Source organism: Streptomyces sp. NPDC060035 (genome assembly GCF_042736635.1).
GTDB lineage: Bacteria > Actinomycetota > Actinomycetes > Streptomycetales > Streptomycetaceae > Streptomyces.
The window spans coordinates 57672-173014 of sequence record NZ_JBHWVO010000007.1 but is presented as its reverse complement, the minus strand read 5'-3'; the positions used below and the strand labels follow the sequence as shown (position 1 = coordinate 173014).

94 protein-coding genes, 2 tRNA genes, 4 pseudogenes and 1 riboswitch (2 of these 101 cut by a window edge) are annotated in these 115343 nt (G+C 70.3%); of the genes and pseudogenes, 62 read left to right on the top strand and 38 right to left on the bottom strand.

Annotation, left to right across the window (positions count from 1 at the left end; all coding sequences use genetic code 11):
• The 3 genes from ACFWBQ_RS13890 to ACFWBQ_RS13880 form a co-directional block, all read left to right on the top strand.
• Positions 1 to 1666, top strand: the 3' portion of a protein-coding gene (locus ACFWBQ_RS13890; RefSeq protein ID WP_385487475.1) for a PQQ-binding-like beta-propeller repeat protein. Its footprint begins 212 nt before the window's first position; only the last 1666 of its 1878 coding nucleotides appear in the window; its start codon lies beyond the left edge, outside the window; the stop codon is at positions 1664 to 1666.
• An 85-nt stretch (positions 1667 to 1751) separates the two neighbouring features.
• Positions 1752 to 3659: a PQQ-binding-like beta-propeller repeat protein gene (locus tag ACFWBQ_RS13885; RefSeq protein ID WP_385487473.1), complete on the top strand. Its 1908-nt coding sequence runs from the start codon at positions 1752 to 1754 to the stop codon at positions 3657 to 3659.
• Between the two features lie 220 nt (positions 3660 to 3879).
• Positions 3880 to 4575 (top strand): LuxR C-terminal-related transcriptional regulator, encoded by a 696-nt coding sequence (locus ACFWBQ_RS13880; RefSeq protein WP_385487471.1) that lies wholly within the window; start codon positions 3880 to 3882, stop codon positions 4573 to 4575.
• Positions 4576 to 4628: 53 nt separating this feature from the next.
• Here ACFWBQ_RS13880 and ACFWBQ_RS13875 read toward each other — a convergent pair whose 3' ends face one another.
• Both ACFWBQ_RS13875 and ACFWBQ_RS13870 read right to left on the bottom strand, forming a co-directional pair.
• A complete protein-coding gene (locus tag ACFWBQ_RS13875; RefSeq protein ID WP_385487469.1) occupies positions 4629 to 4916 on the bottom strand; it encodes a hypothetical protein in 288 nt (95 codons plus the stop codon).
• A gap of 15 nt (positions 4917 to 4931) precedes the next feature.
• Positions 4932 to 6604: pseudogene (locus tag ACFWBQ_RS13870) on the bottom strand (sodium:solute symporter family protein).
• Between the two features lie 236 nt (positions 6605 to 6840).
• Here ACFWBQ_RS13870 and galT point away from each other — a divergent pair.
• Genes galT through galK form a run of 3 tightly spaced genes read left to right on the top strand, consistent with a single transcriptional unit; the run spans position 6841 to position 10042 of the window.
• Entirely contained in the window at positions 6841 to 7884 is a 1044-nt protein-coding gene (gene galT / locus ACFWBQ_RS13865) for a galactose-1-phosphate uridylyltransferase (protein ID WP_385487467.1), read from the top strand.
• Complete coding sequence (gene galE / locus ACFWBQ_RS13860) at positions 7881 to 8861, top strand: UDP-glucose 4-epimerase GalE (RefSeq protein ID WP_385487465.1); 981 nt, start codon at positions 7881 to 7883, stop codon at positions 8859 to 8861. The genes galT and galE overlap by 4 nt, the downstream gene beginning before the upstream one ends.
• Positions 8858 to 10042: a galactokinase gene (galK, locus tag ACFWBQ_RS13855; protein WP_385487463.1), complete on the top strand. Its 1185-nt coding sequence runs from the start codon at positions 8858 to 8860 to the stop codon at positions 10040 to 10042. Before galE ends, galK begins: the two co-directional genes overlap by 4 nt.
• Here the strand turns inward: galK and ACFWBQ_RS13850 are convergent.
• Positions 10032 to 10469: pseudogene (locus tag ACFWBQ_RS13850) on the bottom strand (GNAT family N-acetyltransferase); the annotation flags it as partial. The gene galK and the pseudogene ACFWBQ_RS13850 overlap by 11 nt on opposite strands.
• Before the next feature lie 280 nt (positions 10470 to 10749).
• Between ACFWBQ_RS13850 and ACFWBQ_RS13845 the strand changes: the two are divergent.
• The gene (locus ACFWBQ_RS13845) at positions 10750 to 11523 is read left to right on the top strand and encodes a LuxR C-terminal-related transcriptional regulator (RefSeq protein WP_385487461.1); all 774 of its coding nucleotides are present in this window, start codon (positions 10750 to 10752) and stop codon (positions 11521 to 11523) included.
• Here ACFWBQ_RS13845 and ACFWBQ_RS13840 read toward each other — a convergent pair.
• The gene (locus tag ACFWBQ_RS13840; protein ID WP_385487458.1) at positions 11482 to 11979 is read right to left on the bottom strand and encodes a MarR family winged helix-turn-helix transcriptional regulator; all 498 of its coding nucleotides are present in this window, start codon (positions 11977 to 11979) and stop codon (positions 11482 to 11484) included. The genes ACFWBQ_RS13845 and ACFWBQ_RS13840 overlap by 42 nt on opposite strands.
• 88 nt (positions 11980 to 12067) lie before the next feature.
• Between ACFWBQ_RS13840 and ACFWBQ_RS13835 the strand changes: the two genes are divergently transcribed.
• The gene (locus tag ACFWBQ_RS13835; RefSeq protein WP_385487456.1) at positions 12068 to 12865 is read left to right on the top strand and encodes a trans-aconitate 2-methyltransferase; all 798 of its coding nucleotides are present in this window, start codon (positions 12068 to 12070) and stop codon (positions 12863 to 12865) included.
• Positions 12866 to 12881: 16 nt separating this feature from the next.
• Here ACFWBQ_RS13835 and ACFWBQ_RS13830 read toward each other — a convergent pair whose 3' ends face one another.
• The 3 genes from ACFWBQ_RS13830 to ACFWBQ_RS13820 form a co-directional block, all read right to left on the bottom strand.
• On the bottom strand, positions 12882 to 13484 hold the full coding sequence (locus tag ACFWBQ_RS13830) for a Uma2 family endonuclease (RefSeq protein ID WP_385487763.1): 603 nt from the start codon (positions 13482 to 13484) through the stop codon (positions 12882 to 12884).
• Between the two features lie 99 nt (positions 13485 to 13583).
• On the bottom strand, positions 13584 to 14270 hold the full coding sequence (locus tag ACFWBQ_RS13825) for a TetR family transcriptional regulator (RefSeq protein ID WP_385487454.1): 687 nt from the start codon (positions 14268 to 14270) through the stop codon (positions 13584 to 13586).
• Positions 14267 to 15253: an acyl-CoA desaturase gene (locus ACFWBQ_RS13820; RefSeq protein WP_385487452.1), complete on the bottom strand. Its 987-nt coding sequence runs from the start codon at positions 15251 to 15253 to the stop codon at positions 14267 to 14269. The genes ACFWBQ_RS13825 and ACFWBQ_RS13820 overlap by 4 nt, the downstream gene beginning before the upstream one ends.
• Before the next feature lie 327 nt (positions 15254 to 15580).
• Between ACFWBQ_RS13820 and ppc the strand changes: the two genes are divergently transcribed.
• The gene (gene ppc / locus ACFWBQ_RS13815) at positions 15581 to 18310 is read left to right on the top strand and encodes a phosphoenolpyruvate carboxylase (RefSeq protein WP_385487450.1); all 2730 of its coding nucleotides are present in this window, start codon (positions 15581 to 15583) and stop codon (positions 18308 to 18310) included.
• Positions 18311 to 18337: 27 nt separating this feature from the next.
• Here the strand turns inward: ppc and ACFWBQ_RS13810 are convergent, their stop codons facing one another.
• From ACFWBQ_RS13810 to ACFWBQ_RS13780, 7 genes are all read right to left on the bottom strand, one after another.
• The gene (locus tag ACFWBQ_RS13810; protein ID WP_385487449.1) at positions 18338 to 18808 is read right to left on the bottom strand and encodes a hypothetical protein; all 471 of its coding nucleotides are present in this window, start codon (positions 18806 to 18808) and stop codon (positions 18338 to 18340) included.
• A gap of 75 nt (positions 18809 to 18883) precedes the next feature.
• Positions 18884 to 19477, bottom strand: a complete 594-nt coding sequence (gene pth, locus ACFWBQ_RS13805) for an aminoacyl-tRNA hydrolase (RefSeq protein WP_385487447.1) — start codon at positions 19475 to 19477, stop codon at positions 18884 to 18886.
• A gap of 105 nt (positions 19478 to 19582) precedes the next feature.
• Entirely contained in the window at positions 19583 to 20170 is a 588-nt protein-coding gene (locus ACFWBQ_RS13800) for a 50S ribosomal protein L25/general stress protein Ctc (RefSeq protein WP_385487445.1), read from the bottom strand.
• A gap of 188 nt (positions 20171 to 20358) precedes the next feature.
• Positions 20359 to 21339: a ribose-phosphate diphosphokinase gene (locus ACFWBQ_RS13795; RefSeq protein ID WP_385487443.1), complete on the bottom strand. Its 981-nt coding sequence runs from the start codon at positions 21337 to 21339 to the stop codon at positions 20359 to 20361.
• Between the two features lie 118 nt (positions 21340 to 21457).
• Positions 21458 to 22906 (bottom strand): bifunctional UDP-N-acetylglucosamine diphosphorylase/glucosamine-1-phosphate N-acetyltransferase GlmU, encoded by a 1449-nt coding sequence (glmU, locus tag ACFWBQ_RS13790; RefSeq protein WP_385487441.1) that lies wholly within the window; start codon positions 22904 to 22906, stop codon positions 21458 to 21460.
• Positions 22907 to 23008: 102 nt separating this feature from the next.
• Positions 23009 to 23084, bottom strand: a tRNA-Gln gene (locus ACFWBQ_RS13785).
• A gap of 15 nt (positions 23085 to 23099) precedes the next feature.
• Positions 23100 to 23930, bottom strand: coding sequence for a hypothetical protein (locus ACFWBQ_RS13780; RefSeq protein WP_385487439.1), 831 nt, complete (start codon positions 23928 to 23930; stop codon positions 23100 to 23102).
• Between the two features lie 156 nt (positions 23931 to 24086).
• Between ACFWBQ_RS13780 and ACFWBQ_RS13775 the strand changes: the two genes are divergently transcribed.
• Positions 24087 to 25412: a sensor histidine kinase gene (locus tag ACFWBQ_RS13775; RefSeq protein WP_385487437.1), complete on the top strand. Its 1326-nt coding sequence runs from the start codon at positions 24087 to 24089 to the stop codon at positions 25410 to 25412.
• A gap of 25 nt (positions 25413 to 25437) precedes the next feature.
• Here ACFWBQ_RS13775 and ACFWBQ_RS13770 read toward each other — a convergent pair whose 3' ends face one another.
• The gene (locus ACFWBQ_RS13770; RefSeq protein ID WP_385487435.1) at positions 25438 to 25956 is read right to left on the bottom strand and encodes an SUKH-3 domain-containing protein; all 519 of its coding nucleotides are present in this window, start codon (positions 25954 to 25956) and stop codon (positions 25438 to 25440) included.
• Between the two features lie 10 nt (positions 25957 to 25966).
• Positions 25967 to 26491, bottom strand: coding sequence for a YwqJ-related putative deaminase (locus ACFWBQ_RS13765; protein WP_385487433.1), 525 nt, complete (start codon positions 26489 to 26491; stop codon positions 25967 to 25969).
• 262 nt (positions 26492 to 26753) lie between these two features.
• Between ACFWBQ_RS13765 and ACFWBQ_RS13760 the strand changes: the two genes are divergently transcribed.
• The 3 genes from ACFWBQ_RS13760 to ACFWBQ_RS13750 all read left to right on the top strand — a co-directional run bounded on the left by ACFWBQ_RS13760 (position 26754) and on the right by ACFWBQ_RS13750 (position 31317).
• Entirely contained in the window at positions 26754 to 27731 is a 978-nt protein-coding gene (locus ACFWBQ_RS13760; RefSeq protein WP_385487431.1) for an SMI1/KNR4 family protein, read from the top strand.
• Positions 27732 to 27736: 5 nt separating this feature from the next.
• On the top strand, positions 27737 to 30232 hold the full coding sequence (locus ACFWBQ_RS13755) for an SUKH-4 family immunity protein (protein WP_385487761.1): 2496 nt from the start codon (positions 27737 to 27739) through the stop codon (positions 30230 to 30232).
• Between the two features lie 191 nt (positions 30233 to 30423).
• Positions 30424 to 31317 carry a cellulose-binding protein gene (locus tag ACFWBQ_RS13750; protein ID WP_385487429.1) on the top strand — a complete coding sequence of 298 codons (894 nt, stop codon included), beginning with the start codon at positions 30424 to 30426 and terminating at the stop codon, positions 31315 to 31317.
• On the opposite strand, the gene ACFWBQ_RS13745 is transcribed toward ACFWBQ_RS13750, so the two are convergent.
• The 3 genes from ACFWBQ_RS13745 to ACFWBQ_RS13735 all read right to left on the bottom strand — a co-directional run bounded on the left by ACFWBQ_RS13745 (position 31286) and on the right by ACFWBQ_RS13735 (position 35687).
• Positions 31286 to 32935 carry a cation acetate symporter gene (locus tag ACFWBQ_RS13745; RefSeq protein WP_385487427.1) on the bottom strand — a complete coding sequence of 550 codons (1650 nt, stop codon included), beginning with the start codon at positions 32933 to 32935 and terminating at the stop codon, positions 31286 to 31288. The genes ACFWBQ_RS13750 and ACFWBQ_RS13745 overlap by 32 nt on opposite strands.
• Entirely contained in the window at positions 32932 to 33402 is a 471-nt protein-coding gene (locus ACFWBQ_RS13740) for a DUF485 domain-containing protein (protein WP_385487759.1), read from the bottom strand. The genes ACFWBQ_RS13745 and ACFWBQ_RS13740 overlap by 4 nt, the downstream gene beginning before the upstream one ends.
• A gap of 830 nt (positions 33403 to 34232) precedes the next feature.
• A complete protein-coding gene (locus ACFWBQ_RS13735) occupies positions 34233 to 35687 on the bottom strand; it encodes an NCS2 family permease (protein WP_385487425.1) in 1455 nt (484 codons plus the stop codon).
• Between the two features lie 338 nt (positions 35688 to 36025).
• On the opposite strand from ACFWBQ_RS13735, the gene ACFWBQ_RS13730 reads away from it, so the two are divergent.
• Positions 36026 to 36640, top strand: a complete 615-nt coding sequence (locus ACFWBQ_RS13730; protein ID WP_385487423.1) for an XRE family transcriptional regulator — start codon at positions 36026 to 36028, stop codon at positions 36638 to 36640.
• 53 nt (positions 36641 to 36693) lie between these two features.
• On the opposite strand, the gene ACFWBQ_RS13725 is transcribed toward ACFWBQ_RS13730, so the two are convergent.
• Positions 36694 to 38382 carry an MFS transporter gene (locus tag ACFWBQ_RS13725; protein WP_385487421.1) on the bottom strand — a complete coding sequence of 563 codons (1689 nt, stop codon included), beginning with the start codon at positions 38380 to 38382 and terminating at the stop codon, positions 36694 to 36696.
• Positions 38383 to 38743: 361 nt separating this feature from the next.
• Here ACFWBQ_RS13725 and ACFWBQ_RS13720 point away from each other — a divergent pair, with 361 nt between their 5' ends.
• The 3 genes from ACFWBQ_RS13720 to mfd all read left to right on the top strand — a co-directional run bounded on the left by ACFWBQ_RS13720 (position 38744) and on the right by mfd (position 45849).
• Entirely contained in the window at positions 38744 to 39532 is a 789-nt protein-coding gene (locus ACFWBQ_RS13720) for an ABC transporter ATP-binding protein (RefSeq protein WP_385487419.1), read from the top strand.
• The gene (locus ACFWBQ_RS13715) at positions 39529 to 42111 is read left to right on the top strand and encodes an ABC transporter permease (protein WP_385487417.1); all 2583 of its coding nucleotides are present in this window, start codon (positions 39529 to 39531) and stop codon (positions 42109 to 42111) included. The genes ACFWBQ_RS13720 and ACFWBQ_RS13715 overlap by 4 nt, the downstream gene beginning before the upstream one ends.
• Positions 42112 to 42318: 207 nt before the next feature.
• Complete coding sequence (gene mfd / locus ACFWBQ_RS13710) at positions 42319 to 45849, top strand: transcription-repair coupling factor (RefSeq protein ID WP_385487415.1); 3531 nt, start codon at positions 42319 to 42321, stop codon at positions 45847 to 45849.
• Here the strand turns inward: mfd and ACFWBQ_RS13705 are convergent.
• Positions 45827 to 46420 (bottom strand): TetR/AcrR family transcriptional regulator, encoded by a 594-nt coding sequence (locus ACFWBQ_RS13705; protein WP_385487413.1) that lies wholly within the window; start codon positions 46418 to 46420, stop codon positions 45827 to 45829. The two genes, mfd and ACFWBQ_RS13705, sit on opposite strands and share 23 nt — an antisense overlap.
• Before the next feature lie 105 nt (positions 46421 to 46525).
• On the opposite strand from ACFWBQ_RS13705, the gene ACFWBQ_RS13700 reads away from it, so the two are divergent.
• The 6 genes from ACFWBQ_RS13700 to ACFWBQ_RS13675 all read left to right on the top strand — a co-directional run bounded on the left by ACFWBQ_RS13700 (position 46526) and on the right by ACFWBQ_RS13675 (position 52126).
• Positions 46526 to 47392, top strand: a complete 867-nt coding sequence (locus ACFWBQ_RS13700) for a hypothetical protein (protein ID WP_385487411.1) — start codon at positions 46526 to 46528, stop codon at positions 47390 to 47392.
• Positions 47393 to 47671: 279 nt separating this feature from the next.
• Complete coding sequence (locus ACFWBQ_RS13695; RefSeq protein ID WP_385487409.1) at positions 47672 to 48025, top strand: HNH endonuclease family protein; 354 nt, start codon at positions 47672 to 47674, stop codon at positions 48023 to 48025.
• A gap of 102 nt (positions 48026 to 48127) precedes the next feature.
• Positions 48128 to 48904, top strand: coding sequence for an HNH endonuclease family protein (locus ACFWBQ_RS13690; RefSeq protein ID WP_385487407.1), 777 nt, complete (start codon positions 48128 to 48130; stop codon positions 48902 to 48904).
• A gap of 63 nt (positions 48905 to 48967) precedes the next feature.
• Complete coding sequence (locus tag ACFWBQ_RS13685; protein WP_385487405.1) at positions 48968 to 50947, top strand: hypothetical protein; 1980 nt, start codon at positions 48968 to 48970, stop codon at positions 50945 to 50947.
• Between the two features lie 31 nt (positions 50948 to 50978).
• Entirely contained in the window at positions 50979 to 51305 is a 327-nt protein-coding gene (locus ACFWBQ_RS13680) for a hypothetical protein (protein ID WP_385487403.1), read from the top strand.
• Positions 51306 to 51379: 74 nt separating this feature from the next.
• Entirely contained in the window at positions 51380 to 52126 is a 747-nt protein-coding gene (locus ACFWBQ_RS13675; protein WP_385487401.1) for an N-acetyltransferase, read from the top strand.
• Positions 52127 to 52199: 73 nt separating this feature from the next.
• Here the strand turns inward: ACFWBQ_RS13675 and ACFWBQ_RS13670 are convergent, their stop codons facing one another.
• Positions 52200 to 52913, bottom strand: a complete 714-nt coding sequence (locus tag ACFWBQ_RS13670; RefSeq protein ID WP_385487399.1) for a hypothetical protein — start codon at positions 52911 to 52913, stop codon at positions 52200 to 52202.
• 56 nt (positions 52914 to 52969) lie between these two features.
• Positions 52970 to 53821, bottom strand: a complete 852-nt coding sequence (locus ACFWBQ_RS13665; protein WP_385487397.1) for a DUF4190 domain-containing protein — start codon at positions 53819 to 53821, stop codon at positions 52970 to 52972.
• A gap of 201 nt (positions 53822 to 54022) precedes the next feature.
• Between ACFWBQ_RS13665 and ACFWBQ_RS13660 the strand changes: the two genes are divergently transcribed.
• From ACFWBQ_RS13660 to ACFWBQ_RS13595, 14 genes are all read left to right on the top strand, one after another.
• Positions 54023 to 56173, top strand: a complete 2151-nt coding sequence (locus ACFWBQ_RS13660; RefSeq protein ID WP_385487395.1) for an N-6 DNA methylase — start codon at positions 54023 to 54025, stop codon at positions 56171 to 56173.
• 98 nt (positions 56174 to 56271) lie between these two features.
• Positions 56272 to 56874, top strand: coding sequence for a hypothetical protein (locus tag ACFWBQ_RS13655; protein ID WP_385487393.1), 603 nt, complete (start codon positions 56272 to 56274; stop codon positions 56872 to 56874).
• Entirely contained in the window at positions 56871 to 58442 is a 1572-nt protein-coding gene (locus ACFWBQ_RS13650; RefSeq protein WP_385487391.1) for a serine/threonine-protein kinase, read from the top strand. The genes ACFWBQ_RS13655 and ACFWBQ_RS13650 overlap by 4 nt, the downstream gene beginning before the upstream one ends.
• 162 nt (positions 58443 to 58604) lie before the next feature.
• On the top strand, positions 58605 to 59261 hold the full coding sequence (locus tag ACFWBQ_RS13645) for a SurA N-terminal domain-containing protein (protein WP_385487389.1): 657 nt from the start codon (positions 58605 to 58607) through the stop codon (positions 59259 to 59261).
• Positions 59262 to 59307: 46 nt separating this feature from the next.
• Positions 59308 to 60294, top strand: a complete 987-nt coding sequence (locus tag ACFWBQ_RS13640; RefSeq protein WP_385487387.1) for a nucleoside triphosphate pyrophosphohydrolase — start codon at positions 59308 to 59310, stop codon at positions 60292 to 60294.
• A complete protein-coding gene (locus tag ACFWBQ_RS13635) occupies positions 60291 to 61658 on the top strand; it encodes a cytochrome P450 (RefSeq protein ID WP_385487385.1) in 1368 nt (455 codons plus the stop codon). Before ACFWBQ_RS13640 ends, ACFWBQ_RS13635 begins: the two co-directional genes overlap by 4 nt.
• Before the next feature lie 105 nt (positions 61659 to 61763).
• Entirely contained in the window at positions 61764 to 62735 is a 972-nt protein-coding gene (locus ACFWBQ_RS13630; protein WP_385487383.1) for a transglycosylase family protein, read from the top strand.
• A 290-nt stretch (positions 62736 to 63025) separates the two neighbouring features.
• Positions 63026 to 63196, top strand: a riboswitch (cyclic di-AMP (ydaO/yuaA leader).
• A complete protein-coding gene (locus ACFWBQ_RS13625) occupies positions 63197 to 63889 on the top strand; it encodes a transglycosylase family protein (RefSeq protein WP_385487381.1) in 693 nt (230 codons plus the stop codon). It begins immediately after the preceding riboswitch.
• A gap of 340 nt (positions 63890 to 64229) precedes the next feature.
• Positions 64230 to 65516 carry a phosphopyruvate hydratase gene (eno, locus tag ACFWBQ_RS13620; protein ID WP_385487379.1) on the top strand — a complete coding sequence of 429 codons (1287 nt, stop codon included), beginning with the start codon at positions 64230 to 64232 and terminating at the stop codon, positions 65514 to 65516.
• Between the two features lie 110 nt (positions 65517 to 65626).
• Positions 65627 to 66097 (top strand): septum formation initiator family protein, encoded by a 471-nt coding sequence (locus ACFWBQ_RS13615; RefSeq protein WP_385487377.1) that lies wholly within the window; start codon positions 65627 to 65629, stop codon positions 66095 to 66097.
• Positions 66098 to 66143: 46 nt separating this feature from the next.
• On the top strand, positions 66144 to 66677 hold the full coding sequence (locus ACFWBQ_RS13610; RefSeq protein ID WP_385487757.1) for a DUF501 domain-containing protein: 534 nt from the start codon (positions 66144 to 66146) through the stop codon (positions 66675 to 66677).
• Between the two features lie 161 nt (positions 66678 to 66838).
• Complete coding sequence (locus ACFWBQ_RS13605) at positions 66839 to 67780, top strand: exopolyphosphatase (protein WP_385487375.1); 942 nt, start codon at positions 66839 to 66841, stop codon at positions 67778 to 67780.
• 448 nt (positions 67781 to 68228) lie between these two features.
• The gene (locus ACFWBQ_RS13600; protein WP_329210266.1) at positions 68229 to 69614 is read left to right on the top strand and encodes an NAD(P)/FAD-dependent oxidoreductase; all 1386 of its coding nucleotides are present in this window, start codon (positions 68229 to 68231) and stop codon (positions 69612 to 69614) included.
• A gap of 253 nt (positions 69615 to 69867) precedes the next feature.
• Positions 69868 to 71166: a class I SAM-dependent methyltransferase gene (locus ACFWBQ_RS13595; RefSeq protein ID WP_385487372.1), complete on the top strand. Its 1299-nt coding sequence runs from the start codon at positions 69868 to 69870 to the stop codon at positions 71164 to 71166.
• A gap of 64 nt (positions 71167 to 71230) precedes the next feature.
• Here ACFWBQ_RS13595 and ACFWBQ_RS13590 read toward each other — a convergent pair whose 3' ends face one another.
• The 3 genes from ACFWBQ_RS13590 to ACFWBQ_RS13580 all read right to left on the bottom strand — a co-directional run bounded on the left by ACFWBQ_RS13590 (position 71231) and on the right by ACFWBQ_RS13580 (position 75779).
• Complete coding sequence (locus ACFWBQ_RS13590) at positions 71231 to 73756, bottom strand: ABC transporter permease (protein ID WP_385487370.1); 2526 nt, start codon at positions 73754 to 73756, stop codon at positions 71231 to 71233.
• Between the two features lie 59 nt (positions 73757 to 73815).
• The gene (locus ACFWBQ_RS13585) at positions 73816 to 74637 is read right to left on the bottom strand and encodes an ABC transporter ATP-binding protein (RefSeq protein WP_385487755.1); all 822 of its coding nucleotides are present in this window, start codon (positions 74635 to 74637) and stop codon (positions 73816 to 73818) included.
• Between the two features lie 122 nt (positions 74638 to 74759).
• A complete protein-coding gene (locus ACFWBQ_RS13580) occupies positions 74760 to 75779 on the bottom strand; it encodes a LacI family DNA-binding transcriptional regulator (protein WP_385487368.1) in 1020 nt (339 codons plus the stop codon).
• Between the two features lie 222 nt (positions 75780 to 76001).
• On the opposite strand from ACFWBQ_RS13580, the gene ACFWBQ_RS13575 reads away from it, so the two are divergent.
• The 8 genes from ACFWBQ_RS13575 (at position 76002) to ACFWBQ_RS13540 (ending at position 85344) form a co-directional block, all read left to right on the top strand.
• Entirely contained in the window at positions 76002 to 77735 is a 1734-nt protein-coding gene (locus tag ACFWBQ_RS13575; RefSeq protein WP_385487366.1) for an ABC transporter substrate-binding protein, read from the top strand.
• A gap of 91 nt (positions 77736 to 77826) precedes the next feature.
• Entirely contained in the window at positions 77827 to 78822 is a 996-nt protein-coding gene (locus ACFWBQ_RS13570) for an ABC transporter permease (protein ID WP_385487364.1), read from the top strand.
• The gene (locus tag ACFWBQ_RS13565) at positions 78819 to 79727 is read left to right on the top strand and encodes an ABC transporter permease (protein WP_385487362.1); all 909 of its coding nucleotides are present in this window, start codon (positions 78819 to 78821) and stop codon (positions 79725 to 79727) included. The genes ACFWBQ_RS13570 and ACFWBQ_RS13565 overlap by 4 nt, the downstream gene beginning before the upstream one ends.
• Positions 79728 to 79730: 3 nt before the next feature.
• Positions 79731 to 80675, top strand: a complete 945-nt coding sequence (locus ACFWBQ_RS13560; protein ID WP_385487360.1) for an ABC transporter ATP-binding protein — start codon at positions 79731 to 79733, stop codon at positions 80673 to 80675.
• Positions 80675 to 81574, top strand: a complete 900-nt coding sequence (locus tag ACFWBQ_RS13555; RefSeq protein WP_385487358.1) for an ATP-binding cassette domain-containing protein — start codon at positions 80675 to 80677, stop codon at positions 81572 to 81574. The genes ACFWBQ_RS13560 and ACFWBQ_RS13555 overlap by 1 nt, the downstream gene beginning before the upstream one ends.
• A complete protein-coding gene (locus ACFWBQ_RS13550; RefSeq protein ID WP_385487356.1) occupies positions 81571 to 83976 on the top strand; it encodes a glycoside hydrolase family 2 protein in 2406 nt (801 codons plus the stop codon). The genes ACFWBQ_RS13555 and ACFWBQ_RS13550 overlap by 4 nt, the downstream gene beginning before the upstream one ends.
• Before the next feature lie 248 nt (positions 83977 to 84224).
• Positions 84225 to 84311: transfer RNA gene (locus ACFWBQ_RS13545), tRNA-Leu, on the top strand.
• Positions 84312 to 84456: 145 nt separating this feature from the next.
• Entirely contained in the window at positions 84457 to 85344 is an 888-nt protein-coding gene (locus tag ACFWBQ_RS13540) for a Bax inhibitor-1/YccA family protein (RefSeq protein WP_385487354.1), read from the top strand.
• Positions 85345 to 85439: 95 nt separating this feature from the next.
• Here ACFWBQ_RS13540 and ACFWBQ_RS13535 read toward each other — a convergent pair whose 3' ends face one another.
• Positions 85440 to 85670, bottom strand: a complete 231-nt coding sequence (locus ACFWBQ_RS13535; protein WP_385487352.1) for a DUF4287 domain-containing protein — start codon at positions 85668 to 85670, stop codon at positions 85440 to 85442.
• 100 nt (positions 85671 to 85770) lie between these two features.
• Here ACFWBQ_RS13535 and ACFWBQ_RS13530 point away from each other — a divergent pair, with 100 nt between their 5' ends.
• On the top strand, positions 85771 to 86088 hold the full coding sequence (locus tag ACFWBQ_RS13530) for a hypothetical protein (RefSeq protein WP_385487350.1): 318 nt from the start codon (positions 85771 to 85773) through the stop codon (positions 86086 to 86088).
• A 36-nt stretch (positions 86089 to 86124) separates the two neighbouring features.
• Here the strand turns inward: ACFWBQ_RS13530 and ACFWBQ_RS13525 are convergent, their stop codons facing one another.
• The 3 genes from ACFWBQ_RS13525 to ACFWBQ_RS13515 all read right to left on the bottom strand — a co-directional run bounded on the left by ACFWBQ_RS13525 (position 86125) and on the right by ACFWBQ_RS13515 (position 89721).
• Complete coding sequence (locus tag ACFWBQ_RS13525) at positions 86125 to 87000, bottom strand: hypothetical protein (protein ID WP_385487348.1); 876 nt, start codon at positions 86998 to 87000, stop codon at positions 86125 to 86127.
• 252 nt (positions 87001 to 87252) lie between these two features.
• Positions 87253 to 88473 carry an acetyl-CoA C-acetyltransferase gene (locus ACFWBQ_RS13520; protein WP_385487346.1) on the bottom strand — a complete coding sequence of 407 codons (1221 nt, stop codon included), beginning with the start codon at positions 88471 to 88473 and terminating at the stop codon, positions 87253 to 87255.
• 213 nt (positions 88474 to 88686) lie between these two features.
• Entirely contained in the window at positions 88687 to 89721 is a 1035-nt protein-coding gene (locus tag ACFWBQ_RS13515; protein WP_385487753.1) for an SGNH/GDSL hydrolase family protein, read from the bottom strand.
• Positions 89722 to 89876: 155 nt separating this feature from the next.
• On the opposite strand from ACFWBQ_RS13515, the gene ACFWBQ_RS13510 reads away from it, so the two are divergent.
• Positions 89877 to 91280, top strand: a complete 1404-nt coding sequence (locus ACFWBQ_RS13510) for a cystathionine beta-synthase (RefSeq protein WP_385487751.1) — start codon at positions 89877 to 89879, stop codon at positions 91278 to 91280.
• 329 nt (positions 91281 to 91609) lie between these two features.
• On the opposite strand, the gene ACFWBQ_RS13505 is transcribed toward ACFWBQ_RS13510, so the two are convergent.
• On the bottom strand, positions 91610 to 92035 hold the full coding sequence (locus ACFWBQ_RS13505) for a hypothetical protein (RefSeq protein WP_385487344.1): 426 nt from the start codon (positions 92033 to 92035) through the stop codon (positions 91610 to 91612).
• Positions 92036 to 92185: 150 nt separating this feature from the next.
• Between ACFWBQ_RS13505 and ACFWBQ_RS13500 the strand changes: the two genes are divergently transcribed.
• From ACFWBQ_RS13500 to ACFWBQ_RS13480, 5 genes and pseudogenes are all read left to right on the top strand, one after another.
• Positions 92186 to 92992, top strand: a complete 807-nt coding sequence (locus tag ACFWBQ_RS13500) for a maleylpyruvate isomerase family mycothiol-dependent enzyme (protein WP_385487342.1) — start codon at positions 92186 to 92188, stop codon at positions 92990 to 92992.
• A 16-nt stretch (positions 92993 to 93008) separates the two neighbouring features.
• A pseudogene (locus ACFWBQ_RS13495) lies at positions 93009 to 93326 on the top strand (SAM-dependent methyltransferase); the annotation flags it as partial.
• Between the two features lie 164 nt (positions 93327 to 93490).
• Positions 93491 to 94306 carry a DUF2785 domain-containing protein gene (locus ACFWBQ_RS13490; RefSeq protein WP_385487340.1) on the top strand — a complete coding sequence of 272 codons (816 nt, stop codon included), beginning with the start codon at positions 93491 to 93493 and terminating at the stop codon, positions 94304 to 94306.
• 193 nt (positions 94307 to 94499) lie between these two features.
• Positions 94500 to 95348, top strand: coding sequence for a MurR/RpiR family transcriptional regulator (locus ACFWBQ_RS13485; protein ID WP_385487338.1), 849 nt, complete (start codon positions 94500 to 94502; stop codon positions 95346 to 95348).
• A 93-nt stretch (positions 95349 to 95441) separates the two neighbouring features.
• Positions 95442 to 95972 (top strand): annotated as a pseudogene (locus tag ACFWBQ_RS13480) (hypothetical protein); the annotation flags it as partial.
• A gap of 6 nt (positions 95973 to 95978) precedes the next feature.
• Here the strand turns inward: ACFWBQ_RS13480 and ACFWBQ_RS13475 are convergent.
• The 4 genes from ACFWBQ_RS13475 to ACFWBQ_RS13460 are packed head-to-tail and all read right to left on the bottom strand — an operon-like array spanning position 95979 to position 98107.
• The gene (locus tag ACFWBQ_RS13475) at positions 95979 to 96353 is read right to left on the bottom strand and encodes a hypothetical protein (RefSeq protein WP_385487336.1); all 375 of its coding nucleotides are present in this window, start codon (positions 96351 to 96353) and stop codon (positions 95979 to 95981) included.
• Between the two features lie 43 nt (positions 96354 to 96396).
• A complete protein-coding gene (locus ACFWBQ_RS13470) occupies positions 96397 to 96864 on the bottom strand; it encodes a roadblock/LC7 domain-containing protein (protein ID WP_385487333.1) in 468 nt (155 codons plus the stop codon).
• A gap of 38 nt (positions 96865 to 96902) precedes the next feature.
• Complete coding sequence (locus ACFWBQ_RS13465) at positions 96903 to 97709, bottom strand: winged helix-turn-helix domain-containing protein (protein ID WP_385487331.1); 807 nt, start codon at positions 97707 to 97709, stop codon at positions 96903 to 96905.
• Complete coding sequence (locus ACFWBQ_RS13460; RefSeq protein WP_385487329.1) at positions 97706 to 98107, bottom strand: hypothetical protein; 402 nt, start codon at positions 98105 to 98107, stop codon at positions 97706 to 97708. The genes ACFWBQ_RS13465 and ACFWBQ_RS13460 overlap by 4 nt, the downstream gene beginning before the upstream one ends.
• Positions 98108 to 98359: 252 nt before the next feature.
• Between ACFWBQ_RS13460 and hutU the strand changes: the two genes are divergently transcribed.
• From hutU to ACFWBQ_RS13410, 10 genes are all read left to right on the top strand, one after another.
• Positions 98360 to 100042: a urocanate hydratase gene (gene hutU / locus ACFWBQ_RS13455; protein WP_385487327.1), complete on the top strand. Its 1683-nt coding sequence runs from the start codon at positions 98360 to 98362 to the stop codon at positions 100040 to 100042.
• Between the two features lie 32 nt (positions 100043 to 100074).
• Positions 100075 to 101370, top strand: coding sequence for an allantoate amidohydrolase (locus ACFWBQ_RS13450; protein WP_385487749.1), 1296 nt, complete (start codon positions 100075 to 100077; stop codon positions 101368 to 101370).
• Entirely contained in the window at positions 101361 to 102725 is a 1365-nt protein-coding gene (locus ACFWBQ_RS13445; protein WP_385487325.1) for a formimidoylglutamate deiminase, read from the top strand. Before ACFWBQ_RS13450 ends, ACFWBQ_RS13445 begins: the two co-directional genes overlap by 10 nt.
• A gap of 29 nt (positions 102726 to 102754) precedes the next feature.
• On the top strand, positions 102755 to 103927 hold the full coding sequence (gene hutI / locus ACFWBQ_RS13440) for an imidazolonepropionase (protein ID WP_385487323.1): 1173 nt from the start codon (positions 102755 to 102757) through the stop codon (positions 103925 to 103927).
• A gap of 126 nt (positions 103928 to 104053) precedes the next feature.
• Positions 104054 to 105166 carry a GNAT family N-acetyltransferase gene (locus ACFWBQ_RS13435; RefSeq protein WP_385487321.1) on the top strand — a complete coding sequence of 371 codons (1113 nt, stop codon included), beginning with the start codon at positions 104054 to 104056 and terminating at the stop codon, positions 105164 to 105166.
• A 118-nt stretch (positions 105167 to 105284) separates the two neighbouring features.
• Positions 105285 to 106625 carry a glycosyltransferase gene (locus ACFWBQ_RS13430; RefSeq protein WP_385487319.1) on the top strand — a complete coding sequence of 447 codons (1341 nt, stop codon included), beginning with the start codon at positions 105285 to 105287 and terminating at the stop codon, positions 106623 to 106625.
• Positions 106622 to 107443, top strand: a complete 822-nt coding sequence (locus ACFWBQ_RS13425) for a polysaccharide deacetylase family protein (RefSeq protein ID WP_385487317.1) — start codon at positions 106622 to 106624, stop codon at positions 107441 to 107443. The genes ACFWBQ_RS13430 and ACFWBQ_RS13425 overlap by 4 nt, the downstream gene beginning before the upstream one ends.
• Positions 107444 to 107727: 284 nt before the next feature.
• Positions 107728 to 109575: a hypothetical protein gene (locus tag ACFWBQ_RS13420; protein ID WP_385487315.1), complete on the top strand. Its 1848-nt coding sequence runs from the start codon at positions 107728 to 107730 to the stop codon at positions 109573 to 109575.
• Positions 109576 to 109592: 17 nt separating this feature from the next.
• On the top strand, positions 109593 to 110015 hold the full coding sequence (locus ACFWBQ_RS13415; protein WP_385487313.1) for a hypothetical protein: 423 nt from the start codon (positions 109593 to 109595) through the stop codon (positions 110013 to 110015).
• Positions 110012 to 111166: a glycoside hydrolase family 26 protein gene (locus ACFWBQ_RS13410; protein WP_385487311.1), complete on the top strand. Its 1155-nt coding sequence runs from the start codon at positions 110012 to 110014 to the stop codon at positions 111164 to 111166. Before ACFWBQ_RS13415 ends, ACFWBQ_RS13410 begins: the two co-directional genes overlap by 4 nt.
• Here ACFWBQ_RS13410 and ACFWBQ_RS13405 read toward each other — a convergent pair.
• From ACFWBQ_RS13405 to ACFWBQ_RS13395, 3 genes are all read right to left on the bottom strand, one after another.
• Positions 111141 to 113312, bottom strand: a complete 2172-nt coding sequence (locus ACFWBQ_RS13405) for a lipopolysaccharide biosynthesis protein (protein ID WP_385487309.1) — start codon at positions 113310 to 113312, stop codon at positions 111141 to 111143. The genes ACFWBQ_RS13410 and ACFWBQ_RS13405 overlap by 26 nt on opposite strands.
• On the bottom strand, positions 113305 to 114453 hold the full coding sequence (locus tag ACFWBQ_RS13400) for a DegT/DnrJ/EryC1/StrS family aminotransferase (RefSeq protein ID WP_385487747.1): 1149 nt from the start codon (positions 114451 to 114453) through the stop codon (positions 113305 to 113307). Before ACFWBQ_RS13400 ends, ACFWBQ_RS13405 begins: the two co-directional genes overlap by 8 nt.
• A 182-nt stretch (positions 114454 to 114635) precedes the next feature.
• Positions 114636 to 115343, bottom strand: partial view of an RNA polymerase sigma factor SigF gene (locus ACFWBQ_RS13395; protein ID WP_385487307.1) — the 3' portion only. It continues 264 nt past the right edge of the window; only the last 708 of its 972 coding nucleotides appear in the window; its start codon lies off the right edge, out of view; its stop codon occupies positions 114636 to 114638.

Below are 115343 nucleotides of genomic sequence, written 5' to 3'. Positions count from 1 at the left end.
CCCCGGTTACGGCTACCCGCAGGCGCCGGGCCAGGCCCCGGGCCCGTACGACGCGCAGTCCGGCCCGTACGCCCAGCAGCCCGGACCGTACGGCCAGCAGCAGCCCGGTCCGTACGGCCAGCAGCCGGGCCCGTACGGACAGCCGACGCAGCCCGGAGGGTACGGCTACCCGCAGCAGCAGTACCCCGGCGCGCCCGCACCCGGCGGCTCCGGTGGCAGCCCCTTCAAGGGGAAGCCGGCGATGATCATCGGCGCTGCCGTGGCCGCACTGCTGGTGGTCGGCGGCGGCATCTGGTTCGCCACGAGCGACAGTGACGACGACAAGAAGCCCATAGCCAGGACGAGCACCGCGCCCGCCGGGCCGACCGCCTCGCCCACCGTCGACGAGGGCGACGGCAACGGCGACGGCCGTGAGGCCGACGACGACCTGAACGCCGGGCGCAAGCCCGGCGAGGCGAAGGTCCTCTGGCTGACGACGAACGACGTCGACCTGCCGCGCAACGGCGCGGACGTGTACGGCCCGTGGATCGTCGGCGACACGGTCGTCAAGGGCATGTACCGCTCGATCTCCGGCTACTCGGCCGCCGACGGCAAGCAGAAGTGGACCCTGCCGCTGCCCGCCGACATGTGCGCCGCGCCGGGAACGGCCACCACCGACGGCAAGATCGTCATCGGCGTGAAGAACGGCACCACGGACAAGGCGGACTGCTCGGTCCTGCAGATGATCGACCTCAACACCGGCAAGGCCGGCTGGAAGAAGACGATCACGAAGAACAGCACCTGGGACCTGATGTCCGACATCGGCCTGGCGATCAGCGGCGACACCGTGACCGTCGGCCGTACCAGCAATTCCAACGGTTACCGGGTCAGCGACGGCAAGGAGCTGTTCGGCAAGCAGGCGGGCAACTGCCAGCCGTTCGCGTTCGCCGGCGGGCCCAAGCTGATCGCGGCGTCCAGCTGCCGCACCGACGACGTGGACAACCCGCAGCAGCAGGTCCAGGAGGTCGACCCGGCCACCGGGAAGCCCAAGTGGACGTACAAGCCCCAGCGCGGCTGGGAGGTCGACAAGGTCTATTCGGTGAGCCCGCTCGTCGTCTCGCTGACCCAGCGCGAGGAGAAGAAGTGGTCCATCCTCGCCATCAAGGAGAACGGCACGCTCCGTTCCCAGCTGGTCGGTGACAAGGAGGACAAGTTCTCCGTCGACTGCGGCCACGACTTCGCGATCTTCGGTGAGCAGCTCGAGGGCTGCACCGGTGTCGCTGCCGACGCCAACACCTTCTACATGGCGACCGAGGACGACACCAGCGGCACCAGCCGCACCAACAAGGTCATCGCGTTCAACCTGAACACCGGCAAGCCCAAGTGGAAGGCGGCTGCGCCCGCCGAGCGCGTCATGAAGCCGCTGCGCATGGAGGGCGGCAACGTGCTGCTCTACCTGGAGGCCACGTACGACAAGGGCGGGGCGATCGCGACGCTCGCACCGGCCGGTGGTGCGCCCACCGTGCTGCTGCAGCACCCGGACTCGACGACCCGGATCGAGAGTTCCTTCTTCACGTCGAAGATCGCCTACGCGGGCGGCCGTTCCTTCATCGTCAGCGGGCGCGTCAGCGCCTCGAACGACGAGGAAGAGAAGGCCCAGAAGACGATGATGGCCTTCGGCAAGTGACGGATCACGACGGCATCCGAGCAACCCGGTCCCCCCGCCGCACCCGCAGCCCCTTCCCAACAGACTCCTCAGAGGTACGTACGCCATGACGCAGCCGCCCAACGAGCCGCCCCAGGGCGGATTCGGTGCCCCGCAGGACCCGCCTCCCGGCGGATTCGGCGCGCCCACACCGCCGCCGCCCTCCGACGCCTTCTCCAAGCAGCCTCCGGCCGCACCGCCGGCCCCGCCCGCGGGCGGCTACGGAAGCCCGCCGCCCCCGCCCGCCGGTGGCTACGGCGCTCCGCAGACGCCCCCGCCCCCGCCCCCCGGTGGCTACGGCACCCCCCAGACGCCGCCGGGACAGCCGCCCCAGAACCCCGGGTACGGCTACCCGCAGGCCCCGCCGCCGGGACAGCCCCCGGCCCAGCCCGGGTACGGCTTCCCGCAGGGACCGCCGCCCGGACAGCCCGGCATGCCCCCGCAGCAGGGGTACGGCTACCCGACCGCGCCGATGCAGCCGCAGTACATGGCACCGCAGCCGGGCGGCAACGGCGGCAAGAAGTTCAGCACCCAGATGCAGATCATCGTCGCCGCGGTCGTTGCCGTGGTGCTGATCGTCGGCGGTGGAGTCATCTACGCCTCCACCAGCGGTGACGGTGGCAGCAAGAAGAACGAGGTGTCCTCGGCCGGCACCGACGGCGGCGAGGGCAAGGGCGGCGAGGGCAGCGGCCTCGGCGGCGGCAACGAGAAGGCGCCGACCGACATCAAGTCCAAGGTCGGCTTCCAGCTGCCCCATCCGAAGGTCACGGACACCACCACGGTCACGGGCTCCTGGCTCACCGACAAGGCGTTCGTGAAGACCGGTGTGTACGAGATCGCCGGCTACGACCCGGCCAAGGGCACCAAGCTCTGGTCCATCCCGCTGACCGGCCAGCTCTGCGCCGCCTCCCGGCACATGAGCAAGGACTTCAAGACGGCCATCGCCTTCGAGGACGGCAAGCCGACCAAGGAGGACAAGTACCCGTCGTGCACCCAGATCGGCGCCCTCGACCTGAACACCGGCAAGCTGATGTGGAGCAAGTCGGTCACCTCCACCGCCGGTGGTGACGAACCCATCAGGTTCAGCGAGGTCACGCTCAGCGGAACCACGGTCGCCGCGGGCGGCACCAGCGGCGGCGCGGCGTTCAACCTCGCCACCGGCGCGGAGCTCTGGAAGCCGAAGGCCGACACCAACGGCTGCTACGACAAGGGATACGGCGGTGGCGAGGCCCTCGCCGTGGTCCGCAAGTGCGGCTCCTACGACGCGCCGCAGCTCACCATCCAGGCGCTGGACCCGGCCACCGGCGCACCGCTGTCCTCGTACAACATGCCGGCCGGTGTGGAGTACGCGAGCATCGTCTCCACCAAGCCGCTCGTCGTCGCGGCCGATGTCGGCGACACCGCCGGTGACGGCAGTGGCATCTCGGACTTCTTCTCCATCGACGCGGCCACCGGCAAGCTGATCGTCCGGATCTCGGCCGACGCGGACAAGTACGCCGCACGCTGCGGCTCCACCGAGGTCGAGACGTGCCAGTCCCTGGCCGTCGGCAACAACAAGCTCTACGTGCCGACCGAGGAGCACGAGGGCGGCGGCGAGTACGGCGACACGAACGAGATCGTCGCCTTCGACCTGTCCACCGGCAAGCTCGTCGGCGGCAAGGCGGACGCGGGCGACCGCTACACGCTGACCCCGCTGCGGATGGACGGCACCAACGTCATCGCGTACAAGGTGCCCCCGTACGACAAGGGCGGCCAGGTCGTCTCCATCGACGGTTCCACCTTCAAGGAGACCGTGCTGATGGAGAACCCGAGCGAGGAGGCGGTGCGCGACGCGGAGACCGGGTTCACCGGGTACTACGCCGAGTACATCTACGACAAGGGCCGGCTGTTCATCTCCGAGAAGATGATCAGCGAGCCCCGTGAGAGCACGCTGGACGACAAGCAGTACCTCGTCGTCTCCTTCACCACCGGCTGACCCGTCCGCGGGTGAGCAGCGGCCCTATCGGTTGATCATTCAGCCGGTAGGGCCGATCGTTTTCTGACCGGCAAGTAGCCCTGAATGGCGCAGAATTCGGCATTCTGGGGGGCTTCTGCCCTGTAAGGGGCGCGCCGCGTCGAACAAGCGTGTAGCTTGCCGGGTCAGAGGGCCGGGGGGCCTGTTCCAGGGCTACACAGCAGTACATGGGGGTTGCTCGATGGGCGTGCGGCTCATGGTGATCGATGATCACCGTCTGCTCGCCGAGGCACTCGCCTCGGCGCTGAAACTGCGCGGGCACCGGGTGCTCGCGGCAGCAGCGCCGACGTCCGGGGCCGCGGATCTGGTGGTCAGCAGGGCACCGGAGGTCTGTCTGTTCGGCACGGCGACACCTGCCGAACCAGGCACCTTCGACCCGATCGTGCGGATCGGACGGGAGCGCCCGCAGGTGGCCGTCGTGGTGCTCGGTCCGGTGCCGAGTCCGCGCGGGATCGCGGCGGCCTTCGCCGCCGGGGCGGCCGGTTACGTCCGGCACGACGAACGCATAGAGGGCGTCGAGCGCGCGATGGTCAAGGCCCGGGCGGGGGAGGCCGCGGTCGCCCCGCAGCTCCTGCGGGGCGCGTTCGCCGAGCTGCTCCACCCGGCGGTCCAGCCGGACGACGAGGGGCAGCGCCTGCTGCAGATGCTCACCCCGCGCGAGGTCGAGGTGCTGGTGCGGGTCGCCGAGGGCGAGGACACCCGGCTGATCGCGGCCGGGATGGGGATCGCGCCGAGCACCGCGCGCACGCACGTGCAGCGCGTCCTGATGAAGCTGGGCGTCGGCTCCAGGCTGGAGGCTGCGGCACTCGCGGCCCGTACCGGACTGCTGGACCGGGCGACGGTGGGAAGGCCGCAGGGGCCGGACGGCCTCGCGTGAACGCGTGACGGTCCGGCCCCTGAGCGGGTGGTGCGGGCAGCTCTCCGCCGCGGTCAGTTCTCCGGTGCAGCGGGGGCCTCGTCAGGCACCTGGGCCGGACGCAGCTTCATCCAGACCAGGAAGAAGAGCCCGAGGGCCAGCATGGCCAGGCCGGTCCAGAGATTGATGTGGACGCCCTCGGCCTTCTTCAGATCGGCGTCGGACGGGTTGATACCGGCGATGGTGACGATCACTCCGTAGACCACGAAGAGACCGCCGATGATCCGCCGGATGTCGAAGAGCCGGGCCGCGGTCGCGGACGTGCGCTCCAGCTCGGAGACTTCCTTGTGCAGGTCGGACATGGTGAGTGCCTCCGATCAGAGCGAGTAGGGCAGGTAGCACAGGGCGGCGAGGACGATGGCGCCCCAGCCGAGGCGAGCGGGCCTGCGGTACCAGGCGCTGTCGCCCTCCTCCGGTACCTCGTCCGCGTCGGGGGACTCGGTGCCGTACACCAGACCGGCCAGTTCGGCCTCCGGCTTGGGCGCCGTGAAGAGCGTGACGGCGACCATGACGACCGCACCGGCGACGAATCCGACGATCGCGGAGACGAAGTTGGCGCCCTGGTCGGTCGGGATGTCGATGATCCCCTGCTTGTAGATGACGAAGTAGTTGACCATCGCGGCCGTCGTGCCCGCGACGAGGCCCCAGACACCGGACTTCATCGAGGCGCGCTTCCAGAACATTCCGATGATGAAGACCACGAACATCGGGACGTTGAAGAACGAGAACAGCGTCTGCAGGTACGTCATGATGTTGGAGAAGCTGGCGGCGATGAACGCCGTGCCGATGGAGGCCAGCACACCCACCGCGGTGATCAGGCGGCCGAAGCGCAGGTAGTACGCGTCGGGCTTGTCCTTCTTCACGTACCGCGCCCAGATGTCGGTCGTGAACACCGTGTTGAACGAGGACACGTTGGCGGCCATGCCGGCCATGAACGCGGCCAGCAGTCCGGTCACCGCGATGCCGAGCACACCGTTGGGCAGGAGCTCCTGCATCAGCAGCGGGATGGCGTCGTTGTACGTGAGGTCCGAACCGGGCGTGCCGATCTGCGGGACGACGACGGCGGCGACCAGGCCCGGGATCATCACGGCGAAGACGATGAAGATCTTCGGGAACGCCGCGATCAGCGGGGTGCGCTGGGCTGCCGAGAGGTTCTTCGCGGACAGGGCACGCTGCACCTCGGCGAAGTTGGTGGTCCAGTAGCCGAAGGAGAGCACGAAGCCGAGGCCGAGGATGATCGTCAGCCAGTTGGCGCCGAGCGGGTTGGCGTCACCGATGCCCGTACCGCCCCAGGCGGAGAGGAAGTCCGCGCCGTGGCTCTTCTCCAGCGACCCGGTCAGCCCGTCCCAGCCGCCGACGCGCTTGAGGCCGAGCAGGGTGAGCGGGATCAGTGCGGCGAGGATGACGAAGAACTGCAGCACCTCGTTGTAGATCGCCGAGGAGAGACCGCCGATGGTGATGTAGACGAGGACGAAGAGCCCCGCCACGACGATCGCGACCCACTGCGGCCAGCCGAGCAGCGCCTCCACGACGATCGACAGGGCGTAGAGGTTGACGCCCGCTATCAGGATCGCCGCGAAGGCGAAAAGTATGGAGCTCAGCAGGTGCGCCGACCTGTCGAAGCGCTGGAGCAGGAACTCGGGTACGGAGCGGACCTTCGACCGGTAGTAGAAGGGCATCATCACCAGGCCGAGGAAGACCATGGCCGGGATGGCGCCGATCCAGTACCAGTGGACGACCGCGACGCCGTACTGCGCGCCGGTCGCCGCCATGCCGAGGATCTCGGTGGCCCCGAGATTCGCTGCGACGAAGGCCAGACCGGTCACCCAGGCGGGCAGTGACCGTCCGGAGAGGAAGAAGTCGAGGCTCGTCCTCACACTGGCCCGGGGGCGGCGAAGCCGATGCCGAGCACCACGACGAAATAGATCGCCAGGATTGTGTAATCGAGCCCGTTCGTGGGGAGCCGGAGCCCTTCGGCCAGATATTGCATGGGGGGTACTCGCTTCGTTGCCGAACTGAACCCGTCGGAACCTACGCCTTTGTGTTCAGAAAATGAACAGGTTGAGTGGCGTTCTTTGTTTGATCGTGATCGGACGGGATGAAATGTCCGGTTCTGGCCGCGTCCATGTAGGGCCACTCCACAGAAAACGGAGGCATTGACGCACGTGTTGGCTTGTGATTTGTTATGTGCGATTCTGTTGGAGGGCGGTTACCTTAAGGAGCCTGGTGAAGAAGACGGTTACGACCCTCGCCGACGGCCGTGAGCTGATCTACTACGACTCCGCGGACGACACCGTCCGCGACGCCGTGGACCGGCGGCCGCTGGATGCCGTCTCGACGTCCTCGGAGATCCGCCGCGACGCACTGCTCGGTGACTCGGTGGCCATCGCCTCGCACCGGCAGGGGCGTACGTACCACCCGCCGGCCGACGAGTGCCCGCTCTGCCCCTCGCAGGAGGGACGGCTGAGCGAGATCCCCGACGACCACTACGACGTCGCCGTCTTCGAGAACCGCTTCCCCTCGCTGGCCGGTGACTCCGGCCGCTGCGAGGTCGTCTGCTTCACCTCCGACCACGACGTGTCCTTCGCCGGACTCACCGAGGAGCAGGCCGCCCTGGTCCTGGAGGCATGGACCGACCGCACCGCCGAGCTGGCCGAACTCCCGCAGGTCACCCAGGTGTTCTGCTTCGAGAACCGCGGCGCCGAGATCGGTGTCACGCTCGGGCACCCGCACGGGCAGATCTACGGCTACCCCTTCGTCACGCCGCGCACCCAGCTGATGATGCGCTCGACGGAGACCCACCGCGCAGAGACCGGCCGCAACCTCTTCGACGACGTCGTCGCCCGCGAAATGGCCGACGACACCCGTGTCGTCCTGGAGGGCGAGCACTGGGTCGCCTTCGTGCCGTACGCGGCGCACTGGCCCTACGAGGTCCACCTCCACCCGCGCCGCCGCGTCCCCGACCTGCGGGAGCTCGACGACGCCGCCCGCACAGAGTTTCCACAGATCTATCTGGAACTCTTGAGGCGATTCGACCGGATCTTCGGCCCCGGCGAGCCGCCGACCCCGTACATCTCCGCCTGGCACCAGGCACCGTTCGGGATCCCCGGGCGGGAGGACTTCGGGCTGCACCTGGAGCTTTTCACCATCCGCCGCACCTCCGGCAAGCTGAAGTTCCTCGCGGGCTCCGAGTCGGGCATGAGTGTGTTCATCAACGATGTGCCGCCGGAGGCCGCGGCCCAGCGACTGCGAGAGGTAGCGAGCGAGTGAGCAACCCCGGTAAGAAGTACCTGGTGACGGGCGGCGCTGGATACGTCGGCAGCGTGGTCGCCGCGCACCTCCTGGAGGCAGGTCACACCGTGACCGTCCTCGACGACCTGTCGACCGGCTTCCGTGAGGGCGTTCCCGAAGAGGCCGAGTTCATCGAGGGCCGCATCCAGGACGCCGCCAAATGGCTGGACTCCTCCTACGACGGCGTGCTGCACTTCGCCGCGTACTCCCAGGTCGGCGAGTCCGTCGTCAACCCGGAGAAGTACTGGGTGAACAACGTCGGCGGGACCACCGCCCTGCTCGCCGCGATGCGCGACGCCGGGGTGCGGACCCTGGTCTTCTCCTCCACCGCGGCGACCTACGGCGAGCCCGTCTCCAGCCCCATCAGGGAGTCCGACCCGACCGCGCCCACCAGCCCGTACGGCGCCTCCAAGCTCGCCGTCGACCACATGATCACCGGCGAGGCGACCGCACACGGCCTGGCCGCCGTCTCCCTGCGCTACTTCAATGTCGCCGGGGCCTACGGCAGCTGCGGGGAGCGCCACAGTCCCGAGTCGCACCTGATCCCGCTGGTACTCCAGGTCGCGCTCGGGCAGCGCGAGTCGATCTCCGTGTACGGGGACGACTACCCGACCCCGGACGGCACCTGCGTACGCGACTACATCCATGTCGCCGACCTCGCCGACGCCCATCTGCTCGCGCTGGACGCGGCCACCGCGGGCGAGCACCTGATCTGCAACCTCGGCAACGGCAACGGCTTCTCCGTACGGGAGGTCATCGAGACCGTCCGGCAGGTCACCGGCCATCCCGTCCCCGAGATCGCAGCCCCCCGGCGCGGCGGCGACCCGGCCGTCCTCGTCGCCTCCGCCACCACCGCCAGGGAGCGGCTCGGCTGGCAGCCGTCCCGCGCCGACCTGGCCGGAATCGTCGCCGACGCCTGGACGTTCGCCCGCCGAGAGGAGCCCACCACCCCATGACCGAGCCTCTGAGCGACACCGCTCTGGCCGCCGCCTTCACCGAGCTGTACGGGAGCGCACCCGAAGGGATCTGGGCAGCGCCCGGACGAGTGAATCTGATCGGTGAGTACACCGACTTCAACGACGGCTTCGTCATGCCGCTCGCCCTTCCGCACACCGCACGCGCCGCCGTCGCCCGCCGCACCGACGGCGAACTGCGCCTGCACTCCACCGACGTACCGGGCGGCGTCGTGTCCCTGCGCGTCGACGAACTGACCCCGCACTCGGGCCACGGCTGGGCGGCCTACCCGGCCGGCGTGGTCTGGGCCCTGCGCGAGGCCGGCCATGCCGTCACCGGCGCGGACATCCAGCTCACCTCCACCGTCCCCGTCGGCGCCGGACTCTCCTCGTCCGCCGCCCTCGAAGTGGTCACGGCGCTCGCGCTGAACGATCTCTTCGAGCTGGGCCTCGGTGCCCCGGAGCTCGCGGTGCTCGGCCAGCGCGCCGAGAACGCCTTCGTCGGCGTGCCGTGCGGGATCATGGACCAGATGGCCTCGGCCTGCTGCACCGAGGGACACGCGCTGTACCTCGACACCCGCGACCTCACCCAGCGCCAGGTCCCCTTCGACCTGGCCGCGCACGGGCTGCAGCTCCTGGTCGTCGACACCCGGGTCAAGCACGCCCTGGGTGACGGCGCGTACGCGGAGCGGCGGGCCGGCTGCGAGGCGGGGGCCCGGGCCCTCGGCATCGGCACCCTGCGCGATCTTCCGTACGAAGGCCTCGGTGCCGCACTCCAGACCCTGGAGGCAGCGGGCGAGGACGAGTCGGTCGTGCGCTACGTCCGCCATGTGGTCGGCGACAACCACCGTGTGGAGCAGGTCATCACGCTGCTCGACGCGGGGGACGTGCGCGCGGCGGGACCGGTGCTCAACGAGGGGCACATCTCGCTCCGCGACGATCTGCGGGTCTCCTGCCCGGAGCTGGACCTGGTGGTCTCGGCGGCGAACGCGGCCGGGGCGCTCGGGGCCAGGATGACCGGGGGCGGCTTCGGCGGCTCCGCGATCGTGCTGGTGGAGGAGACGGCGGCCGATACGGTCACCAAGTCCGTTGTCGAGGCCTTCACTTCGGCCGGCTACGCCGCCCCAGGAGTCTTCCCCGCGGTCCCTTCGGCGGGGGCCCGGCGGGTCGGGTCAGCTGCTTGACCAGGATGAACTCGGTCACTCCGGGCGGGTAGTCCTCGACCTCGCCGACCACCTCGTACCCCTGCTTCCGGTAGAAGGCGGGGGCCTGGAAGTCCCAGGTCTCCAGCCGGGAGCGGGTACAGGACCGGTCGTCGTGGGCGAGGCGTTCCGCCTCGGTGAGCAGTCGCGCCCCGAGGCCCCGGCCGCGGTGGCCGGCGTCCACCCAGAGCAGATCCACATGGAGCCAGTAGGCCCAGGTCCGTCCGGTGAGCCCGCCGGCGAGGGCTCCCTGTCCGTCCAGGAGCCATACCTCCAGCGGGAGTTCATGCTCGGCGGAGGTGCCGGCCAGGGCGCGCAGGTGCGGTGATCCGTCCCAGTTGTCATCGCGCAGCCGTCGGCCCAGCAGAATGCGACGTTCCTTGTCTACTTCTGTCTCAAGACGGAACATGAAGAACACCCTAAACACCCTGGGCAGTCAGTTCTGCGAATTGCCTTCCGCCGTCGATCGCCCGCCGTACGCTGATGCACAGCACCGGTGGGGGCCGGTGCTGATTCAGGGGACGAGACAGTCGGATACGACGCCCGGGGCGGGTGGCGGTCGGACACGGCGGCGGCCGTGGAACGGCGGTTCACCTCAGTGTTCCGGGCGTCGTATCCGCCGTGGTCCGTCCCCGCCGGGGGAGGCCGCACAGGGGCACCCCGGGAGCTGACGCAGCATGGGGGTGTCCGTGGCTCGTATCCGCGTTCTGGTGGTCGACGACCACCGCATCTTTGCCGAGTCCCTCGCGGCGGCCCTCGCGGCCGAACCGGACGTCGATGTGTCGGCCGCGGGCAGTGGCCCCGCCGCGCTGCGATGCCTGGAGCGCTCGGCCGCCGAAGGGCGCCGCTACGACGTGATGCTGATCGACGCCGAGCTGGGCATCCTGGCCACGGGCGGGGCCCGAGCCGTGCCCGTACCGGACAGCGGTCCGAACGGGAGCGCTCTGGTGGACGGCATCTCGCTGGTGGCCGGGGTGCGTTCGGGCCAGCCGTCCGTCCGTACGGTGGTGCTCGCCGAGAAGGACGACCCGCGCAGGGCCGCACTGGCGCTGCAGGCGGGGGCGTCGGGGTGGGTCGCCAAGGACTGTTCGCTGCAACGCCTGCTGGCGGTCATACGGGGGGTGCTGCGGGACGAGACACATCTGCCTGCCGCGCTCCTGACCGGTGTCCTGCGGGAGTTGACCACGGCGCGCAAGCACCGCACCGAGAGCGAGCAGCTCGTGGAGTCGCTGACGCCGCGCGAGCGCGAGGTGCTGCGGTGCATGGTGGCGGGTCTGGGCCGTAAGGCCGTCGCGGAACGGCTCTTCCTTTCCCCGCACACGGTGCGTACGCACATGCAGAACGTGCTGGGGAAGCTGGGCGTGCACTCGACGCTGGCTGCCGTGGCCCTGGCCAGGCGGGCCGGGGTGGGTCCGGCCGCGCTATCCGGGGACGTTGTCGAACGGGGCGGTCAACTGGCGTAGCAGGTCTGCCAGTTCGCCCCGCTGCCGACGGGACAGCTCGTGGAGGATGGCCCGCTCCTGGTCGAGCAGGCCGGCCAGCGACTGGTCGGCCTTGTCACGGCCCTCCGCGGTCAGCCGTACGAGGACCCCGCGCCGGTCGCTCGGATCGGGCAGCCGCTCGACGAGGTTCTTCTTGGTCAGCCGGTCGATGCGGTTGGTCATCGTGCCCGAGGTGACCAGGGTCTGGGTGAGGAGCTGGCCGGGGGAGAGCTGATAGGGGGCGCCCGCGCGGCGCAGCGACGTCAGGACGTCGAACTCCCAGGGCTCCAGATGATGCTCGGCGAAGGCGATCCTGCGTGCCCGGTCGAGGTGGCGGGCCAGGCGTGAGACGCGGCTCAGCACCTCGAGTGGTTCCACGTCGAGGTCGGGGCGCTCGCGGCGCCATGCAGCGACCAGTCGGTCGACCTCGTCCTCCATGTCGATCAGTGTAGAGGGTCCCTCGACATGAAGTCTCTTGAATTCAAGTGTCTTGACATCAAGATAATCTCGGGTTGATCCTGGACCCATGACCGCACCCACCTGGGACCCGCAGCAGTACCTGCGCCACGCGGACCACCGCACCCGCCCCTTCCACGACCTCCTGGCCCGCATCGGGCCCCTGCCCCACGAGAACGCCCCCCGGATCGCCGACCTCGGCTGCGGCACCGGCAACGTCACCGCCCTGCTCGCCCGGCGCTGGCCGCAGGCCCACATCACCGGCTACGACAGCTCCCCCCAGATGCTGGAGCGGGCCCACGCCCACGCAGGACCCCGGCTGGACTTCGCCGAGGCCGACGCCACGACCTGGACGCCCGACGAGACGTACGACCTGATCGTCTCCAACGCCCTGCTCCAGTGGGTACCCGGCCACGCCGGCCGCTTCCCCCACTGGCTGGACGCCATCACCCCCGGCGGCACCCTCGCCTTCCAGGTCCCCGGCAACTTCGACGCACCCAGCCACACCCTCATGCGGGAACTGGCGGAATCCCCGGCCTGGCGCGACCGACTCGGCGGCCTGCTGCGCCACGGCGACGCGGTGCTCGACCCGGCCGACTACCTGGAACGCCTGAGCGCACCCGGTCGCACGGTGGACGTCTGGGAGACCACGTACCTGCACCTCCTGGAAGGCGAGGACCCGGTCCTCGACTGGGTGAAGGGCACCGGCCTGCGCCCCGTCCTGACCGCCCTGGCCGACGAACCCGAAGCCCGAGAGGCCTTCGTCGCCGAATACCGCGACCTGCTGCGCACCGCCTATCCGGCGGGCCCGCACGGCACGGTCCTCCCGTTCCGCCGCATCTTCGCCGTCGCCCGCACCGCCGCGTGAACGTCCCTGCCGGGCCTTACAGCGCGGCGAGGGCTTCCGCCGAGATGTCGATGTCGACGGGGAAGGGCACACCCGTCTTGAGGCGGTCGTGATGGATTCCGGTCAGCGCGTACGCCTTCGTCACCGGGTCCAGCTCGTAGACCCGCACCACCGGGTGCTGGTCGGTGCCGGTCATCTCGACCAGCCAGAAGTGCTCGATCCCGGCGGTCGCGTACTTGTGCGGCTTGGTCTCGCGGTCGCGCGCCTCGGAGTCGGGGGAGACCACCTCGACCGCGAGGACGACGTCCGTGGCCTGGAAATGCGTCTGCTCAAGACCGGTGGCGGCTGCGGCGCGAACAACGGACACGTCGGGTTCGGGGCCATTGCGCCGGTCCAGTACAACGGTCATCTCACGCTCGACCTTCAGGTCGACCGGAACGCTGCTGCGCAGACCATTCATCAGCAAGTCAATGGTCTTCGAATGGAAACGTCGCTGCGGACTCACAAAGATCAAGCTCCCGTCGAGCAATTCCGTGTGCGGCGGGAGATCGGGCAGCGTGAACAGGTCGTCCACGGTGTATCCGTCCTGCGGGGGCACCGGCCAGCGGGAACTGTGCGCGGTGGTCGGCTCGGCGGTCATGGTTCCTCCCATGGACGGGATTCTGTGCCCTGCCGACCACACTACGGCCGGGAATCCGCAGGCGTCATCACAGCGGGTGATCACGCGACGGCGGGCCGGTCAGCTCTTGCGGTGGCCGATCAGACGCGGCTTCGACTCCAGGTTCTCCAGCCCGTGCCACGCCAGATTCACCAGATGGGCCGCGACCTCCGCCTTCTTCGGCTTGCGGACGTCCAGCCACCACTGGCCGGTCAGCGCCACCATGCCGACCAGCGCCTGCGCGTACAGCGGGGCCAGCTTCGGGTCGAAGCCCCGGGCCTTGAACTCCAGGCCCAGGATGTCCTCGACCTGCGTGGCGATATCACTGATCAGCGACGCGAACGTGCCCGTCGACTGCGCGACCGGGGAGTCGCGGACGAGGATCCGGAAGCCGTCCGTGTACGTCTCGATGTAGTCGAGCAGCGCGAACGCCGCCTGCTCCAGCAGCTCACGCGGATGACCCGCAGTCAGAGCGCCGGTCACCAGATCCAGCAGCTGGCGCATCTCGCGGTCCACCACGACGGCGTACAGGCCTTCCTTGCCGCCGAAGTGCTCGTAGACCACCGGCTTGGAGACCCCGGCACGCGCCGCGATCTCCTCGACGGAGGTGCCCTCGAAGCCCTTGTCGGCGAAAAGGGTGCGCCCGATGTCCAGAAGCTGTTCGCGGCGCTCCTTGCCGGTCATCCGGACCCGCCGGGTCCGGCGGGTGGGGGCAGGCCTGCTCTTGTCGCCGCTGGTGCTTCCGTCGGTCGCCACGTCGTCAATCATGCCGGGTCGGCAGCCACGGGCTTGCGCCGGGACTCGATACGTGAAGCATCGGGCCACCGCACGTCGTGCGCCCAGCCCAGCTTCTCGAACCAGCGGATCAGCCGGGCGCTGGAATCGATCTGGCCCCTCATCACCCCGTGCCGCGCGCTCGTCGGGTCCGCATGGTGCAGGTTGTGCCAGGACTCACCGCACGAAAGCACCGCCAGCCACCACACATTCCCGGACCTGTCACGGGACTTGAAGGGCCGCTTGCCCACCGCGTGGCAGATCGAGTTGATCGACCAGGTCACATGGTGCAGCAGTGCGACCCGGACCAGCGAACCCCAGAAGAACGCCGTGAACGCACCCCACCACGACATCGTCACCAGGCCGCCGACCAGCGGGGGGATCGCCAGGGACACGATGGTGAAGGTGAGGAAGTGGCGCGAGATGGCACGGATCGCGGGGTCACCGACCAGGTCGGGGGCGTACTTGTGCTGCGGCGTCTGCTCCTCGTTGAACATCCAGCCGATGTGGGCCCACCACAGGCCCTTCGCGAGAGCCGGAAGGTTCTCGCCGAACCGCCACGGCGAGTGCGGATCGCCCTCGGCGTCGGAGAACCGGTGGTGCTTGCGGTGGTCGGCCACCCAGCGCACCACCGGGCCCTCCACCGCCATCGAACCCGCGACGGCCAGGGCGATACGGAGCGGACGCTTCGCCTTGAACGAGCCGTGGGTGAAGTAGCGGTGGAAGCCGATGGTGACGCCGTGGCAGCCGAGGTAGTACATCCCGGTCAGCAGACCCAGATCGAGCCAGCTGACTCCGCGGCCCCAGGCCAGCGGAACGGCAGCGACCAGAGCCGCGAACGGCACCACGATGAACAGCAGCAGTGCGATCTGCTCGACCGAACGCTTCTTGTCGCCACCGAGCGTGGCGGGCGGGAGTCCGGAACCTCCGGCCGCCGGCGGCAGGCCGTCGTTGATCACGTCGGGGCTGGTGGGCATGGGGAGTCCCTCGTGAGGTGAGTAAATATGGCGGAATGAGCGGGCTACGCATCCGTAACCTACGGCAACGTAAGTATGACAGTGAAGAGGCCCGCAACACGAGAGCGGCACCACCACGACCCCTGAGGGCCGGGGCTCACACCCTTCGCATACCCCGGATCCGGTCCGCCTCCCAGGGCAACGAGCACGCCGATCCCCCGGACACCTATCCTGGGAGGGTCGGACAGCGCGGTCCGCACTCTGCTTTCCCGGGGGTGACGTCAGCACCGCGACAGCCCCGGACCCCCTGTGACAGAAGTGCTCAACCACTGCAAGGAGCCGCACACTGTGAGCAGTGCCGACCAGACCCCTGCCGCCAGCCCCGAACTCCGGGCCGACATCCGCCGCCTCGGTGACCTGCTGGGCGAGACCCTCGTACGACAGGAGGGCCAGGACCTCCTCGACCTCGTCGAACGCGTCCGCGCCCTGACCCGCACCGACGGCGAAGCAGCGGCCCAGCTCCTCGGCGACACGGACCTGGAGACCGCCGCACAGCTCGTGCGCGCCTTCTCCACGTACTTCCACCTCGCCAACGTCACCGAGCAGGTCCACCGCGCCCACGAGATGCGCGACCGCCGGGCCGCCGAGGGCGGGCTCCTCGCCCGTACCGCCGACCGGCTCAAGGACGCGGACCCCGAACACCTGCGCGAGACCGTCAAGAACCTGAACGTACGGCCCGTCTTCACCGCGCACCCCACCGAGGCCGCCCGGCGCTCCGTACTGAACAAGCTCCGCCGCATCGCCGCACTCCTCGAAACCCCCGTCATCGAGGCCGACCGGCGCCGCCAGGACATCCGGCTCGCCGAGAACATCGACCTCATCTGGCAGACCGACGAGCTGCGCGTGGTCCGCCCGGAGCCCGCCGACGAGGCGCGCAACGCCATCTACTACCTCGACGAACTCCACGCCAACGCCGTGGGCGACGTCCTGGAGGACCTGGCCGCCGAACTGGAGCGCGTCGGCGTCGAACTGCCCGCCGGCACCCGCCCCCTCACCTTCGGCACCTGGATCGGCGGCGACCGCGACGGCAACCCCAACGTGACGCCCGCCGTCACCTGGGAGGTGCTGATCCTCCAGCACGAGCACGGCATCACCGATGCCCTCGAACTCGTCGACCAGCTGCGCGGACTGCTCTCCAACTCCATCCGCTACACCGGAGCCACCGACGAGCTCCTCGCCTCCCTCCAGGCCGACCTGAAGGCGCTCCCCGAGATCAGCCCGCGCTACAAGCGGCTGAACGCGGAAGAGCCCTACCGGCTCAAGGCCACGTGCATCCGGCAGAAGCTCGTCAACACCCGCGAGCGCCTCGCCTCCGGCACCCCGCACCGCCCCGGCTGCGACTACCTCGGCACCGCCGAGCTCATCGCCGACCTGGCCCTCATCCAGACCTCGCTGCGCAAGCACAAGGGCGGCATCGTCGCCGACGGCCGCATGGACCGCACCATCCGCACGCTCTCCGCGTTCGGCCTGCAGCTCGCCACCATGGACGTACGCGAACACGCCGACGCCCACCACCACGCGCTCGGCCAGCTCTTCGACCGGCTCGGCGAGGAGTCCTGGCGCTACGCCGACATGCCCCGCGACTACCGGCAGAAGCTCCTCGCCAAGGAACTCCGCTCCCGTCGCCCGCTCGCCCCGACCCCGGCCCCGCTCGACGCCGCCGGCGAGAAGACCCTCGGTGTCTTCCACACCATCAAGGAAGCCTTCGAGCGCTTCGGCCCCGAAGTCATCGAGTCCTACATCATCTCGATGTGCCAGGGTGCCGACGACGTCTTCGCCGCTGCCGTCCTCGCCCGCGAGGCCGGACTCCTCGACCTGCACGGCGGCTGGGCCAAGATCGGCATCGTCCCGCTCCTGGAGACCACCGACGAGCTGCGCGCCGCCGACGTCATCCTCGACGAGATGCTCGCCGACCCCTCCTACCGCCTCCTCGTCTCCCTCCGCGGTGACGTCCAGGAGGTCATGCTCGGCTACTCCGACTCCTCCAAGTTCGGCGGCATCACCACCTCCCAGTGGGAGATCCACCGCGCCCAGCGGCGTCTTCGCGACGTAGCCCACCGCTACGGCGTGCGCCTGCGCCTCTTCCACGGCCGCGGCGGCACCGTTGGCCGTGGCGGCGGCCCCTCGCACGACGCGATCCTCGCGCAGCCCTGGGGCACCCTGGAGGGCGAGATCAAGGTCACCGAACAGGGCGAGGTCATCTCCGACAAGTACCTCATCCCGGCACTCGCCCGGGAGAACCTGGAGCTGACCGTCGCGGCCACCCTCCAGGCCTCCGCGCTGCACACGGCGCCCCGCCAGTCCGACGAGGCACTGGCCCGCTGGGACGCGGCCATGGACACCGTCTCCGACGCCGCCCACGCGGCCTACCGCAAGCTGGTCGAGGACCCCGACCTGCCGACCTACTTCCTCGCCTCCACCCCGGTGGACCAGCTCGCCGACCTGCACCTGGGCTCGCGGCCCTCCCGCCGCCCCGGCTCGGGCGTCTCGCTCGACGGCCTGCGCGCCATCCCGTGGGTCTTCGGCTGGACCCAGTCGCGGCAGATCGTGCCCGGCTGGTTCGGCGTCGGCTCCGGCCTCAAGGCCCTGCGCGAAGCCGGCCTCGGCACCGTCCTCGAAGAAATGCACGAGCAGTGGCACTTCTTCCAGAACTTCATCTCCAACGTCGAGATGACCCTGGCCAAGACCGACCTGCGCATCGCCCGGCACTACGTCGACACCCTCGTCCCCGACGAGCTCAAGCACGTCTTCGACGACATCGAGACCGAGCACGAGCTCACCGTGCAGGAAGTCCTCAAGGTCACCGGCTGCAAGGAACTCCTCGGCACCAGCCCGGTGCTCCAGCAGACCTTCGCCATCCGCGACGCCTACCTGGACCCGATCTCCTACCTCCAGGTATCGCTCCTCGCCCGCCAGCGCCAGGCAGCGGCACGCGGCGACGAGGCCGACCCGCTGCTCGCCCGGGCCCTGCTGCTCACCGTGAACGGTGTCGCCGCGGGCCTGCGCAACACCGGCTGAGTCACGCGCGTGCGGGTGCGGCCCTGTTCAGAGAGCGATGAACGTCGCCACGAGCAGGGCCGCACCCGCGATCCCGGTGCCCCACGCGGTCCGGGTCAGCCGCATTCCGCCGCCGATCACCAGGGCGGCCAGTACCAGCGCCCCGCCCAGCGGCACCCACGCATGCAGGAAGCCCGGCGTTCCGGTGCGTACGACGTCACCGGTGCCGGGCTTCACCACGACGGGGAAACGGGCACCCTTCTTCACCGCGACGGACCTCTCGATCGTCACGCCGGGACGCTTCCCGGACTCCGCGTCCGGTGTGAACGACCCCGTACACACGTCCTCGCCGCACCCCGTGACCGTCATCGTGCCGTGTTCACGGCCCTTGGCCAGGACGATGTGGTGCGCGGTGTTCCACGACGTCCACGCGCCCGCGACGAGCACGAGCAGGACAAGGCAGCCCGCGGCGAACATGCGGCCGTGGGCCAGCAGCCGGTGGGAGGAGCTCCGCTTCATGGAGGCCGATCTTTGGGCAGAGCGATGCCCTCGGTCAACCTGTGGCCGAAAATACCCCTGGAACCAGCAGGAATGTCAGGAGTTGTACGTGGACTGCGCCCGCTCGAGCCCGTCCGCCAGCAGCGACTCCACCGAGTCCGCCGCCCGGTCCACGAGGTAGGAGAGCTCCTTGCGCTCCGTGGACGAGAAATCCTTCAGCACGAAGTCCGCGACCTGCATCCGCCCCGGCGGCCGGCCGATCCCGAACCGCACCCGGTGGTAATCCGGGCCCATCGCCTTCGTCATCGACTTCAGCCCGTTGTGCCCGTTGTCGCCGCCACCCAGCTTCAGCCGCAGCATCCCGTAGTCGATGTCCAGCTCGTCATGGACCGCCACGATGTGGTCCGTGGGCACCTTGTAGAAGTCGCGCAGCGCGGTGACAGGACCGCCGGAGAGATTCATGTACGACATCGGCTTCGCCAGGACGACACGGCGGCTCGCAGGACCGGGCGGACCGATCCGGCCCTCCAGAACGTGCGCCTGGGCCTTCTGCGCCCGCTTGAACTTCCCGCCGATGCGCTCGGCCAGCAGGTCGGCGACCATGAACCCGACATTGTGCCGGTTCGCCTCGTACTCGGGGCCGGGGTTGCCGAGGCCCACGATCAGCCAGGGGTCGGTGGCGTCGGACATCGCGCTGGGTCTCCTCGCGTACGGACGGGTGGGATACAGGGAAACGGGGCGGCGGATCCCCGGAAGGGAACCGCCACCCCGTCAGTCAAGCAGGTGGAGCGAGGCTCAGGCCTCGGTGCTCTCGGTAGCGGCGCCCTCGGCGGCCGGCTCCTCGGCCTGCGCGGCGACGACCTGGAGGACGACGGCGTCCCCGTCACCCGCGAGCACGGAGCCCTTGGGCAGCGGGATGTCCTTGGCGAGGATCGAGTCACCGGCGTCGAGGCCCGCGATGGAGACCGTGACCGACTCGGGGATGTGCGTGGCCTCGGCCTCGACGAGCAGGGTGTTCTGCACGTACTCGAGAAGGTTGCCGCCCGGGGCCAGCTCGCCCTCGACGTGCACCGCGATCTCGACCTCGACCTTCTCGCCGCGCTTCACGGTGAGGAGGTCGACGTGCTCGATGTTGCCCTTGATGGCGTTGCGCTGGACGGCCTTCGGGATGACCAGGGCGTCCTTGCCCTCGATCTCGAGACCGATCAGGACGTTGGCGGTGCGGAGCGCGAGCTGCAGCTCGTGACCCGGCAGCGTGATGTGGACGGGCTCCGCGCCGTGGCCGTAGACGACCGCGGGGACCAGGTTGGCACGACGGGTACGGCGGGCAGCGCCCTTGCCGAACTCGGTACGGGCCTCGGCGGCGAGCTTGATCTCGGCCATGATGCACTCCTCGTAAGGTGACGAAAGTCGGACGGTCACCCGGCCCACGACAGGCCTGCTACGAAGAGCGCGTCGATAACGGACCGGCGGCTCCCATGAGAACTCATGAGAACGGCCTCCCTCGCCGAGCAACTCGCTGAGTCTACCCGGCGGGGAGGCCGCATCCCAAAGTGGATCACTCGCAGGCGTCAGTCGCCCTGCTCCTCGAAGAGGCTCGTCACCGAACCGTCCTCGAACACCTCTCGCACCGCACGCGCGATGGTCGGGGCGATCGAGAGCACCGTGATCTTGTCGATCTCCAGCTCACCCGGGGTCGGCAGGGTGTCCGTGAAGACGAACTCACTGACCTTGGAGTTCTTCAGGCGATCCGCGGCGGGGCCCGAGAGGACGCCGTGCGTCGCCGTCACTATGACGTCCTCGGCGCCGTGCGCGAACAGGGCGTCCGCAGCGGCGCAGATGGTGCCACCCGTGTCGATCATGTCGTCGACCAGGACACAGACCCGGCCCTCGACGTTGCCCACGACCTCGTGGACGCTGACCTGGTTGGGGACGTCCTTGTCGCGGCGCTTGTGCACGATCGCCAGCGGGGCGTCCAGGCGGTCGCACCAGCGGTCGGCGACGCGCACCCGGCCGGCGTCCGGGGAGACGATCGTCAGCTTCGAACGGTCGACCTTCGCGCCGACGTAGTCGGCGAGGATCGGCAGGGCGAACAGGTGATCGACCGGACCGTCGAAGAAGCCCTGGATCTGGTCCGTGTGCAGATCGACGGTGAGGATGCGGTCCGCACCCGCCGTCTTCATCAGGTCCGCGATCAGACGGGCCGAGATCGGCTCGCGGCCACGGTGCTTCTTGTCCTGACGGGCGTAGCCGTAGAAGGGCACGATCACCGTGATCGAACGGGCGGACGCGCGCTTCAGCGCGTCCAGCATGATCAGCTGCTCCATGATCCACTTGTTGATCGGAGCCGTGTGGCTCTGGATCAGGAAGCAGTCGGCGCCGCGGGCGGACTCCTGGAAACGTACGTAGATCTCACCGTTGGCGAAATCGAAGGCCTTCGTCGGCACGAGGCCGACACCCAACTGGTGCGCAACCTCCTCGGCCAGCTCGGGGTGGGCGCGGCCGGAGAAGAACATCAGTTTCTTCTCGCCGGTCGTCTTGATCCCGGTCACAGCACAGTCTCCTCAGACGTGTTTCTGGCGCTGCACGCATGTGTCCGATGTGCAACGAGCCAGCCGAAATGGGTGAGCATCTATCACGGTACGCCGAGTCAGGCGCGCCTGTTTCCGGTCAGCTTTCGCTGCCGGTCTCCTGGGTGGCGGCCTGAGCGGCCTGCGCCGCGGCACTGCCGGGACGCTTCCGGGCCACCCAGCCCTCGATATTCCGCTGCTGGCCCCGTGCGACGGCCAGCGAACCGGCGGGCACGTCCTTGGTGATGACCGAACCGGCCGCGGTGTAGACGCCGTCCCCGACCGTGACAGGCGCCACAAACATATTGTCCGCACCGGTCCGGCAGTGCGACCCGATCGTCGAGTGGTGCTTGGCCACACCGTCGTAGTTCACGAAGACGCTCGCCGCACCGATGTTGGTGTGGTCGCCGATCGTCGCGTCGCCGACGTAGCTGAGGTGCGGCACCTTGGTGCCCTCGCCGATCGTGGTGTTCTTGAGCTCCACGTACGCACCGGCCTTGGACTTCGGACCCATCCGCGTCCCGGGCCGCAGATACGCGAACGGGCCGACGGTCGCCCCGGGGCCCACCTCGGCCCCGTCGGCGACGGTGTTGTCCACGCGGGCGCCCGCGTGGACGACGGTGTCCTTCAGCCGGGAGTTCGGACCGACCTCGGCGTCCTCCGCGAGGTGCGTCGTGCCCAGCAGCTGGGTTCCCGGGTACACGACCGCGTCACGCTCGTACGTGACCGTCGCGTCGATCAGGGTCGACGCCGGCTCCACGATCGTCACACCGGCCAGCATGGCGCGCTCCAGGAGCCGCTCGTTGAGCAGCCGCCGGGCCTCGGCCAGCTGGAGCCGGTTGTTGATGCCGAGGATCTCCCGGTGGTCACCCGCGACGGAGGCTCCCACCCGGTGACCGGCCGCGCGGAGGATCGACAGGACGTCGGTGAGGTACTCCTCGCCCTGGCTGTTGTCGGTGCGGACCTTGCCGAGCGCGTCGCTGAGCAGCCGCCCGTCGAACGCGAAGACGCCGGAGTTGATCTCCCGGATCGCACGCTGGTCCTCGGAGGCGTCCTTGTGCTCGACGATCTCGATGACCGCGCCGGTGGCCGCGTCGCGGACGATCCGGCCGTAGCCGGTGGAGTCCGGGACCTCGGCGGTCAGCACGGTGACGGCGTTGGCGTCGGCGGCGTGCGTGGCGGCGAGCGCGGAGAGGGTCTCGCCGGACAGCAGCGGGGTGTCGCCGCAGACGACGATCACGGTGCCGTCGACGGTGCCGCCGAGCTCCTCGAGCGCCATCCGCACGGCGTGCCCGGTGCCGTTCTGCTCGGCCTGGTAGGCGGTGCGTACGGGGGTGTCCCCGGCGGTGAGATGCGCGGTGACCTGCTCGCTCGCATGGCCGACGACCACGACGAGGTGCTGGGGGTCGAGCTCACGGGAGGCGGCGACGACATGTCCGACGAGCGAGCGCCCGGAGATCTCGTGCAGGACCTTGGGGGTCTTCGACTTCATGCGGGTGCCCTCACCCGCTGCGAGGACGACTACGGCTGCCGGGCTGTTGGCGCTCACGGATGTGCCCTTCGGCTTCGGGTGGTGGACACCCGCAGGATACCGGGGGTGTTTCCGCACGAAACGAGCGCGGGCCCCGACCGTGAGGTCGGGGCCCGCGTGTGGCTCCGCCGCTAGGACTCGAACCTAGACCGAACATCTCCAAAGGATGCCGTGCTACCGATTACACTACGGCGGATCATCGCGTCAGATCTTACCTGAGCCTGAGTTTGGCTTGGCTGGAGATGCCGCACCACCACTCCTCAATGCGACGATACAGATCGGCGCCTCGCGAGACCCGAACAACAAGGCAGCCCCGGTAGTTGTCGCCGACATTCTTTCGCACAGTCTTCGGGTTGTGCTTCTTCAGTGTCGTCTTCTGCAGTGCAGGGGTGTCGATCCGGACAAGTTCGGTCCAGTAGCGTTCGGCAGCCTCCACGTCGGCGGACTCGTGGATCATCACTCGGTAGCGCAGGTGCTCTCGCTCGACGCCGAGCAGATCGAGCCAGGCCAGATGGACCACGATCACATCTGGGTCGCTGTTGATGAATGTGACTGTCTCCCGTCGGCTGTACGACTTGTCCTTGCACCCCTCCGCCCAGTACAGGGCGACGCCGGCGAAGAACAGTTCCCGGTCTGTCATGGTGCCGATGTCGGCCTTCGCGGCCGCCTTGGTCTGTTGCCGCTCGGCGTCCCGCACAGCCAGTTCGTGGTCCCATCGCATCCGCCCTGCGAGCCGCGCCTGTTCGATGGCTGTGCGACTCCGGACGGGCTTCGGCAGGTCCCGTACCCACAGCGAGATCGAACCCTTCGAGCACCCCAGCTCCACCTGGATCGCGTCGTACGTCATTCCCTGAAGCCGTAGCTCCCGGGCCTTCGCCCGCAGGTCGTCCTTGGCGTTCGGGCGCTTCGTCCACTCCGGTGCCGGTTCGCCCTCCAGGAGGCGGTTCAGGATGTCGTTGTTGTCGACGCGCAGCCGGTCGCGGATCTGGCGGCGGTCCCGGAGCTCCTCGAAGTTCTCGTACTTGCCGCTGGCATGTGTCATACGAAAACGATCGTCCGGAATGCGGACGTTCGGCCCGGAACGATGAGCGGTTCACCGGATCGTGGGATCTGCGCACCGTTCGCCGCCCGGCCGGTGACGTCGTGTGCTGGCGGAGTCACCCGAAAATGGGATGCGTCCGCCCGTAGTCTGGATGCCATGACCGCAACGGGGGCAGACCTGGAAGCGGCGGGTTCGACCACCCGCAGCTACTGGTGGTGGGAACGGCGGCGCAGTGTCGCCCTGGATGTAGGACTGGCGCTGGTTTCGGCGCTGGAGTGTGCGCTGGAGGGGGTGGAGTTCGCCGGGGACACCGGGATGCCGGTGCCCATCGGGGTGCTCTTCGGGCTGCTGGCCGGGTCCGTGCTGGTGGTGCGCAGGCGCTGGCCGATCGCCGTGGTGCTGGTGTCGATAGCGACGACGCCTGCCGAGATGGGCTTCCTGATGGGGCTGGTCGGCCTGTACACCCTGGCCGCCTCCGACGTACCGCGCAGGATCACCGTCGTCCTCACGGGGATGACGCTCGTCGGCACGTTCGTCGTCACCTATGTACGGCTGCGGCAGAGCGTCAGCGACCATGCCGACTTCGGGCCCGGCGACTGGTACGTACCGCTGCTGTCGCTCTTCATGTCGCTGGGGATGACGGCACCGGCCGTGCTCTTCGGGCTGTACATCGGGGCCAGGCGGCGGCTCATGGAGAGTCTGCGGGAGCGGGCCGACTCGCTGGAGCGGGAACTGTCGCTCCTGGCGGACCGGGCCGAGGAGCGGGCCGAGTGGGCGCGTACCGAGGAGCGGACCAGGATCGCCCGCGAGATGCACGACGTGGTCGCGCACCGGGTCAGCCTGATGGTGGTGCACGCGGCGGCGCTGCAGGCGGTTGCTCCGAAGGATCCGGCGAAGGCCGTGCGCAACGCGGCGCTGGTGGGTGACATGGGCCGGCAGGCGCTGACGGAGCTCCGGGAGATGCTGGGGGTCCTGCGCAGCGGGGACGCGTTCATCGCCCCGCCGGAGGGGCGGGTGCCGCTCGCGTCGGTGGGGCTGGCCGCGGCTGCGGCTGCTGCGGCGGCTGTGGAGGACGGGCCCCGGCTGCGGGAGGTGGAGGTGCTCATCGCGCAGTCCCGCGAGGCCGGTATGACGGTGGAGCTGTCGGTGGACGGGGAGCTGCGCCTGTACGCCCCGGAGGTCGAGCAGACGGCGTACCGGGTGGTGCAGGAGGCGCTGACGAATGTGCACAAGCACGCGGCGGGCGCGAAGACCTGGGTGCGGCTGGCGCATCGTGGCGCGGAGGTCGCGATGCAGGTGGAGAACGGTCCGACGGACGGTGCCACGGCGGATGCGGGCCTGCCGAGCGGCGGTAACGGCCTGATCGGGATGCGGGAGCGGGTGCTGGGTCTGGGCGGTGTCTTCGTCTCGGGTCCGACGGACGCGGGTGGCTTCCGGGTCTCCGCGGTCCTGCCGGACGCTTCCGGCCCGTCCGGCGTGTGAGGACGGCGGGGGCGGGCCCGGGTGGTCAGCCCGAGGTGAGCCGCTCCGGCTGCACTCCGCCGACCAGTGTCGCCAGGGCCCCGTCGATGTCGGATCCGAGGTACCAGTCGCCGGTGTGGTCGATGGAGTAGACCCGGCCGTCGCTGTCGATCGCGAGGACCGCCTGGCCGTCGCCCTCCTCGCCGAGCGGGGCGACTTCCGTCCCCAGCGCGCGCCCCAGATCGCCGAGTGTCCGTGCCAGGTGCAGTCCGCTCAGGGGGTCGATGCGTACTGCGGCGGGTGCGATCTGCCGACCGGGTGCGGACGCGGTGATGCGCAGTCCGCCGAACTCGGCCCATGCCTCGACCGCGGCCGGGAAGACCGCGTGCTGGTGGCCGGCGGGCGAGGCGTGGGAGCGCAGGGCGTCGGCCCACTCCTCGGCCTGCCGGATGTCCCAGCGTCCCGGTTGCCACCCGGCCTCGCGCAGTGCGGCGTCGACGGCGACGGTGAAGCGGGTGGTGGCGCTGCGGTCCTGCTGGGCGGGGAGTTCGGTTCGGTCGTGCATCTGTTCGCGGTCAGCCCTTCTCGGCGGTGGTCGCCGCACCGGAGGCGGTGAGGTCGACGGGGCGTACGCCGAAGTGGGCGAGCATCGCCGTACAGGAGCGGCAGGGCGGCGCGTAGCTGCCGTGCAGCGGGTCGCCGTCCTCGCGGATACGGCGGGCGGTGAGGCGGGCGTGCTTGAGTACGCGGCGCGCTTCGCCGCTGGTCAGGGCTTTGCGCTGGGCGCGTTTGGAGCGGCCGGTGTCGGCTGCGGTGAGTTGCCGGGACAGCAGTATCGCTTCGGGGCAGCGTCCGGTGAAGCGTTCGCGCTGGCCGCTGGTGAGGGTGTCGAGGAAGTCCTGCACGAGTGGGTGGAGCACGGGCGGCTGGTCGCCCTTGCCGGCCGTGCAGGTCAGTGTCTCCCCGCGTACGGACAACGCTGCGGCCACGGCCGGCAGGATGCCGTCGCGGCGGTGCAGGAGATGGGGTGCGGTGCTGGCTCCGGTGGTGCTCCAGCTGAGTCTCGGATCTCCTGATGTGACTGTCTGTGCAGTGTGCATGGTGCTGGTGTCCCTCCCGCGCCCGCAGCGGCAGCTGCAGATGTGCACGCCCCCGCGTTGCGGGGGACAGCCTGCCAAATGTGCAGGGTGCTGGGGAAGCTGGGGCGGTGAAACGTGTCTGCGTGTCGCGGTTCGGCGGCCCGGCCGTCGCGCGTCCGTCACGCGACAGTGACGTTCGGTGAGGGAAACGGAGGGGCGGGACCCCTTGTTGCGCCACCGCATAGGCTGTGCTGAACACCAGACGCAGCAGGGGGCAACCGCCATGACGACAGGTCGGCTCGGGCAGCAAGCCGCGCCACCGAACGCGGCCTATGCCGGGCAGGTCGTGCACTTCCCGGATCCGGTCCGGGCGTCCCGCCACCCCAGAGGTGTGCGCGTGGACGAGAACGGCCATCCGGAGCTTTCGCCGTACGCGCGCGGCGCCGCGGAGATTGCTGATCCCCCGCCGGGGTTCGGCATCGACGAGCTGCGGCTCACCGACTACGTGTCGGCGAACGCGGCCATGGCGGCGAGCGGTCATGAGCTGTGGGACACCATCCCGGCCGTGGCGACCCCGCACGGCTGGACGTGGCATCACGTGTCCGGTGGCCGGCGCATGGAGCTCGTCCCGGTCGAGGTGAAGGCGCTGCTGCGTCATCACGGCGGCCTGGCGACGACCCAGGTGGACCAGAACCGGCGCGGTACGCGGCCGCTGCAGGAGACGAGGCCCGCCCACTTCCGGTTGCCGAAGGGCGCGGTGGCGGTGAGCGAGCAGCAGATCCTGGGTGTCGAGGAGGATCTCGGTTACCGCCTTCCGGGTCCGTACCGCTCGTTCCTGAAGGCGGCGGGCGGTGCGGCCCCGGTCGGTGCGGCGCTCGATGCGGAGCTCGGACTGCTGGTCGACCAGCCCTTCTTCACGGTGCGTGAAGAGGCGGCCGTGAACGACCTGGTGTACGTCAACAAGTGTCTGCGGGACCACTTCACGAAGGACTATCTGGGCGTCGGTTTCGTCCAGGGCGGCATCATCGCTGTGAAGGTGCGGGGCAGCGACGTGGGATCGGTGTGGTTCTGCGCCTACGACGATGCCAGGGACCAGGACGGCTGGAGCGTGCACGAGCGCGTGGACCGGCTGCTGCTTCCCTGCGGTTCGGACTTCGACGCCTTCCTCCAGCGTCTCGCGGGTAATCCGCCGGAGCTGGAGACCGTGGCGAACCTGATGGTGGACGGTGGCTTCGCGCAGGCCGTCCCGGTGGAGGGGTGAGCGCGGTGGTGACCTTCGCGCAGGCACAGGAGCGGGCGGACGAGTGGGTCAACGGTGACGTGCCCGCGTATCAGCACCGTGAGGTGCGTGTCCGTGAGTTCGAGCTGGGCTTCGTGGTGTGGGCCGAGGACCGGGCGGAGGGCCCTGTTTCGGACGGGGGCCGTCAGCGGCTGGTGATCGCCCGTGACAGCGGTGAGGCCACGCTGTGGCCGGGGTTGCCTGTGGGTGAGGTGATCCGGCGGTACGAGGAGGAGTACGGGGTGTCCGATGCGGTGCCGGTTTCTCCGGAGCCGCCGGCGCGTATCGATCTGAATCAGACGTCGTTCCTTCTGAGTCCGCCGGAGTGGCTCCAGGAGGCGGCGGACAAGCTGGGGATTCCGGACCGGCGTGCGGAGGCTGCCCCGGAGGCGCCGTCCGCAGCGGCTCCGGTTCCCCTCCCCGCTCCCGCTCCCCTTCCCACGCCGGTTCCTTCCGGGCCGGAAGGTTCGGGTGAGGCCGGGTGGCCTGCTGCGGGCGGGCGGCGCGACTACGAGCCCACCTCGTCCGACGGGGTGCCCGCGGGCGGTACGCCGTGGGCGGGCACGGACACGAACGCGGGCTCGGACGACGGTGCGGTGCCGCTGCCGGCGACGGTGTTCGCGCCGCCGCTCTCCGGATCGGACGACGACGGGACGCCGCCGCCGGTCGTATCGGCGGAGGCGCCCACGGCGCTGATGTCCGGGGGCAGTCAGCTGCCCAGGACCGCGGTCGTCCCCGGGCTCAACCCGCAGGCCGGTGCCCCGGGTTCACCTGTGTCCGGGGCTGCCGCCACTCCTGCGGCTCCGGGGCGCGGTGCGGGTGACATCGCGGACGCGGCGACCAGTAAGGCCGTTGTGTCGCCGCGTGGTGGGCGTGGGACCGGTTCGACGACTCCGCCGCCGCCCGGGGCACCCGGTATCCCGGGTGCGCGGCCCGGTGCGACGCCGCCGCCGTCGGGGCCGGGTGCGCCCGGTGCGCCGGCCGGTGGCTACGTACCGACGCAGCTTGTCTCGCAGCTCGGCCCGCCCGGTGCTCCGGGCGCCCCGCAGCCGCCTGGTCCTCCCGGCCCTCCTGGGGCGACGCCGCCTCCGGGTGGTGGGGTGCATCACGCCGCGACGATGTTCGCCGATGCGAGCATCGGCGGCCCGAACGCTCCGCGGCCCCCGGGCCCGCCCGGTGCTCCGGGCGCCCCTGGCGCCCCGCAGCCCCCTGGCCCTCCCGGTCCTCCGGGGGCGATGCCGCCTCCGGGTGGTGGGGTGCATCACGCTGCGACGATGTTCGCCGATGGGAGCATCGGCGGCCCGGGTGCTCCGCAGCCCCCCGCCCCGCCCGGTTCCACGCCGCCCCCCGGCGGCGGGGTCCATCACGCCGCGACCATGATGGCGGGCCCGGGTCAGGTCGGCCCGGGTGCGCCGCAGCCTCCCGGTCCGCCCGGCCCTCCGCCCGGGATGCCGGGTCCGCACACCCCGCCGCCTCCGGCGTACGGCTACCCGCAGCAGCCGTCCGGCCGGCCGACGATCGGCCCCGGCTACCAGGCCGTGCTGCGCTTTCGCGCGCCCGACGGCAGTGAGCAGCAGCTGATCCGCCGGTCGGCGCCCGGTACTCCGCACCCGGAGTGGCAGATGCTGCACGAGCTGCGGGCGATGAACGTGCCGCCGCAGCAGGTCATCGAGCTGCATACGGAGCTGGAGTCGTGTGAGCTGCCCGGTGGTTACTGCGCGCGGATGATCCGGGAGACCTGGCCGCAGGTGCGGATCACGAGCGTTGCCCCGTACGGGACGGACCATGCGAGCCGGCAGCAGGGCATGCAGCATCTGCTCACGCATCAGGGCGAGCTGCACCAGGTCGCCGACGGTCCGGCGCGGCCGGCTCCGGTGCGGGCTCCGCTGCCGCAGATGCCGCCGGCCGGCGCCGTGCCGCCCGAGGCGCTCGCGGAGGAGCTGCTGCAGGCATTCGGCCCGCAGGGTGTGCTTCGTTTCGATCAGCGTGCGGTGTCCCGTCAGGGTGTGCCCGAGGTGGTGGGGCGGACGCTCGTGTGGGCGGGCCTGCCCGCTGATTTCGGGCCGTTCTTCTGGGCGCAGCCGGGGCAGCCGGTGGTGCCGACGCTGGCTGAGCTGGCCGCGCAGCGTCAGGTGCAGCCGGCTTCGGACGCGGGTTCGTACCTGGTGATGGGGTCGGACTTCGGCCGGGCGATCTGTGTGCAGTACGGCACGGCGAACATCGTGGCCGTGCCGGTCGAGCCGGGTCCGGGTGGGCAGTCGATCCCGCCGCAGTTCGTGAACACCGGGCTGCCGGAGTTCGTGCGCTCGATGGCGTTGCTGGGCCGGATGTGGCGGCTGCGGTTCGGGCTGAATCCGGAGCAGGCGGGCCGTTGGACGGTTGATTTCCAGGCGCAGTTGGTGGCTCTGGACCCGGCGGCGCTCGCGTCGCCGGAGAGCTGGTGGTCGGTTCTGCTGGAGCAGATGTGGGACGGACTGCTCTGACCTGACCCGTTGTGTGCCGGACGCCCGGACCCCTGATGGGGCCGGGCGTCCTGTGCGTGCGGGAGCTGTGATGCCTGTCGCTTCCGTCCGGAAAGGGAGTGGCCGATTCCGACTTCCGGCAGCAATTGCCGCATCCTTGACGTATTGCTTGGTGGTCGGGGAATCGGAGAGCGGGAAAGAGGGCGTCAGGGATGAGTGGTGGACCGGTGTCCGCGTACGACTTCGTCGGTGTACGGGGACGTGGTTACCGTCCGGAGCAGGTGGACCGCACCGTGGCCGCTCTGTCGGCGGAGCGGGACGGGGTGCTGGAACGGCTCTCCCGGCTGACGGACCTGGCCGAGGAGCTGACGGCCGAGTCGGTGCGGCTGGGCGAGGAGGTGGCCTCGCTCGCGCCGCAGACGTATGTCTCGCTGGGGGAGCGGCCCCAGCAGATCCTGGTCCTCGCGGAGGCCGAGGCCGAGGCGTCCCGTGGGGCGGCGCTGGAGGAGGCGCAGGAGCTGCGGGACGCGGCTGATGCGGCGGGCCGGGCGGTTCGTGGGGCGGCGCGTGCGGACGCCGGGAGTGTGCGGGCGGCCGCGGAGGCCCGGGCGGAGGAGGTGCTGGCCGCGGCGCGGGGCACGGCCGGGGGTCTCGTCGAGGAGGCGCGCGCGGAGGCCGGTGGGGTGCGTGGTGTCGCCGCGGAGGAGATGGCGGAGACCCGTCGTCGTACGACCGGTGTGCTCGCCCATCAGGAGCAGGAGCATGCCGAGCGGGGGAAGGCCGCCGAGGACGGGATCGCGGCCGCCGAGGCAGCTGCCCTGGCGCGTGAGGAGGAGCTGACAGCGCGGGGCGAGGCGCTGCTCGCGACGGCGCGGCGGGAGCTCTCCGAGACGGAAGAGGCTGCCAGGCACGGTCAGGAGGACGCCGATGCCCGGGCCGCGGAGTTGCTTTCCGCGGCCGGGGCGGCCCGGGAGCGTGTGGTCAGGGAGACGGAGCGGGTTCGGCGTGAGCACGAGGAGGGCTGCGAGGAGGTGCGGGCGCACATGACGCACGTACGTAATTCGCTGGCCGCGCTCACCGGGCGTACGGATCCTGCGGAGAGCTGAGCGGGCGGCCTGCGGGTGGGGCGCCGGCCAGGATCCAGGGTTCGACGGCCTCGTACTGGCGGCGCTGTTCGCTGTCCGTGCCCCGGCCGAGCACGGTCCCCAGCCAGCCGGCCAGGAAGCCGAACGGGATGGAGACGAGTCCGGTCGTGGTGAACGGGAACCAGTTGAAGTCGCGTCCGGGGAACACGGCACCGGGTGATCCGGAGACGAGGTTGGTGCCGGTGATGAGGACGAGGACGCAGGCGGTGCCGCCCAGGAGTGTGCAGAGCAGTCCGGTGCGGGTGAAGCGCCGCCAGAACATGCTGTAGACGAGCGCGGGGGCGATCGCCGATGCGCCGATGCAGAACGAGAGCGTGACGAGTGCCTGGACGTTCCATTGCCGGGCGAGTACGGCGAGGACGACGGCGAGTGCCCCGACTCCGACCGCGGCGGCCTGCGCCGTACCCATCTCGATCCGGCCCGCGACGGGCTCCTTGCCCCGGTCGCGTATGCCGTGCAGTCCGTGGGCGAACAGGTCGTGGGCGAGGGAGTTGGCGCAGGCCAGGATCATTCCGGCGACGGAGGCGAGCAGGGTCAGGAAGATCGCCGTGGTCATGGTGGTGACGACGAGTGCCCCGATCGCGCCACCGCCGGCGACGGCTGCCGCGAGCTGGAGGATCGCGCTGTTGCCCTGCGCGCCGGCTGCGCTGATGCGCTCGTGTCCGACGAGTGCCGCGGCGCCGAAGCCGATGACGGCGAGCAGCAGGCAGAGCCCTACGACGACGCAGACCGCCCAGGACAGGGAGCGGCGGACGGCCTGTGCGCTGCGGACGCTCGTCATCCGCATGGTGATGTGGGGCAGGCATGCGGCGCCGAGGACGACGGTCAGTTCGGAGCTGATCATGTCCAGGTCGCTGCCGCCGAACTGCAGCCCGGAGTGCAGGTAGGCGGCGCCCGCGCCGCTGCCGCTCTCGGCGGCCCGGAGGAGGGCGCCCGTGTCCCAGTCGAAGCGGTTGAGGACGAGTACGGAGACGAGCAGCCCGGCGCCGAGGAGTGCCACGGTCTTGATGATCTGGATGAGGGCGGTGCCCTTCATCCCGCCGATCGCCGCGTAGCAGATCATCACGATGCCGAGGGTGACGATGGAGCCGGTCCGGAAGCCGGAGCTGTCGAAACCGAGGATGAAGGCGAGCAGATTGCCGCTCCCGGCGAGCTGGACGACCATCAGTGGCACCAGGGCGGCGAGGGTGACCGTGCAGGAGGCGATGCGGGCGGCCCGGCCGGGGGCCCGGCGGGTGAGCATGTCGCCCATGGTGAACCGGCCCGCGTTGCGCAGGGGTTCGGCGAGCAGGAACATCAGCAGGACGAGCGAGAGCACGGTGCTGAGGGCGAGGACGAGGCCGTCGTGGCCGGTGAGGGCGATGACGCCGGTGGTGCTGAGGACGGTGGCGGCGGAGAGGTAGTCGCCGGCGATGGCGAAGCCGTTGCGCAGCGGGGAGAGCGAGCGGTAGCCGGTGTAGAACTCGTCGAGGTCGTCGCGGTCCGGGCCGGTCATGACGCAGAGGAGCAGGGTGACGCTGGCGACGGCGATGAATGCCGTCAGGGACATGGTCTGGGCGGACTCGTCGAATCCGTTCATCGGCGTGCTCCGGTCCTGCGGCGTTCGGCCGGCCCGTCGCCTCTGTCGTGGTGGGCGCCCCGGTTGCGCAGTCCGGCGCAGAGCGGGTCGACGGTGCGCCGGGCGGTCCACTCGTAGACGGCGATGGCCACGAGGGTGACGGGGAGCTGGCACAGGCCGAGGAGGAGGCCTGTCGTCAGGCCGCCGTCACCGACGGGGCCGGTCATCAGGCCGGGTGCGTATCCGGAGAGCAGCAGGAACAGCGTGAAGTAGCCGAGTGCGGTCAGCGTCGCGACGCGGCGCAGCACGCGGTAGGCCGTGCGCAGGCGACGCAGATCGCCGTGGTGGCCGGGCGCGGGGAGGGGGGTGGCGGCGGGGGCGGGCCATCGCGGTGGTGGCTGCGGTGACGAATGCTGCCAGGGCAGGAGGTACTCGCCCGGGTACGGGGGTGGCTGCGGGCGCTCTCGCGGTGGCCGGGGAGGGCGCATGCGCGGTGGCGGGTAGGCGGGTTGCGGCGGGAGCGGGGGTTGGCGCCGCGGTGGGTGCGCGGGTTGCTGCGGGTGGTCGTACGACATGTGGGGTGGTGCTCCTTGCATGGCTCGGGTCCGGGGTCGGACTGCAAGGCAGGAGCGCGGGTGCGCTGTTGGGAGCGCGAACGCTACTCGTGGGTAGCGCTGCTGGGGAGGGCTACGCCCGAACTACTTCGGGTAACCGTTCACATGTCTAGTCCTTGCGCCCCGTGGGAGGTGTTCTCGCGCTCGTCGAGGGCCGGGAAGCACCGCGGGGCCACGACGATGAGCACCAGCAGGGCGAGTGCGGCTGCCCCCGCGGCGCCGACGAACAGGTAGTCGGCGGCTGTGCCGACGGCCCGGCGCAGATGCTCCGTCGCGGCGGGGGCAAGGGCGGGGGAGGGGGAGGGCGCGGGATCCTCCAGCGCATGCGAGACCGCGGATCTCCAAGGACTTCGCGGACGCCCAGGCGCTCTCCGGCGGGTACGTCGACGACCTGAAGCAGGCGTCGACGACGAAGGAGGCCGTCCCTGTCCTTCGATGAGCCGCGGGTCATCGACGTGTCGCTGCCGCGCGTCGACCGACGACGATACCGACGCCTTCAACGAGGGCATGGACGGCTTCCAGCGCCGACGTCACTGCGGCAGCGGCCGTATCTGTCCGGACCGGCCGGCGTCACCGAATTCGTGGCATGGGCCCCAAGGCGCAGTTCGGCCTTACCCCCGGGCCCCACGTCGGAGGATGCCCGAAAGGCGGCTCCCCGAGTGCGGTTCACACCCGGGGGACCGCTTCGCCTGCGGCTCTTCGTGCTACTTGATCCCGAGGATCTGTTCCAGCGGGTCGATGGCGAAGTAGACGAGGAAGAGCACCGCGGTGCCCCAGAGCAGCCAGTGGACCTCGCGGGCCTTGCCCAGGCAGGCCTTGATGATGACGTAGGCGATGAAGCCGGCGCCGATGCCGTTGGTGATGGAGTAGGTGAACGGCATGACGACGATGGTGAGGAACGCCGGGACGGCGAGCTCGTAGCGGTCCCAGTCGATGTGCTTGACCTGGGTCATCATCAGGAATCCGACCGCGACGAGTGCGGGCGACGCGGCCTGCATCGGCACGATGGTCAGTATGGGGGTGAAGAAGAGGGCCAGGGCGAACAGGCCGCCGGTGACGAGGTTGGCGAAGCCGGTGCGGGCGCCTTCGCCGACACCCGCGGCGGACTCGATGTAGGTGGTGGCGGACGAGGCGGAGGCGGCGCCACCGGCGACCGCGGCCGCGCCGTCGATGAGCAGGACCCGGCCCAGGCCGGGGACCTGGCCGCGTTCGTCGAGGAGTCCGGCTTCGGCGGTCACACCGACGACGGTGCCCATCGTGTCGAAGAAGTCCGACAGGACGAGGGTGAAGATGAGCAGGACAACCGTCAGGACGCTGATCTGTCCGAACGAGCCGAGCAGGTCGAACTGGCCGAGCAGCCCGAAGTCGGGTGCGGCGACAGGCTTGTCGGGCAGGGAGGGGGCGGTCAGACCCCAGGACTTGATGTCGGCCAACGAGTTGACGATGACGGAGAGGACGGTCATCAGGACGATGCTGATGAGGATGGCGCCCTTGACCTTGCGGGCGAGGAGCACGACCGTCACGATCACGCCGAGACAGAAGACGAGCATGGGCCAGCCGGTGAGGGTGCCGGTGCCGAGCTGAACGGGAACCGTGGTGTTCGCGGCGTCCGGGATGCGGGTGACGAACCCGGCGTCGACGAAGCCGATGAAGGCGATGAACAGGCCGATGCCGACGCTGATGGCTTGTTTGAGGGCCTGTGGAATGGCGTACATGATTGCTTCGCGCAGGCCGGTCGCCACCAGTGCGCAGATCAGCAGGCCCTCAAGAACGATGAGGCCCATCGCGTCGTCCCAGGCCATCAGGGGGGCGACCTGGTAGGCGACGACGGCGTTGATGCCCAGGCCCGCGGCCAGGGCGAGTGGCAGGTTGCCGCCCACGCCCATGATCAGGGTCATCACCGCGGCCACGAGGGCGGTGGCGGTGACCAGCTGAATGGTGTCCAGCTGCTCGCCGAACTTGTCCTTCGCGCCGCCGAGGATGATCGGGTTGAGCACGAGGATGTACGCCATGGTGAAGAAGGTGGCGAAGCCACCGCGTACTTCCCGGCCGTAGGTCGATCCGCGTTCGCTGATGCGGAAGAACCGGTCGAGAGCGCCGCCTGATCTGGTCGGCGGTATACCGGTCGTGTCGGCCGGGCTTGTCTTGCTGGAGTGCATGACGGTGTCTCCTGGGCCTGCAACGGTTGAGGGGAAGAGGCGAGCCGCCGCTGCCGGGTACGGGTGACAGGCAGTTGTGTGAACACGTGTGCGGCGCCTTGCCGTGCGGATCATACGTGTCAGGGTCGAACCATCAAGGGCCTTGGAGCGGGCCGGGTTTGATGGCTTGAACTGATCTGTCTGTTCCTACGGAATCGCCGGTGATCTATTGCGTCAAAGCATGATTCAGGCGACAGCGACCATGGATTTTTCGGTGACGCTCCCGCTACGTTCTGTATGTGCATCCTCCACCCCCTTTCAACGCGCGTGCTGCCCGAGCCCTGCGTGAAAAGCTCGGGATGGCCCACGGCCACGTCGCCTACGGCATGCGGGCCTCCTACGCGACGGCTCACATCACCCCCGATCACATCGCGGCCTGGGAGCGCGGCAGCGCCCTGCCCAACGCGAGTGAACTCGCGGCGCTGGCAGGGGCGTTGTGGTGTCATCCCCGCGAACTCATGGGACGCCCGCACACCTTGCGAGATCACCGCATCGCCCGCGGGATCGCGCCCGAGGACGTCGCCCGCGGTACGGGCCTGCCGCTGGGCGCCTATGTCCATATGGAAGAGACCGGCCAGTGGACCGGGGACAAGCGGCAGTCCGCGAAGCTCGGCAGTCTGCTCGACCTTCCTCCGCGCGACTTCATCGCCATCACCGGGCTCGAGGACGAACTCGCCCGCCTGCTCACCGAAGCCGTCACCACCCGGTGGCAGGCGCACGTTCGCCCCATCGCCAAGCTCATCGCCACGGAGCGCAAGGAACTCCACGAGCCGCTGGACGCCATGTACCACGAGTACCAGGCCCTCATGGCGGCCACGCTCAGCCGGGCCGGTGGCAGTACCGCTTCCGGTGAGGACGGGCGACGCTACGTCGAGGAGATCGTCGACCATTTCTGGGCCCGGCTGCCGGAGTAGCCCGGCCCTCGGCCGCACGGGCCGGCCGGCCGGGTGGGCGTGGTTCCCGCGGCTCAGCCCCTCGGGGCCGGGGCGGCGGTGTCCTCGTGCTCGGCCAGCACCGGGAAGCGGCGCGGGGCGACGAACACCACGACCAGCAGGGCCAGTCCGGCCGCCACGGCCGCGCCGGTGAAGACGTGGTCGGTGGCGGTGTCGACGGCGCGGCGCAGGTAGTCGGTCGCCGCGGCGGTCAGCGCGCCCGGATCCTCCAGGGCGTGAGAGATGCCGTCGAGGTCGCCGGGGAGGCCGGTGACGGGGGCGTCAGCCAGCCGGGAGGCGAGTGCCGCATTGGCCACCGCCCCGAAGAGTGCGGCCCCCAGGCTCTGTCCGACCTGGCGGCAGAACAGTACGGACGCCGTCGTCGTACCCCGCTCGGACCAGCCGACCGTGGACTGGACCCCGACGATCAGCGGGAGCTGGAAGAGGCCGAGTGCCGCGCCGAGCAGCAGCATGAGCAGGGCGGGGTGCCAGGCGGACCCGGGGAAGGGCAGCAGCGGGAAGGCGATCAGGACCAGCATGGCACCGGTCATACCCGTGATCGCTGTGCGCCGGAAGCCGATCCGGTTGTAGACCCGGTCGGCGAGCGCCGCGGACACGGGCCAGCTCAGCGTCATGACGGAGAGGACGAAACCGGCGGCGATCGGACCGAGGCCGAGGACCGACTGGGCGTACGTCGGGAGGAAGACGGTCGGCGCGACCATCAGCAGCCCCATCGCGCCGAGGGCCAGGTTGACCGAGGCGATGGTGCGGCGCCGCCAGACCCAGCCGGGAATGACGGGTTCGTCGGCGCGCCGCTCGATGACGACGGTCAGGACGGCCAGCGCGGCGCTTGCTCCCAGCAGACCCAGCGAGGGGGCGGAGAGCCATGGCCAGGCGACCCCTCCCTGTACGAGTGCGGTCAGCAGGAGCGCGCCGGTGGCGAAGACGGCGAGGGCGCCCGCCCAGTCGATGCGGGGACGGGTGGCGGGGCGCGGCCGGGCCGGTTCGTGGAGGTGGCGGACCACCAGCCAGAGAGCGACCGCGCCGACCGGCAGATTGATGAGGAAGATCCAGCGCCAGTCGGCGTACGTGGCGAGCAGCCCGCCGACCGCCGGGCCGGCGACGGCCGATGTGGCCCAGACGGTCGACAGCTTGGCCTGGATCTTCGGGCGGTCCTTGAGCGGGTAGAGGTCGGCGGCGATGGTCTGCACGGTGCCCTGGAGCGCACCGCCTCCGAGGCCCTGGACGACGCGGAAGGCGATCAGAGCGGCCATGCTCCAGGCTGCGGCGCAGAGGAGGGAGCCGCCCAGGAAGAGGATGATGCCGGCGACCAGGACCGGCTTGCGGCCGAAGGTGTCGGAGAGCTTTCCGTACACCGGCAGGGTGACGGTCACGGCGAGGAGGTAGCCGGAGAAGAGCCACGAGAAGACGGCGAAGCCGCCGAGATCGCCGACGATCTGCGGGACGGCGGTCGCGACGATGGTGCCGTCGATGGCGGCCAGGCCCATCCCGAGCATGAGTGCGGCGGCCACCGGACGACGGCTGCGGGTGGTCGCCTCTCCGGCCGCCGCCCCGGGGCCGGTTGCTGCTGACGGACCGACGCCGGTGCCGGCCGTGCCGCCCGCGCTGCCGGTGCCGCCCGTGGCGCAGGTGCCGTCCGGGCTGCCCGTGCCGTCGGCGCCGCCCGGGCCGGCCGTGCTGTCCGCGCTGCCCGTGCCGCCCACAGGGTTCCCTTTCCCTATGCATCTATTTTCCGGGGACACTGTCTCACCGCCGGAGGCCGGGCGGCAGGAGGCGGCCGAGGGATGAGATCCCCTACCCAGGTCTCACTCCAGGGGCTGAGACCCCTAGGGGGAGCTCCGTACTTCTGCCCAGGGGTCGTTCCTCCCGGCGGAGGACGTGCGACGCAGGCCCCGTTCCTTACCGTGTTCTTACACCGCGATTGCGGCTGACCGCAGAGGGCGGGGTGGGGAAAACCCCACCTGAAGACTGCACCGGGCCCCAGCGCGCCGGACCCCCTCCGCACACGAGACTCGGAACGTACACAGAGACGTCCAGGTATCGACCGACAAGAGGAGAAAAACCGTGACAACGGCTGTAAGCATTCCCAGGCACGGGGGCACTGGAGGGCGTACGGCCGTCGCTGCGCGAGCGCGGCAGGTCGTCAAGGCGTACGGCGCGGGGGAGACCCGGGTCGTCGCGCTCGATCATGTCGATGTGGACATCGCTCGCGGGCAGTTCACGGCGATCATGGGTCCGTCCGGCTCCGGCAAGTCGACCCTGATGCACTGCCTGGCCGGTCTGGACACCGTGACCTCGGGCGAGATCCACCTCGCCGACATCGAGATCACCAAGCTCAAGGACAAGAAGCTCACGCAGCTGCGCCGGGACCGGATCGGCTTCATCTTCCAGGCGTTCAACCTGCTTCCGACGCTCAACGCGATCGAGAACATCACGCTGCCGATGGACATCGCGGGCCGTAAGCCCGACGCCGGCTGGCTGCAGCAGGTCGTGGAGACCGTCGGTCTCGCCGAGCGGCTGAAGCACCGGCCGACACAGCTCTCCGGTGGTCAGCAGCAGCGTGTGGCCGTGGCCCGCGCCCTGGCCGCCCGTCCCGACATCATCTTCGGCGACGAGCCCACCGGGAACCTGGACTCGCGGGCCGGTGCCGAGGTGCTGTCCTTCCTGCGCAGGTCGGTGGACGAGCTGGGCCAGACCATCGTCATGGTCACCCACGACCCGGTGGCCGCGTCCTACGCGGACCGGGTGCTGTACCTCGCGGACGGGTCCATCGTCGACGAGATGCAGAACCCGACGGCCGACCAGGTCCTGGACCGGATGAAGGACTTCGACGCGCGCGGGCGGACGTCATGACCGTCTGGAAGACCTCCACGCGCAACTTCCTTGCGCACAAGGGACGGATGGCTCTCTCCGCCGTCGCCGTCCTGCTGTCGGTGGCGTTCGTGTGCGGCACGCTCGTCTTCACCGACACGATGAACACCACCTTCGACAAGCTGTTCGCGGCGTCGTCGGCCGATGTCACCGTCAGCCCGAAGGCTGCCGAGGGCGCCGACGAGCTGCCGGAGAACGGCCGGCCCGAAGCGCTGCCCGCCTCCGTCCTCGCACAGGTCGAGAAGGCCGACGGGGTGAAGGAGGCCGAGGGCGGAGTCATGAGCATGTCCGTCACGGTCGTCGACAGCCACAACAAGAACATGGGCTCCGAGACCGGCGCCCCGACGATCGCCGGCAACTGGACGCGGAACGACCTGCGTTCCATGGAGATCACCTCCGGCCACGCACCGCGCGGCCCGACCGAGGTCATGGTCGACGCCGACACCGCCGAGAAGCACCACCTGAAGATCGGTGACGAGCTGCGGACCGTCGCCGTCACCGGTGACATCGAGGCGAGGATCAGCGGCATCACCGCCTTCACCGTGACCAACCCGGGTGCGGCCGTCGTCTACTTCGACACGGCCACCGCCCAGCAGAAGCTGCTCGGCAAGCCCGGTGTCTTCACCCACATCTCCGTCCAGGCCGAACCCGGCGTCGACGACAAGCAGCTGAAGAAGAACGTCGCCTCGGCCCTGGGCGACCCGGGTACGTACAAGCTGCAGACCCAGGACGAGTCCGCCGCGGCCAACAAGGACTCCATGGGGTCTTTCCTCGACGTCATGAAGTACGCGATGCTGGGCTTCGCCGGGATCGCCTTCCTCGTCGGCATCTTCCTGATCGTCAACACCTTCTCGATGCTGGTCGCCCAGCGCACCCGTGAGATCGGCCTGATGCGGGCCATCGGTTCCAGCCGCAAGCAGGTCAACCGGTCCGTGCTGGTGGAGGCGGTACTGCTCGGCATCGTCGGATCGGTCCTCGGCGTGGGCGCCGGGGTGGGCCTGGCCGTCGGGCTGATGAAGCTCATGAGCGCCATGGGCATGGAGCTGTCCACGAGGGACCTCACCATCGCCTGGACGACTCCGGTCATCGGGCTCGCGCTCGGCGTCGTCGTGACCGTCCTCGCCGCCTACATCCCGGCCCGCCGGGCCGGCAAGGTCTCCCCGATGGCGGCCCTGCGTGACGCCGGGACCCCGGCGGACGCGAAGTCGGGCTGGATCCGGGCCGGAATCGGCCTGGTCCTCACCGGTGCGGGCGCTGCGGCCCTGTGGGCGACGACGCAGGCGGACAAGGCGAGCGAGGGTTCGATCTTCCTCGGCCTCGGTGTGGTCCTCACCCTCATCGGCTTCATCGTGATCGGCCCGCTGCTGGCCGGGGTGGTGGTGCGGGCGCTCAGCGTCGTCGTACTGCGGCTGTTCGGCCCGGTCGGCCGGCTGGCGGAGCGCAATGCGCTGCGCAACCCGCGGCGTACGGGAGCGACCGGAGCGGCACTGATGATCGGTCTGGCCCTGGTGGCCTGCCTCTCGGTCGTGGGCTCGTCCATGGTCGCCTCGGCCACCGAGGAACTGGACAAGTCGGTCGGCACGGACTTCATCGTCCAGTCGAGCACCGGCCAGCTGGTCGTGCCGCAGGCGGCGGAGGCCATCAAGAAGGTCCCCGGCATCGAGCACGTCACCGACTACAGGTCCGTCAGCGCGAAGCTCACCTCCCCCGACGGAAAGACGGAGGACGAGGGCGTCGTCGCCGCCGACCCGACGTACCAGGAGGACCTGCGGCGCATCACGGTCGCCGGTGATCTCGGCGACGCGTACGGCAAGAACGCCATGTCGGTCGGCGACGACTACGCCGTCCGGCACGGGATCGAGGTCGGGGACGAGATCACGGTCGCGTTCAAGGCCGGCGATACGGCGAAGCTGAAGGTTGCCGCGATCACCTCGGACGAGACGAACGTGGACAAGGGCGCGATGTACACCAACATCACGACCGTCGAGCAGTACCTTCCCGCCGACCGGATGCCCGAGAACATGATCATGTTCGCCACGGCGCAGGACGGCAAGGAGAAGGAGGCGTACGCGGCCCTCAAGAGCGCGCTCGCCGAGTACCCGCAGTACAAGGTGCAGAACCAGGCCGACTTCAAGCAGGACCTGAAGGACCAGATCGGCCAGCTGCTGAACATCGTGTACGGCCTGCTCGCCCTGGCGATCATCGTCGCGGTGCTCGGTGTGGTGAACACCCTGGCCCTGTCGGTGGTCGAGCGGACCCGCGAGATCGGTCTGATGCGGGCGATCGGTCTCTCCCGCCGCCAGCTGCGGCGCATGATCCGGCTGGAGTCCGTGGTCATCGCCCTGTTCGGCGCCCTGCTCGGGCTCGGCCTGGGCATGGGCTGGGGCACCTCGGCCCAGAAGCTGCTGGCCCTGGAGGGGCTCGGCGTCCTGGAGATCCCGTGGCCGACGATCCTCACGGTGTTCGTCGCCTCGGCCTTCGTCGGACTGTTCGCCGCGCTGGTCCCCGCTTTCCGGGCCGGCCGTATGAACGTCCTGAACGCGATCGCCACCGACGGGTGAGGGTGCTCGTCGTAGGATGACTGATCCGGCCCCGGGGCGTTCCTCCAAACGCCCCGGGGCCGGATCCGTGTCCGTGTGACGGTGGCCGGGACCCTGCGTTGCGGGAGCGGCTGTCACACCGGAGTCGTACGCTGGAAGCCCCGGCCCGTCCTACGTGTCGGGCCCTTCGCGTTGCTCACTCCTCGCCCCACCGGACGGAATGCCTTCATGAGCCTGCACGGTCTGCTGGACGTCGTCGTCACCGATCCGGCGCTCTCCGAAGCGGTGAAGGCCGCCACCGACGGCCACCGGACCCATGTCGACCTGGTCGGCCCGCCCGCCGCCCGCCCCTTCGCGGTGGCCGCGCTGGCCCGTGAGGCGGGGCGGACGGTGCTCGCCGTCACCGCGACGGGGCGCGAGGCCGAGGACCTGGCAGCGGCGCTGCGTACCCTGCTGCCCCCGGACACCGTCGCGGAGTTCCCGTCCTGGGAGACCCTCCCGCACGAGCGGCTCTCGCCGCGCTCGGACACCGTGGGCCGCCGCCTGGCCGTGTTGCGGCGCCTGGCCCACCCGCGGCAGGACGACCCGGAGACCGGCCCGGTCAGTGTGGTGGTCGCGCCGATCCGCTCGGTGCTCCAGCCGCAGGTCAAGGGGCTCGGCGACCTGGAGCCGGTGGCGCTGGCCGGCGGGCAGAGTGCCGATCTGGGCGAGGTCGTGGACGCGCTCGCCGCGGCAGCGTACTCCCGGGTCGAACTGGTCGAGAAGCGCGGCGAATTCGCCGTACGCGGCGGCATCCTGGATGTCTTCCCGCCGACCGAGGAGCACCCCCTTCGGGTGGAGTTCTGGGGCGACGACGTCGAGGAGATCCGCTACTTCAAGATCGCCGACCAGCGGTCGCTGGAGGTCGCAGAGCACGGGCTGTGGGCGCCGCCCTGCCGCGAGCTGCTGCTCACCGAGGACGTGCGGAGCAGGGCCGCGGCCCTCGCGGAGGCCCATCCCGAGCTGGGTGAGCTGCTGGGCAAGATCGCCGAGGGGATCGCCGTCGAGGGCATGGAATCTCTCGCACCGGTGCTCGTCGACGAGATGGAACTGCTTCTGGACGTCCTGCCCAAGGGCTCGATGGCGCTGGTCTGCGACCCGGAGCGGGTGCGGACCAGGGCGGCCGATCTGGTCGCCACCAGCCAGGAGTTCCTCCAGGCGTCCTGGGCGGCCACCGCGGGTGGCGGCGAGGCCCCGATCGATGTCGGCGCGGCCTCCCTGCGGGGCATCGCCGATGTCCGTGACCACGCCCGTGAGCTGGGCATGATGTGGTGGTCGGTCTCCCCGTTCGCGGCGGACGACGAGCTGGACGACGACACCCTGAAGCTCGGGATGCGTGCCCCCGAGGCGTACCGGGGCGACACCGCCCGTGCGCTCGCCGACACCAAGGGCTGGCTCGCCGACGGCTGGCGCACGGTGTACGTCACCGAGGGGCAGGGGCCCGCCTCCCGCACCGTCGAGGTGCTCGGCGGTGAGGGCATCGCGGCCCGCCTCGACCAGGATCTGAAAGAAGTCACGCCGTCGCTCGTCCACGTCTCCTGCGGGGCCATCGACCACGGCTTCGTCGATACGGGCCTGAAGCTGGCCGTGCTGACGGAGACGGATCTGACCGGGCAGCGCACGGCCAGCAAGGATCTGGGGCGCATGCCGGCCCGGCGCCGCAAGTCCGTCGATCCGCTGACCCTCCAGGCGGGCGACTACATCGTCCACGAGCAGCACGGCGTCGGCCGCTACGTCGAGATGGTGCAGCGCACCGTGCAGGGCGCGACCCGCGAGTACCTCCTGGTCGAGTACGCCCCCGCCAAGCGCGGCCAGCCCGGCGACCGCCTCTACATTCCCACCGACCAGCTGGAGCAGGTCACGAAGTACGTCGGTGGCGAGGCACCCACCCTGCACCGGCTCGGCGGCGCCGACTGGACCAAGACCAAGCAGCGGGCCAAGAAGGCGGTCAAGGAGATCGCCGCCGACCTGATCAAGCTGTACTCCGCGCGGATGGCGGCCCCGGGGCACGCCTTCGGCCCGGACACGCCCTGGCAGCGCGAGCTGGAGGACGCCTTCCCGTACGCGGAGACACCCGATCAGCTGTCCACGATCGCCGAGGTCAAGGAGGACATGGAGAAGTCCGTCCCCATGGACCGGCTGGTCTGCGGCGACGTCGGCTACGGCAAGACGGAGATCGCGGTACGCGCGGCGTTCAAGGCGGTCCAGGACGGCAAGCAGGTCGCCGTCCTCGTACCGACGACGCTCCTGGTCCAGCAGCACTTCGGTACGTTCACCGAGCGGTACGCCCAGTTCCCCGTCAACGTACGGGCGCTGAGCCGCTTCCAGTCGGACACCGAGTCGAAGGCGACACTGGAGGGGCTGCGCGAGGGGTCCGTGGACCTGGTCATCGGCACGCACCGGCTGTTCTCGTCGGAGACGAAGTTCAAGGACCTGGGCCTGGTCATCGTCGACGAGGAGCAGCGCTTCGGCGTCGAGCACAAGGAGCAGCTGAAGAAGCTCCGCGCCAACGTCGACGTCCTCACCATGTCCGCGACACCCATTCCCCGTACGCTCGAAATGGCCGTCACCGGCATCCGCGAGATGTCGACGATCACGACGCCCCCGGAGGAGCGGCATCCCGTCCTCACCTTCGTCGGACCGTACGAGGAGAAGCAGATCGGCGCGGCCGTCCGGCGTGAACTCCTGCGTGAGGGCCAGGTCTTCTACATCCACAACCGGGTCGAGTCCATCGACCGGGCGGCGGCCAGGCTGCGCGAGATCGTGCCGGAGGCCCGGATCGCGACGGCCCACGGCCAGATGGGCGAGAGTGCGCTGGAGCAGGTCGTCGTCGACTTCTGGGAGAAGAAGTTCGACGTGCTCGTCTCCACGACGATCGTCGAGTCCGGCATCGACATCTCCAACGCCAACACGCTGATCGTGGAGCGCGGTGACAACTTCGGTCTGTCCCAGCTGCACCAGCTGCGCGGCCGGGTCGGCCGGGGCAGGGACCGGGGCTACTCCTACTTCCTGTATCCGCCCGAGAAGCCGCTCACCGAGACCGCCCACGAGCGGCTGGCGACCATCGCCCAGCACACGGAGATGGGCGCGGGCATGTACGTGGCCATGAAGGACCTCGAGATCCGTGGCGCCGGAAACATGCTGGGCGGTGAGCAGTCCGGCCATATCGCGGGGGTCGGCTTCGACCTGTACATCCGGATGGTCGGCGAGGCGGTGGCCGACTACCGGGCTGCCGTCGACGGCAGGGTCGAGGAGGAGCCGCCGCTGGAGGTCAAGATCGAGCTCCCGGTCGACGCTCACGTCCCGCACGACTACGCCCCGGGGGAGCGGCTGCGCCTCCAGGCGTACCGATCCATCGCCTCCGCGAACACCGAGGACGACATCAGGGCGGTCCGTGAGGAGCTCACCGACCGCTACGGGAAGCTGCCCGAGCCGGTGGAGAACCTCCTGCTGGTGGCAGGCCTGCGCATGCTGGCCCGCGCCTGCGGGGTGGGCGAGATCGTGCTGCAGGGCGCGAACATCCGGTTCGCCCCGGTGGAACTGCGCGAGTCGCAGGAGCTGCGGCTGAAGCGGCTGCACCCGAAGACGGTCATCAAGCCGGCCGCCCACCAGATCCTGGTGCCGCGCCCGACGGCGGGCCGGATCGGCGGGAAGCCGGTGGTGGGGCGCGAACTGCTTTCGTGGACCGGGGAGTTCCTCACGACGATTCTTGGGTCGTAGCCGGGGTCTGCGGCCTGAAGAGCAGACCGGTGAGCGTCCGGAACACCTCCCCGGGGTCCCGGCCGTCCACCGGTCCTTCCAGGTTGCCGCTCAGCAGCAGGGTGGCGAAGCCGTGGGCGAGGGACCATGCGGCGATGCCCGCGAGCCGGTCGTCGCCGCCGCGCCCGGCTTCGGGAAGGTCGCTGATCCCGGCGCGGAGGGCTTCGGTGGCGCGGGCCTTCGCGGTGAGCAGCCCGGGGTCGTCGGCGTGGTGCAGCTCGGGGCGGAACATCACCTGGAAGTGCGCGGGGTGCCCGGCGGCGAACCGTACGTAGGCCACGCCCCGCTCCCGTAGGTCCGGTGCGGCGGCGAGGGTGTCGGCGAACAGCGTGTACCCCTCGGTGGCGATGGCGGTGAGCAGGCCCGTCCGGTCCTTGAAGTGGTGGGCCGGGGCGGCGTGCGAGACACCGGCCCGGCGGGCCAGATCGCGCAGGCTCAGGGCGTCGGGGCCGTCGGAGGCGATGACGTCGAGGGCGGCTGTGAGGACGGCGCGCCGCAGGTCGCCGTGGTGGTAGGTGCGCTCACTGGTCATGGTCAGCACAGTACGCCGTATCTAGTCATTGACAAGTTCCTCGGGGAGGAGCAGGCTGGGAATCTAGTCAGTGACAAGATGAGCCGTTCTGCGGAAGGCGGAGACATGTCCGACGAGCTGGGTCGCGTACGACAGATGTGGCACCTGCTGGAGCCCCTGCACGCCGTCCTCTACTACGCACCGGAATCCTTCGAGGAGGCCGCCGCGCTCGGCCACACCGTCGACGAGCGCTGGCCCAGCTACTTCGCCTGGCGCGCGGCGCCGCTGGGGGCGGTGGACGAGGACCGGGTGACTGCCACGTTCTACAGCTTCAGCCCCGCGATGACCGGAAGGTACGTCCCGGCCGGCTGGTCCGTGGCCGCTCCGGAGGCGGTGCTCGCGGCCCGGACGAGGGCGGTCGACCGGGCGTACCGTGCCCTGTTCGGCGACCGGGTGCACGGCCCGGAGTTCGCCGAGGCAGCCGTGCTGGCGCGGCGCGCGGCGCTGGCCGCGGACGTCACGGGCCGCCCCCTGGCCGAGGCCAACGCCGCTCTGCCCTGGCCGGACGCGCCGCATCTGGTGCTCTGGCAGGCCGCGACGGTCCTGCGGGAGCACCGGGGGGACGGCCACCTCGCGGCGCTCGTCGGGGCCGGCCTCGATCCGGTCGAGTCGCTGGTCTCCTTCGCGGCCGTCGGTGCGGCCCGCCCGGAGGTGTTCGCGAGCCGGGGATGGAGCGGGGAGGAGTGGGCGGCCGGGCGGCAACGGCTGGCGGAGCGCGGACTGCTGGAATCGGACGGGACGGCGACGGAGGCCGGGCGGGCCCTGCGCGCGCAGGTGGAACGGCGCACGGACGAACAGGCGTCCGCGCCCTGGGAGGTGCTCGAACCCAAGGAGCGGGAGCGGCTCGTGGAGCTGCTGGGGCCGCTGTGGGTGGAGGTGCTCGGCTCGGGGCTGCTGCCGTCGGAGACGACGCTGGGCATCGGCAAGGTGTGAGACCGGACGGGGCGGGTCGCCGCTGGACGCGGGAGCCCGGCACGGCGAAGTCCCGGTCGGTAGCCCGGTTGGAGCACAGCCCGCTGCTGGTGGCGGATCCGCGCCGGGCGCCTACTCTGGACCGCTGTGATATCTCATCGTGCAGCAAGCCTTCGAAACCGCCTGCTCCCACTCGCGGCGGTGACCCTGACGGGCTCGCTCGCCCTGGCCGGGTGTGATGTCGGGAGCCTTCCTTCCGAACCTCCGTCCCGCACCGCGCCGGCCCCGGGCGGAACGGCGATGCAGGCCGTCGAGGGCCTCACCGTGAAGGGGCGTGCCCCCAGGACCGGTTACGACCGGGACGAGTTCGGCTCGGCCTGGCTGGACACCGACCGGAACGGCTGCGGAACACGTGACGACATCCTCGCGGACCAGCTGGGCGAAGTCTCCCGTGCGGCCGACGGGTGCAAGGTGCTGCGCGGGGTGCTCGATCCCGACCCGTACACGGGGACGCGCATCACGTACGAACGCGGGCGCAGCAAGGTCGACATAGACCATCTCGTCGCCCTGTCCGACGCCTGGCAGAAGGGCGCGCGGCAGTGGAGCGACAGCAAGCGGCGCGCCTTCGCGAACGATCTTATGTTGGCGGCGTAGATGTCTCACGGTGATGTGTCTCAGGGGCGGGGTGGCCGAGTGTCCAGGTGGTGTCTCACGCGAGGCGATGCTTCGCCTGACGGCCGATGGAGGGGATCTGGCATGAGAGGGCGAACGGTTCGGGTAACTCGTGGGCGTGCGGTCGGTGCTGTACTGGTTCTCGGGGTGGCCTTGGCGGGCTGCGCGGGAGGCGGCCTGCCCGGCGAGAGCGGCCCGTTGGACGAGGGCACGTCGGCCTCCGGGGGACAGGGAACCAGCCCCTTGGCGAACCCGGAGGGAACGAAACCGGGGCTGGCCGCGATCTCCTCCGAGGGGGACAGGGCGGAGGTGCGTGAGCTGATCTCCAGGTTGTCCACCAAGGGGCGGGGACCGAAGACGGGGTACGCCCGCGATGAGTTCGGCTATGCCTGGATGGACACGGCGGACGGTGTGCCGCTCGCCCGGAACGGCTGTGACACGCGGAACGACTTGCTGAAACTCAACGGTCGGAAGGTTGAGTTCCGTTCCGGTTCGGACTGCGTGGTCGTGTCGATGACTCTGTACGACCCGTATACGGGCAAGGACATCGCCTGGAAGAAGGCGAAGGCCACCGAGGTGCAGATAGACCACGTCGTGCCGCTGTCGTACGCCTGGCAGATGGGTGCAGCCCGCTGGAGCGAGGACAAGCGGCAGCGGCTGGCCAACGACGTGCTGAACCTTCTGCCGGTCTCGGGCTCCCTCAACGCATCCAAGAGCGACTCCGGACCGGCGTCCTGGCTGCCGCCGAACAAGGCGATTCGTTGCTCGTACGCCGTGCGGTTCACGCAGGTGGCCCTGAAGTATGACCTGCCTGTCACGGGCCCGGACAAGAGCATGATGCTGCGCCAATGTGGCGCGTGAGTCTGCTGTTCCTGGTGTTGAAGCCTCTTCGCCCGAGTCTCGGCCGGCGGTAGGGTCACACGCATGTGGGAGGGGCTGGAAGAGGTCAATTGGGCAGGTCTGGAGCACAACTACGGGTCCGCCGAGGACGTGCCCGGCCTTCTGCACCGATGTGCTGGACCGATTCCGGAAGACGCAGAGGAGGCGGCGTTCGAGCTACTCAACCTGCTCTTTCATCAAGGTGGTTGGATCTGCTCTGCTGCCTCGGCCGCGTTGCCCTTTCTGCTCAGCCTGGCTGCCGAACCGCACGTGCAGAGGCGCCGCGCTTTGCTGGAGTTGGTGGCGAGGCTTGCGGCGGAGGCAGGGCAGGTCGCCGAGAGGTTCCTGGATCCCGGCTGGTCTCCGATGTGGGAACGAGTTCTGCCCGATGTTCTCAATCTGCTGACCGATCCCGATCCGGAGATCCGGCGGGCAGCTGCCGACGTTGCTGGTGATTGCGCCAGCCCCGGTGCTCTCCTGCTGCCCGCGCTCCTGCGCTGCTGGCGGGCGGAGAATGACCTCGTGAGCCGTCTCGACCTGGTCCTCGCACTCGGCAAGGTGGTCACACGGGAGCCGGCCGGTGACCGCTCCGACGAGGTCAGCGTCCTCCTCTGCTCGTTGCTCGACCATCCGGAGCCCCAGCTTCGCCTTGCGGCCGTGCACGCGCTCGCGGCCGGCGACTCCGGCCTTGCGGCGGGGCGGCTGGAGCTCGTACTGGACGCGGTCCGTGATTCGAGCGTGGAGTTGTGGCAGCGCACCAGCTCGGTGGAGAGCGGAGTGCGGGGTGTCCAGCATTGGACTGCCGGCTTGTACGCGGGCGCGTCCCCGGCCTTCACCGTGGGCCTGCTGGCCGATCACCGCGATGAAGAGCAGCGGGTCGGCGGTCTTGCGCAGGCGGGCGGGGTGTTGTCGCAGTGGCGCTCGCCGGTGGATGCGCTGCTGCCGGCCATCGTGTCGCGTCTGGACGATCCGGTCGCCGAAGTGCGTTACCGAGCAGCCGAGCTGCTTGCCTGCCTCGGTCCATCAGCCGCTGCACATGCCGACGCGGTCGCCGGGCTGCTCGGCGACACCGCTGCCCGGACGACACGAGGCGGCGAGACGGTTGCCGAGGGGGCTCTGTGGGCGCTGGCACGGATGAACGATCCACGCTGCGTTCCGGGCCTGGCCAAGCGTGTGGCTGGTGCACCGTCGGGCTTCGCATCGGCCTCTGCGTCCTACGGCAGCGCCCGCTCGGGTTACTACCCCGCCCTCCCCGCTCTTCATGAGGTACTGATCCGCCTTCCGGACCATGCGGAGCTGTTGCTGCCCGCGATCTGTGACCGACTCGGCGCCGCCACAGACGTTCGCATCCTCAATCAGTTCTGCGAAGTGCTCGCCGCCTGGGGACCGGCCGCGAAGGCAGCAGTGCCACAACTGCTCGACCTGCTGGGGGACGGCCAGAGGTGGACTGCGGCAGCGACAGCCCTGGCCGGAATCGGTTTGGCGGGCAATGGCGGACGAGAACTATTGCTGGCCCGGTCGACCAAAGGCGCCGGCGCGGACGCGGTACTCGCCGCCTGGGCGTACTGGCGGGTCGGCGGCGAACCAGCCACGGCGCTGAAGGTGCTGGGGCGTGCCGCCGCTGAGGGCGAATTCTCCCACCCCACCCTGCGCAAGCTGGCCGACCTCGGCCCGCACGCCGCTCCCTTCGCGAATCGGCTTCGGACGATGGTCGGCGCCGCCGACGCCTGGACCAGCGTCGAGGCCGCACACGCCCTATGGGCCGCGACTGGTGAAACCGAGAGCACCGTCCCGGCTCTCCTGGAGGTCGTGCGGGACCTGGCCAAGGGGGCCTACCTGCCGGTCATGCTCCCCGCGGTGCGCCATCTGTCTCGGATCGGCGATGCCGCTCAGCCCGCCACTCACCTTCTGCGCGGCCTGCCGACTAGTGACCGGCGACTCCATTACTTCGGCGGCTGGCGAGTCTTCACCGAAGACGAGTCCATTCGCACTGCTATCGACGAACTGCTCACCGCGACTGAGTGACCGGCTTCATCCATCAGTGAATACTGGTCGGATGTGGAAATGGCGTCTGACGGCCGTGGGCGTGAACCTGTTGCTCGGCATTCCCGGTGTCGTCCCGGTCTGGCTCCTTTGGTACGTCGCGTCGAACGGCCCGCTCGCGGAAATGGGATTGACCCGGCGCGAGCCGACGGAGAACGACGGCATGCTGCTGTGGCTGGTGATCATCGTGCCGGTGGTGGTGGTGTTCGGGCTGGTGTGGTGGCTCGCCAACGGCCCGGTGCGGCGGAGGGCGCAGCTGGACCCTCTCCTGTACTGGCCGGCGGGTCTCCTGATGACCCTCGTGCCCACGCTCGCACTCCTCACAGCCACCTGGGTGTGACGACCGTCCGGGGACTGCCGCCCCCCGCCGGTGCGGTCCGGCACCCGGGCCGGCGGGGTGTTTAGCATGGCCGGATGGACCTGACGATCACCACCCTCGCCGCACGGCCCGAGCTGGCCGAGGCGATCGACGAGATGCCGGACGCCTGGCCCGAGTTCGTACTCGAGGACCTGGTCGGCTGGGCGAACTTCCCACGGATCGCCGTGGAGTTCCCCGAGTACGTGCTCGTGGCCACCGGCCCGGACGGTGCTGTCGTCGCACGGGCGTACAGCGTGCCGTTCGCTCTGGAGGCGCCGGGGAGGGGCAGGCTGCCCGTCAACGGGTGGGACCAGGTGCTGCTGTGGGCGTTCTCCGACCTGCGGCACGGGCGCACCCCCGACACGGTGAGCGCGATCGAGATCGCGGTCGCCGAAGGACACCTCGGGCGGGGCATCTCCGGCCGGATGGTGGCCGCGATGCGTGAGAACGCCGGACGGCTGGGCTTCGGGGAGCTCGTCGCACCGCTACGGCCGAGCGCGAAGCATACGGAGCCCTCGGTGCCGATGGAGGAGTACGCCAGGCGGACCAGGGAAGAGGACGGGCTGCCCGTGGACCCGTGGCTCCGGGTCCATGTGCGGGCGGGCGGGGTGATCGAGGCGGTGGCGCCCACGTCGATGACGGTCAGCGGCTCGCTCGCGCAGTGGCGGGCCTGGACCGGGCTGCCGTTCGATACCGAGGGGCCGGTGGCGGTGCCCGGGGCGCTGGTGCCGGTGCACTGTTCGACCGAGCACGGGTACGCGGTGTACGTCGAGCCGAACGTGTGGGTGCGGCACCGGGTATGACTGTGCGGCCGGCCCCGTAGGTGTCCGTTCACGGGGGCCGGCCGCACGGCGGGCGTTCAGTGACCGCGGGCGGTCAGACGGTTGCCGGTCGCTTCACGGTGAGCGGCACGCCGAACTCGGAGAACTCCACGGTGAGCGGCTTCCCCGCGCCGTCCGTGAGGCGCATCTTCAGGAGGTAGGGCGTGCCCTCCGTGGCGACGCTCGCCGTCCACTTCTCCCGGCCCGCACCGCCGGTGAGGGTCAGGCAGGGCGTGCCGGCGATCGTTGCCTGCCTGCCCCTGCGGGTGGTCGCGCTCGTCGCCGCCAGACGGTCGAGGAGATCCTTCGTATCGCAGAAGCGCAGGCTCCGGGCTGTGCGGCGGTCGTCCGGGCGGACCTTCACCCAGCGGCCGGTGAGCTTTTTGATGTCGGCGTCCCGGGCCGGGCTGTCCGCGGCGGCGGCGCGGAGCATCGCCTCGTCGGACTTCGTGTAGACGGCGCCGTCGGCCCGGATCAGTTCCATGGTTCCCGCCGATCCCAGGGAGAACGTTCCCGTGCACGCGCCTTTGGCGCCCGAGGCGACGAACGCCTGGACCGGGCCGTCAGCCGACTGTGTGGTCACGGTCATGCGTACGGTCGGGGAGGCCCGGGTGGTGGCGACCGACTTGTTGGTGATCTCCGGACCGGTGAGACCGGAGAACGGAGCCTGCGCCCCGGGGTCGTCGGCGATCGTGTCGCAGGCGGTGAGGCCTAGTGCCGCCGCGGCGCAGAGGGCGGCTGCGGAGATGCGGACTGAGAGGCATCGCACGGTACGAAGGCTCCGGGGTGTCAGGGGCGGGTACGGGAGTGGCTGGGCCGGGTGGGTCAGAGCTTCAGGTCCCACTGGCTGGCGTCCCAGTCGAAGCCGGGACCGACCTCGACGCTCAGGTTCTTGGCGTCCGCGGGGGCATCGAAGGCGAACTGCACGGTGATCTTCTTGCCCGGCAGGACCGTGCCGCTGAAGCCTTCGCCGACCTTCCCGTCGAAGATCTGCTCGGCGTCGACGCCGTCCTTCCCGGCACGGGCGTCGACGCTGACGAGTGCGGAGTCGAACTTCTCCTTCGTCTTGTTCTCGATGATGACGGAGACCTTGTAGGCGCGATTGCCCTTCGTGTGCCCTGCGGCGTACGCGTCGGGCGTGTACGCCGCGGCGCTGCTGACCGTGACCTCGAGACCGTCGTCGTACACGGCGGTGTCACGCCCCGCCAGGGTTTCGCCGGCGGGCTCGTCGTCGCTCTTCGGGGCGTCCGCCGCGTCGCCCTTCGTGTCGTCCTTGGCGTCGTCCTTCGCAGCGTCGGCTCCGCCCGGCTTCGCCGAGGCCGAGCTGTCCGAGACGGACTTGTTGATGTCGTCCACCACCTCGTCCACGGCCTTGAAGGTGAGCACCGCGCCGACCACCGACAGGATCAGCGCGACCAGGCCGAGCACGGCACCGAACGTGGCCACGCCCTTGTTGCTCGCCTCGCCGCGCTTGGCGCGGCCCCGCCCCGCGAGGCCCAGGACCAGGGCGATGACGCCGAGGATGCCCGCCAGCCAGAACAGGAACGGGATCAGGCCGGAGACGGTACCGATGATGCCGAGGACGAGGGCGGCGGTGCCGAGGCCGTTCCGGGCGGGACGCAGGCCCGGTGCCTGGGCGGGGGTGTACGGCTGCGGCGGCTGCGTGAACTGGGACATGGCTGTGCCCTCCGGCGACGTGCGGGGATGTGTGAGCGGTTCCGTACGCCACATCGAGTGGCGACAGGTCAATAAGAGCAGAGCCTGTGAACCGAGTCAACAGCGGTTCAGGTGAAATGGATTGGTCCACAGTGTGAACCGGTGGTGTGCCAGTCAGTCGGTATGCTCGGCGGCAGGACGGATCTATCGGGGAGACAGCCAGTGCCGGAGAGCTCGACTGAGGTGACCGCGGCCGGGATCGCACGGCTCGCAGGGGTGGGTCGCGCGGCCGTCAGTAACTGGCGCCGTCGCCACGCGGACTTCCCCAAGCCGGTCGGCGGCACCGAGACCAGCCCGTCCTTTGCCCTGCCCGAAGTCGAGCAGTGGCTGCGCGAGCAGGGAAAACTTGCCGAAGTCCCGCTCCGCGAGCGGGTCTGGCAGCAGCTGTCCGGCCATCCGGCCGGCGCCGTCACCGCCTTGATCCACGCAGGCTGCGCCCTGTTGCTCGTCCGTGACAGGCCCACCGCCTGGCTGGAGATCACCGCCGCCTCGGACGCCCGGATGGCCGGTGTTCTCCCGGGCGCTCTGGACGACGTACTGACGGCGCACTTCGGATCCGGACGTGCCGTTCACACCCCTACGGCGTCCGACCTGGCGCCCTCGGTCCCGCTCCTGCGCGCCGCAGCCGAGCTGGCGGCGGAGGCGGGCGTCCGGAAGGCCTTCGAGTTCCTCTTCGTCCGCCAGCTCGACGCCAATCCACGCCAGTACACACTCACGCCGCCCGATCTGGCCGAGCTGATGGCCGAACTGGCCGAGCAGGACAGGGCCGCCGGCCGGCGGAGCGGGACGCAGCCCGCCCGCGCCGTCCTGGACCCCGCCGCCGGAACCGGCGCCCTCCTGCGCGCGGTCAGCGGGCCCACGGCGCTGTACGCGCAGGAGGCCGACCCCGAGCTGGCCGCGCTCACCGCGCTGCGGCTCGCGCTGCACTCCGAGGGGCCGGTGGGGACGGACAGGGGCACCCTCACGGTCCGTACCGGCGACACCCTGCGCGCCGACGCCTTCCCTCAGCTGGCCGTGGATGCTGTGCTCTGCCACCCGCCGTTCAACGAGCGCAACTGGGGTCACGACGAGCTGGCCTACGATCCCCGCTGGGAGTACGGCTTCCCCGCCCGCACCGAATCCGAACTCGCCTGGGTCCAGCACGCCCTGGCCCGTCTCCGCGAGGGCGGGACCGCCGTACTGCTCATGCCCCCGGCCGCCGCCTCCCGCCGTTCCGGCCGCCGGATCCGTGCCGATCTGCTGCGCCGCGGCGCCCTGCGTGCCGTCATCGCGCTGCCGGCCGGCGCCGCACCCCCGTACGGAATCCCGCTCCACCTGTGGGTGCTGCGCAAGCCGGGCACCGGCCACCGTCCCACGCCCGAACTCCTGCTCGTCGACACGGCCGAGTCCGCCGAACCGTCATCGGGCACGGGCTCCCCGACAGCCGGTGGCCGTGACCGGATCGACTGGACGGCCGTGCGGGGCGCCGCACTCGGGGCCTGGAACGCGTTCGCCGAGGAGGACGGGAAGGACGGGAACGGCGGAAGGGACCGGGCGGACCGCATCGACCGCCCCGGTGTCAGCCGCGCGGTCCCCGTCATCGAACTCCTCGACGACGACGTGGACCTGGCCCCCGCCCGCCATCTGCCGCACCCGGCCTCCGGCGGCGGCGCGGCCGAACTGATCCGCGTACGGGAACAGCTGGACGGCACCCTGAAGCTCACCGCCCGCCTCACCCCGCCGCCCGCCGCCCCCTCCGGTCCGGTCCGCCGGCCCCTCACCACGGTCGGCGAACTGGCCCGCGCGGGCGCCCTGCAGCTGCGTACAGGCGGTTCCGGCAGCGGTACCGCACCCGTCCTCACCGAGCACGACGTGCTCGCCGGCACGGCCCCCAGCGGCTCGCTCACCGCCCCGGCAGCACCCTCGGAGGACGAGGCACTCGTTCTCGAACCGGGCGATGTCGTCGTGCCCGTACTGGGCGGCGGCTCGGTGACCCGGGTGATCGACGACGCCACAGCGGGCGCCGCGCTCGGCCGCAACCTCCAGCTGCTGCGCCCCGATCCGGCCGCGCTCGACCCCTGGTTCCTCGCCGGTTTCCTGCGCGGCACCGCCAACAACCGGCAGGCCAGCAGCTACGCCTCCACCGCCACGCGGCTCGACGCCCGCCGTCTCCAGCTGCCGCGGCTGCCGCTGGCCGAACAGCAGAGGTACGGCGAGCAGTTCCGGGCCCTCGCCGCATTCGAGGACGCGCTGCGCACGGCCGGACGGCTCGGCGGCCTGCTGGTGCAGGGGATGTACGACGGGCTCACGGACGGCACGGTCGCGCCGAAGTGATGTGAAGCACAACGGTTGTGCACAACCCGGGACCCGTTGTCCTTGTCGGTGTATACGCTCACAGCAACGTCCGACATACACCCTCCCAGGAGCAGCACATGCACGGCTACGGCTATCCGCCGCAGCAGCAACCGAAGCGGCGACCGTCCTCGGCGACGCTGACCGCGCTGCGCGTGCTCTTCGTGGCGCTGACGTTGATGAGCTGCGGGTTCCTGTCCTGGGCCTCCCTGTTGCGGCTGGCCACCGTCACCCGCAAGGGACTGGACTGGACCCTGATGGTGGTGGCCCTCGCGCTCAATGCGGGCATGTTCGCGTACATCCTCTCCACGCCGGACAACGAGGACGAACTGACGGACGCGCAGGCGCTCGTCTTCCTCGGCTGGCTGCTCTGCACCGTGGTCGGCACGATCACCTACTACCTGTACGCGGAGATCCGGCACTACGGCCCGCAGTACGGGTATCCCGGCCCGTCGCCGTATGCGGGTCACCTCCCGCCGCAGGCCCCGGCGGTCACCCCCGCGACGCCCACCCCCGGTTACGGATACCCGCCGCCCCCGGTGCCCCCGGCCGACCCCGTGCGTACACCCGCCCCGCCGCCGCCCGCCGTGCCCTCGCCCGCCTCGCCGCAGCGCCTGGACCAGGTGCGTGCCGAGCTCGACGAGCTGAGCGACTACCTCCGCAAGGAGGGCGGCAGCCAGTGAACGGGCGTGTCATCGCCGGGCGGTACGAGCTGGCGACCATCCTCGGCCAGGGCGGCATGGGCCAGGTCTGGACGGCGTACGACAAGCGCCTGGACCGGCGGGTCGCGGTCAAGCTCCTGCGCCCCGACCGGGTCGCGGGTCCCTCGGGCAGCGATGCCGCCGACGAACTGCGCCGCCGGTTCGTCCGCGAGTGCCGGGTCACCGCCCAGGTCGATCACCCCGGTCTGGTCACGGTCCACGACGCGGGCAGCGACGACGACGACCTCTACCTCGTCATGCAGTACGTCGAGGGTGCCGACCTCGCCGACCACCTGGCCGAGCACGCCCCCTATCCGTGGCCCTGGGCCGTCGCGATCGCGGCCCAGCTCTGCGCGGTGCTCTCCGCCGTGCACGCGGTGCCGATCGTCCACCGCGACCTCAAGCCGCGCAACGCGATGGTCAGGCCCGACGGCACCGTCATCGTGCTCGACCTCGGTGTCGCCTCCGTCCTGGACACCGACACCACGCGTCTGACGCACACGGGCTCACCGATCGGCTCCCCGGCCTATATGGCCCCCGAGCAGGCGATGGGCGGTGCCGTCGGCCCGTACACGGATCTGTACGCACTCGGTGTGCTCCTCCACGAACTGCTCAGCGGCGATGTGCCGTTCGCTGGTTCCACCGCCCTCGGTGTGCTGCACCGCCATCTCTACGAGCCGCCCCTCCCGGTCCGTCATCTCAGGCCCGAGGTCCCCGAGGCGCTCGAGGCCCTCGTGCTGAGGCTGCTCGCCAAGGATCCGCAGCACCGCCCGGCATCCGCCCAGGAGGTGTACGAGTCGCTGCGCCCGCTGCTGCCCGTCGGGGGCGCACCGGCCGGTCCGCTCGACCCGACCCGGCCCTTCCTCCGCCCCCACGCACCCTGGCCGGACCGGGCGGCCACCCCGGCGTCCGCCCCCGTGCCCGCCCCGGTACCCCTGCCCGCACAGCAGACGGCGGTGACCCACACCCCGCCCGCCCGCCGGGATGTCGCGCAGGCGGTCGACGAGGTGAAGCAGCTCATAGGCGAGGGCCGCATCACCCAGGCCGTGGACATCCTCGGCGGCATCCTGCCGGCGGCGGCCGCCGAGCACGGGGAGCACTCCCCGGTCGTCCGGATCCTGCGCAAGCAGTACGCGGCCACGCTGATGGACGACGGGCAGTACCGCCGCGCCCTGCCCGAGCTGCGCCGTCTCGCCGACGACCGCACCGCGGAGGCGGGCCACGCCGACGCCCAGACCCTGCAGTTCCGCTACGACGCGGCGCAGTGCCTGGAGCAGCTGGGCGAGGCGGCCGCCGCGCTCGCCGAGTACCGCGCGGTCCTCCCGTACTACGAGAACGCCTACGGGGCGCCGCCCCCGGACCGAAGCCGGGCCTTCGACATCCGGCACCGCATCGGCCACCTGCTGCTCGCGGTCGGCGACCACACGGCGGGGCGCCGGCAGCTGCAGGGGCTGCTCTACGACGCGGAGCGGACGTACGGGCCGCACCATCCGCTGCCCGTCGAGCTGCGCAGGCAGCTCACCCATCAGCAGGACGTACGCGGCGGCTGAAATCCTGCCCGCGCGGCGTCCTGAGAGGTCTGCCGCAGCACCGCATCCCCAACTCCTCCCGAATCGTTGGTCGAATCAGTGGCCCGAACCCCCTCCACTGCCTAACATCGATCACCGCAAGGCTTTGTGCACTGATGCACAAACTCTCCCCGGGAGGCTCCTTTGCACCGCCGACGTCGCACCGCGCTCGCCGTATCCGTCGCCACGCTTGTCGCGGCGCCGCTCCTGACCGCCTGTGGCAGCGAGGCCCACGCGGGCGCCGCAGCCGTGGTCGGCGGGGACCGGATCGACATGTCCACGGTCCAGGAGCAGGCGGCGGAGGTACGCAGTGCGCAGCAGGGCTCGAAGCAGTCCGCACAGCTGGTGAAGAAGTCCGGGCAGCTCACCCGGGCCAAGCTGCACGGGATCGTGTTCGGCCTGGTCCTGGACCGGGCCGCGGAGGACGCCGGGGTGAGCGTCAGCCGCAAGGAGATCCAGCAGATCCACCGCCAGGCCACCGCGCAGTACGGTGGTGACAAGGGCCTGCAGACCGTGATGCTGGAGCAGCGCTGGGTCGCACCGGACCAGATCGAGGGAGACCTGCGCAAGGAGGTCCAGCTGCCGAAGCTGGCACAGGCGCTCGGCGTCGACCTGCAGTCCCCCGCCGGACAGCAGGTCGTCGGCGAGGCTCTCACCAAGGCGTCGAAGGCCCTGCGCATCGACGTCAATCCGCGCTTCGGGGCCTGGGACGACAAGAAGGTCCAGCTGAGCACCTACAAGGCTCCGTGGATCAACCAGGTCACCAAGTTCCAGGAGCAGGAACCCCAGTCGGGCGCCTGACCGGGGGCCAGGACCCGGAGGGTCCCGAGCGGGGTAGGTTCGGAGGGTGAACGCTGAAGCCCCCGGCCGTATCGTCCTGCTCACCGCCAGCCACCGGGTCGCCCCCGGTCTGCTGTCCTGGCCCGCCTGGCAGACGCTGCACGCCGCCGACCGGGTGCTCTGCGCCGAGCGGGACCATCCGCAACTGCCGTATCTGCGCGAGGCCGGAGTCGCGGTCGAGCACGTCGCACCGTCGGCCGGGGAACTCGTCGACGACTGCGCGGGCGGACGGACCGTGGTGGTGCTCGTGGGCGGCGAGGGCAATCAGCCGCTCACCGACGGCCTGGCCCGGCTCGGCGGTTCGGGCCGGGTGCAGATGCCGGACCTGGAACTGCTGCCCGGCTCCTACGACCTGCCGGGTGCCCGGCTTCTCGATCTCGTCCAGGTCATGGACCGGATCCGGCGGGAGTGCCCGTGGACCTCGCAGAAGACGCACAGGGGTCTCGCGAAGTACGCCATCGAGGAGGCGTACGAACTGGTCGAGGCCATCGAGGACGGTGACCGTGAAGAGCTGCGCGAGGAGCTCGGGGACGTACTGCTCCAGGTCGTCTTCCACGCCCGGATCGCGCAGGAGGACCCGGACGAGCCCTTCGCCATCGACGATGTCGCGGCCACGATCGTGGAGAAGCTGATCCACCGCCATCCGCATGTCTTCGGCGACGAGACCGCGGAGACCCCGGAGGACGTCCACGCGCACTGGCTGCGCACCAAGGCGATCGAGAAGCAGCGGGATTCGGTCACCGACGGGGTGCCGCTCGGCCAGCCCGGTCTGGCCCTGGCCGCCAAGCTCGGCAGCCGGGCCCGTAGCGCCGGGCTCGATGTCGCGCTCCCCGCGGGCGACTCCGTCGGCTACCGGCTTCTCGCCCTCGCCGTACGCGCCGAACAGGACGGCACCGACCCGGAGGCCGCCCTGCGGGCCGCCGCCCGCACCTACCGGGACGCGATCCGGGCGGTGGAGGGGCAGGGGGGCGCTCCGGATAACGTCGAGGAGTGAACGACAGCCCCGCCGACGCCCCCGCGCCCGACGAAGCGCCCCACGAAGCACCCGAAGAGACGCCTGACGAGACGTCCGACGAGGCACCGGACGGGACGCCCGACGAAGCGCCCGAACTCTTCACCTGGGAGTTCGCCACCGACCCGTACCCCGCCTACGCCTGGCTCCGCGAGCACAGCCCCGTGCACCGCACCGCGTTGCCCAGCGGTGTCGAGGCCTGGCTGGTGACCCGATACGCGGATGCCAGGCAGGCCCTCGCCGACACCCGGCTCTCCAAGAACCCGGCGCACCACGCCGGGTCGGCGAACGCCAAGGGGAAGACGGGCATCCCGGGGGAGCGCAAGGCGGACCTGATGACGCACCTCCTGAACATCGACCCGCCGGACCACACCCGGCTGCGCCGGCTCGTCTCCAAGGCGTTCACTCCACGCCGGGTCGCCGAGTTCGCGCCGCGCGTGCAGGAGCTGACGGACCGCCTCATCGACACGTTCATCGAGGAGGGAAAGGCGGACCTCATCCATGACTTCGCCTTCCCGCTCCCCATCTACGCGATCTGTGACCTGCTGGGGGTGCCTCCGGAGGACCAGGACGACTTCCGGGACTGGGCGGGCATGATGATCAGACACGGCGGCGGTCCGCGCGGCGGGGTGGCCAGGTCGGTCAAGAAGATGCGCGGCTATCTTGCCGAACTCATCCACCGTAAACGGGAGAATCCCGGCGACGACCTGATCTCGGGACTCATCCGGGCAAGTGACCACGGCGAACACCTCACCGAGAACGAAGCCGCAGCGATGGCCTTCATCCTGCTGTTCGCCGGTTTCGAGACCACGGTCAACCTCATCGGCAACGGCACCTACGCCCTGCTGCGCAACCCGGAACAGCGCGAGCGGCTCCAGCGGTCGCTCGAGGCCGGGGAGACGGAGCTGCTGGCCACGGGTATCGAGGAGTTGCTGCGGTACGACGGTCCGGTGGAGCTCGCCACCTGGCGGTACGCCACCGAACCCGTGACGCTCGGCGGGCAGCGCATCGCGGCCGGGGACCCGGTTCTTGTGGTGCTGGCCGCCGCGGACCGGGACCCGGAGCGCTTCCATGATGCGGACACGCTGGATCTCGCGCGGAGTGACAATCAGCACCTCGGGTACGGACACGGCATCCACTACTGCCTGGGTGCGCCGCTGGCCCGGCTGGAGGGCCAGGCGGCGCTGGCAACGCTGCTGCGACGCCTTCCCGACCTGCGGCTTGCTGCGGAACCTACCGATTTGCGGTGGCGGGGCGGGCTCATCATGCGCGGACTGCGCACTCTTCCCGTGGAGTTCGATCCCGGACACCGCTCCGAAAAAAGTGACACTCTGTCAACTCTGTGACTTTCACGTGATCTCCGCTGCATCGACTTGTGACACACGTTCGAGTGCGGCTAGGTTCACCGTTCGACTCACCAGCCACACGTCAGTCACACGGAAGGCAATCCCATGGGCTCCGCGAACGGCAGACACCGTCGCCCTCGGCAGGCACCCGCCATCGTCGTCGCCGCAGGCGTCACAGGGTCGGCCATCGCCATCCCGCTGCTCGGCGCGACCGGCGCGCACGCCGCCGACGCCTCGACCTGGGACCGGGTCGCAGAGTGCGAGAGCGGTGGCATGTGGAGCGCCGACCTCGGCAACGGCTACTACGGCGGCCTGCAGTTCTCGCAGGACACCTGGTCGGCCTACGGCGGCACGGCGTTCGCGCCCCGCGCCGACCTGGCCAGCCGCTCGCAGCAGATATCCGTGGCGGAGAAGGTGCTCGGCGACACGGGGGTGACGGCGTGGGCCAGCTGCGCGGTGATCTCCGGGCTCGCGCTGGACGGCACGCTGCCGGGTGTCGACCCGGGCAGTGAGCCGACCACCGAGCCGTCGGACACCGCGACCCCGTCCGGCGGCGCGTCGGACACCTCTTCGCCCGGCGCGTCGGACAAGACGCGCAAGGGCGCGAGCGACAAGGGTGATGAAACCGGCGAAGCCGACAAGTCGACCGGATCCAATGCGGCCGACCCCTCGGCCTCTCCCTCGCCCGACGCGTCCGAGACCTCTGACGCCTCGAACGGAGCGCCGGGTGGCAAGCACCGCGGCACACCGGCCCCGGAGGCGAGCGCCGGTACGGGCTCGGAGGACGGGCGCGACTCCGGCCGGCACGCATCGCGCGGTGACGCCGAGGCGCGCAAGGGTGCCGACGGGAGCGCCGGGACCTACACCGTCCGCGCGGGCGACAACCTCTGGGCGATCGCAGACTCCCAGGAGCTGCCCGGCGGCTGGACGGCGCTCTACGAGGCCAACAAGGACGAGCTGGGCTCCGACCCGGACCTGATCCTTCCCGGGCAGAACCTCGACCTGGGCCTCGACCTGGGCCTCCAGGCGGGCGAGAAGACCGCCGGGGCGGGCGCGGAAGCCGCTACGGGTAACTGATCCAATTCGGGAAAACACCCCAAAATCGGGGGCAGTTCAGAGGCCTATGTCCACTTATGCGTAAGTGAGACATGGGTCTCTTTGCGTCAACTGACGCTTCTCGTCCGCCCGGTTCGCCGGTGACGCCTCCGACCTGCGGAAACGGTCCTTCGCGGGTTGCGGGTAAGGGCTGATTGTCCGTGATGTCCATCTTTGAATGTGGGGGTTGCCTATGTTTACGGTCGGAACCGCTCGCACCGCGGGCACCTTCGACCGTCACGCCGAATCCTGCCGTCGGCCGAAGGGGACTGACGCGTAAAGCGCCGTAGGCAGGAGCGGGGGACCCAGGTAAGTGCCGGACCCGGCCGTCGGAAGACGGGTGAGGACCGGCTCGGGGTGAAGTCGCTCGCCAGTGCGAGCGACCGGGCAACTCACAGGCCCGAACCCGACAGCTCACCTCGTAGGCGTCGGTGAGGAGAACCATGCTGCTTTCGAGCAAGGGCAAGCACCGTCGCCCGTCCAAGGCCGTCCGTATAGCCACCCTGGCCGGCGTCGCCGGTGCCGCCGTCGCCGTTCCGCTGATGGGTGCGACCGGCGCCTCCGCCGCCTCCGTCGCCACGTGGGACGCCGTCGCCCAGTGCGAGTCCGGTGGCAACTGGTCCATCAACACCGGCAACGGCTACTACGGCGGTCTGCAGTTCTCGCAGTCCAGCTGGGCAGCCGCCGGCGGTACGCAGTTCGCCGCCCGCGCCGACCTGGCCTCCAAGGCCCAGCAGATCACCGCCGCCGAGAAGCTTCTCGACCTGCAGGGCCCGGGCGCCTGGGCCTGCGCCGGTGCCGGCGGCCTGACCAACGACGGTGTGGACCCGGGTGTCGACACCGGCTCCGCGCCGAGCGCCGACAAGGCCGCCCAGCCGGAGCGCAAGGCCGAGCAGCCCACCACGCGCAGCGAGAAGCGCACCGCCCCCAAGGCCTCGAAGACCGTCACCACCCCGACCGGCGACAAGGTCAAGAAGGGTGACGGCGAGTACAAGGTGAAGGCCGGCGACACCCTGAGCACGATCGCCGACGCGAAGAAGGTCAAGGGCGGCTGGCAGAAGCTGTTCAAGCTGAACGGCGACATCGTCGAGGACGCCGACCTGATCTTCCCGGGTCAGCAGCTCCACCTGAAGTAGTCCCGGGTCTCTCCTCCCCGCAGGACCTCAGGACCGCAGAAGGGTGTCCGGCGGCACCCGATGTGTCCTCCCCGGCCCGGCGCACTCACCCCCGTGTGCGCCGGGCCGGGGTCATGTCCGCGGCGTGCCGCATGGGCGCGCCGCGTGCGTGATCGTTCAACTATTGTGGTTACTGGCCAGTAGATTTCTGGAGCTTTGCCCGGTATGGAGACCCTTGGGTCCTTTTTCGTCCCAGGGGACGGGCGGTCGGCCGACGGAGGGGGCCGAGCCGGTTAGGCTCGTGTCGCAAGGCCACAGTGACCCTGCACAACCAGTGTCATATCCCAGAAGGAGATGCCTCGTGCCGTCCATCGACGTCGTCGTAGCCAGGGAAATCCTCGACTCCCGGGGCAACCCCACGGTCGAGGTCGAGGTTGGCCTCGACGACGGCAGCACGGGACGTGCTGCTGTTCCGTCCGGCGCCTCCACCGGTGCGTTCGAGGCCATTGAGCTTCGCGACGGTGACCCCAACCGCTACCACGGGAAGGGCGTCGAGAAGGCCGTCCTCGCCGTGATCGAGCAGATCGGCCCGGAGCTCGTCGGTTACGACGCCACCGAGCAGCGCCTCATCGACCAGGCGATGTTCGACCTGGACGCGACCGAGAACAAGGGCTCCCTCGGCGCCAACGCCATCCTCGGCGTCTCGCTGGCCGTGGCCCACGCCGCGTCCGAGGCGTCCGACCTGCCGCTGTTCCGCTACCTCGGCGGCCCGAACGCGCACCTGCTGCCCGTTCCGATGATGAACATCCTGAACGGCGGCTCGCACGCCGACTCCAACGTGGACATCCAGGAGTTCATGATCGCGCCGATCGGCGCGGAGTCCTTCTCCGAGGCCCTTCGCTGGGGCGCGGAGATCTACCACACGCTGAAGAAGGTCCTGAAGACCAAGGGCCTGTCCACCGGTCTCGGTGACGAGGGCGGCTTCGCCCCGAACCTCGAGTCCAACCGTGCCGCCCTGGACCTCATCCTCGAAGCCGTCAAGGAAGCCGGCTACGTTCCCGGCCGCGACATCGCGCTCGCCCTCGACGTTGCCGCGTCCGAGTTCTACAAGGACGGCGCGTACGAGTTCGAGGGCAAGTCCCGCTCGGCCGCCGAGATGACCGAGTACTACGAGGAGCTCGTCTCCGCGTACCCGCTGGTCTCCATCGAGGACCCGCTGTACGAGGACGACTGGGCCGGCTGGAAGGCCATCACGGACAAGCTCGGCGCCAAGGTGCAGATCGTCGGGGACGACCTGTTCGTCACCAACCCCGAGCGCCTGGCCCGTGGCATCGAAGAGGGTTCGGCCAACGCCCTGCTCGTCAAGGTCAACCAGATCGGTTCGCTGACCGAGACCTTGGACGCCGTCGAGCTGGCCCAGCGCAACGGCTTCAAGTGCATGATGTCCCACCGCTCCGGTGAGACCGAGGACGTCACCATCGCCGACCTCGCCGTCGCCGTGAACTGCGGTCAGATCAAGACCGGCGCCCCGGCCCGCTCGGACCGCGTCGCCAAGTACAACCAGCTGCTGCGCATCGAGGAGATCCTCGACGACGCCGCGGTGTACGCGGGCCGTTCGGCGTTCCCGCGGTTCCGCTTCGAGGGCTGAGCGCCCACCAGCGGGAGCTGAGCCTGCCTTTGGGGGCACCAGCCTCCGTCCGTCCCCGCACTGGGTCCCGTACCGTGTGCGGGGACGGACGTGCGTAATGGGGAGGCGAGATGGCCGGGAAGGACCGAGACCGGTTCTCCACCGCGACCAGGCTGCGGCTGCTCGGGGAGCAGACGGCGGCCCGCGTCTACCGGTCCCAGAACCGCCGCCAGGCCCGCCGCTCCCGGCTCACCGGCAGGGCTGCGTTCCTGGCCCTGATCGTCTGCTCCCTGGTGGTCGCCCTCGCCTACCCGATGCGGCAGTACATCTCCCAGCGCGACGAGATCGCCGATCAGGAGCGGCTCTCGCAGGAGGCGCACCGGCGGACCGAGGAGCTGCGCGACGAGAAGGCGCGGCTCAAGGACGACGCGTACATCCGGCGACTGGCGCGTGAGCACCTCCACTACGTCCTGCCCGGGGAGACCGGTTATACCGTGATCGACCCGGACGCGGCCGAGGTACGCCGCGGCGAACCGGGTGCCACGGGCAGGCCCTGGCACTCGAACCTCTGGGACGGCGTCGACAGCGCCGATCGCGGCTGACCCCGTTCCCGTACATACAGACCGACCGATGACATTCAAGGCAGGCATGGACACGCCCCCTCCGCAGACCGAATCCACCGCGCCCACCGAGGCGGACATCGCCGCGTTCGAGCAGCAGCTCGGCCGGCCGCCGCGCGGGCTGCGCGCCATCGCGCACCGCTGCCCGTGCGGCAACCCGGACGTGGTGGAGACACAGCCCCGTCTGGAGGACGGCACGCCGTTCCCGACGACGTACTACCTGACCTGTCCGCGTGCCGCGTCCGCGATCGGCACGCTGGAGGCCAACGGCGTCATGAAGGAGATGACCGAGCGCCTCACGACGGACCCGGAGCTGGCCGCCGCGTACCGCGGGGCGCACGAGGACTACATCGCGCGCCGCGACGCCATCGAGGTCCTGGAGGGCTTCCCCAGCGCCGGCGGCATGCCGGACCGGGTGAAGTGCCTGCACGTTCTGGTCGGCCACTCACTGGCGGCGGGGCCCGGGGTCAACCCGCTGGGCGACGAGGCGATCGCGCTGCTGCCGCAGTGGTGGGCGAAGGGCCCGTGCGTATCGCCCTGCGGAGAGACGCCGCCGTCCTGACCCGCCCGCAGTGACCGGGGGCCCCGCCCCGGGCCCCGCTCCTCCCGGTCGTGGCGCGCGGGACCGGGCGTGCCCGGCGGTCGAGGGCATCCTTCAGCCTGACCGGCGTTTCGAGGACCGGGGCCCGGGGCGGGGCCCCGGCATACACAACAGGAGCTCCCATGACCCGCGTTGCCGCCATCGACTGCGGTACCAACTCCATCCGCCTGCTCGTCGCCGACGCGGACCCCGCCTCCGGCCGCTTCACCGAGCTCGACCGCCGGATGCAGATCGTGCGGCTCGGCCAGGGCGTCGACCGCACCGGGCGACTGGCCCCCGAAGCTCTGGAGCGCACCTTCGCCGCCTGCCGCGAGTATGCCGCGGCGATCAAGGAGCTCGGCGCCGAGAAGATCCGTTTCGTCGCCACCTCCGCCTCCCGCGACGCGGAGAACAGCGCCGTGTTCGTCAAGGGCGTCCTGGACATCCTGGGTGTCGAGCCCGAGGTGATCAGCGGTGGCCAGGAGGCGCAGCTCTCCTTCGACGGCGCCACCAAGGAGCTGACGGGCAGCGACCATCTGGAGAAGCCCTATCTCGTCGTGGACATCGGCGGCGGCTCCACCGAATTCGTCGTCGGGGACGACTCCGTCCGTGCGGCCCGGTCCGTGGACATCGGCTGCGTACGGATGACCGAGCGTCATCTCGTCGAGGACGGCACGGTCCTCGACCCGCCCACGCCCGGCCGGATCGCCGCGATCCGCGCGGACATCGACGCAGCCCTCGACCTGGCGGAGGAGACCGTGCCGCTGGCCGAGGCGGCCACACTCGTCGGCCTGGCCGGCACCGTCACCACCGTCGCCGCGATCGCGCTCGGTCTCGAGGAGTACGACTCCGAGGCGATCCACCACTCCCGGGTCTCCTTCGAGCAGGTCCGGGAGATCACCGGGCGGCTGCTCTCGTCGACGCACGAGGAGCGCGCGGCGATCCCTGCGATGCACCCCGGACGGGTCGATGTGATCACCGCGGGGGCGCTTGTCCTGCTCGCGGTGATGGAGCGGACCGGAGCCCGGGAGGTCGTTGTCAGCGAGCACGACATTCTCGACGGAATCGCCTGGTCGGCCGCGTGATCACAGTGCGGCGGGCCGAACGGTGAGAACACGCTCATGCGTACTCCGGCCTGCGCCTTTGAGCCTTCCGGGGGCTCCTGGGGCCGGTCGGCGCAGGCCTTCCGGAGGGCGCCGCGACGAACTTCGTGAACTTCTTCACAAGGAATTCGGCTCCACCGGGTGAAGTTCGGCCCCCGAGGGGCCGCACAGGCCCCCCACGGGGCTGTACGGCGGGGCTGCGGGGAGGTTTCGGGGGTGTGGCGCGCGCATGAAGCGGGGCGGTGGTTCGGCCCGCCCGGCGGCACAAGGGCCAGCTCACAAGCGGTGAACAACGTTCGCCAGTGCGTCGTGGTTCCCCTCCGGACCCATGACCTGGGTCACGTGGGCGGCGGAGTGTAGCAGAGGGTGGCGCATACCTTGTGAAGGGGCTCACGAGCGTGCCCCCCGAGGGGGGTGGATACTCGATGGCATGAGCACCACGGAGCGTCCCAGGATCCTCGTTGTAGGCGGTGGGTACGTAGGCCTGTACGCAGCTCGTCGCATTCTGAAGAAGATGCGGTACGGGGAGGCGACCGTCACGGTCGTCGACCCTCGCTCGTACATGACGTACCAGCCCTTCCTCCCCGAAGCTGCTGCCGGCAGCATCTCGCCTCGGCATGTCGTCGTCCCGCTGCGACGCGTGCTGCCCAAGGCAGAGGTTCTCACCGGCCGTGTCACGACCATCGACCAGGACCGCAAGGTCGCCACGATCGCGCCGCTCGTCGGCGAGGCCTATGAGCTGCCCTTCGACTACCTGGTCATCGCGATGGGCGCGGTCTCCCGTACCTTCCCGATCCCCGGCCTCGCCGAGCAGGGCATCGGTATGAAGGGCATCGAGGAGTCCATCGGTCTGCGCAACCACGTCCTCGAGCAGCTGGACAAGGCCGACTCGACGACCGATGAGGACGTCCGCCGCAAGGCGCTGACGTTCGTCTTCGTGGGCGGCGGCTTCGCCGGTGCGGAGACCATCGGCGAGGTCGAGGACATGGCGCGCGACGCGGCGAAGTACTACACGAGCGTGAAGCGCGAGGACATGCGCTTCATCCTCGTCGACGCCGCCGACAAGATCCTTCCCGAGGTCGGCCCGAAGCTGGGCGCGTACGGCAAGGAGCACCTGGAGAGCCGTGGTGTGGAGATCTACCTCTCCACCTCCATGGACTCGTGCGTCGACGGCCACGTGGTGCTGAAGAACGGCCTCGAGGTCGACTCCAGCACGATCGTGTGGACGGCCGGCGTGAAGCCGAACCCGGCGCTGGCCCGCTTCGGTCTGCCGCTCGGTCCGCGTGGTCACGTCGACACCTCCGAGAAGCTTCAGGTCCAGGGCACCGACTACATCTGGGCCGCGGGCGACAACGCCCAGGTCCCGGACCTGGTCGGCCGCAAGGCCGGTAACCCGAACGCCTGGTGCCCGCCGAACGCCCAGCACGCGCTGCGTCAGTCCAAGGTCCTCGGCGACAACGTCATCTCCGGCATGCGGGGCTTCCCGCAGAAGGAGTACAGCCACGCCAACAAGGGTGCGGTCGCCGGTCTGGGCCTGCACAAGGGCGTCGCGATGATCGTCGTGGGCAAGGTGAAGATCAAGCTCAAGGGCCGTCTCGCCTGGTACATGCACCGTGGCTACCACGGCATGGCGATGCCGACCTGGAACCGCAAGATCCGGATCTTCGCCGACTGGACCCTTGCGATGTTCCTCAAGCGCGAGGTCGTCTCGCTCGGCGCCATGGAGACGCCGCGCGAGGAGTTCTACGAGGCAGCCAAGCCGCATCCCGCCCCGGTCGCAGCCAAGGCCGAGGGTGAGAAGGCCAAGGCCTCCTAGCGCCTGTACGTCACCGAAGGGGTCGTCCGCCATCCGTGGTGCGGACGGCCCCTTCGGCGTGCCTGGCACGGTGCGAAGTAGATGGCGTGTGCAGTCATTTTGCCGTTCCGTTGCAACGGAACGGGATGGCAAGCGGGCCGGACGGCGTTGACGCAGGTGTACCTGGCGGCGACTCCGAGGTGTCGTCGCCCGGTTCCGGCACGTATATGCGAATTTAGGCACGTTGGGAAACACCACCACGGAGGTGTACGCCATGGCAGACGCCGCATCGCGGCTGACCGCTCTCGCCGAAGAGTTGCTGGGAGAACCCCTGCCCGTCCGGATCCGGGCCTGGGACGGCAGCGAAACCGGGCCGCCCGGTGCCCCCGTCCTCATCCTGCGCCACCGCCGTGCCGTGCGCCGGCTGCTCTGGAAGCCGGGCGAACTGGGTCTGGCCCGCGCCTGGGTGGCCGGTGAGATGGACATCGAGGGCGACCTCTACGCGGCACTGAACCATCTGGCCGGACTGCTCTGGGAGCGCGGCGCCGACGCGAAGGACTCCGTCCACCCGGTCCGCGACCCGAAGGTCCGTGCGTTCGCCCGCGGCCTCGTCCAGCTCGCCGGACCCTGGCCGCCGCCTCCTCCGCCCGTGGAGGAGATCCGCCGCCGCTCCGGAGCGCTGCACACCAAGCGCCGTGACAAGGAGGCCATCAGCCACCACTACGACGTGGGCAATGCTTTCTACGAACTGGTCCTCGGCCCGTCCATGGTCTACTCCTGCGCCTACTGGCAGGACGGCGGCACGCTCGAGGACGCCCAGCGCGACAAGCTCGACCTCGTCTGCCGCAAGCTCGCGCTGCAGGAGGGCGACCGCCTGCTCGACGTCGGCTGCGGCTGGGGCTCCATGGCCATCCACGCGGCCCGTGAGTACGGCGCCCGGGTCACCGGGATCACCCTCTCCACCGAACAGGCCGCCTTCGCCCGCAAGCGCATCGCCGAGGAGGGCCTCACCGACCGGATCGAGATCCGGGTCCAGGACTACCGGGACGTCAGGGACGGTCCGTACGACGCCATCTCCTCGATCGGCATGGCCGAGCACGTCGGCTCGGTCCGCTACCGGGAGTACGCCGAAGACCTCTACGCACTCCTCAGGCCCGGCGGCCGGCTGCTCAACCACCAGATCGCCCGCCGCCCCGAGAAGGACGAGTCCGCCTACCACGTGGACGAGTTCATCGACGCGTACGTCTTCCCCGACGGGGAGCTCGCCCCGGTGGGCCGCACGGTCGCCACTCTGGAGGAGGCCGGCTTCGAGGTCCGTGACGTCGAAGCACTCCGCGAGCACTACGCGCTGACCCTGCGCCAGTGGGTCACCAACCTGGAGAAGAACTGGAAGCAGGCGGTACGGGTCACCTCGCCAGGACGGGCCCGGGTCTGGCGGCTCTACATGGCGGCCTCCGCGCTCTCCTTCGAGCACAACAGGATCGGTGTCAACCAGATCCTCGCGGTACGTCCGCAGGAGGGCGGTCCCGCGAGCATGCCGCTGCGGGCCCGCGAGTGGACGGCGTCGGGCTGACGCCCTGCACGAAAGGGGGCCGGTATCCGCGACGCGGATACCGGCCCCCTTTCGCAAGCCGCCGCTACTCCGTCTTGATGGCCGTCAGCATGTTCAGCTTCGCGCCGCTGCGGGCCGGCCAGAGCGCGGCCAGCACACCCACGAGCCCTGCGAGCACCAGGAAGAGTGCGAGCCGGTCCCACGGGATCACCAGGGCGTACTGCGGGATCGAGGACGCCAGGCTCTGGCCGATCGCCCAGCCCAGGAACATGCCCAGGCCGATGCCGACCACCGCGCCGAAGAGCGAGATGACCACGGCCTCCAAGCGGATCATGCGCTTCACCTTCGCGCGGTCCAGGCCGATCGCGCGCAGCATGCCGATCTCCTGCTGTCGCTCGAAGACCGACATGGCCAGGGTGTTGACGACTCCCAGCACCGCGATGATCAGGGCCATCGCGAGCAGTCCGTACATGAGGTTCATCGCCAGGTTGACCGTGCCGCCGAACATGTCGCGGATGCCCTGGCGGTCCATGACACTCACCGCGGGGTTGTCGCCCAGAGCGTCCACCACGGCCTGCTCGTTGGCTGTCGTCGGGCCGCCGTCCATGGTCAGCCAGACCTCGCGGATGTCGGCGAGGCTCTCGTGCGGGGCGACGACGTCCGTCGGGATCAGGACCGGCGAGAGGAATTCGTTGCCCTGGAAGAGCGCGCCGACCTTCAGGGTCTCCTTCTTGTCGTCCTGGAACGTCACCGGCACACTGTCGCCGGTCTTCCAGCCGTTCGACTTCGCGGTCTTCTCGTCGACGGCGATCTCGCCGTCGGCCAGCGATGCCAGCGAGCCGGAGACCGTCTTCATCGCGAAGACCTTCTCGATGTCGCCCGGGGTGACTCCGGAGGCCGAGAGGTTCGCGTCTTCGACCTGGAGCCAGACGGACTGCTGGGGCGAGACCGCCACCACACCGTCGGCCGTCTCCAGGGCCGTGAGCGCCGACTCGTCGAGCGGGTCACCGCTCGCCATGGACACCATGTAGTCGGCCTTGATGTGGTCGGTCGTCATCCGGTCGACCGCCTGGCCGAGCGTGACACCGAGCACCGAGATTCCTGTGACCAGGGTGAGTCCGATCGCCAGCGCGGAGGCGGTCGCCCCGGTGCGGCGCGGGTTGCGGACGGCGTTCTGCGAGGCCAGCTTGCCGGAGACGCCGAACAGCTTCGCCAGCAGCGGGCGCACGAGCGCGATCACGGGGCGCGACAGCAGGGGGATGAGCACGATGACACCGATCAGTGCCAGGAAGGCACCGGCTGCGATGAGCGTCCTGTTGCCCTTACCGACCACCGCTCCCGCGACGATCGCAGCGGAACCGAGCAGGGTGATGACCCCGCCGATCGAATTGCGCACCACCAGGGACCTGGTGGTGGCCACCGCGTGGACACTGCTCATCGCTGCCACCGGCGGAATCTTCGCAGCCCGGCGGGCGGGCAGCCAGGCGGCCAGCAGGGTGACCAGCACACCGACGCCGAACGCGGCACCGACCGCGGTGGGAGTGATGATCATCGGTCCTGCCGGGACCTTCCCGCCGAACATGCCGACCGCGGAGCGCAGGCCGACGGCGAGGCCGAGACCGAGCACGAAGCCGATCACCGAGGCGACAGCACCGACCAGACCCGCTTCGAGCAGCACGGCCCGCTTGACCTGGCGGCGGGAGGCGCCGACGGCACGCATCAGGGCCAGTTCCCTGGTGCGCTGGGCGACCAGCATCGTGAACGTGTTGGCGATCAGGAAGATACCCACGAAGAGGGCGATGCCCGCGAAGCTGAGCAGCAGCTGGTTGATGCCCTTCAGGCCTGCTTCGGTCTGCTCGGCCTCCTCGTCCGCGAGTGCGGCACCGGTCTGAGCCTGGGCGTCCTTCGGCAGCAGGGGCTTCACCGCGTCCAGCAGCTGCCGGTCGGATGCGCCGGCCGCGGCGGTGATGCTGACGTCCTTGAACTCGCCGGGCCGCAGATAGAGCTGCTGGGCGACCTGGGTGTCGAGCAGGACCAGGCTGCCGCCCGCGTTGACCGAGCCGTCCTCGGTGGTGAAGATGCCGGAGAGGGTGAACTCCTTCACCGGCCCGTTCGTGGCGACCCGCACCGGGTCGCCCACGCGGTACCTGCCCTTGCTCGCGGTCTCCTTGTCGAGGGCGACCTGGCCGGCCTCGGCCGGTCCGGTGCCGTCGGTGAACGCGTACTGCGCGTCCTTGCCGTCCTTGCCCGGGGCGAAGTTCGCACCGGTGTTGGTCCAGCCGTTGCCGATGAGCTTGCCGTCCGGGTCGGCCACGCCGGCGAAGCCGGAAACCCGGCCGGTGGCCTCCGCCACTCCGTCCAGGCCCTGGATCTTCTTCAGGGTGGCGGCGTCGACGGCCGGGGTCTTCTCGTCGCCGCGCTCGGCGTACGTGGTGACCACGACGGCGATGTCGTCGTAGCTCTTGGCGGACTGGTTGCGGAAGGCGTTGCCGAGGGTGTCGGTGAAGACCAGGGTGCCGGAGACGAAGGCGACGCCGAGCATGACGGCGAGCACGGTCATCAGCAGCCTGGCCTTGTGCGCGAGCACATTGCGCAAGGCGGTACGGAGCATGTTGTTGTGTCCTGGGATGAGGTCGGGAGGAGGGGACGGGGAAGCCGGCTACCAGCGGTTCAGCTGGTGCGGCCCTTCGCGTCGAACGCCTTCATCCGGTCGAGGACCCCGTCCGCGGTCGGGTGCATCATCTGGTCGACGATCGCACCGTCCGCGAGGAAGATCACGCGGTCCGCGTAGGAGGCGGCCACCGGATCGTGGGTCACCATCACCACGGTCTGCCCGAGTTCGCGCACCGAGTTGCGAAGGAAGCCGAGCACCTCGGCGCCGGAGCGGGAGTCGAGGTTTCCGGTCGGCTCGTCACCGAAGATGATCGCCGGCTGGGAGGCCAGGGCGCGGGCCACCGCGACGCGCTGCTGCTGGCCCCCGGAGAGCTCGGTGGGCCGGTGCTTCAGCCGCTCGGAGAGGCCCACCATGTCGATGACCTTCTGCAGCCACGCGGCGTCCGGCTTCCGGCCGGCGATGTCCATCGGCAGGGTGATGTTCTCCAGTGCCGACAGGGTCGGCAGGAGGTTGAAGGCCTGGAAGATGAAACCGATCTTGTCCCGGCGCAGCTGCGTCAGCTGCTTGTCCTTCAGCGATCCCAGCTCGGTGTCGCCGATGCGCACGGATCCGCTGCTGAAGCTGTCCAGACCGGCCACGCAGTGCATGAGGGTGGACTTGCCGGAGCCCGACGGGCCCATGATCGCGGTGAACTCGCCCTGCGGGAAGTCCACGGTCACCCGGTCCAGGGCGACCACCTGGGTCTCACCCTGGCCGTAGACCTTCGACAGCTCCGTGGCGCGGGCGGCGACCGCGGTGGTGCGGTGAACGGTGGTGGTGGTCACAGGGGTACTCCTGGTTCGGGCGACGATGCGGCGGGGTTCGCGGGACCCCTCCATCGTCACCGCCGTATTGCTCCCGGACGTCAGCCCCCGTGCCCGTTCCCGGGGCCCTCTTGAGTCGCATCGGCAGGACCGCGGCGTACTCCTCGGGTATGACACCGACCCTGAGGCGTCCGTCCTCAGCGGGGTGGGGCGGTGGAGCCGCGGGGCACCAGCCGGGCTGCGGAATCCTCGAATCCGGGTGCCGAGCCGTCTGCCACCATCGCCAGCAGGGTGCGCGCCGCATGGGTGCCGTACGCCGGGATGTCGCGGCTCAGCGCGGTCAGCGGCGGCCGGACGACCCGGGACAGCTGGGAGTCGTCCCAGGCGACGAGCGAGAGGTCGGCGGGTACGTCGAGCCCCATTTCCTGGGCGACCGAGAGCCCGGCGACGGCCATGATGTCGTTGTCGTAGATGACGGCGGTGGGCCTCGTGGGCGAGCTGATCAGCCGCCGCGTCGCGTGTGCGCCCTCCTCGCCGGAGTAGTCGGTGTGCACCACCACCGGTTCGTCCAGGCCCAGTTCTGCGGAGATCTCGTGCTGGGCCCGGTCGCGCAGCCGGGTGTGGATCAGATCGGGCAGCCCGGCGACCCGGGCGATGCTTCGATGGCCGAGCGCGCTCAGATACGTGAGGGTGTCCCGCAGTGCCGCCGAGTCGTCCGACCACACGGGGGTGAGGGGCCCGGCCGCCGAGGGATGGCCGATCACCACGGCCGGCATTCCCAGCTCGGCGACGCCCTCGATGCGCAGGTCCGGGGAGCGCACGTCGGCGAGGAACACCCCGTCCACCCGGCCCTCGCCCCACCAGCGCCGGTACATCTCCAGTTCCTGCGCGGGGTCGGTGACGACCTGGAGGAGCAGGGCGCAGCCGCGGGTGGCCAGCTCGGTCTCGATGCCGCTGATCAGCTCCATGAAGAACGGCTCGACGCCGAGCATTCTGGCGGGCCGGGACAGCGCGAGGCCGACGGTGTCGGCCCGCGCGTGGGTCAGCGCGCGGGCCGCGCTGTTGGGCCGCCAGCCGATCTCCTGGGCGATGGCCTTGATGGAGGCACGGGTCGCGGGGGAGACCCCGGGGCGGTCGTTCAGCGCGTACGACACCGCGACTTTGGAGACCCCGGCCCGGCGCGCGATGTCGGCGATCGTGGGACGGTGCTTGGACATGCGACCTCACTTAACCGGTTCGTGTTCAGCGGTCATCTTAGCTACAGCTCCCTGACCTGTGTCTTCCTCTTCCCGGTCTAGACCCCTTCGCAATCCCCCGAAAAAACTGCAATGGGAGCGCTCCCGCACCCTTGACACGACCCTGGGGCCCCCATACCTTCACGGCACTTACCCGGTTCAGTAACTCCGCTCAGCAGGGACGGCGGGGGAAAAGGAGGGGCTATGGGTACGCGTACCCGGGTGCGGATCACCGTCGCACTCGCCGTGTTCGGACTGGCTGCGACCGCGTGCACGGGGGGCGGCTCGTCGTCGGGCGGCTCCACCGGGCCGGGCGGCAAGGGCGGCGCACTTCCGCGCAACGAGACGCTGTACACGACCGGCACGCAGTGGGGGCCGCCGGCCAACTACAACCCGCTGCGCAACTGGGACCACGCGACCGGCACCAAGGGCCTGGTGTACGAGACGCTGTTCCACTTCGACCCCGACGAGGGCAAGCTGACGCCCTGGCTCGCGGAGTCGGGCAGCTGGACCGGTGACACGACGTACGACGTGAAACTGCGCCAGGGCATCACCTGGGCCGACGGCAAGCCGCTCACCGCCAAGGACGTGGCGTACTCCTACGGCCTCGGCAAGATCGAGGCCTCCGCCTTCCACTCGCTGTGGAGCTGGCTCTCCGACGCGAAGGCGGTGGACGCGACGACCGTCCGCTTCACCTTCAAGGAGGCCCGCTACCAGGAGTGGGACTACACCCTCTACGGCCAGCCGATCGTCCCCGAGCACGTCTGGAGCTCGCGCACCGACGAGGACGTCCTCAACGGCGTCAACGACAAGCCGGTCGGCACCGGCGCGTACAAGCTCAAGAGCAAGACCCAGGACCGGGTCGTCTGGGAGCGGCGCGAGGACTGGTGGGGCACCAAGGCGCTGAGCATGACGCCCGCACCCCGCTACATCGTCGACGTCTCCAACCCGAGCAACGAAGTGGTCATCGGCCAGCTGGGTCAGGGCCAGCTGGACCTCAGCAACAACTTCCTGCCCGGCGCCTCCTCGCTGATCAAGAGCAAGAAGGTCGTGTCGTACTACGACGAGGCGCCGTACATGCTCTCGGCCAACACCGCCTGGCTGGTGCCCAACACCACCAAGAAGCCGATGAACGACGCAGCCTTCCGCAGGGCACTCGCCGCGTCCGTCGACACCGAGAAGATCGTCAAGGGGGTGTACGGCGAGCTGGTCAAGCCCGCCAGCCCGACCGGTCTCCTGCCGCAGTGGGAGCAGTTCGACGACAAGGCGCTGATCGCAGAGAAGGGCTTCACGCACGACGCCGCCGCGGCGAAGAAGGAGCTCGCGGACGCCGGTTACAAGGACAAGAACGGTGATGGCTACGTCGAGAACAAGGACGGCTCCACCCTCAGTCTGAAGCTGGCCGTGCCGTCCGGCTGGACCGACTGGATGGAGGCGGCCAAGGTCATCGCCGCCGGCGCCAAGGAGGCGGGCATCCAGGTCAGCACGGAGTTCCCCGACCAGAACGCGCTCAACGAGCTGCGCGGCAAGGGCGACTTCGACCTCGTCATCAACAACGAGCGTCAGCTGTCCAACACCCCGTGGACGTACTACGACTACATCTTCCAGATGCCGGTCCAGAAGCAGCAGAACACGGTGAACTTCGGGCGGTACGAGAACGAGAAGGCCTGGAAGCTGGTGCAGGAGCTCGGCGGGGTCAGGACCGACGACACCGCGGGCATGAAGAGCGCCATCTCCAAGATCCAGGACATCCAGCTCACCGAGATGCCCATCATCCCGCTCTGGTACAACGGCCTCTGGTCGCAGTCCACCACCGGGACCTGGAAGAACTGGCCGTCGGACGCCGCGGGAGCCCCCAAGACCGCACCGGCCCTCTGGCGCAACTGGCTGGAGATGGGCGGCTTCGAGACGCTCACCCAGCTGAAGCCCGCCAAGTGACACGGCAGTTCTGACTCGATGACCGCCCCGCCGTGCGCCCGCCCACCTGACGGGTGAGCGCACGGCGGGGCTCTCCACCAGGGGAGCACCCTTGCGCCGCTACTTCGCCCGCAAACTTCTTGTCTACGCACTGACTTTCGTCGTCGCCGTCACCGTCAACTGGATGATCCCGCGCTTCATGCCCGGTGACCCGGTGGCGGCCATGGTGGCCCGCGCCCGGGTCTCGCAGCCGGAGGCCGCCGAGGCGATGCGCACGTACTACAACAACCTGTTCGGCTTCGACGAACCGCTGTGGCAGCAGTACCTGCACTTCTGGGGGGCCCTGCTCCAGGGCGACTTCGGCATCTCCATCTTTGTCTTCCCCACGCCTGTCGGCGACGTCCTGCTCGACGCACTCCCGTACACCCTCGGCCTGATGATCCCGTCGGTGCTGCTGAGCTGGTTCGTCGGCAACTGGATCGGCGCGCTCTCCGCACGGCGCAAGGTCCTCGACAACACCGTGCTGCCGGCCGGCTACCTGCTGACCGCGATGCCGTACATGTGGATCGCCGTCATCCTCGCCTGGGCGCTCGGCGCGAAGGCCGGCTGGTTCCCCCTGTCGGGCGGCTACAGCCTGGACATCCAGCCGGGCTGGAACGCCGACTTCGTACTGGACGCGCTGCACCACTGGGTGCTGCCGTTCCTCTCGCTCTTCCTGGTCGCGCTCGGAGGCTGGGCCATCGGCATGCGCAACATGATCATCTACGAGCTGGAGTCCGACTACTCCTCCTATCTCGCGGCCCTCGGCGCACCGCAGCGCCTCATACGCCGCTACGCCTTCCGCAACGCCGTCCTGCCCCAGGTCACCGGCCTCGCCCTCCAACTGGGCGTGCTGGTCGCCGGAGCACTCGTCACCGAGATCGTCTTCGCCTATCCGGGGCTCGGCTCACTGATCCTCGCCTCGATCCAGAACCAGGACTTCTTCCTGCTCCAGGGGGCGTTCCTGTTCATCGTCATCGGCGTACTCATCGCCAACTTCCTCATCGACATCGTGTACGTCGTCGTCGATCCCCGCACCCGTACGGGCATGGCAGGAGGCACCTCATGAGCACACTGCCCGAGCCGGCACCCGAGGCCGCTGTGACGGCGGAACCGCCCGCGGCCGAGCCCGGCAGCGAGTGGCTGCACTACGCGGTGCGCAACCCCAAGCTGATCATCGGCGCCGTCCTCGTCGCGATCCTGCTCGCCGTCGGTCTCGTCGGCCCGATGCTGCTCGACAACGGCAACCCCAACGAGTACGTCGGCCCGCAGGCCTCCGCCCCCGACGGCACGTACTGGATGGGCACCACCACCTTCGGCCAGGACGTGTACGCGCAGTTCGTGCACGGGTTGCGCTCCACCTTCCTGGTGGGTGTCGTCGGCGGTGCGATCGCCGCCGTCATCGCCATGCTCGTCGGCTTCCTCGCCGGCTACCGGGGCGGCCTCGTCGACGAGATCCTGAACATGCTCACCAACGTCGTCCTGGTGATACCGGCCCTCGCGGTCCTGCTGATCATCAACGCCTACATGGGGGTGCGCAGCGTCGCCGTGCAGGGCCTGTTCATCGGCCTCACCTCCTGGCCCTGGGCGGCCCGGGCGATCCGGGCGCAGACGTTCTCGCTGCGCACCCGGGAGTTCGTGGACCTCGCCCGGCTCAGCGGGAGCGGCACCTGGCGGATCGTCTTCCGTGAGATCGCGCCGAACATGAGCTCGTACCTCTTCATGATGTTCATCCTGCTCTTCGGCGGGTCCATCCTCATCGCCTCCTCGCTGGACTTCATCGGGCTCGGCCCCACCGAGGGCGTCTCGCTGGGCCTGATGCTGCAGAGCGCCCAGCAGTGGAGCGCGCTCCAACTCGGCATGTGGTGGTGGTTCATTCCGCCCGGCGCCGGGATCACCGCGATCGTCGGCGCGCTCTACGTCGCCAACGTCGGCCTCGACGAGGTCTTCAACCCGAAGCTGAGGGAGTCGTAAGACATGACCCTGACCGTCGACGATCTGCGGGTCCACTACCGCACGCTGCGTGGCGAGGTCCGGGCCCTGGACGGCGTCAGCTTCGACCTCGCGGACGGCGAGATCCTGGGCCTGGCGGGCGAGTCCGGCTGCGGCAAGACCACGCTCGGCAAGTCCCTGATCCGGCTCGACGGCCGGATGCGGCACGCGGGCGGCACCGTCACCCTGGACGGTGACGAACTTCCGCTGTCCGACGACCGCGCGATGAACGCCTACCGCTTCCACAAGATCTCGCTCGTCCCCCAGTACTCGATGAGCGCGCTCAACCCGACCCGCCGCATCGGCCGCATGATCCGCGAGCTCCTCGCCTCGCGCGGTGTCGGTGTCGACACCGGCGAACTGCACCGCCGGCTGGCCCTCGTGGGCCTGGAACCCGAGGTCCTGGACCGCTACCCGATCGAGCTCTCCGGCGGCATGAAGCAGCGCGCCGTCATGGTGATCTCCACGCTCCTGGACCCGTCGGTCCTGATCGCCGACGAGGTCACCTCGGCACTGGACGTCTCCAACCAGCAGGCCGTCGTCGGCGCCCTCACCGGGCTCCGCGACAAGGGCCTGGTCACCAGCATGATCTTCGTGACCCATGACCTCGGACTGACCTCGCACATCGCCGACTCGATCATGGTGATGTACGCGGGCAAGCTCGCCGAGAAGGCCCCCACGAAGAACCTGACGACCGAGCCCCGCCACCCGTACACCAAGATGCTGATCGGTTCGCTGCCCCAGGTGGGCGCCCGGTACAAGGACAAGCCGCTCAGCGGCATCGAGGGATCCCCGCCCTCCCTGCTGAATCCACCGGCAGGCTGCCGCTTCCGCGACCGCTGCCCCCTCGCCGACAGCCAGTGCGGGCAGGAGCCTCCCGTCGTCGAGGTAGCCCCGCGCCACACCGTCGCATGCTGGAAGGCGGCCTGATGCTGACCCTCGACCGTGTCACCAAGACCTTCCGGGCCGGCGCCTTCGGCGGCGGTTCCGTCACCGCCGTCGACCGGGTGTCCTTCGCAGCGGCACCCGGCGAGCTCGTCTCGCTCATCGGCGAGAGCGGCAGCGGCAAGTCCACCATCGGCCGCATGGTCCTCGGCCTCACCCGGGTCAGCGGGGGCAGCCTCACCCTGGACGGCGAACAGGTCAGGCCCGGCAAGGACTTCTACCGCCGCGTCCAGGGCGTCTTCCAGGACCCCTTCAGCTGCTACAACCCGGTCTTCAAGGCCGACCGCGTCTTCGACCTCATCCGCCGCGCCTACCACCCGGGCCTCTCGGGCAAGGAGTGGGCCGACCGCGTCGAGAACGCGGTACGCGACGTACGCCTGGATCCGGGACAGGTCCTCGGCCGCTACCCGCACCAGCTCAGCGGCGGGCAGCTGCAGCGCCTGCTCATCGCCCGCGCGCTCCTGCTCGACCTGCGCTTCCTGGTCGCCGACGAGATCACCAGCATGCTCGACGCCTCCACCCGCATCGACGTGCTCAATCTCCTCGCCGGCCTCAAGGAACGCGGCCTCGGCGTCCTCTACATCACCCACGACCTCTCGCTGGGCACCTACCTCGCCGAGAAGACCGTGGTGCTCCGCAGCGGCCGTGTCGTCGAACGGGGCGACACCGAGAAGGTCTTCGGCAACCCCCTGCACCCCTACACCCGCACACTGCTGGCCGCCGTGCCCCGCCTCAACCAGCCCTGGACCGCGGCCGTCCCCGTGGAGGCCTGCGCCTACCACGAGGGCGGAGCCGCCGCGTCCGGCGACGACCTGTACGAGACCGAACCGGGCCACTTCGTCGCCTGCGCCGGGCTCCCCGACTGCGGAAGGACCCTCGCGTGACCCTGCGCCACCTGCCCCTGCACGAAGGCTGGACGCTTCACGCCGACGGTCCCGTGCCCGTGGGGCTCCCCACAGGAGGCGTTCCGGCGACCGTCCCCGGCTGCGTCCACACCGACCTGCTGGCCGCCGGACTGATCGACGACCCCTACCTGGACGACAACGAGACCCGGCTCGGCTGGATCGGCCGCACCGACTGGACGTACCGGACCACCTTCGACTGGTCCGCCGACGAGCACACGTTCACCGACCTGTGCTTCGACGGCCTCGACACCGTCGCCACCGTCCTGCTCAACGGCACGGGGATCGGCAGCACCGCCAACCAGCACCGCAGCTACCGCTTCCCCGTCCGCCCGCTGCTGCGCGAGGGTGCCAACACGCTCGACGTGCGCTTCACCGCCCCGTACACGTACGCCGAGGCCCTGCGCGACAAGCTCGGCGACCGGCCGGGCGCGTACACGGAGCCGTACGCCTTCATCCGCAAGATGGCCTGCAACTTCGGCTGGGACTGGGGGCCGACCCTGGTCACCTCCGGCATCTGGCGCCCGGTCGCGCTGGAGTCCTGGACGGGCCCGCGCATCGCCGGGGTGAAGGTGCTCGCCGACCTGGACGGAGACGGCGTGCCGCGCCTCGCGCTCACCCTCGACGTCGACCGGACCGGGAGCGGGCCCCTGGAGGCGTCGGTGGAGGTGGCCGGTGAACGGGCCGTGCTCACCGTCGCAGCGGGAGAGCACCGCGCGACCGTCACCCTGCCGGTCCCCGGGGCCGGGCGCTGGTGGCCGCACAGCCACGGCGAGCAGCCGCTGTACGACGTCACCGTCCGTCTCGGCGACCACGCCTGGACCGGCAGGACGGGCTTCCGGGGCGTCACCCTGGAGCGCGAGGCGTTCCGCATCTCCGTCAACGACGAGGCCGTCTTCGTACGCGGCGTGAACTGGATCCCCGACGACTGCTTCCCGGCCCGCGTCACCCGGCAGCGGATCTCCGACCGCTTCGACCAGGCGATCGCCGCGGGGGTCAACCTCATCCGGGTCTGGGGCGGCGGCCTCTACGAGAGCGACGACTTCTACGAGCTGGCCGACGAGAAGGGGCTGCTGGTCTGGCAGGACTTCCCGTTCGCCTGCGCCGCCTACCCCGAGGAGCAGCCGCTGTACGACGAGGTGGCCGCCGAGGTCCGCGAGAACCTCGTCCGGCTCGCCCCGCACCCGTCCCTGGTGCTGTGGTGCGGCAACAACGAGAACCTCGAGGGCCACGCCGACTGGGGCTGGCAGGAGAAGCTCCAGGGCCGCACCTGGGGCCACGGTTACTACCACGAGCTGCTGCCCGCCCTGTGCGCCGAGACCGACCCCACCCGCCCCTACTGGCCGGGCTCCCCGTACTCCGGCTCCCCGGAACTGCCCCCGCAGGACCCGGCGCGCGGCACGGTCCACCTCTGGGAGGTCTGGAACCGCGTCGACTACCGCCACTACGCCGACACCGCCCACCGCTTCGTCGCCGAGTTCGGCTTCCAGGGCCCGCCCGCGTACGCCACCCTGCGCCGCGCGGTCACCGGGCCGCTCGCCCCGGAGGCCCCGCTGGTCGCCCACCACCAGAAGGCGGAGGACGGCGACGCGAAGCTGCTGCGCGGCCTCGGCGACCACCTTCCGCAGCCGTCGGGCTTCGACGACTGGCACTGGCTCACCCAGCTGAACCAGGCCCGCGCCGTCGCCTTCGGCATCACGCACTTCCGCTCGCACACCCCGTACTGCACGGGCTCGATCGTGTGGCAGCTCAACGACTGCTGGCCGGTCGTGTCCTGGGCCGCCGTGGACGGCGACGGCCGGCGGAAGCCGCTCTGGTACGCGCTGCGCAAGGTGTACGCGGACCGGCTGCTGGCCGTACGGGACGGCGCCCTGCACCTGGTCAACGACTCGGCCCGCCTCTGGGAGGGGACGCTGCGGCTGACCCGGCACGACCTGGACGGGGCGGTTCTGGCCGAGGAGGAGATCGCGGTGAGCACGGCCGCGCGCGGTGTCACCCGCGTTCCTCTCCCGCCGTCCGTCGCCCTGCCGGGGGACAGCACCCGTGAGGTGCTGGTGGCGCAGCTGGGCGAGGTGAGGGCGGTCGAGTTCTACGAGGAGGACACCCGGCTCGCGCTGCCGCCGGCGCGGTACGACGTGTCGGTCACACAGGGTGACGGGTCGGGCATCGGATACCGGGTCACGGTGACCGCGCGAACGCTCCTGCGCGACCTCGCGCTCTTCCCCGACCGACTGGATCCGGCGGCCGAGGTGGACGACATGCTCGTCACTCTGCTGCCCGGCGAGAGTGCGGTGTTCCATGTCACCGGCGCGGTGCTGAAGGACCCGGAGGCACTGGGAGCCGGGCCGGTTCTGAGGTGCGTCAACGACTCCGTCGGACGCTGAGGTGGCGATGCCCCGGCGAATGACGGCGTGGCCATGGCTGCTCGGCCGTACGAGTGCGGCGAGTTTCCGTCATTCCGGTTTGCGGGGCTTCGCTGCCTCTGCCCGGTCCGGGCATGTGCCGATGCTGCACCCGCTGTCTGACGCACCCTCAAACAGTCAATAAAATAAGACAACATCGAGCCGGTGTTCCGCTGTTCGAGGGATGCCCCCGGATAGGGTCTTGTGCCAACGCGGAGCCGCGCGCCCACGCCCGGGTGGTGGAATGCAGACACGGCGAGCTTAAACCTCGCTGCCTCCTCGGGGGCGTGCCGGTTCGAGTCCGGCTCCGGGCACCACCGCACAGTCGGTGGGGCGCCCTCGGTCGCACAGTACTTCAGCGGTCAACTTCTCTCAAAGATCCTCCCCTGGCACTAGGGTGATTGTTTTGCCTACCCATTACTCTTGTGACAAGGCCACGCAGGGTGGCCATGGAGGAGTGAAATGAGGAGCAGCAACCCGGTCTTCTCGCGACGGGGCTTCAGCCGCGACAACGGCACCGCGGGCTTCAACGCGGCACCGCAGGCCGGGGCCCCCGCAGCGGGTGCCAATCCGTACGCGCAGGGCACCGCCGCCAACCCGTACGCCACGAACCCCTACGCCCAGCAGGACACCCAGTACGGCGCCCCGCAGGCGCCGGCGCGCTCCGGTGCGATGACGATCGACGACGTCGTCACGCGCACGGCGATGACGCTGGGCACCGTGGTGCTCACCGCCGCGCTCTCCTGGGCCCTGCTGCCGGTCGACGAGGCCAACCTCGGCAAGTCCTACGGCATCGCCATCGGCGCCGCCCTGGTGGCATTCGTCCTGGCGATGGTCCAGGCCTTCAAGCGCAAGCCGTCCCCGGCGCTGATCCTCGCCTACGCGGCCTTCGAGGGTGTCTTCCTCGGAGTGATCTCCAGCGCGGTCAGCACCTACATCAGCCCCGGCACGGTGATGCAGGCGGTGATGGGCACCATGTGTGTCTTCGCCGGTGTCCTCATCGCGTACAAGATGCGCTGGATCCGCGTCACCCGCCGCTTCTACGGCTTCGTGATGGCAGCGGCCGTGGGATTCGTACTCCTGATGATGGTCAACCTGCTGTTCTCCGTGTTCGGCGGCGGTGACGGCCTGGGCTTCCGCAGCGGCGGCCTCGGCATCCTCTTCGGAGTCATCGGCGTCATCCTCGGGGCGTGCTTCCTGGCCCTGGACTTCAAGCAGGTCGAGGACGGCATCAACTTCGGAGCCCCGCGCGAGGAGTCCTGGCTGGCGGCCTTCGGCCTCACCCTGACCCTGGTGTGGATCTACCTGGAGATGCTGCGTCTGCTCTCCATCCTCAACGGGAACGACTGACCCGCAGAGATCCCGGGGATCTTATGGATCCCCACAGACGGAACGGCCCGCAGGCACTGCCTGCGGGCCGTTCCGTCCGTGGGTGGCGATGCGGGTCACAGGAGCCTTCGGGCGGCCCGCCTCAGGTCGTACTCGTGGATGATCGCTTTGGCGTGGCCGTAGGTGAGGTCGTGTTCGCTCCGCAGCCAGCTGACCTTTTCCTCGAAGCGGACGAGGGAGGGGCCTTCATGGACGGTGCGAAGCCAGTCGGCGATATCACGACCGGTGCATTGAGGGATCCGGGAGAGCAGGTTGCGATGGGTTTCTTCGGAGAAGACTTGAGACATCGGCGCCTCCGACGCAGTACGCGTAGCTGGTCCTTCCCGACACCGTGCCCGAGCATCGGCCCGTTGGCAACCATCCCGCGGGGGCGCGTAGGGTCGCGGCGTGCTCGATACGATGCCTCTGATCACCGCCGTGGACCGATTCGCCGACCGTCTGCGCAGCGCCCCGCAGAGCCGGCTGCAGCGCGGTGCCGCCGCCGGGGCCCTGGCCACGGCCAGGGAGCTGGCCGTACGGGCCCAGCGCATCGAGGCGCCCGACCGGGAGCCGCGCCCGATGCCGGACGCGGGGATGTTCGCGGTCGGTGACCAGCTCGCCGTCGCGGGCCGTGATCTGGCCGTGGCACTGGAAACGGCCCCGTCCGCGGAGCTGGACGAGGCCGTGCAATTCGTCGAGGCAGCGGCGGCGCGGGCGTTCTCCTGAGCCCGCGCGGGCCGGTGCAGGCGTGCGTACTGCGTACTAGAACGAGGCGATGACGCGGTCGGCGAGGATGTAGACGTTCTCCTTGCCGCACGAGAACGTCAGTGCGTAGGCGCCGGAGACACCGGAACCACCCAGCAGCACCGGCTGTTCGCCGGCGCGCAGCGAATCGGAGAGCCGCTCGGCGGTCTCGCGGTGCCCCGGGGTCATACAGAGCGTGGTGCCGTCGGCGAAGACATAGACATCGAGCGTGCCGAGCGGGCCGGGGCGTACGTCGGTGAGCTCGGTACCGGTGTCGGCGAGCCGCTCCAGGCGGTTCACGGTACGCTCATGGTCAGTGACAACCGGTGTCTGCACCGGGATGAAGTCCGGGTGTGAGGGGTGGCGGCGACGGGCCGCTGCCAGTTCGGGGGAGTCCTCGGCGAACTCCACGAATTCGGAGACCTCGGCGACCCCGGGCAGATCCGTCAGCTCGATCAGCTCCTCCATGGCCTCGGTGGCTTCGAGGTCCAGCGCCTCCAGGCCGGCGAAATCGGCCTGGCGGGGCATGAAGAACGGGACGTCCTCGCCCAGGCCGGCGAGCCCGCCCAGCAGGGACGGGGCGTCGGCGGCGTCGCGTGCCTCCTGGGCGGCCCAGAAGGCACGGGCCTCGGCGAGCTCGCGCTCCCGCTCCTCGGCGAGTGCGTCGGCGACCGCCGTGCGTATCTCGTCGGCGGTGGCGGTGGTGGTCGCGGCGGTGCTCCGGTTCTGCTGTTCGGGCACGGACGCGCTGCGGCTCCGTCCCTCCGCCAGCTCCGTCCGCAGTGCCGCGACCTGCTTGCGCAGCCCGTGAGCAGCGTGCAGAGCAGCGGCGCCGACAGCCGTGGCAGCGGCGGTGGTCAGCAACAGGGCAAATGACATGGCGCTCACTGACATACTCCCGGTTTCAATCGACACCCCCGACTTCCTACATCAGCTTGTCCTGTACTGGTGCCTGCTGTCAGTGCATTACGTCACGAATTGGACAGGTCTTTGTGCCTGATGTTTAGCCCTGTGGCTGGTGTGACCTGCGAAAACGAATCTCCCCCGGGACGCAGATCACATCCTGGGGGAGATTCGGTCACGTTCGGGGCTCGGTCCGGTTCGAAACGGCCCTTCAGAGGGAGTGCGAAGCGGCTCGCGGGCCGTCTAGCTGAGGCGCTCGATGACCATGGCCATGCCCTGGCCACCGCCCACGCACATGGTCTCCAGGCCGAACTGCTTGTCGTGGAACTGCAGGCTGTTGATCAGCGTGCCGGTGATCCGGGCGCCGGTCATACCGAAGGGGTGGCCGACGGCGATCGCGCCACCGTTGACGTTGACCTTGTCCAGCGGCAGACCGAGGTCCCGGTAGGACGGGATGACCTGGGCGGCGAACGCCTCGTTGATTTCGGCCAGATCGATGTCGTCGATCGTCAGGCCGGCGCGCTTCAGCGCCTGCTTGCTGGCCTCGACCGGTCCGTAGCCCATGATCTCGGGGGACAGGCCGGAGACGCCGGTCGAAACGATCCGGGCCAGCGGGGTCAGGCCCAGCTCGCGCGCCTTGGTGTCGGACATGATCACGAGCGCGGCGGCGCCGTCGTTGAGCGGGCAGCAGTTGGCCGCGGTGACGAGGCCGTCGGGGCGGAAGACCGGCTTCAGGCCCTGCACGCCCTCCAGGGAGACACCCGCGCGCGGGCCGTCGTCCTGCGAGACGACCGTGCCGTCCGGCGTCGTCACCGGGGTGATCTCGCGCTCCCAGAAGCCGTTCTTGATGGCTGCCTCGGCGAGGTTCTGCGAGCGGACGCCGAACTCGTCCATGTCCTGGCGGGTGACGCCCTTGGTCCGGGCCAGGTTCTCCGCGGTCTGCCCCATGGAGATGTACGCGTCCGGGACGATGCCGTCCTCGCGGGGGTCGGTCCAGCTCGCGCCGGTCTCCTCGGCGCGAGCGGCGGTACGGGCCTCGGCCTCGGCGAAGAAGGGATTGTGCGTGTCCGGGATGCTGTCGGAGTTGCCCTTCACGAAGCGGGACACCATCTCGACACCGGCGGAGATGAAGACATCGCCCTCACCGGCCTTGATGGCGTGCAGCGCCATGCGGCTGGTCTGCAGCGAGGACGAGCAGTAGCGGGTGACCGTACAGCCGGGGAGGTGGTCCATCCCCATCTGTACGGCGATGATGCGGCCCAGGTTGTTGCCCTGCTCGCCGCCGGGGAGGCCGCAGCCGAGCATCAGGTCGTCGATGTCCTTCGGGTCCAGCTCGGGGACCTTGGCCAGTGCGGTCTGGATGATGGTGGCGGTCAGGTCGTCCGCGCGCAGGTCCTTGAGGGACCCCTTGAAGGCCCGGCCGATGGGCGAGCGGGCAGCAGAGACGATCACGGCTTCGGGCATCACGCGGCTCCATGAGGGCTGGAAGGCTGGAAGGCTGGAAAGGCTGGGCTGACTTGGAAGTTACCCGGACGTATAGCTGAGGTCACCCAACAAGCTGTGTGATGCGGACCTCTTTTCTAAGCAACCGCTCAGTCGCCCGGGTTGTTCCCGCACAGGACCGCCGTTTCGCGCCACCGCACGGCCACCCTCACGACCGGGCGGTCACGGTCGCACTCACGCGGGCCGCCACGTCGCCCCCGACCCGGACGGCGGCGGCCCGCCGTCCGCGTCCACGTCGGACCGCTTCGCCGGCTCCGTGTGCGCGGGCAACCGCCGCCGCCGACGGTGCTTGAGCAGGGCCCACGGAGCCCGTGCCCCCGTTACCTCCGTACCCGCCTCCCGCGCCGCCTGGGAGGCCGCCTTCGCCACCGGCAGCATGTCCTCGCGCCGCGACCCGTCCAGATGGTCGGACTCCGGCCACAGCCCGAGCACCGCACACACGGTCGGCAGCATCGCCATCGCCGCCGTCGCGTACCCCTCCGCCGACGGGTGGTAGTTGTCGGGGCCGAACAGCTCCCGCGGATTCGCCTCGAACTCGGGCCCCAGCAGATCGCCCAGGGACACCGTCCGCCCGCCCTGCTCCACGGCACCGATCGTCTGAGCAGCCGCCAGCTGGCGGCTCACCCGACGCGCCAGCCACCGCAGCGGCTGGTAGACCGGCTCGATCGTGCCCAGATCCGGGCACGTGCCCACGACCACCTCCGCGCCGGCCGTGCGCAGCCTCCGTACAGCCGTACTCAGACAGCGCACCGACTGTGTCGCCGGCATCCGGTGGGTCACATCGTTCGCGCCGATCATGATCACGCAGACGTCCGGCACCCCCGACGGATCGGCCAGCACCAGCGACACCTGCCGATCCAGATCGTCCGACCGGGCTCCGGGCAGCGCCACGTTCCGCAGATCCACCGGCCGCTCGGACACCGCCGCCAGCCCGGACGCGAGGAGCGCCCCCGGCGTCTGACCGGCCCTGCGCACCCCCTGCCCGGCCGCCGTCGAGTCGCCCAGCATCACGAACCTCAACGGATCGGTGGGGCCGGCGAACGCCACCCCGTACCGCCCGTTCGCACTCGGAGGGACCGGCGCCGAACCGCCGCCCACCTGCCGTTTCGCCAGCTGTACCTCGGCCAGCACCAGGCCTACCGTCGCCGCACCGATCAGCCCGACGCTACCGCCGCCGTAGGCCGCGCCCGCTGCGATCCGCCGTGCCACCCTCGCCCTCGACACAGTCCGGTCCACCTCCTCCTTGCCGTGCAGCTGTACACAGCACTACCTGCCCCGTACAGGGCCTGGCCCAATCGCTTCGCCCAATGTCCTCCCCTTACGCATAGTCTTGCTTGACCATCTCGGAGACCCCGGAGTACACGGTGCAATTCCACGATTCGATGATCAGTCTTGTCGGCAACACCCCGCTGGTGAGGCTGCGCAATGTGTCGGCAGGCATTCAGGCGACGGTCCTGGCCAAGGTCGAGTACTTCAACCCCGGCGGGTCGGTGAAGGACCGCATCGCGCTGCGCATGATCGAGGCCGCCGAACAGAGCGGTGAGCTCCGGCCCGGCGGCACGATCGTCGAGCCGACCAGCGGCAACACGGGCGTCGGCCTGGCCATCGTCGCCCAGCAGAAGGGCTACAGGTGCATCTTCGTATGCCCGGACAAGGTGTCCACGGACAAGATCAACGTGATGCGGGCGTACGGCGCGGAGGTCGTCGTCTGCCCGACGGCCGTTGACCCCGAGCACCCGGACTCGTACTACAACGTCTCCGACCGTCTGGTCCGCGAGACGCCCGGTGCCTGGAAGCCCGACCAGTACTCCAACCCGAACAACCCGCGCTCGCACTACGAGACCACGGGCCCCGAGCTCTGGGAGCAGACCGACGGGCGGATCACCCACTTCGTCGCGGGCGTCGGCACGGGCGGCACGATCACCGGCACGGGCCGCTATCTCAAGGAGATCAGCGAGAACCGCGTGCAGGTCATCGGCGCGGACCCGGAGGGCTCCGTCTACTCCGGCGGATCAGGACGCCCGTACCTCGTCGAGGGTGTCGGCGAGGACTTCTGGCCGAGTGCCTACGACCGTACGGTCACGGACGAGATCGTCGCGGTCTCCGACAAGGACTCCTTCCAGATGACCCGGCGTCTCGCCAAGGAGGAGGGCCTGCTGGTCGGCGGTTCCTGCGGCATGGCGGTCGTCGCGGCCCTGGAGGTCGCCGGGCGGCTCGGCCCCGACGACGTGGTGGTCGTCCTGCTGCCGGACAGCGGCCGCGGCTACATGAGCAAGATCTTCAACGACGAGTGGATGGCCGACTACGGCTTCCTGGAGGACACCGGCACCTCCGCGCAGGTCGGTGCCGTCCTCGACTTCAAGGAGGGCCCGATTCCCTCACTCGTCCACATGCACCCGGACGAGACGGTCGGCGAGGCCATCGACGTACTCCGCGAGTACGGCGTCTCCCAGATGCCGATCGTGAAGCCGGGCGCGGGCCACCCGGATGTGATGGCCGCCGAAATCATCGGTTCCGTCGTCGAACGTCAGCTCCTGGACGCCCTGTTCACGCAGCGCGCCTCGCTCGCCGACACGCTGGAGAAGCACATGTCGGCGCCGCTGCCGCAGGTCGGCTCCGGTGAACCGGTGGAGGACCTGATGGCCGCGCTCAGCGGTGCGGACGGCTTCGACGCGGCGATCGTGCTGGTCGAGGGCAAGCCGAAGGGCGTGGTGAGCAGGCAGGACCTGCTGGCGTTCCTCGCGAAGGACGCCAACTCGAAGCAGTAGGACGGATTCCCGGGCTTCGCGAAACCGGTACGAGCGCGACACGTGCGCGCAGCACCGGCTTAACACGGCTCCGGCACAGTAGTGGGTGTCGGCAGGGGAAACCCCGCCGGCACCAGATACGGCGACACGGACTACGGAGCGGCTCCCGGACCTCCACCGTCGCCAGGACGCGACACCCGGCCCTGACCCGGGAACGCGTCCCTCGCGGGGACCGCCGTCGTCCCGCCCTCCGGGCAACCGGGGGTGCGGCGGTTCCCGCGAAATATCTATGCGCGGAGACCGGCGGTTTCTGCATGTGCGGAGACGGGCGGCATTCGCCCTCGCCGCCCTCAGGCCTCCCAGTCGGACGATGTCCGCTCACTCCGCTCGGCCCGGAACCACGGCCACATGCGGGCGGCGTGAACCGCGTTCACCCCGAAGATCCCGAGCCAGGCCACGACGAGCCCGTCGATACCGGCATTCGCGACGCCGATCGCCGACAGCGGGATGGCCAGGACCAACGAGACGACCCCGAAGCCGAAGCGCTCCCCGAATGTGCCGCCCGCCCGGCCAGGCTGCGTACCGCCCCGGGCGACCACCATCTGCTGCTCGGCGAAATGCCGGCGCACCCGTCGGTCGAGCGTGCCGTCGAGCCGCTGCTCGACCTTCTCCAGGAACGAGTCGATGAGTGCGGACTCGTATTCGGGGCCCAGCTCACTGCGGGCCTGCAGGGTCGCGTCCAGCTCTCGCTTGAGCTCGGGGTCACGGGCTTCCATACGTCTTACGGTACGAATCGCCGGCACCCGGGTCAGTGGGGTTAGCCCCCCTGTTTTCGCCCGCTTCCGTGCCGGGCGAGCAGCTCACCCCATGCCGGGAAGTGCCCACCGGCGTAGCGTTGACCGGGGGAAAGAGGGGAGCTGGGCCCCATGACCACCGCGACGCCTTCCGCCCGCACCATCCCCCGGACATCCGAGGAGCGGGCCCGTGAGGTCAACGAGGCAGAGCTCCGCGCCACGCTGTCCACCTTCCGTGAGCTGTCCGACGAGGACTGGCGGCGTCCGACAGTCTGCACCGGCTGGACGGTCCGCGACATGCTCGCCCACATCGTCGGCCAGTACGAGGAGCTGCCCCGCCCCTGGGTCGCCGTACGGCGGATCCGGCGTGCCGGGCGGATGCATCCGCACCTGGGCCGGCTCGACGGTCACAACGAGAGCCAGATCGATGACAGGCGGGCCGTGCCGGGCAGGGAACTGATCGGCGCTCTCGCCCACTACGCCCCCCAGGGCCTGCGCGCGCTGCGCCGCATACCCGCGCCCGTCCGCCGAAAGATGCGGCTGAGCCTGCTCTACCCGGAGGCCAGGGCCCTTCCCGACGACTCGATGGACTACATGAACAGCGTCCTTTCCGCCCGCGACACCTGGATGCACCGGGTGGACCTCAGCGATGCGACGGGAGCCGAGCTGCTCCTGGACGGGCACGACCGCGAGGTCGTGGACCAGGTGGTGCTCGACCTGGCGCTCGCCTGGACCGGCCCCCCGGTGGAAATCGACCTCCATGGCCCCGCAGGCGGCAACTGCCTCCTCCTGGGCCTCGGCGCCCCCGCAGCCACGCTCCGCGCGGACGCGATCACCTTCGCCCGCCATGTGGCGGGCCGCCCTCCGCGCGGGCGGCTGGAGCTGGACGGCGACACCGATGCGCAGGCGGCGCTCATGGCGGCGCGCGTCGTGTTCTGACCGTTCGCGGAGTCGCTTCCTCGAGGACGACGCGGAGGCGTACGGAACCGTCGGTCGCCTGATGGACCGCCTGCCGTCCGGGAGTCACCTGATCCTCTCCCATACGGTCACGGATCCGGCGATGCCCGATGTGGATGCGGCAGTGGTGTTCTGGAACGAGCACGGCACACCGAAGCTGACCCGGCGCACTCCTGAACAGGTCGCCGGGTTCTTCGACGGCCTGGAGCTCCTGGACCCGGGCGTGGTGTCGTGCAACCGGTGGCGTCCTGAGGCGGACGCGAACGGCGTGCCGGACGAGGTGGCCATGTTCAGTGGCGTCGCACGCAAGCCCTGAGGCGTCGCTCGACGGGCCGGGCCGTCGCGGGTCACCTGCGAGCCCGCTGCGCCCAGTCGTGAGGGGGACTCGGACGTGTCGTCCCACGCAGGGGCGGCGCCACGGCCCGGCCACTTCCTTCGCAGCGGAATCACCACCCGTGTCGGCATGTGGAAGCTGACCGGGTGACTCTGGATCCCGACTGGCTGACGATCGCCGAAGACGGCTTCCGCTTTCCGGACACCGTGACTGCGTCTCGGATGGGCGAGGAGCTGTCGGCCATGCTGGCCTCCCCGGACCCCGTGATCCGTGACGACTACGCGTACTCCGCCGCCGCGCGCTGGATCGAGGAAGGGCACCTCGACGAGGTTCTGGAGGATCTCGGGGACAGAGCTGCGGGCCGTTTCGGCCACGCCGAGATCCAGGCCCGTACTTTCGCACCGCTGCTTCTCGCACGCGTCCTGACACGCGGGCACCGGGCCCCCGGCACCGTACCGAAGGCGGCGGTGGAGCGCTGGTACGACCCGTACGCCTCGTGGTACGCCTCCGAGCACGACACACGCGGCTGGGACGACACCCTCGGGTGGCTGCACGCAGTCGCCCACGGTGCCGACGCCGCAGCCGCGTTCGCCCTGGCCCTGCCCGCCCGCCGCACCGACTTGCTGGAACTGTGCGCCCGCAGGATGACGGCGGCCGACGCCGACCACCGTTACGAGCAGCTGGAGGACGCGCGTCTCGCCCGCGCCCTCACCCGTATCCTGCTCGCTCCTGGGCTGACGGCCGATCAGGCGGCGGGCTGGCTGGCCGTGGTGGAGGAAGCCCTTGAAGGCGGCGGCCCCGGGCCCGTCCCGCCCTGGGCGTTCAACACCTTCGCCACCCTGCAGTCGCTGCATCTGCATCTGACTCTCGGACTCGCCGGCGAGGGCGTCCCGCCGCACGGTTCGCTTGTCGCCTCCCGCGCTGCCGCGCTGCTGCGCCTGCCTTACGGCTGGCTCGCCTGAGGGAGCCGCGGAATCGGGGAAGGCTCGGTTCCGTAGCGTCGGCGGGTGAGTACGTCGCTCGCTGGAACCAGCCGAGCCCCGGTGTCGGGCGGCGCCCCTGCCGGTGGGCCTGTATATGGACATGCAGTCCACTTGCTGGCTGAATAGATTCCTCGGCGCCGATGTGGTGCGACGGATCTCCGGAGGGACCAGCATGAGCGGGAGCAGTCCGGCTGCGCGGTTGCAGCGGCTCTTCGAAGGGCAGCGGCTCACGCCCACCCAGCGGCGGATCGCGCACTCCATGGTGCGGCGGGCCGCCGATGCTCCCTTCCTGTCCAGTGTGGAGCTGGCCGAGCTGGCCGGGGTCAGTCAGCCGTCCGTCACCCGGTTCGCCGTGGCGCTCGGCTTCGACGGGTATCCGGCTCTCCGTAAGCATCTGAGGGAGGTCGCACCGGCCGAAGGGGCGGGTGGGGGTGCTGTGGAGGAGACCTTCAACGAGTATCAGCAGGCCGTCCGGGCCGAGATCGAGAACCTCCAGCACCTGGCCGAACTCCTCGCCGATCAGGGCCCGGTGGAGCGGGCGGGACGGTTGCTGGCCGGATCGCGGCCGCTGCCCGTGCTGGGGCTGCGGGCGGCGTCGTCGCAGGCCCGGGGGTTCGGGTACTTCGCCGCCAAGGTGCATCCCGACGTCCGCGTGCTCGACGAGGGCGGCAGCATGCTGCACGACCGGATCGATGCCGCCCGGCGGGCGGGGGCCGGTGCGCTGATGTGTTTCGCGCTGCCCCGGCATCCGAGAGAGGTCGTGGATGCGCTCGGGTATGCGCAGGCGCAGGGACTGACCGTCGTGACCGTTGCCGAGTCGGCCTTCGCCCCGGTGGCCAAGCACAGCGATGTGCTGATTCCGGCCGCCGTCGGGACCGGGCTCGCCTTCGACACCGCCTGTGCGCCGATGCTGCTGGGGCGGGTGCTGCTGGAGGCGATGTGCGACGGGCTGCCGGAGGCGCAGGCCCGGCTGGAGGAGTTCGACGCGCGGGCCGCTGCGCGGGGGCTGTTCGTCGAATAGGGATTTTTGACGATTCTCAGGTGTCGCTCATCTGTGCCCATTAATCTCCGCGCCCAGGAAGGTCCACAGGCAGCTGCGGAGAGGGGTACGGACATGGGGCGCGGAGCGCAGTCGTTGGCGAGGGTGGCCGTGATCGTGCGGGCCGGGGCAGCACCTTTGTGGTGGCCGGGTTTGCTGGCGTCGGCCGTCGGGGCGCTGGTGCCGGGGATGACCGGGCGGCGGATCGGGCTACTGGCAGGGGCGGCGTTGTTCCTCGTGACCGCGGCCGTCGTGGCTCTGGTGCGTACGGCGCGGTACGGGGAGCTCGCCAGGGGCGCCTCGCGGGCCGGACGGAGCGACTTTCTGCAGGACCGGGCCGTGACCGTACGGAACTGGAGGCGGGGGCACCGGTGGTGGCTGCTGGGGGCGTTCGTGGTGGCGGTGGCCAGTGGGTTCCTGGTGCCGGGGGCCGGTGGGCTCGTGCTCGCGGGGGCCGGGGCCGGGCTCTGGACGAAGGCCGTGCGGATCGGGCAGCGGGAGCGGCGGGACGACCTCCTGTACTGGGTGCGCACCGACTGGGTGGAGCACGGGCGGCCTGCCGGCAAGCAGGTGAAGGCGTACCGGGTCACCGGGCCCGTCGCCGGCGGTGACTCAGATCTCCAGTTCTGCTTCGATCTTCTTCAGCTGGTGGCGGGCCATCGCCAGGTTGGCGCGGCCGGCGTCCAGTACCAGGTAGAGGAACAGGCCGTTGTTGCCACGGGTCTTGAGCAGGCGGATGAGGTGATACTGGGCGCCGAGCGTGATCAGGATGTCCTCGATCTCGTCCTTGATCCCCAGGTGTTCCATGGTGCGGAGCTTCGCGCGAACGACGTCCGTGTTGCCGGCGGCAGCGACATCGAGATTGAAGTCCTTGCCGCCGCCGAGGGTGCCCAGGGCCATGCCACTGGTGTAGTCGACGAGTGCGACACCGAGGGTGCCCTCGATCGACGTCATCGCGTCCTTCAGTGACGCTTCGGTGTTGGACATGAGAGCTCACTTCCTCTGGGTGATGTGTCGGTCCTGCAGGTGATCAGGTCGTGCTGTCCGGGGTGGGGCGGCGTGGCAGGCTGCGGGCCTGCGGGGGGCGTGGGGGTGCGGCCGGGCGGTCGGGGGCTGCGGCTGCGGCATCGACGACCTCGCCGATGCGGGCGCCTGCCCGGCGGCCCTCCAGGTGGAGGCGGCCGACATTGATGCGGTCCTCGGCCAGCAGGGTGAGGACGGCGCAGGAACCTGCCGCGTACGTGGCGATGTAGCCGCTCTCGCCGCGGACCAGGAGTTCGCGGAAGCCTCCGCGGCCGGTGGCGTCGGTCATCCGGATCGCCACGCCGAGTGCGGCGGCCGTGAGGGCGGCCACGCCCTCGGCTTCGACGCCGGGGGTGTCCTGTGCCAGGACCAGACCGTCGGTGCTGGCCGCCAGCGCGCCCGCGAGGAGGGGTACCCGGGCCCGTAACCGCTGGAGCTCGTCGAGGACATGCTGCACTTCGGCCTCGGGCACCATCAGTTGTCTCCTCCCGGCACGCTGTCTGAGCGCGCGAATCACAGGGCCTCCAATGCGTCTCTGAGCCGGCGCAGCAGGGCGACGTCGGGGTCGGCGGTCACCTCGGGCAGCGTGACCCGGCCGGGTGCGGAGGCCGACAGGGCCGCCGTCTGCCGGACCGCTTCGACCAGTCCGGCGGCCGCGAGGCGTCGCAGGTCGACCAGGATGTGAAAGGCCGAGCGGCCCAGTTCCTGGGCGATGTCCGTGGCTGTACGCACGCCGTCCACCAGGTCCAGGACACGGCGCTGCCGTGGCGGGACCGGGGCGTCGACGGGGTGCGCCGCGGGGGTGAGCGGGGCGCTGTCGGTGAGTGGGTCCGGCCAGATGCGGTCCAGCAGCTCCCGGCGCCGGAGCGTCTCGCGCTGCACGGCGTCCACGGGTACGGGATGGACCGGTCCGATCCAGTGCGAGACCCCGTAGCGGAAGCGGGCGGGGGTGCGGGTGGGAGCGAGGGCGAAGAACGCGGCGTCGTACAGCGCACCCAGGTGGCACAGCTCCAGCGCGCCGCCGGGCACCCGGCCGCTGTCCACGAGGTAGCGGCCGACGCGCTGGCCGGCGCCTGCCTGGGCGACCGCGTCCCACCAGCCCTCGGTGCGCAGCGCGCCGCCCGTGATGAGCAGGACGTCGATCCCGGGTGTGGCGGGGCTTTCGGCGTGGACGATCTGGCCGTCGGTGAGGTAGAGGGTGCCGCGGTCGCGCATCAGTGCGCCGGTGGCGCGCTCCTCCGCGAGACGCTGGAGCATGGGGGAGGGGACGGAAGGGGTGGCTTGTTCGGCGGTGTCCGGCCGGGTGGCGGTCGGTCTCATGCCAGGACCAGCCGCTTCGCGATCTCGCCGAGCCTTATTCGGGCGAGGGCGAGATTGCCTTCCGCACGGTCCAGCCAGAGGTGCAGGAAGACGCTGCTGTCGAACGCCGTCTCGACGAAACGGAGGATGTGGTAGCCGGCCCGGGAGGTGACGATGACGTCCTCGACGGCCGGTCCGGGCGGGTCGGGTAAGTCCTGCAGGCGGGCCTGTGCGAAGACCGGCTGCTCGGCCGCCATCCTCGCCACCTCGGCCGTCTCGGCGGCCGTCGTCTCGTGGTCACCGCCGGGCGAGTCGCCGATGGTGCCGAGGGCGAGGCCGCTCGTCCAGTCGACCACCGCGGCGCCGCGGGCACCGGGCAGCCTCATGACTTCGAGCAGGCACTCGTCGATTCCGGGCAACGCGGACTCCCCTCCCGACGTGACGTACGGCTGTAGTGGAGAGGCTACGCAACGTGCTTGCGGCTGGTGGGAGTTCTGGCATTTTCCATAGGTACATGCGGGTAGCGGTGTAAAGGGGCCGCCGGTGGGTGTGTGGCAGTCGGCCGTCGTCCGTTCGGCCCCGCTGCCGCGGACCCGCTGTTGACTAAGAGTATTCAGACCCCCAGGATGTGAATAGAAGAGTTACGGTCGCAGTCGCGAGGAGGCATTGCCATGTCAGGACCCCGCCCCGTACGGGCACCGCGCGGTACGGAACTGAGCGCCCTGGGATGGCAGCAGGAAGCCGCCCTCCGCATGCTGCAGAACAACCTCGACCCCGAGGTGGCCGAGCACCCGGACAAGCTCGTCGTCTACGGCGGTACGGGCAAGGCGGCCCGGGACTGGCGGTCCTACGACGCCATGGTCCGCACGCTGCGGACGCTCAAGCAGGACGAGACGATGCTCGTCCAGTCCGGGCGGCCCGTCGGTGTCATGCAGACCCACGAGTGGGCGCCGCGTGTGCTGATCGCCAACTCCAACCTGGTGGGCGACTGGGCCAACTGGGAGGAGTTCCGCAGGCTGGAGGCCCTCGGGCTCACCATGTACGGGCAGATGACCGCCGGGTCCTGGATCTACATCGGCACGCAGGGCATCCTCCAGGGCACGTACGAGACGTTCGCCGCCGTCGCCGAGAAGCTGCGTTCCGTGGGCAAGGGGGTCAACGGCACGCTCGCGGGGACCATCACGCTGACGGCCGGGCTCGGCGGTATGGGCGGGGCCCAGCCGCTCGCCGTGACCATGAACGACGGCGTCGCCATCTGTATCGACTGCGACCCGCGCGCCATCGAGCGCCGGATCGAGCACCGCTTCCTGGACGTGAAGGCCGACAGCCTGGAGCACGCGCTCCGGCTGGCCGTCGAGGCGCGGGATGCGCGGCGACCGCTCTCCATCGGTCTCCTCGGCAACGCGGCGGAGCTGCTTCCCCGCATGCTCGCCGAGGGTGCGCCGATCGACATCGTCACCGACCAGACCAGCGCCCACGACCCGCTCGCCTATCTGCCGGTCGGCGTCGACTTCGAGGACATGGCCTCGTACGCAGCCGAGAAGCCCGCCGACTTCACCCGACGTGCCCGTGAGTCGATGGCCGCACACGTCGAGGCGATGGTCGGCTTCATGGACGCCGGCGCCGAGGTCTTCGACTACGGCAACTCGATCCGTGGCGAGGCGCAACTGGTGGGCTATGCACGGGCGTTCGACTTCCCGGGCTTCGTGCCCGCGTACATCCGGCCGCTCTTCTGCGAGGGCAGGGGGCCGTTCCGGTGGGCGGCGCTGTCGGGGGAGGCCTCCGACATCCACAAGACGGACAAGGCGATGCTCGAACTCTTCCCGGAGAACGAGTCGCTGCAGCGGTGGATCAAGATGGCCGGCGAGCGCGTCCACTTCCAGGGGCTCCCGGCCCGGATCTGCTGGCTCGGATACGGCGAGCGGGACAAGGCCGGTGAGCGGTTCAACGACATGGTGGCGAGCGGTGAGCTGGCCGCTCCGCTGGCCATCGGGCGCGACCATCTGGACTGCGGATCGGTCGCCTCGCCGTACCGCGAGACCGAGGCGATGCTCGACGGCTCCGACGCGATCGCGGACTGGCCGCTGCTGAACGCCATGGTCAACGTCGCATCGGGGGCGTCCTGGGTGTCCCTGCACCACGGCGGCGGTGTGGGCATGGGCCGGTCCATCCACGCGGGACAGGTCACGGTCGCCGACGGTACGAAGCTGGCGGGCGAGAAGATCCGCCGGGTGCTCACCAACGACCCGGGGATGGGGGTCATCCGGCATGTCGATGCCGGTTACGACATCGCGGAGTCCGTTGCCTCGGACAAGGGCGTACGGGTCCCCATGGCGGAGGGTGAGCAGCCGTGACGCCGGGCGGCCCCGGTGCGGTGGGGGCGGGCATGTCGATGCCGGGTGCGGGTTCCGTCGGGCCCGGTTCCGCCCTGCGGGACGAGCTCCCGCCGCAGCCGTCCTTCCAGTCGATGTGGCGCGACCTCGCGCCCATCGGCCGCCATGCCGGCAGCGGCGGGTACCGGCGTTATGCCTGGACCGGGGCCGACGCGGAGTGCCGGGCATGGTTCCGGGGGCAGGCCGAGTCGCGCGGACTCGACTACGAAGTGGACCGGAACGGCAACCAGTGGGCCTGGTACGGCGATCCGCTGGCCGGGGACGCCGTCGTCACGGGGTCGCATCTCGACTCCGTGCCGGACGGTGGCGCCTTCGACGGGCCCCTCGGCGTGGTCTCCTCCTTCGCCGCATTCGATGAACTCCGCCGCAGGGGAGCACAGTTCATCAAGCCGGTCGCGATCACCAACTTCGGGGACGAGGAGGGGGCCCGCTTCGGGCTCGCCTGCGCCGGGTCCCGGCTCGCCGCCGGGCAGCTGACCGTCGACAAGGCGCAGCTGCTCCGCGACGGGGACGGTGTCACGCTCCCGCAGGCCATGGAAGCCGCCGGATACGACCCCGACGCCATCGGGCCCGATCCCGAACGGCTGGCCCGTATCGGTGCGTTCGTCGAGCTCCATGTGGAGCAGGGGCGTGCCCTCGACCTGAGCGGGGACCCGGTCGGTGTCGCCTCCGCCATCTGGCCGCACGGGCGGTGGCGGTTCGACTTCCGGGGCGAGGCCAACCACGCCGGCACCACCCGGCTCGTCGACCGGCGCGACCCGATGCTCACGTTCGCCGAGACCGTGCTGGCGGCCCGGCGCGAGGCGGAGCTCGCAGGAGGGCTCGCGACCTTCGGCAAGATCACTGTCGAGCCGAACGGGGTCAACGCGATTCCTTCCCTCGTCCGGGGCTGGCTCGACTCGCGGGCCGCCGACCAGGCCACCCTCGACGCCGTCGTCGGCGGCGTCGAGCGGGCCGCACGGGAGCACGCCGGGCGGGCCGGGATCGACCTCGACGTCGTACGGGAGTCGTTCACGCCCGTCGTGGAGTTCCAGCACGCCCTTCGCGACGAGATCTGCCGGGTGCTGGGCAAACACGGCCCGGACGACACGGGACGCACCGTCCCCGTGCTCGGCACAGGAGCGGGCCATGATGCGGGTATTTTGTCCGCTTCGGTGCCCACCGCCATGCTGTTCGTACGAAACCCCACCGGGATCTCGCACTCGCCGGCCGAGCACGCCGCCGAGGACGACTGTGTGGCCGGGGTGATCGCACTCGCCGACGTACTGGAAGGCCTCGCGTGCAGCTGACAACGCAACCGACAGGCACACCGGTCACCACCTACTGGCTGTCCCACGCCTGGCTCGGCACCCACGTCGAGCCGGGCGTCGCCCTGGACGTGGCCGCAGGGCGCATCGTCGGTGTCCGTACGGGCATCGACACACCGCCGCCCGGCGCCACGGCACTGCGCGGCCTGACCCTCCCGGGCCTGGCCAACACCCACTCGCACGCCTTCCACCGGGCCCTGCGCTCCACCGTCCAGGTGGGTTCCGGCACCTTCTGGACGTGGCGCGAGCTGATGTACCGGGCGGCCTCCCGGCTCACCCCCGACACCTATTACGACCTGGCCCGTGCCACGTACGCCGAAATGGCCCTGGCCGGCATCACCTCCGTCGGCGAATTCCACTACCTGCACCACGCGCCGGGGGGCACGCCCTACGACAATCCGAACGCGATGGGTGAGGCCCTCATCGCGGCGGCGGCCGAGGCGGGCATCCGCATCACTCTGCTGGACACCGCCTATCTCGCCGCCGGATTCGGCGAGAAGCCCAATCGGCACCAGCTCCGCTTCTGCGACACGACCGCCGACGCCTGGGCCGAGCGCGCCTCTCTCCTCAAGGGCGACGACCGGACGCTGATCGGCGCCGCCATCCACTCCGTGCGCGCCGTTCCGGCCGGGCAGCTGGCCACCGTCGCGCAATGGGCCGAGGAGCGGGAAGCGCCGCTCCACGTCCATCTTTCCGAGCAGACCGCGGAGAACGACGCCTGCTTCGCCGCCCACGGCCGCACCCCCACCCGGCTCCTCGCCGACCACGGGGTTCTCGGCCCACGCACCACCGGCATCCACAACACGCACCTCACCGCCGAGGACATCGCTCTGCTGGGGAACTCCACGACCGGCACCTGCATGTGCCCCACCACCGAACGCGACCTCGCCGACGGCATCGGGCCCGCCGCCGCCCTCCAGCGGGCGGGCTCCCCGCTCTCGCTGGGCAGCGACAGCCACGCGGTGATCGATCTCTTCGAGGAAGCCAGGGCGATGGAGCTCAACGAGCGCCTGCGCACCCATGTCCGCGGCCACTGGACGGCGGCGGCCCTCCTCAGAGCCGCTTCCGCCGACGGGCACGCCGCACTCGGCCGCCCCGACGCCGGCACGCTGGAACCGGGTGCGCCGGCCGACTTCGCCACCGTCGCACTGGACTCCGTCAGAACAGCGGGGCCGGCGCCCCGGCTGGCAGCCGAAGCAGCCGTATTCGCTGCCTCCGCCGCGGATGTGCGGCACACGGTCGTGGCAGGCCGGCATCTCGTGCGGGACGGTCACCACACCCAGGTACAGGACGTCCCCGCAGCACTTGCCTCCGCCATCGCCGCCCTGCACGGCTGATTTCCGAACCCGAGGAGAGCACCCCCCACATGACGACGACCGCCGTCACCAACATCGCCAGCCTGGTCACCAATGACCCCTCCCTCGGAAACGGGACCCCCCTGGGCCTGATCCTGGACGCGGCCGTCGTCATCGAGGGCGACCGCATCGTCTGGACCGGTGAATCCAGCAAAGCACCCGCCACCGACAACGCCGTCGACGCGGGCGGCCGGGCCATGATCCCCGGCTTCGTGGACTCCCACTCCCACCTGGTGTTCGCGGGCGACCGGACCCACGAGTTCAACGCCCGCATGTCCGGGCGCCCCTACTCCGCGGGCGGCATCCGCACGACCGTCTCCGCCACCCGCGCCGCCTCCGACGACGAGCTCTCCGCCAACGTCGCGCGCTATCTCGCCGAGGCGCTGCGCCAGGGCACCACCACCTTCGAGACCAAGTCCGGCTACGGCCTCACCGTCGAGGACGAGGCCCGCGCCCTGCGCATCGCCGCACGCCACACGGACGAGGTCACCTACCTCGGCGCGCATGTCGTGGCGCCCGAGTACGCCGAGGACCCCGCCGGATACGTGGACCTGGTCACCGGACCGATGCTGGACGCCTGCGCCCCGCACGCCCGCTGGATCGACGTCTTCTGCGAGAAGGGCGCCTTCGACGGGGACCAGGCGCGCGCCATCCTCACCGCGGGCCTGGCCAGGGGCCTGCACCCCCGGGTCCACGCCAACCAGCTCGGCCACGGCCCCGGCGTCCAGCTCGCCGTCGAGCTGGACGCCGCCTCCGCCGACCACTGCACCCACCTCACCGACGCCGACCTCGACGCGCTCGGCCAGGGCGACACGGTGGCGACGCTGCTCCCCGGCGCCGAGTTCTCCACCCGCGCGAGCTGGCCCGACGCCCGACGCCTCCTCGGCGCCGGCGCCACCGTCGCGCTCTCCACCGACTGCAATCCGGGCTCCTCGTTCACCTCCTCCATGCCGTTCTGCATCGCCCTCGCCGTACGGGACATGGGCATGACCCCCGACGAGGCGCTCTGGTCCGCCACCGCGGGCGGCGCCGCCGCGCTGCGCCGTGACGACGTCGGCCGGATCACGCCCGGCGCCCGCGCCGACCTCGTACTCCTGGACTCCCCGAGCCACGTCCACCTCGCCTACCGGCCGGGCGTTCCGCTGGTCAGCAGGGTGTGGCGGCGCGGGGAGCAGGTCGCGTGACGGCCGAAAGCGGAAGGAGCCGATTTTCACCGGTCGGTCACAAGATGTCGTGGGTGCCTACCGCGGAGTGACCGTGCCCGGTACCGTTCTGAGCAGCGTGGCTCAGGGGGTAGACCGGGGGGTCTTGTGAGCAGTCGGCGCATTCGTGTGGTCAGGCCCGGGGATCTGGGCGCGGGGGACATCGAGACCTGGCGGGAGCTGCGGGCGAAGTCCGGAGCTCCGGCCCATCCGTTCATGGAACCGGAATTCACTCTTGCCGTCGGCCGCGTGCGGCCGCGTGCACGGGTGGCCGTGATCAGCGAGGAAGCGGAGGGGACGGCCGGTTACTTCCCCTTCGAGCGGGGGCGGTTCGGCGGCCAGGGCAGGGCGATCGGCTTCGGGGTCTCCGACCTCCAGGGGGCGGTGGTGCGCCCCGGACTCTCGCTGGACGCCAGGACGCTGTTGCGGGCCTGCGGGCTCTCCGCATGGGAGTTCGACAATCTGGAGCCGGGTCAGGAGCTCTTCGAGGCGGATGCGGCCCGCTCGTATCCCTCGTACGTCATCGATGTCGGTGACGGCTACGAGAGCTACGAAACGGAGCTGCGCGCCCGGTCGCCGAAGTTCCTCAGGACCACCCTGGCGAAGGAGCGCAAGCTGGGCCGCCAGGCCGGTGAGGTGCGGTTCGTCCTCGACGAGCGGGATCCGGCGGTGCTGCGGACCCTGATGGAGTGGAAGTCCGCCCAGTACCGCAGGACCGGCCGCCGCGACCGCTTCGCGAAGAAGTGGATCCGCGACCTGGTGGAGTTCCTGTTCCACACGAGGGCGCCAGGGTGCTCGGGTGTGCTCTCGGTTCTGTACGCGGGCGGGAAGCCCGTGGCCGCCCACTTCGGGCTGCGCTCGCGGACCGTGCTCTCGTGCTGGTTCCCCTCGTACGACCCCGAGTTCGCGAAGTTCTCTCCCGGGCTGATCCTCCATCTTCGGATGGCGCGTGCGGCCGCGGACGACGGCATCGGGATGCTCGACATGGGGCGCGGGGCGGCCGAGTACAAGGACGCACTGAAGACCGGGGAGCTGACGGTCCACGAGGGCGCCTCGGTCAGGCCGGGGGCGGGCGCGGCCCTCCAGTGGCTCGGCCGTGAACCCTCGCGCAGGGCGCACAGCTTCGTACGGAAAAGGCCCCGGCTGGCGGGCGTGGCCCAGCGCGGACTCGAACGGGCGGGCCGGCTGCGCAACCCGAAGCAACCGAAGCAGCCGGAGTAGCCGCAACAGTCGGAGCAACCCGACTGATCGACGCAGCCGGTACGGCAACAGCGGCTGCAGCAGGCGCAGTGCACAACGGGCGGCCATGGCGTCACGACGACGTGGGGGATGGGACCGGATGCCGTACAGACCACAACGAGCCGGAACAGCACCACAGTTACCCGACATCGGCTACCTCGTCGGTGCAGCCGTTGCAGAGCTGGAGCTCGGCACGCCGGGCGGTACGGGTGCACGGATCCGCCCCGCCCCTGGCGGCCCGCCGTTCAAGGAGGGCCCGCACGAGGGCGACGGGCAGCGGGTCTTCGCGCTCGTGCGACTGGGCGGGCGCCCGGTGGGTGCGATCGTCGGCCGGATCCGGACGGGTGACGACCCGGCCTCCGTCCTCGCGGGACAGGCGGCGGACGACATCGACCTGCCGGAGCCGCATCCGTCCGGGCCGGAGGACGCGCCCCGGGCCACCGTCGTCGTCGCGACCCGGGAGCGGCCCGAGCAGCTCGCGCGCGCCCTCGACTCATTGCTCGCCCAGGACCACCCGGACTTCGAGATCGTCGTCGTCGACAACGCACCTGCCACCACCGCCACCCGCGATCTCGTCGCGGCCGGTTACGCGGACCGTGGCGTCCGCTACGTCCTGGAACCCGTGCCCGGTCTGGCCGCCGCCCACAACCGGGGGATCGCCGCTGCCGAGGCGGACGTCCTCGCCTTCACCGACGACGACGTGATCGCCGATCCGCACTGGCTCACCGCCCTCACCCTGCCGTTCGGCGCGGACCCGCGGCTCGGCTGTGTCACCGGCCTGATCCTGCCCGCGCGGCTGAGCACCCCGGCACAGATCCTGCTGGAGAGCCACGGCGGCTTCGCCAAGGGCTTCGACAGGCGCTACTACGACCCCGCGCACCCGCCGGCCGACGAACCGCTCTTCCCGTTCACCGCCGGACGATTCGGGTCCGGCGCCAACATGGCATTCCGCGCCGGGCCGTTGCGGGCCGTCGGCGGCTTCGACCCCGCCACCGGCACCGGCACACCCGCCCGGGGCGGCGACGACCTCTACGCCTTCGTACGGATCCTCGCCGGGGGCCACCCACTGCTCTACACACCCGACGCGATCATCTGGCACCACCACCGGGAGCGCTGGGAGGACCTGTGCGGACAGGCGTACGGGTACGGGGCCGGACTCACCGCCTGCCTCACGGCGCTCATGGTCCGGCGCCCCGCCCTGCTGCCTGCCCTGCTCGCCCGGCTGCCGCGCGGCCTGGCCCACGCCCGCACCATGACGGCGTCGCGCGCCACCGACGCGGCCGGTCGGCCGGGTGTTCCCGGCGGGCACGGCTCGTACACCTACCCGTGGCCCCGGCATCTGTCCCGGCTGGAGCGGCGCGGCCTGCTGTACGGCCCGGTCGGATACGTACGCGCCCGGCTCTCCGTCCGTGGCGAACCACGTCCCTGGGAGGGGAGATGAGCGCTCACAGATCCGGCAGCTCCGGAACGTCCCGGATACCCGTGCTGCTCTACCACGCGGTGATGGACGACCCCCCGCAGTGGATCGCCGAATTCACCGTCGGGCCGCGCGCATTCGCGGCCCAGCTGGACGCGATCGCCGCCAGCGGGCGCACGGCCGTACCGATCAGCGCCCTCGTCGACCATCTTGCGGGCCGCGGCCCGTTGCCGGACCGGCCTGTCGTTCTCACCTTCGACGACGGTTTCGCGGATCTGGCGGGGCCGACCGCCGAGGCGCTCGCCGGACGTTCGATGCCCGCCACCGCGTATCTCACCACCGGTGCGCTGGCGGCCGGCGGGTCCAGTCTGCTGCCGCCCGGTCCGATGATGAGCCTGGAGCAGGCGCCGCTCCTTGAGCAGTACGGCCTGGAGGTGGGCGGGCACACCGTCACCCATTGCCAGCTGGACACGCTGTCCGGTGCGGCCCTGCGGTGCGAACTCACCGACTCCAAGAAGGCTCTGGAGGACGTGCTGGGCCACGAGGTGACCCATCTCGCCTATCCGCACGGGTACAACAGCCTGGCCGTGCGCCGCGCCGCCCGTGCCGCCGGGTACGCGAGTGCGGTGGCCGTCCGGCACGCACTGAGCTCCGCCCGGGACGAGCCGTACCGGATCGCACGGCTGATCCTCCGGCGGGGGCACACGGTGCGGGACATCGAGGAGTGGATGGCGGGCGCGGGCGCCCCCGTGGCGCCGTTCCCCGACTCGCTGCCGACCGTCGGGTGGCGGTGGTACCGGCGGGCCCGGGCAGCGGTACGGGGTCCGGTGTTCGCGGGGTGAGGCGAGCGGGTGAGGCAAGCGGGGTGAGGCGGGCGAGGTGAGGCGGGCGGGGGTGAGACGGGCGGAGTGACGGGGCAACGGGGCAGGCACCGGGGCCGATTCCGCTGCTCCCCGGCCGGGGGACCGGACCGAGCGAGAGCCGTACAAAGGCGAAGCACATTCCTATACTTCGCTTAAAGGGACAGCGGCGTGACGGCCGCGACCACACCGGTGGGGGGAGTCGCACTGTGCAACAGCCTGTTCCTGTGCCGGTCGCAGGGGACACCGCAGGGAGCAGCGGCTCCATGCCGCAACCGACAACGCCGCCCGGCGCCGTACCCCGTGAACCGTCCCGCAGCCGTATCCCCGGTGTGCTGAGACCTCAGCTGCTGCTCACCTGGCTGCCGTTACTCCTGGCGGCCGCACTCTGGATCCTCTCCCTGCCGCACATCGGATTCCGCTCGATGGGGGAGTACGGCCTGCTGGACCGGCTGCCGGTCCTCTACTACCTCTCCCTGCTCGCCCTGACCGCGGGCTTCCTGGTCAGCCTGCGCCGCGCGGGTACGGCGCCCTGGTGGCCGGGCCTCTACTGCGCCGGTCTGCTGATGGCCCTCAAGGGCGTCCCCGCCGTGCTGTACGACTCCGAGCGCTACCCCTGGGCGTCGAAGCACGACGCCGTCATCAACCATCTGCTGGCCAACGGGGAACTGCGCCCGAACGAGGGTCTGTCCGGCAACATGTCGGCCTACGACCAGTGGCCCGGATTCTTCACCCTCAACGGCGGACTCGTCCGTGCCTTCGGGGTCGACAGCGCCGCCACGTACCTCAACTGGGCGCCCATCGTTCTCGGCCTGCTGATGATGCCGGTCCTGATCCTGATCTACCGCACCTTCAGCGAGGACTGGCGCCTCGTGTGGACGGCCGTCTGGATCTTCCAGCTCGCCAACTGGGTGGGCCAGGACTACCTGGCCCCGCAGGGTCTCGCCTTCCTGCTCCACCTCGCTGTGTTCGCCGTCGTCGTACGCCACTTCGTGCGCCCCGGCTCCGCGGGGCGGCTGCGCTCGCGCGCCTATCTCGATCCGGCCGCCGCCGTCATCCCGCCGCCCACCGGCACCCGGCAGCGCGCGATCTGTGTGGTGGTCCTGGCGCCGGTGATCGCCGCCGTCAATGCGGTGCATCAGCTGACCCCGGTGATGCTCTGCGTCACCCTGCTCGCCCTCAACCTCACCCGCCGCTACCGCAACCCCGGTCTGCTCGTCGTGGCCGGTCTGCTCATGCTGACCTGGGACCTCACGATGGGCCGCCCCCTGTTCACCGAGACGCTGGGCACGCTGCGCGACTCGCTCGGACAGCTCACCCAGAACTCCCGTGCCGGGTACGCGGGTCAGCTCACCGGGGCGGGGCCCGAGCTCGCCGGGCGGGCCAACATCCTGATGGTCCTCGCCGTCGCCGCCCTCGCGGGAGCGGCCCTCCTCCTGCGCCGCCGCCTGGTACACAGTGCGCTGCCGCTGCTGCTGGCCTCGCTCGCCCCCGTACCGCTCTTCGTCGTCAACGACTACGGCGGCGAAATGCTCTTCCGGGTCTACCTGTTCGCGCTGCCCGGCGCCGCGTTCTTCGCCGCCGCGGCGCTCGTACCGGCGGCCGGGGGCAGCGGGGTGCACCGGGTCCGGCCGGCCGTACGGAGGATCTGCGCGGTCGCGCTGCCCCTTTCGCTGGTCGCCCTGCTGGTGGGCTTCATGCCGTCGTACTACGGCAAGGAGCAGATGAACTACACCCCGCCCGCTGAGACCGCGCTCGTCACCCGCGCCATCGACCGGGCCCCCGACGGGGCGCTGATCCTGGCCACCACCGGCTCCTTCCCGCAGGCACTGCACCGCTACGACCAGCTGGAGCACTGGTTCTTCGCCGAGCAGGAGCTCCCCGAGAACGTAGCGATGCTCAAGGACCCCGCGGACTATCTCTCGACCCGGATGCCGCCCGGCGCCACCGCCTTCGTCATCCTCACGCGCACCCAGGACATCTACACCGCCGGTGAGGGGCTGCTGCCGGCCGGCGGCTTCGCCCAACTGACCAGGGACCTCACCGCATCGCCGCTCTTCCGTGTGGTCGAGCGCACCGAGTACGGCGTGGTCCTGCGGTACGCCGGGCCCTAGACCAGGAGGTCGCCACCGTGTCCGAGAACCGGCAAACGACAGCACCGAACCCACAGACCCTGATCAGAGTCGCGGTGGCGCTCTCCGGGTGGGTGGCGCTCGCCGCGACCGCACTGCCGGGCGGCTCGTCCCTGCGGTGGATACCGGTGTTCCTCTTCGTCTGCGTCGGCCCCGGATTCGCCCTGCTGTATCCGCAGCCCGGGATGCTCCGGCCCGCCGCCCGCCTCGAAGCGCTGGCGCTGGCCGCGCCCGTCGGCCTCTCGCTCGCCGTCCTCACGGCCACGTCGCTGTTCCTGGTCGAGGGGTTCTCGGCGACCGCGTTCCTGGTGTCGCTCGCCGCGTTCACCACGGTCGCGGCAGCGTTCCCCGGTCTTCCGCTGCCCGCGGCCACCCGCGGCGCCGCCGAGAGGGGCCGGGCCAAACCCGTGAAGCGCCGATGACCGGACGCCATGGGCACGGGCGGCTCTCCGCATCGCGGCTGCGCCGGCCCCGTACGTATCTGACGCTCGCCCTGTTCTCCGTCGTGGCGCTGCTGACCGGCCTCGTCGCCTGGTTCGGTACGCCTTCGTCGGGTGACGGCGAGGACCCTCCCGCACCGTCCGCGAACGACCTGCCCGCCGACGCCGCCACCGGCGAGGTGACGGGCGGCGCGTGCGCCCCGTCCGCGACACTCGTACCGCCGTGCGGAGCCTGGTGGGGCGCCTACGTTCCGTACGCGGAGAACGGGTCTCTCAAGGACGCCGTGTACGCGTTCGAGAAGAAGATCGGCCGGAAGCTGGACCTCCTGTACACGTACCACGACATGTCGAACAACAAGCTCGACGGACAGCTCCTGACCCCCGACGAGCAGATCCTCGGCCGCGACCGGATGCTGATGCTCGCCTGGGAGTCCACGGTGTGGCGCGAGCCCCGCCACGCGAACTACACCGAGGACCAGCTCGGCTGGGCGAAGGTCGCCTCGGGGGCGTACGACCGCGAGATCATCGACCCGCAGGCACGTCGCATCAAGGCGTACGGGAAGCGGGTGTTCTTCTCCTTCGACCAGGAGGTCGACGCCCGGGTCGGGGACGCGGGCACCCCCGGGGAGTACGTCGCCGCCTACCGTCACATCCACGACCGGTTCGAGGAGCTGGGTGTGGACAACGTGGTGTGGGTGTGGACGGTCTCCGGCTTCCTGCAGTCGGGGGAGCTCTTCAGACAGCTCTACCCGGGCGACGACTACGTCGACTGGATCGGCATGGACCAGTACAACTACTTCACCTGCCACGACACCACGGACTGGAAGGACTTCGACCGCAGCCAGCGGCCGACGTACGACTGGCTGCGCACACATATCAGCGCGGAGAAACCGGTCATGCTCGCGGAGTTCGCCACTGTCCCGGATCCGGCCGACGCGGACCGCCAGCGCGAGTGGTACGAGGAGATTCCGGAGGTCGTACGGACGATGAAGGGGGCCAGGGCGCTGGTGCACTGGAACCGAGCGGTGCCGGGCGAGGGCTGCGACCTCACGGTCAACGACGGCCCGGGACTGGAGGGTTACCGCACGGCCGGGCAGGACGACTACTTCAAGCAGCCGGTCCCCGGCCGCTGAGCCTGCCGCGGACGATGCGGGCAGCCACCGTGGCCGCGAACAGGCCCCAGAACACGGGCAGTCCGGCAGCGGCGAATGCGTCCTGGGCCGCCCACCCGGCCACCGCGAGCGCCCACACCAGCGCGGCCACGGCCCGCCGATGCACTCCCGTGGACCGCAGCAGGACGGCCGCGAGTGCCAGGCAGAGCAGCTGCAGCGCGAGCGGCAGGCCAAGGAGCACCGCGGCCGGGGAGTCCAGCCCGGCGACCTCGGCCAGGAAACGGGCAAGCGTCCCGTGCAGCTCCTGCGAAGCGGCGGCGGGCCGGACCCCGAGGAACAACGGGGCCGAATGCAGGGCTGCCACGGTCACCAGCAGCGCGGACCCCATCAGTGCGGGCCGGGGACGGTGCAGGGCGACGGCTCCGCCGCAGACGACGACCATGAGCACCCCCGCCGTCGCGGTGACCGGAGGCAGCGTATGGATCAGCTCGGTGCCGGTCAGCCGGTGGTGGCCGGCTGTTGCGACCTGCGTCAACGGCACCCAGAACAGTCCGGTGGCCAGCCCCAGCAGCAGCCACAGCGCGCCGCTCAGCCAGGACTCGTTGTCCGTACGGTCCGTGGCCGGTGGTGAGCCGTCGCGCACACAGACGGGGAGGCCGAAGGCGGGCGTCACCGTGTCATGGGCGCCCCGCAGATACACCGTGTCCGAGGTCCAGTCCGCCCCGTACTCCTCGGCCCGCCGCTCCCGGGTGCGCCGGTCCGCCATGCGGGCCCAACTCGTCCCGAAATCTTCGTCCTTCGCCGCCCGGGGCCGCTTTGCGCGCATGAGGACGGGCCGTCCCGTCAGTGCGGCGCGCAGTCCCAGGGCCGACGCGGACGCCACCGCCGTCATGCTCAGGAGCATCGCCCAGCCCGCCCCGGCGATCCCCAGCGGCCCGAGCAGCAGCGCGGCGCTGCCCAGCACCGCCGCGCACATCGCGCACTGGAGGACGGCCAGCGCCCCGGTGCGGCCCTGTACCCGCAGCACGCCGATGTACAGCTCGACCAGGACCCGGGGGAGTGCGGCGGCGGCCAGCAGCCGCAGGACGAGCGTGCCGTGGTCGGCGTAGTCGTGGCCGAACGGGGCGAGGATCTGCGGGGCGAACACGACCAGCACGAGGACGACGGGAACCAGCAGCAGGGTCATCCGTCGCAGCGCCCCCCGTACGCCTTCGGCCAGGTGGCCGGGGCTGTGGGAGGCGTGGGCGGTGAGGGAGGAGGCCATGTTGATGGCCATGAACTCCATGGTGCCGCCGACGGTGTACGCGATGTAGAAGAAGCCGTTGTGCGCGGCGTCGAAGCGGACCGCGACCATCACGGGCAGCAGGTTGATCATGGCGAGGCTGAAGAGGGCGCCGACCGAGTCCCCGGCCAGGAATCTGCCGATCTCGCGCAGCCGGGGCGGCTCGCGGTCCCGGTCGGCCCCGGCCTGGTGCGGGATCAGTCTGCGAAAGATCAGCCAGCCGAGCGGCAGCACGGACAGGGCGATGGCCGCGGCCCAGGAGACGAACACGCCGAGTACGGGCAGGGCGGTGGCGAAGGCGGCGAGCATCAGCAACTTGCCGATGGAGAACACGGCGTTGCCGACGGGCACCCAGAAGGCCTTGCGCAGCCCGGTCAGTACCCCGTCCTGGAGGGTGAGAATCGCCCAGGCGACACACGATCCGGTGAACACGAGCCCTGCGGAGAGCGTGCCGAGCGGGGCGTACGAGTCCCCCCACAGGTCCAGCGTGAGCAGGAAGACCACGCAGGCGAGGGCGACGACGACGGAGCTGGCCAGATAGGTGCGGGCGACCAGGGACGCGGTGGCGCGTCCGGCCCGGGGCACGTACCGCACCACGGCGCCGATCATCGTCGTCGCGGTGACCGAGGCGAGGAGCCGCATCGCGGCGATGGCGGCGGAGCCCTGGCCGACGGCCTCCTCGGTGTAGTAGCGGGCGGCGACGAGCCAGAAGCCGAGGCCGAGTGCGGCGGAGACTCCGGTGGAGAGCATCAGGGCGTAGGCGTTGCGGAACATCGAGTCGCCGCTCGCGCCGTCCCGTTCCGCGGGGGCGGGTGCGTCCGCCGCACGGCCCTGTGCGGTCCCGGAGCCTGCGGCCGGCCGGCCGACTCTGGTGGTGTCAGCCACCGGGCAGCTCTCGCGCGGGCGCGATGCCTGCCGCGGTGAGGACATCGATGACCGGGCCCGCGCGCAGGGGATCGACGGGCAGGGCGTGCCGGGCGAACCAGGCCGCGTTGGCGGGGGAGACGGACGGGTCGGTGAAGAGCTCCCCGGCGTAGGTGTCGAGCGGCGGGTCGTAGAGGTAGCCGACGGTGATCCGGCGCCGGGCGAGGGCGGCGATCGCCGCGTCCCGGTCGGCCACCAGCAGCGGCACCCGGAACAGCGGCTGCACGGGGGTGTCCGCACGGTCCGGCGCTGCCCATCGGGTGGCGAGGAGACGCTCCGTGCCGGCCCGGTGTGCCGTGAGCCGGTCGTCGAGGCCGGCGAGCAGACGTCCGATGCGCCGCAGCCGTAATCGGCCCGGGGCGATCCGGTAGTCGTGCATGTCGACGCGGACCCAGGAGTGGAAGCCGGTCAGGGAGGGCGCGGTGTCGAGGGCCTGCTTGAGTTCGGCGGGCCGCAGCGGCATCCGGATCTCCTCGCGCTCCTGGAGCCCGAGGAGCCGCAGGGCCCACCAGGCGGCGGGCGCGAGTCGTAGTCCCCGTACCGCCGCCTCCGCGTACGGGCGTACGGCGTAGGCGAGTTCGGCGGTGAGCGCGGCCGGGTCGAGGAGTGCGTCGCGGGCCTGCTCCAGTGGGGCGCGCAGCGCCGGGTCGGCGACGGCGAGGAAGCCCCCGGCCTTGGCCCCGACATGCTTGGAGAGGCTGAAGACGGCCGCGTCCCCGAACGTGCCGACCGGCTTTCCGTCCGTCTCGCTGCCGATGGCGTGTGCGGCGTCCTCGATCAGCGGGATGCCGAGCCGGTCACAGCGCGCGCGCAGCCTCAGGGCCGGGTCGGGGTGTCCGTACAGATTGGTGGTGAGGACGGCAGAGAGCCCGTTCCACACGGAGTCGGGCACGGCGTCCATGTCGATGGAGCCGTCCGTGGCGGACAGCGGCGCCTGGACGGGCCGCAGGCCCGCGGCGAGGACGACGAAGAGGATGACATCGTCGTTGACGGGTGACATCAGGACCCTGCCACCGGGTTCGCACCAGTGACGGAGCGCCACGTAGAGGCCCAGCCTGCACGACGGTACGTAGAGACATTCGCGGCCGAGCCGGACGCGCATCGCTGCTTCCGGCACGGCGTGCGCCGATGGACCGCTCTCCCGATGAGGCATGTGTTCCCCCCAGAACCCAAGTGTCCAATGTGGCCCAGTCCGTGGCACTTCGTCAACAATGCGGAAGGACCTGTCCGTTGTCGGGACAGGTCCTTCCGCAATGACGTCTCCGGGGTCCGTGGGCCACCGGCTCATTCCTCCAGCGTCAGGCCCTTCCTGAGCTTGACCAGAGTCCGTGAGAGCAGCCGGGACACATGCATCTGCGAGATGCCGAGCTCCTCGCCGATCTCCGACTGCGTCATGTTGGCGACGAACCGCAGTGAGAGGATCGTGCGGTCGCGCGTCGGCAGTGAGGCGATGAGCGGCTTCAGGGACTCGACGTACTCGATGCCTTCGAGGCCGTGGTCCTCGTAGCCGATGCGGTCCGCGAGCGCGCCCTCGTTGTCATCGTCCTCGGGCTTGGCGTCCAGCGAGCTCGCGGTGTACGCGTTGCTCGCGGCCATGCCCTCGACGACCTCGTCGTTGGTGATACCGAGGCGTTCGCCCAGCTCGGCGACGGTGGGCGCGCGGTCCAGCTTCTGGGACAGCTCGTCGCCCGCCTTGGCGAGGTCGAGGCGCAGCTCCTGCAGGCGGCGCGGGACGCGCACGGACCAGCTGGTGTCACGGAAGAAGCGCTTGATCTCACCGACGATGGTGGGCATCGCGAAGGTCGGGAACTCGACGCCGCGGCTGAGCTCGAAGCGGTCGATCGCCTTGATCAGGCCGATGGTGCCGACCTGGACGATGTCCTCCATGGGTTCGCTGCGCGAGCGGAACCGGGAAGCCGCGAACTTGACCAGCGCGAGGTTGAGCTCGACGAGGGTGTTGCGGACGTACGCGTACTCGTGGGTGCCCTCTTC

Coding starts and splice junctions, on each gene's coding strand:
- ACFWBQ_RS13885 (WP_385487473.1), top strand. CDS start 1,752: ATGACGCAGCCGCCCAACGAGCCGCCCCAGGGCGGATTCGGTGCCCCG.
- ACFWBQ_RS13880 (WP_385487471.1), top strand. CDS start 3,880: ATGGGCGTGCGGCTCATGGTGATCGATGATCACCGTCTGCTCGCCGAG.
- ACFWBQ_RS13875 (WP_385487469.1), bottom strand. CDS start 4,916: ATGTCCGACCTGCACAAGGAAGTCTCCGAGCTGGAGCGCACGTCCGCG.
- galK (WP_385487463.1), top strand. CDS start 8,858: ATGACCGAGCCTCTGAGCGACACCGCTCTGGCCGCCGCCTTCACCGAG.
- ACFWBQ_RS13840 (WP_385487458.1), bottom strand. CDS start 11,979: ATGGAGGACGAGGTCGACCGACTGGTCGCTGCATGGCGCCGCGAGCGC.
- ACFWBQ_RS13835 (WP_385487456.1), top strand. CDS start 12,068: ATGACCGCACCCACCTGGGACCCGCAGCAGTACCTGCGCCACGCGGAC.
- ACFWBQ_RS13830 (WP_385487763.1), bottom strand. CDS start 13,484: ATGACCGCCGAGCCGACCACCGCGCACAGTTCCCGCTGGCCGGTGCCC.
- ACFWBQ_RS13825 (WP_385487454.1), bottom strand. CDS start 14,270: ATGATTGACGACGTGGCGACCGACGGAAGCACCAGCGGCGACAAGAGC.
- ACFWBQ_RS13820 (WP_385487452.1), bottom strand. CDS start 15,253: ATGCCCACCAGCCCCGACGTGATCAACGACGGCCTGCCGCCGGCGGCC.
- ACFWBQ_RS13810 (WP_385487449.1), bottom strand. CDS start 18,808: ATGAAGCGGAGCTCCTCCCACCGGCTGCTGGCCCACGGCCGCATGTTC.
- pth (WP_385487447.1), bottom strand. CDS start 19,477: ATGTCCGACGCCACCGACCCCTGGCTGATCGTGGGCCTCGGCAACCCC.
- ACFWBQ_RS13800 (WP_385487445.1), bottom strand. CDS start 20,170: ATGGCCGAGATCAAGCTCGCCGCCGAGGCCCGTACCGAGTTCGGCAAG.
- ACFWBQ_RS13780 (WP_385487439.1), bottom strand. CDS start 23,930: ATGACACATGCCAGCGGCAAGTACGAGAACTTCGAGGAGCTCCGGGAC.
- ACFWBQ_RS13775 (WP_385487437.1), top strand. CDS start 24,087: ATGACCGCAACGGGGGCAGACCTGGAAGCGGCGGGTTCGACCACCCGC.
- ACFWBQ_RS13770 (WP_385487435.1), bottom strand. CDS start 25,956: ATGCACGACCGAACCGAACTCCCCGCCCAGCAGGACCGCAGCGCCACC.
- ACFWBQ_RS13765 (WP_385487433.1), bottom strand. CDS start 26,491: ATGCACACTGCACAGACAGTCACATCAGGAGATCCGAGACTCAGCTGG.
- ACFWBQ_RS13760 (WP_385487431.1), top strand. CDS start 26,754: ATGACGACAGGTCGGCTCGGGCAGCAAGCCGCGCCACCGAACGCGGCC.
- ACFWBQ_RS13750 (WP_385487429.1), top strand. CDS start 30,424: ATGAGTGGTGGACCGGTGTCCGCGTACGACTTCGTCGGTGTACGGGGA.
- ACFWBQ_RS13745 (WP_385487427.1), bottom strand. CDS start 32,935: ATGAACGGATTCGACGAGTCCGCCCAGACCATGTCCCTGACGGCATTC.
- ACFWBQ_RS13740 (WP_385487759.1), bottom strand. CDS start 33,402: ATGCGCCCTCCCCGGCCACCGCGAGAGCGCCCGCAGCCACCCCCGTAC.
- ACFWBQ_RS13735 (WP_385487425.1), bottom strand. CDS start 35,687: ATGCACTCCAGCAAGACAAGCCCGGCCGACACGACCGGTATACCGCCG.
- ACFWBQ_RS13730 (WP_385487423.1), top strand. CDS start 36,026: ATGGCCCACGGCCACGTCGCCTACGGCATGCGGGCCTCCTACGCGACG.
- ACFWBQ_RS13715 (WP_385487417.1), top strand. CDS start 39,529: ATGACCGTCTGGAAGACCTCCACGCGCAACTTCCTTGCGCACAAGGGA.
- mfd (WP_385487415.1), top strand. CDS start 42,319: ATGAGCCTGCACGGTCTGCTGGACGTCGTCGTCACCGATCCGGCGCTC.
- ACFWBQ_RS13705 (WP_385487413.1), bottom strand. CDS start 46,420: ATGACCAGTGAGCGCACCTACCACCACGGCGACCTGCGGCGCGCCGTC.
- ACFWBQ_RS13700 (WP_385487411.1), top strand. CDS start 46,526: ATGTCCGACGAGCTGGGTCGCGTACGACAGATGTGGCACCTGCTGGAG.
- ACFWBQ_RS13695 (WP_385487409.1), top strand. CDS start 47,672: ATGCAGGCCGTCGAGGGCCTCACCGTGAAGGGGCGTGCCCCCAGGACC.
- ACFWBQ_RS13690 (WP_385487407.1), top strand. CDS start 48,128: ATGAGAGGGCGAACGGTTCGGGTAACTCGTGGGCGTGCGGTCGGTGCT.
- ACFWBQ_RS13685 (WP_385487405.1), top strand. CDS start 48,968: ATGTGGGAGGGGCTGGAAGAGGTCAATTGGGCAGGTCTGGAGCACAAC.
- ACFWBQ_RS13680 (WP_385487403.1), top strand. CDS start 50,979: ATGTGGAAATGGCGTCTGACGGCCGTGGGCGTGAACCTGTTGCTCGGC.
- ACFWBQ_RS13675 (WP_385487401.1), top strand. CDS start 51,380: ATGGACCTGACGATCACCACCCTCGCCGCACGGCCCGAGCTGGCCGAG.
- ACFWBQ_RS13665 (WP_385487397.1), bottom strand. CDS start 53,821: ATGTCCCAGTTCACGCAGCCGCCGCAGCCGTACACCCCCGCCCAGGCA.
- ACFWBQ_RS13655 (WP_385487393.1), top strand. CDS start 56,272: ATGCACGGCTACGGCTATCCGCCGCAGCAGCAACCGAAGCGGCGACCG.
- ACFWBQ_RS13630 (WP_385487383.1), top strand. CDS start 61,764: ATGGGCTCCGCGAACGGCAGACACCGTCGCCCTCGGCAGGCACCCGCC.
- ACFWBQ_RS13625 (WP_385487381.1), top strand. CDS start 63,197: ATGCTGCTTTCGAGCAAGGGCAAGCACCGTCGCCCGTCCAAGGCCGTC.
- ACFWBQ_RS13615 (WP_385487377.1), top strand. CDS start 65,627: ATGGCCGGGAAGGACCGAGACCGGTTCTCCACCGCGACCAGGCTGCGG.
- ACFWBQ_RS13610 (WP_385487757.1), top strand. CDS start 66,144: ATGGACACGCCCCCTCCGCAGACCGAATCCACCGCGCCCACCGAGGCG.
- ACFWBQ_RS13605 (WP_385487375.1), top strand. CDS start 66,839: ATGACCCGCGTTGCCGCCATCGACTGCGGTACCAACTCCATCCGCCTG.
- ACFWBQ_RS13600 (WP_329210266.1), top strand. CDS start 68,229: ATGAGCACCACGGAGCGTCCCAGGATCCTCGTTGTAGGCGGTGGGTAC.
- ACFWBQ_RS13595 (WP_385487372.1), top strand. CDS start 69,868: ATGGCAGACGCCGCATCGCGGCTGACCGCTCTCGCCGAAGAGTTGCTG.
- ACFWBQ_RS13590 (WP_385487370.1), bottom strand. CDS start 73,756: ATGCTCCGTACCGCCTTGCGCAATGTGCTCGCGCACAAGGCCAGGCTG.
- ACFWBQ_RS13585 (WP_385487755.1), bottom strand. CDS start 74,637: ATGGAGGGGTCCCGCGAACCCCGCCGCATCGTCGCCCGAACCAGGAGT.
- ACFWBQ_RS13580 (WP_385487368.1), bottom strand. CDS start 75,779: ATGTCCAAGCACCGTCCCACGATCGCCGACATCGCGCGCCGGGCCGGG.
- ACFWBQ_RS13575 (WP_385487366.1), top strand. CDS start 76,002: ATGGGTACGCGTACCCGGGTGCGGATCACCGTCGCACTCGCCGTGTTC.
- ACFWBQ_RS13565 (WP_385487362.1), top strand. CDS start 78,819: ATGAGCACACTGCCCGAGCCGGCACCCGAGGCCGCTGTGACGGCGGAA.
- ACFWBQ_RS13560 (WP_385487360.1), top strand. CDS start 79,731: ATGACCCTGACCGTCGACGATCTGCGGGTCCACTACCGCACGCTGCGT.
- ACFWBQ_RS13555 (WP_385487358.1), top strand. CDS start 80,675: ATGCTGACCCTCGACCGTGTCACCAAGACCTTCCGGGCCGGCGCCTTC.
- ACFWBQ_RS13540 (WP_385487354.1), top strand. CDS start 84,457: ATGAGGAGCAGCAACCCGGTCTTCTCGCGACGGGGCTTCAGCCGCGAC.
- ACFWBQ_RS13535 (WP_385487352.1), bottom strand. CDS start 85,670: ATGTCTCAAGTCTTCTCCGAAGAAACCCATCGCAACCTGCTCTCCCGG.
- ACFWBQ_RS13525 (WP_385487348.1), bottom strand. CDS start 87,000: ATGTCAGTGAGCGCCATGTCATTTGCCCTGTTGCTGACCACCGCCGCT.
- ACFWBQ_RS13520 (WP_385487346.1), bottom strand. CDS start 88,473: ATGCCCGAAGCCGTGATCGTCTCTGCTGCCCGCTCGCCCATCGGCCGG.
- ACFWBQ_RS13505 (WP_385487344.1), bottom strand. CDS start 92,035: ATGGAAGCCCGTGACCCCGAGCTCAAGCGAGAGCTGGACGCGACCCTG.
- ACFWBQ_RS13500 (WP_385487342.1), top strand. CDS start 92,186: ATGACCACCGCGACGCCTTCCGCCCGCACCATCCCCCGGACATCCGAG.
- ACFWBQ_RS13485 (WP_385487338.1), top strand. CDS start 94,500: ATGAGCGGGAGCAGTCCGGCTGCGCGGTTGCAGCGGCTCTTCGAAGGG.
- ACFWBQ_RS13475 (WP_385487336.1), bottom strand. CDS start 96,353: ATGTCCAACACCGAAGCGTCACTGAAGGACGCGATGACGTCGATCGAG.
- ACFWBQ_RS13470 (WP_385487333.1), bottom strand. CDS start 96,864: ATGGTGCCCGAGGCCGAAGTGCAGCATGTCCTCGACGAGCTCCAGCGG.
- ACFWBQ_RS13465 (WP_385487331.1), bottom strand. CDS start 97,709: ATGAGACCGACCGCCACCCGGCCGGACACCGCCGAACAAGCCACCCCT.
- hutU (WP_385487327.1), top strand. CDS start 98,360: ATGTCAGGACCCCGCCCCGTACGGGCACCGCGCGGTACGGAACTGAGC.
- ACFWBQ_RS13450 (WP_385487749.1), top strand. CDS start 100,075: ATGTCGATGCCGGGTGCGGGTTCCGTCGGGCCCGGTTCCGCCCTGCGG.
- hutI (WP_385487323.1), top strand. CDS start 102,755: ATGACGACGACCGCCGTCACCAACATCGCCAGCCTGGTCACCAATGAC.
- ACFWBQ_RS13430 (WP_385487319.1), top strand. CDS start 105,285: ATGCCGTACAGACCACAACGAGCCGGAACAGCACCACAGTTACCCGAC.
- ACFWBQ_RS13425 (WP_385487317.1), top strand. CDS start 106,622: ATGAGCGCTCACAGATCCGGCAGCTCCGGAACGTCCCGGATACCCGTG.
- ACFWBQ_RS13420 (WP_385487315.1), top strand. CDS start 107,728: ATGCCGCAACCGACAACGCCGCCCGGCGCCGTACCCCGTGAACCGTCC.
- ACFWBQ_RS13410 (WP_385487311.1), top strand. CDS start 110,012: ATGACCGGACGCCATGGGCACGGGCGGCTCTCCGCATCGCGGCTGCGC.
- ACFWBQ_RS13400 (WP_385487747.1), bottom strand. CDS start 114,453: ATGCGCGTCCGGCTCGGCCGCGAATGTCTCTACGTACCGTCGTGCAGG.